The organism is Blastococcus sp. SYSU DS0539 (assembly GCF_054050855.1).
In genome coordinates this window covers 56559-170372 of the sequence record NZ_JBJHAF010000008.1, presented here as the reverse complement: position 1 = coordinate 170372, position 113814 = coordinate 56559, and the positions used below count along the sequence as shown (strand labels likewise).

The window sequence follows — 113814 nt, the reverse complement described above, 5'->3', positions numbered from 1 at the left end:
CGGCGCTGGAGGACCACCCGCTGGTCGGCGTCTGCTTCGACACCTGCCACGCCTGGGCGGCCGGGCACGACCTCGCCGCCCCCGGCGGGATGACGGCGACGCTCGACGCGCTGGAGGCCACCGTCGGCCCGGGCCGGCTGGGCCTGGTGCACGTGAACGACTCGCTCGACGAGTGCGGCTCCAAGCGCGACCGGCACACCACGATCGGCGAGGGCACCATCGGCTCCGGCCCCTACGGCACCGGCCCGTTCGCCGAGCTGCTCCGGCACCGCACGACCGCCGCCGTCCCGATGGTCGTCGAGACGCCGAGCCTGCGCGACGGCGACCCGTGCGGCGGCCACGCAGCCGACATCAAGCTGCTGAACTCCCTGATCGGCGACCCCGCCACCTGACGTCGAGCGCTGATGCGCACATCTCCGGGCGTGACGTGCGCATCAGCGCTCGACGTCGCCGCGAAGGAGACGCAGCCGCGTGCGGTGAACCGCAAGGATGTCCCGGCGACAGGCCTCCGGCGAGCGCGTCAACCTGGTGAAGCCGTACCGGAGTGTCTGACAGCCGATCGTCGCCAGCAGCGAGTCCCGCCGGATGTCGCGCTCACGCTGCGCGCGGGATCCGTGCCAGGCAGCGCCGTCCATCTCCACGGCCAGCATGGATTCCTCGCACGCCGCATCCAGGACGAACGTCTCCGCACCGACCACCGTTCGGCGCTGCTGCACGAAGACCGGCATCCCGGGGGCCCGCAGGACGTGCAGGCATCCCCAGATCTCCAGCTCGCTCCGGCAGCCGTCGGCCAGCAACCTCGTCAGCTCCCGCAGTTCCGCCCGCCCGGGCAGGCGAGGACTACGCGCCAGTTCGCGAGCCAGGTCGGCCAGCTGCGGTCGTCAGCGGAGCGATCTGTGGACGGCGCGCGTCATCGGGCGCGAATGCGCAGTTCCTAGCCCTGGAACTGCGCATTCGCGCACACCGTCAGCGGTCCAGCAGCTCCGCGAGGACGTCGGCGGCGCGGTCGATGCCGGCGCGGTCGACGTCGAGGTGGGTGACCAGCCGGAGCCGGCGCGGGCCCACCTGGCCGACCAGCACGCCGTGGGCCTTGGCCGCCTCGGCGACCATCGGCGCCGGGACGTCGTCGACCACGACCATGTTGGTCTCCACGTTCGCCGGGTCGACGCCGAGCCGCTTGGCCAGCAGCTGGGCGTGCTCGTGGTCCTCGGCCAGCCGGGGCAGGTGGACGTCGAGGGCGTGCAGCCCGGCGGCGGCGAGCACGCCGGCCTGCCGCATGCCGCCGCCGAGGCGCTTGCGCCACAGCCGGGCCGTCGCGATGCGCTCCGCCGAGGCAACCAGCACCGAGCCGACCGGTGCACCGAGCCCCTTGGACAGGCAGACCGACGCGGTGTCGGCCAGTCGGCCGTAGGTGGCCAGGTCCGTGCCGGAGGCCGCCGCGGCGTTCCAGACGCGGGCGCCGTCGAGGTGGACGGCGACGCCGGCACCCCGGGACCAGTCCCACAACCGGCGCAGCTCGCCGAGCGGCTGCACGAGCCCACCGCCGCGGTTGTGCGAGTTCTCCACCGCGATCGCCGCGGTGGCGGTCAGGTGCCAGTCACCCTTCGGCCGCACCTGGTCGATCAGCTGCCGGGCGTCCAGCCGGCCGCCCGCGGAGACCACCGTCCGCGTGGAGATGCCGAAGATCGCGGCGGCCGCGCCCATCTCGTAGGTGACGACGTGCGCGTCGGCGTCGCAGAGGATCTCCTGGCCGGGCTCGCAGACCAGCCGCATGCCGATCTGGTTCCCCATGGTCCCCGAGGGGACGAACAGCCCGGCCTCGTGGCCGAACATGGCCGCCACCCGCTCCTCGAGCGCGGTGATCGACGGGTCCTCGCGGTAGACGTCGTCGCCGACCTCGGCCTCGGCCATGACGCGGCGCATCGCCGCGGTGGGCCGGGTGACGGTGTCCGACCGCAGGTCGACGACGCCGCCGGGGAAACCGTCAGCCACGCAGCATCTCCGCCACGAGGAAGGCCAGCTCCAGCGACTGCCCGGTGTTCAGCCGCGGGTCGCAGGCGGTCTCGTAACGGCTGTTGAGGTCGTCGTCGCCGATCTCCATCGCGCCGCCGAGGCACTCGGTGACGTCCTCACCGGTGAGCTCGACGTGGATGCCGCCGGGCCAGGTGCCCAGCGCCCGGTGCACGTCGAAGAAGCCCAGCACCTCGTCGACGACGCGGTCGAAGTGGCGGGTCTTGTAGCCGCTGGGCGACTCGTGGGTGTTGCCGTGCATGGGGTCGCACTGCCACACCACCTGGTGGCCGCTGGCGGTCACCTTCTCGACGATGCCCGGCAGCACGTCGCGGATCTTGCCGTTGCCCATCCGGCTGATCAGCGTGAGCTTGCCGGGGACGCCGTCGGGGTCGAGCCGCTCGACGAGCTCGGTGGCCTGCTCCGGCGTCGTCGTCGGGCCGATCTTCACGCCGATCGGGTTGGCCAGCTTCGAGACGAACTCGATGTGCGCGCCGTCCATCTGGCGGGTGCGCTCCCCCACCCACACGAAGTGGGCGGAGAGCGCGTACGGGCGGCCCTCGTGCATGCGCAGCAGCGCGCGCTCGTAGTCGAGGATCAGCGCCTCGTGCGAGTTGAACAGCTCCACCCCGCGCAGCGCGTCGGACTCGATGCCGCACGCCCGCATGAACGCCAGCGCCCGGTCGATCTCCCGGGCGATGACCTCGTACCGCACCCCGGCCGGCGAGTTGGCCACGAAGTCACGGTTCCAGTCGTGGACGGCGTGCAGGTCGGCCATGCCGCCGCGGGCGTAGGCCCGGATCATGTTCATCGCCGCGGCCGAGTTCGCGTAGGCGCGCACCAGCCGGTTCGGGTCCGGGATGCGCTGCTCCATCACCGGCTCCAGCGAGTTGACCATGTCGCCGCGGTAGGACGGCAGGCCGAGGGCGTCGGTGTCGGACGAGCGCGGCTTGGCGTACTGCCCGGCCACCCGGCCGACCTTGACCACCGGCACGCTGGCGCCGTAGGTGAGGACGACGGCCATCTGCAGCAGCGTGCGGGTGGTCGCCTGCAGGTGCGGCTCGGTGTTGAGGTCGAAGGTCTCCGCGCAGTCACCGCCCTGGAGCAGGAACGCCTTGCCCTGGGCGACGTCGGCCAGCTGGGTACGGAGCGTGTCGACCTCGGCGGGCGCGACGATCGGCGGCACCGTGGACAGCGTTCCGAGCACCGCGTCGAGGGCGGCGCGGTCGGGCCACCGCGGCTGCTGGGCGGCGGGCAGTTCCCGCCACCGGTCCAGGCCGGGCACCGTCTGCGCAGGTTCGGTGAGACTCACGCCCCCGAGGGTACGGCGGTTCCGTACTCCGGCCGGAGGGCATGTCGCCGGTGCCACACTTCCGGCGACGTCAGCCGAAGAAGACCTCCGCCTCGGCGTACCGCTCGGCCGGCACCAGCTTGAGCTGGGCGGTCGCCTCCGCGAGCGGGACCCGGATGATGTCGGTGCCCCGCAGGGCGACCATGACCCCGGTCTCGCCGGCGTGCACCGCCGAGACGGCGGCCAGGCCGAAGCGCGTGGCGAGCACCCGGTCGAACGGCGACGGGGTGCCGCCGCGCTGCACGTGGCCGAGCACGACCGCCCGGGCCTCCCGGCCGGTCCGCTCCTCGACGAGCGCGGCCAGCGCCGGGCCCACGCCGCCGAGGCGCACATGGCCGAAGGCGTCCTTCTCCCCGGTGGACAGCACCATGTCGCCGTCCTTCGGCTTCGCCCCCTCGGAGACCACGACGATCGGGGAGAACCCCGAGGCGAACCGGTGCCGCACGTGCTCGACGACCCCGTCGACGTCGAACGGGTGCTCGGGGATCAGGATGACGTTGGCCCCGCCGGCCATGCCGGCGTGCAGCGCGATCCAGCCGGCGTGCCGGCCCATCACCTCGACCACGAGCGTGCGGTGGTGGCTGTCGCCGGTGGTGTGCAACCGGTCGATGGCCTCCATCGCGACCCCGACGGCGGTGTCGAAGCCGAAGGTGTAGTCGGTGGCGTCCAGGTCGTTGTCGATGGTCTTGGGCACCCCGACCACGCGGACGCCCCCGGCCTCGGCCAGCCGGGCGGCCACCCCGAGGGTGTCCTCCCCGCCGATGGGGATCAGCGCGTCGACGCCGGTGCGGCGCAGGGTCTCCAGCACCCGCTCCGGGCCGCCGTCGACGGAGTAGGGGTTGGTCCGGGACGTGCCCAGGACCGTGCCGCCGCGCGGGAGGAGGCCGCGGACCGACGGCAGGTCCAGCGGCACGCTGTCGTCCTCGAGCAGCCCGCGCCAGCCGTCCCGGAAGCCGACGACCTCGTCGCCGAGCTCCCCGACCCCCTTGCGCACGATCGCGCGGATGACCGCGTTGAGGCCGGGGCAGTCGCCGCCGCCGGTGAGGATGCCGATGCGCATGGACGCCTCCGGGGAGCTGCGGGCGGGCCGGGCCCGACGCCGGTCGCGGCCATGATGCCGCAGGTCGGCGCCGTGGTCGACGTGGGAACGCGGCTCTGCTTCCCGCCCCGTGCGGCCCGCGGGCCCGGGAGGTCCTCTCGCGCGGCGGTCCGCTCAGGACCCGGTGGCGGCCTCGATCGCGTGCCAGCGGGCCAGGTTGTAGCGGGCGTCGACCAGCGCGTCGTGGGTGCCCGCCGGCTTGGGCGGCAGAGCCGGCTGCCCGCGGTCGTCCCAGCGCTGGCGCAGCTCGCGGGTGAACCGCGGGATCGGCCGGGGCAGCGCCGGCATCGCACCCCACAGCTGGCACAGCGCCACGTGGTCGTAGGCGGCGAACCAGGCCCACAGCTCGATCTCCTCGCCGGGGCCGGTGAGGAAGGCGAGCAGGTCGTCGCGGATCCGCTCGCGGCTGCGCCAGGCCTTGTCCGCGGGCGGCGGCAGCTGGTCGAGGACGTTGCGGCGCACCCACGGGATCGCCTTGTCCGGGTCGAACGCGGTGCTCACCGCGTAGAACTCGCGTCCGGTCTCGTCCACGACGCCGATCGACACCAGGTCGATCGTCGTGCCGTCCTCGATGAACTCGGTGTCGTAGAAGAAGCGCCGCACCGCACCACCGTAGGTGGCCCGGGCGACGGCACGATCGCCGCAGCGCGGCAGGGTGGCGGCGGCTAGGTTCGGGCCATGCCGGTACTGGCCATCGATGCAGGGACCACCGGGGTGACCGCGCTGGTCGTGGGCGAGCAGGGCGACGTCCTGTCGCGGGGCTACCGCGAGTTCGCGCAGCTGTTCCCGCGCCCGGGCTGGGTGGAGCACGAGCCCGACGACATCTGGACGGCGACGGTGGCCGCCTGCCGCGAGGCGCTGGCCGGCACCGACGAGCAGCCCACCTGCATCGGCCTCACCGACCAGCGGGAGACCGCCGTCGTCTGGGACCGGCGCACCCTGCACTCCCCCCGGCCGGCCATCGTCTGGCAGGACCGCCGCACCACGCAGATCTGCGACCGGCTGCGGGACGAGGGCGTCGAGGAGCAGGTCGCGCGGGCGACGGGGCTCCGGCTGGACCCCTACTTCACCGGGACCAAGTTCGCCTGGCTGGCCGAGCACGAGCCGCGGCTGTGGTCCGGCGTCCGCGACGGCTCGCTGGCGCTGGGCACCGTCGACTCGTACGTGATCGCCCGCCTCACCGGCGGCCCGGCGCACGTCACCGACCCGACCAACGCCAGCCGCACCCTGCTCTTCGACCTGGAGAAGGGCGCCTGGTCCGACGAGCTCTGCGACCTCTTCGACGTCCCGCGGTCGGCCCTCCCCGAGGTGGTGCCGAGCTCCGGCGTCGTCGGCACGACCGACCCCGACGCCTTCCTCGGCCTCGCGCTGCCGATCGCCGGGATCGCCGGCGACCAGCAGGCGGCGCTGTTCGGGCAGGCCTGCTACTCCCCCGGGATGAGCAAGTGCACCTACGGCACCGGCTCGTTCGTGCTCACCAACACCGGGTCCGACATCGTGCGCTCGGGCGCCGGGCTGCTCACCACGGTCGCGTGGGACCTCGGCGACGGGTTGGTCTACGCCCTCGAGGGCGCGATCTTCGTGACCGGCGCCGCCGTCCAGTGGCTGCGCGACGGCCTCGGGCTCATCGACTCCGCCGCCGAGATCGAGGGGCTGGCCCGCACGGTGCCCGACTCCGGCGAGGTCGTCTTCGTGCCGGCGCTGACCGGCATGGGCGCCCCGCACTGGGACCCGCACGCCCGCGGCGCCCTCCTCGGCCTCACCCGCGGCACCACGCGCGCGCACATCGCCCGTGCGACCCTCGAGGCGATCGCCTTCGAGGTGCGCGACGTCGTCGACGTGATGGTCGACGAGGCCGGCCTGGAGGTCCCGGAGCTGTCGGCCGACGGCGGCGCGAGCGCCAACGACCTGCTCCTCCAGCTGCAGGCCGACCAGCTCGGGGTGCCGGTGCGCCGCCCGAAGGTCACCGAGACGACGGCGCTGGGCGCGGCCTTCCTCGCCGGCCTGGGCACCGGCGTCTGGGGCAACACCGACGAGCTGCGCGCCACCTGGGCCCTCGACCGGCGGTTCGACCCGGAGGCCGGACGCCGCGACGACGGCCGGCACGACCGCTGGCAGGACGCCGTCGGCCGCGCCGGCTCCTGGACCCACTGACCCCGGCGATCTGTGCACCTATCGACGGGGTCGGTCCTAGGCTGCGCCCTTGGCGCGGTCGCCGACGGAGTTGGGGCCGAACTCGCGCCCGTCCAGCGCCGCGATGTCGCGCTCCAGCTGCGGCACCCGCTTCGCCGAGACCGCCATCGCGACCTTCTCGGCGAGCACGCCGGTGACCAGCTGGCGCAGCGCCGCCACGGTGCCCACGGAACGGGGGACGAACACCCGGCGGCCGCGGGTCTCCAGGTTCTCCACCAGCGCCTCGGCGCACGCCTCGACCGAGGTGAAGGCGCCCAGCGGGCCGGGGAGCTGCCTGCGGGTGGCCTTGAAGGTGGGTAGCGCCGCCTCGGTGTCGCGGACCATGTCGGTGTCGATCCACGTCGGGTGCGCGCTCGCCACGGTGACCCCGCGGTAGGCGACCTCCAGGCGCAGCGCGTCGCCGAAGCGCTCCACGCCCGCCTTGGACGCGCAGTACGCGCTCATGCCGGGCAGCACGGTGAAGGCCGCGGCCGAGCTGATCAGCAGCACGTGCCCGCGGCGCTTCGCGATCTCCGGCAGCGCGGCGTGCGCGGTCAGCATCGTGCCGATCAGGTTGACCTCGATGGTGCGGGCCAGCGCGTGCGCCGACGACGTCATCACCGTGGTGAGCGGCGCGATGCCGGCGTTGGCGACGACGACGTCCAGCCCGCCGAAGGTGTCCACGGTGCGCTGCACCGCCGCCTTCAGGGCGTCGGCGTCGGTGACGTCGGCCTCCACCCACAGGTGCTCGGGCCCGAGCTCGTCGGCGACCGCCGCCAGCTGCTCGGGCTCCAGCCCGACCAGGGCCACGCGGGCGCCACGGGCGGCCGCCTTGCGGGCCAGCTCGGCCCCGATGCCACGGGCGGCACCGGTGATGAGGACGGACCTGCCGGCGAGGGACGTGCGCGTGCGCTTGCCGGGACCACGGGCCATGGGGCATTCCTCCGGGGATCGTCGCGCTCGGATTGAGCACTGCTCAACAGCTGTTGTAGCTTGTTGAGCGTTGCTCAGCAAGCCGGAGGAGAGGACCCATTCCGAGGTGACCAGCGTGATCGAGACACAGTCCGCACCCTCCGCGCGGGCGGGGGCAGCGGCCCGCGAGGTCCGGGTGGCGATCATCGGCTCGGGCTTCGCCGGCCTGGCCATGGCCATCACGCTGCGCGAGCGCGGGGAGACCGACTTCCTGCTGCTGGAGCGGGCCGACGACGTCGGCGGCACCTGGCGGGACAACACCTATCCGGGGGCGGCGTGCGACGTGCAGTCGCACCTGTACTCCTACTCCTTCGCCCCGAACCCGGACTGGCCGCGCTCCTACTCCGAGCAGCCCGAGATCCAGGCCTACCTGCAGGCCACGGCCGACCGCTTCGGCGTCCGGGAACACTGCGTGTTCGGCGCGGACGTCACCGCCGCCCGCTGGGACGACGACCAGCGCCGCTGGCTGGTGACGACGTCGGCCGGCGTGTTCCGCGCCCAGGTGCTGGTGTCCGCGGCCGGCGCCCTGGCCGACCCGACCTATCCGGACATCCCGGGCCTGGACGCCTTCGCCGGCACGGTCATGCACTCGGCCCGCTGGGACTCCGCCCACGACGTCACCGGGGAGAAGGTCGCCGTCATCGGCACCGGCGCCTCGGCGATCCAGATCGTGCCGGCCATCCAGCCGCAGGTGGAGAGCATCGCCGTCTACCAGCGGACCCCCGCCTGGGTGGTTCCCCGCACCGACCACCCGGTGAAGCCGTGGGCCCGGCGGCTCTACCGGACGGTCCCCGGGCTGCAGCGGGCCATCCGCGGCCTGCTCTACACCGCCCGCGAGTTCCTCGTGCTCGGCATGGCCAAGCGCCGGGCATTCCTCAAGCCCGTGGGCACGCTCGCCAAGGCCCACCTCGACCGGCAGGTGCGCGACCCGAAGCTGCGCAAGGCCCTGACGCCGGACTACACGATCGGCTGCAAGCGCATCCTGATCAGCAACGACTACTTCCCGGCCGTGGCGGCTCCGAACGCCGAGCTGGTCACCGCCGGGATCGCCGAGGTGCGGCCGCACTCCGTCGTCACCACCGACGGGATCGAGCGGCCCACCGACACCATCGTGCTGGCCACGGGCTTCCACGTCACGGACCTGCCGATCGCCGGCAAGATCGCCGGCCGGGACGGGCGCACCCTCGCCGAGGTCTGGGACGAGGGGATGGTGAGCAACCGCAGCACGACGGTCGCCGGCTTCCCGAACCTGTTCCTGCTGGTGGGCTCGAACGTGGGCGTCGGCCACACGTCGATGGTCTACATGATCGAGTCGCAGGTCGCCTACGTCGACGACGCGCTCCGCACGATGGACGCCGAGGGTCTCGCGGTGTTGGAGACCACGCCGGCCGCCCAGGAGGCCTACCGCGCACTGATCGCGAAGAAGTCGAGGGGCACCGTCTGGCTCGCCGGCGGCTGCGCCAGCTGGTACCTGGACCAGCACGGCCACAACACCACGCTGTGGCCGGACTTCACCTTCCGGTTCCGGAAGCTCACCCGGTCCCTGGACCGGGAGAACTACGTCGGCATCCCGGCGACCGCGCCGGTCCGCACGGAGGAGGCCGCGTGACCACCCCGTCCCGCACCGTCTGCAAGCGCACCGCCGCCGTTCCCACCGGCGACGGCGCCCGGCTGCACGCCACGGTCGAGGGCGCCGATAGCGCGCCGGTGACCGTGGTCCTCGCGCACGGCTGGACGCTGTCCCAGGCCGCCTGGGACGACGTCGCCACCCGGCTCGCCGACCGGGCCGCCGCCGGGGAGCTCCGCCTGGTCCGGTACGACCAGCGCGGGCACGGCCGGTCGACGTGGGGCGAGGCGGAGATCACCGTCGACCAGCTCGGCCGCGATCTGGCCGACGTCCTCGACCGGCTGGCGCCCACCGGCCCCGTCGTCCTCGGCGGGCACTCCATGGGGGGCATGACCGTCATGTGCCTGGCCGCGGCGCGCCCGGAGCTGTTCGGCGACCGGGTGCGCGGCGTCGCGCTGGTCTCCACCTCCGCCGGCGACCTGACCTCTGATCCCCGCTCGGCGGGTGGGCGCATGGCCAGGATCCGGCCCGGCGTACTCGACGCCGCGCTGGCCGGGGCGGGCGTGCTGGAGCGGCTGCGCAACCTCGTGCCGCCGGCGCACCCGCGCCACCGGAAGATGGTCCGCGGCCTGCTCTACGGCGCCGATGCGACCGACGAGATGGTGCTCACCGGGGCGGAGATCATGCACGCCTCGACGCTGCGCTCCTTCATCCGGTTCATGCCCGCCCTCGGCGACCACGACAAGCGCGCGGAGCTGGCGGCGCTGACCCGGGTGCCGGTCGAGATCTTCGTCGGGGACAGCGACAAGCTCACGCCGGAGCGGCACAGCCTCCACCTCGCCGAGGCGCTGCCCGGGGCACGGCTGCACCGTGCCGAGCGCACCGGCCACATGCTTCCCCAGGAGCAGCCGCAGCTGGTCGTCGAGGGGCTGCTGCGTCTCGTCGCGGCCGCCACCGCCGACCGGGCGGTGGCGTGATCCGGCGGATCCGGGCATGACCGCCTCGCCCCCCGAGCCGGGACGGGGCCGGCGGTCGGCGGGCGACCGGCGGGCACAGCTGGTGCAGATCGGGCTCGAGCTGCTGCCCACCACGCCGGTGCAGGAGCTGACGATCGACGAGGTGGCCCGCCGGGCCGGCATCAGCCGCAGCCTGCTGTTCCACTACTTCCCCAGCAAGCGCGATTACTACGCCGCCGTCACCCGGGCCGCCGCGGAGCTGCTGTGGGCCCACCTGCTGCCCCGGCCGGGCACGCCCGCCGGCACCGACGGCGACGCCGTCGACGGGATGCTGGACCGCTACGTCGGCTGGGTGGAGACCTTCCGGGAGACCCACCTGGCCTTCGTGCGCGGCGCCGCCGGCGGCGACCCCTGGGTGGCCGAGGTGTACGAGGAGACCCGCAGCCGGCTGGTCGAGGTCGGGCTGCAGGCCCTCGGCCTGCCGGACGACGCCCGGCGCCGGCAGCTGGTGCTCGCGTTCTTCGCGTTCACCGAGGAGCTGGTCGCGCAGTGGGTGCTGGAGCCGACGATGCCCCGGTCGGAGCTGCTCGCCCTCCTGCGCGACGTCCTCGCCCGGGTGCTCCCCCGCTAACCGGCGAGCGAGGTGGGGGCGCGGTCGGCGGCCTCGGTGGCGGGCGGCTGCAGCGTGGCGATGACCTCGCTGGCGCTGGCTCCGGTGGCGTCCATCGACTTCTTCACCGTGGCGCCGTAGACGTCGACGTACTCCTGGCCCGACAGCATCATGATCTCGTACATGATCTCGTCGGTGATCGAGCGCTCGACGAAGCGGTCACCGGCCAGGCCCTCGTAGCGGCTGAAGTCCAGCGGCTCGCCGAACCGGACCCGCACCCGGGTGATCCGCTTGCCGAACGGCAGCGTCCGGGTGCTGTAGACCATGGCGACCGGGACGACCGGGACGCCGGTCTCGAGCGCCATCCGCGCCACGCCGATCTTGCCGCGGTAGAGGCGGCCGTCGGGCGAGCGGGTGCCCTCGGGGTAGATGCCCAGCAGCTTCCCGTCGCGGAGGGTGCGGATGCCGGTCTGGATGGCGCCCTCGGCCGCCGAGGCGCTCGACCGGTCGATGGGCACCTGCCCGGCGCCGGTGAAGAACGCGCGCTGGAGGAAGCCCTTCACGCCCGTGCCGGTGAAGTACTCCGACTTCGCCAGGAAGGTGACCCGCCGCTTCAGCTGCAGCGGCATGAACACCCAGTCCGCAGCGGACAGGTGGTTGCTCGCCAGGATGGCGGCGCCCGTCGCGGGTACGTGCTCGGTGCCCTCGGCCTTCGGGCGGAAGACCACCCGCACCACCGGGCCGATCGCGACGAACTTGAGGAACCAGTAGAACAACACGCCTCCCTCGGGGACTGCCAGACTAGGGAGCCTGGGGCCCGAATCACAATCGGAGCACCATCGTGAGGTAGCTGACACCGGCGTCGACGCCGGACGCCGAGGAGGAGCCCCGTGCCCGGACCGACCCCTGCACCCGAGGTCATGCCCGGAGCAGAACCGTTCGACTTCCCCGGGCGCGACGGACCGGAGGGGCGCACCGGCGTGCTGCTGGTCCACGGGTTCACCGGGACGCCGATGAGCATGCGGCCCTGGGGCGAGCACCTGGCCGCCGAGGGCTTCGCCGTCCGGTGCCCGCTGCTCCCCGGCCACGGGACGCGCTGGCAGGACTGCAACACCAGCACCTCCGACCAGTGGACGGCGACGGTCGAGGACGCCTTCGACGAGCTGGCCGCGGTCTGCGACCGGGTGTTCGTCGCCGGGCTGTCGATGGGCGGCACCCTGGCCACCCGGCTGGCCCAGGTCCGGCCCGACGACGTCGCCGGCCTGCTGCTGGTGAACCCGGCGCTGCTGACCCAGCGGCTGGACGCGAAGCTGCTGCCCCTGCTCGCGCGGCTCACCCCCAGCTGGGCACCGATCGCCAGCGACATCAAGAAGCCCGGCGTGGCCGAGCTGGCCTACCCCAAGCTGCCCACCCGGGCGATGATGCAGCTGCGCGGCCTGTGGGCCGCCACCCGCGCCGACCTGGGCCGGGTCACCGCGCCCGTCATCGTCTTCCACAGCACCGAGGACCACGTCGTCGAGCCGGTCAACAGCGCGATCCTGCTCGCCGGGGTGGGCAGCGCGGACACCACCGAGGTGGTGCTGGAGAACAGCTACCACGTGGCCACGCTGGACAACGACGCCCCGCTGATCTTCAGCCGGTCCGCGGAGTGGATCCGTGCCCGCGTGCCGGCCGGCGAGCCGGGTGCGTCACCGGCGGACCGCAGATGACCGACCGGCGGGGACGGGGCCGCCGCGACAACGGCCTCGACGCCGCGCTGTGGAGCCCGGTGCGTGACGTCGACCCCCGCGTGGGCGAGCACCTGCTCGATGTCCTGGAGGCCGCCGGCATCGCCGCGTACCTCGAGCCGGCCGCCGACGTCGGCCCGTACACCCGGTCGGTCGTCCTGCCGAGCCCGCCGTCGGACCGGTTGTACGTCGACCGCGCCCGCCAGGCGGAGGCGCGGGGGCTGGTGGACCAGCATGCCGACGAGCACCCGACCGAGCCCCGTCCGGCCCGCCGGCCGGCCGGCCGCGACATCGACGAGGACGCCGAGTGGCGCCGGATCGTGGCCGCCTTCGAGGCCGAGCACGGTCGCGCCGCCGTCGACGAGCAGCCGTCCGCCGCACCCCCGCCGGCGCCGCACGAGGTGCCGGTGCTGGACCGGCCGGACGAGCACTACGAGCCCCCACCCCCGCCGCCCCTGCCCGTCCCGGCACCGGCGGTGCTGTACGCGGTGCTGCTGGTGGCGGCGGGCATCCTGCTCATCGGCGTGCCCTCGGTGATCGGCCTCTCGGCCGACGCCGGTCTCGTGGTGGGCGTGGCGGTGGTCGCCGGCGGGGTCGCGCTGCTGGTCTCCCGGATGCGTGACCGCTCGGCCGACGACGGCGACGACGGCGCGGTGGTCTAGGCCTCGCCCTCGGCGACGGCCCGGCGGACCAGGTCGGCGGCGCCGACGATGCCGGCCTGGGCGCCCAGGTCGGCGGCGACGATGCGCGGGCCCGGCCGGAACCCGCGGCCGGGCAGCGCGCGCTCGAGCCGCTCCCGCGCCGGCCCGAGCACCATCTCGCCGAGCACGCTGACCCCGCCGCCGATCACCACGACCTCCGGGTCGAGCACGGCGGCCAGGTCGGCGATGCCCTGGCCCAGCCAGTACCCGACCTCGGTGACCAGCTCCAGGGCGAGCGGGTCGCCGTCGTACGCCGCTCGGGCCACGTGCTCGCCGGTCAGCCGCTCGGGCTCGCAGTCCACCCGTTCCAGCAGCAGCGCCGCGGCGGCCGGTGAGGTGCGGGCGACCTCGCGCGCGGTCTGCCCGAGCGCGGTGCCGCTGGCGTACTGCTCCCAGCACCCGCGGTTGCCGCAGGCGCACAGCCGCCCGTCGGGCACGACGCGCATGTGCCCCCACTCCCCCGCGACGCCGTGCGAGCCACGGCGCAGCCGGCCGTCGAGGACGATGCCGCCGCCGATGCCGGTGCCCAGCGTGATCATCAGCGCCAGGTCGGCACCCCGGGCCGCGCCGTAGCGGTACTCGGCCCAGGCCGCGGCGTCGGCGTCGTTGCCCACCCACAGGGGGCGCTGCAGCCGCGCGCCGAGGTCCTTGCGCAGCGTCGAGTTGCGCCAGGCCAGGTGGGGGCTGAACAGCACGGTGTCCCCGGTGCGGTCGAACCACCCGGCGGCCCCGACGCCGACCCCGACGAGCTCGCCGCCGACGCCCACGGCCAGCTCCTCGACCACGGCCGCGATGGCGTCCTCGGTGTCGCTCACCGAGGCGCCCGGGGTGGCCCGGCGGGCGGTCGCCAGGATCGTGCCGTCGGGCGCCACCAACCCGCCGGCGACCTTGGTGCCACCGATGTCGATGCCCAGCGCCGGCCGGGCCGTCACGTCCGGCGAGGTCACGCGATGTCGATCCGCTGGACGGCCGGCTGCCCGGCGGGGGGCGCGTCCTCCTCCGCGGTTGCCGGGTCGGCGGCGCCCTCGCGCGGGGCCTCGGCGAACGTGCGGAGCGCGGCCGCGGCGGTGGTGAGGACGTCGGCCAGGGCCGCGGTCACCTCGGGCCGGTCGCCCCGGACCACGGCCGCCGTCTGGCAGACCGGGCACCAGCGGCAGTCGCCGCCGTGCTCGTCGGCGGTCGCGCCGGGCGCGGGCTCGGCGCTGGCACGGACGGCGTCGACCAGGCGGCGGGCCGAGTCGAGCCAGTCGGCACCGGTGGTCATGTGGTCCTCCCCTCGGCCGCCAGGAGGTCGGCCGGCCACTGCTGCGGATCCGCGCGGAAGCTGACCTCGAGGCGCGCGTCGGCGGTGCCGGGGGCGGCCAGCCGCCCTCCGGTCACCTCGCACCGTCGCAACAACGAGTCCAGGCGCAGTGAACGACGATCCTCCCCCACTGCCACCACGAGGTCATCGCCCCACCGGGTCAGCCCCACGGCCGCCCGCTCGGCGAAGGGCAGCGGCACGGTCAGCGCCCAGCCGCCGCCGTCCCGCCGCCGCGGGGCCGGGGCCGGGGGCCCACCGGAGGCGGGGAGCTCCAGCCCGTCCAGCAGCGCCACCACGGCGTCGACGTCCGTCGGCGTGCCCGGCAGCTCGGGGACCTCGTGCACGGGCGCGACGTCCGCCAGGTCGCCGAGCGCCGCGTCCTGCTCGGCGGCGCGGCCGGCCCACCACTCCCCGGCCCCACCGGCGGGGAGCACCCGGGCCAGCACGGCGGCGGCCCGCAGCCCGTGCAGGCCCAGGACGGTGGCGGCGCTCCGCACCGCCGGGACGGCGGCCCCGCGGGCACCGGCGGTCAACCAGACCGCCGTCGCCGTGGGGTCGGCCAGCCGGTCACGGGTGAGCAGCCGCTCGACGACGGGAACGGCGGCCAGCACCGCGTCGAGCGGACCCGACCGGGCCGCGCCGGCGGTGACCGCCGCCGTCCGGACGGCGGCCAGCGCCCGCGCCGTCGGCGGCAGGGCCTGGTCCAGCCACCACCGCAGCGCCCCGGGCAGGGCGGCCAGCGACAGCCCGTCGCGCAGCGGGCCGGCGTCGACCACCACCACGTCCGCGTCGGCGTTCCCCAGTGCCGCGAGCAGGGCGAGGTCGTCGGCGCCCGGTGGCGGCACGACGGAGCTCGCCGGCGGGAGCGCCAGGTGCGGCAGCAGCGGCCCGAGCGAGTCGACGTGGGATCCCCACAGGTCCTCGACGGCCCGCCGCCCGTCGACCCGCTGCACGCGGAGCCCGGGCACCGCGTCGAGGCCGCTCACCGGGGACGCCTGCCGGGAGAGCAGCAGCGTGCTGCGGCCCTCCCGGGCGGTACGGACGGCGGCGGCCGCGGCGACGGTGGACGTCCCCGCCCCGCCCGGGCCGGTGACCAGCAGGGTGCGCACGCCGGGTCAGCCCTCGACGCGCTTCTTGAGCTCCTTGAGCGCGGTGTCCAGGATGACCTTCTCCGCCTTGCGCTTGATCATCCCGAGCATCGGGATGGAGAGGTCGATGGTGATCGAGTACGTCACCTCGGTGCGGCCGCCGCTCTCGGCGAGGGTGTAGGAGCCCTCCTGCCGCTTCTGCATCTGGCCCGTGACCAGGTGCCAGGAGACGCGGCGGTCGTCGTCCCACGCGTACTCGAGGACGTAGTCGTCCTTCACCGCGCCGGCGTCGAGCACGAAGTGGACGCGACGGGCCCGCCCGTCGTCCCCGGTCTCGAGCACCTCGACCTTCTTGGCGGAGGCGACCCACTGCGGATACGCCGGGAAGTCGGCGATCACCGCCATGACCTCGGCCGCAGGCGCCTCGACGACGATCGACTGGGTGGACTGGTCCGCCATGGGCAGCAGGCTAGCTGCTTCCGGGTGAACGGGCCCCGTCCACCGCAGCACTCGGCTACTGCCGAGTAGCACCAGCCGCTAGATTGACCGGGACGTCCCCGTACCGGGGCCGCGGGCGACGGCGCCTCGTGGCCGGCGGGGAGGAGAGGACCACGCGTGCGCGAGTTCAGCGTTCCTGTGACCACCGAGGTCGGCCCCGACGAGGCGCTGACCGACATGCTGGCCACCAACGTAGCCGAGGCCGGCGCCGAGGTGGGGCTGCGGCGCCGCCGCGGCGGCCAGTGGCAGGACGTCACCTGGGCGGAGTTCGCCGGTGAGGTCGCCGGCGTGGCGAAGGGGCTCATCGCGGCCGGGGTCGCCCCGGGCGACCGGGTCGCCCTCCAGGCGAAGACCCGCTACGAGTGGACCGTCTTCGACTACGCCATCTGGACCGCCGGCGCGGTCGTCGTCCCGATCTACGAGACCTCCAGCGCCGACCAGGTGGCGTGGATCCTGTCGGACTCCGGCGCCACCGCGGTGGTCGTCGAGCGCGACGAGCACGCCACCGCCGTCGACTCGGTCCGGGACCAGGCGCCCGACCTCAAGTCCGTCCACGTGATCGAGGACGACGCGATCGGCACGCTCACCCAGGCAGGCGCCGGCGTCCCGGACAGCGAGCTCGAGGCCCGCCGGAAGACGCTGAACGCCGACAGCCTCGCCACGCTGATCTACACGAGCGGCACCACGGGCCGGCCGAAGGGCTGCGAGCTGACCCACGGCAACTTCCTGTTCGAGATCGACAACGGCATGACCCTGCTCGGCCGGTTCATGAACATGCAGGGCTCGCTGCTGCTGTTCATCCCGCTCGCGCACGTGCTCGCCCGCGTCCTGCAGGTCGGCGCCATCAAGACCCGCACCGTCATCGGGCACACCCCGGACGTGAAGAACCTGGTCGAGGACCTCGGCGGGTTCAAGCCGACGTTCGTGCTGGCCGTCCCGCGGGTGTTCGAGAAGGTCTACAACCAGGCCAAGGCGAAGGCCGAGGGCGACGGCAAGGGCAAGATCTTCGACCGGGCCGCCCAGGTGGCCATCGACTGGTCGCGCGCCCAGGACAGCGGTGGTGCCGGGATCGGCCTGCGGCTGCAGCACGCGCTGTTCGACAAGCTCGTCTACGGGAAGCTGCGGGCCGCGCTCGGCGGGCGGTGCCTCGGCGCCATCTCCGGCGGTGCGCCGCTCGGCGAGCGGCTCGGCCACTTCTTCCGCGGCATCGGCGTCCCGGTGTTCGAGGGCTACGGCCTCACCGAGACCACCGCCGCCGCCTCCGTCAACCACGAGGACGCCTTCCGCATCGGCACCGTCGGCCGGCCGCTGCCGGGCGTCTCCGCCGCGATCGCCGAGGACGGCGAGATCCTGCTGCGCGGCGGCGTGGTCATGCGCGGCTACTGGAAGAACGAGCAGGCCACCCGGGAGGCGATCGACGCCGACGGCTGGTTCCACACCGGCGACATCGGCGAGATCGACGACGACGGCTTCATCAAGATCACCGGTCGCAAGAAGGAGATCCTGGTGACCGCGGGCGGCAAGAACGTCGCCCCGGCGGTGCTCGAGGACCGGCTGCGGGCGCACCGCCTGGTCAGCCAGTGCATCGTCGTCGGCGACGCGCGGCCGTTCATCGCCGCACTGATCACCCTCGACGAGGAAGCCCTGCCGCAGTGGCTGGAGTCCAAGGGCAAGCCGGCCGACCTCACGGTCGCGCAGGTGCGGGAGGACGCCGACCTGCAGGCCGAGCTCGACGCCGCGGTCAAGGACGCCAACAAGGCGGTGTCGCAGGCCGAGGCGATCAAGAAGTTCACCGTGCTGGACACCGACTTCACCGAGGACAACGGGATGCTGACCCCGAGCCTCAAGCTGAAGCGGAACGTCGTCATGAAGCAGTTCGGCTCCGAGGTGGACGCGCTCTACACCCGCTGAGCCCGCCGCCCGACCGGGCCCCGTCCCACCACCGGTGGGACGGGGCCCGGTGCGTTCAGGGCTCGAGCAGGTGGGCGAAGTCGGCCGCGATGGTCGACCACGACCACCGCTGCTCGACCCAGGCCCGGCCGGCGGACCCCAGGGCGCGGGCCCGGTCCGGATCGTCCAGCAGGCCGTTCAGGGCGGCCGCCACGGCAGCGGGTGAGCGCGGGTCGACGACGTGGCCGGTGACGCCCTCCTGCACCGCCTCCGGCGCCCCACCGGAGGTCCCGGCGACCACGGGCCGGGCGCAGGCCGCCGCCTCGAGGAACACCATCCCGAGCCCCTCGACGTCCAGCCCGCCGCGACGGGTGCGGCAGGGCATCGCGAAGACGTCGCCCGCCGCGTAGTGCGCGGGCAGCTGCCCGTGCCCGACGGGGCCGGTGAGGACCACCGAGTCCTGGAGCCCCGCCCGGGCCACGGCGCGGCGGAGGGATGCCTCGGCCGGGCCGCCGCCGACCAGCAGCAACCGGGCGCCGGGGTGCCGGGCGAGGACCTGCGGCCAGGCCGCCACGAGCACGTCCTGGCCCTTGCGCGGGACCAGCCGGGAGACGCAGACCACCACCGGCGCCTCGCCCAGCCCGTACCGGTCGCGCACCGCTGCCCCGTCGGCCTCCGGGGTGAACCGGTCGACGTCCACACCCGGGGAGAGCTGGGCCAGCCGGGCGCGGCTGCCGAGCGCCGGCGCGAGCCGGTCCCGGGTGTACTCGCTGATGTAGGTGACCACGTCGAGGCCCGCGGCGATCCGCTGCATCACCTGGCGGCTCCCCGGCAGGGCGACCCAGCCCGTCTCGTGCCCGTGGGTGGCGCCGACGAGGTGCCGCACGCCCGCCGCGCGCAGGGTGGGGGCCAGCAGGCCCAGCGGTGCGGCCGCACCGAAGAACGCGGTGTCGCAACCGAACCGGTCGACGAGTTCGACGGCCGCCCGGGCGGTGGCCCGCGTCGGCAGCAGCATTCCCGTCGGGCGGCGCACCACGGGGTACGGCAGCGCAAGGTCGTGCTCGGCCGAGCCGGGCGAGTCCGACGCCAGCACGACCAGCGAGTCCGGCGGACGGCGGGCGAGCAGCGCCGCGACGAACGTCTGGATGCCACCCTGCCGGGGCGGGAAGTCGTTCGTGACGACCAGCGTGCGGGTCATGGTCCCTCCAGGAGCAGCCAGTCCTCGGCCATGGCGATGCGCTCGGCCGCGGTCGGGTGGCTGCCGAAGAACCAGTGCCAGGCGGCCGGCGGATCGGGGTCGGCGAGGTTCGACGTCGCCAGCCGTTGCTGCATGCCGATGAAGGCCTCCGGGTCCCGGGTGAGGTCCAGGGCGCGGAGATCGGCCCGTTCCTCGATCTGCCGGGACACCAGGTTCTGCACCGGGGTGGCGATCAGCCCGCCGACCGCCACCAGGAAGAGCAGCAGCGGCACGACGCGCGGATCGCCGGGTGAGTCCGCGCCCGCGCGCCGCACCAGGCGCGTCGACGTCAGCAGCCATCCGGCCAGCGCGGTGGCCGCCCCGGCACCGAGGGCGCCCATGAGCGTGCCGGTGAGCACGTCGTCGGTGGCCACGTGCCCGAGCTCGTGGGCGACGATCGACTCGATCTCCGCGTCCGGCAGCTCGGCGAGCACCGTGTCGTACAGGACGATCCGCCGGGTCGACCCGAAGCCGGAGACGTAGGCGTTCAGGGCCGTGGTCCGGCGCGAGGCGTCGGAGACCAGGACGTCCTGCACCGGGGTGCCGTTCTCCTCGGCCAGCGCGAGCAGCTCGGTGCGCAGCTCGCCAGCCGGAAGCGGCGTGAAGGTGTTGAACGCCGGCTCGATGACGACCGGGTAGAGGAACGAGCCGACGACGACCAGCGCGGCCGCCGCCCCCCCTGCCCAGGCCCACCAGGTGCGCGGGGCCCGGCGGACCAGCCACAGGACGGCGAGGACGACCGCGGCGCTGATCGCCGCGCTGATGGCCACCGAGACGGCGACGTCGCGCAGCCAGAGCCCCCACCCGCGGGTGGAGAGGCCGTACCGGTGCCGGACGGTCTCGGCGTAGGCGGACACCGGGAGGGTCACCAGGCGACCGACGACCACGAGGGCCGGCACCCCCACCAACACCTGGACGAACCACCGGCCGCCGAACGGTGCGGCCACGGCACGCACCAGCCGCCCGCCGAGCCGGGTCAGGCCGAGGGCCGCCGAGACGGCCAGGCTCAGCGCCAGGGAGAGCAGCGAGGCGGGGCGGAGCGCGGCCGCGAACGCCTCCGCCCGGTCCAGCTGCGCGGGAGGCAGCCCCGCGGAGGGGTCGGGAGCCGTGTAGCCGCCGGGCGGCTCGGGCAGCACGTCCCACGGCGTGCGGACGGCGATGGCGACGGCGAGGGCGATCCCGAGCACGACCGCCGTGACCAGCGCGGCCCGAGCGTCTGGCCGCCCTCCCCGGTTCACCCGGCCGATCCTAGGTGCGCCGTCCCGCTCGCCCGGGAGACGGCGAGGGCCGGCGACCTCCGAAGAGGTCGCCGGCCCTCGTGGCACGGATGCCGTCAGCCGGCGATCCGCCGGGCGCCGTTGTAGCCGCCCATCGAATCCACGCCGGCCACCTTCACCGGCTGGCCGGAGGTGGAGGCGTGCACCATCTGGCCGTTGCCGATGTACATGCCCACGTGGCTGACCGGGCTGTAGAAGAACACCAGGTCGCCGGGCTGCAGCTCGCTGCGGGAGACGGCCTTGCCCATCTGGGACTGCGACCTGCTGGAGTGCGGCAGGGTCACGCCCGCGGCGGCGTAGGCGTAGGACGTCAGCCCCGAGCAGTCGAAGGCGTTCGGCCCACCGGCACCCCAGACGTAGGGATCGCCGAGCTGGGCCAGGGCCGTGTTCACGGCCACCTGGGCGGCGGCGCTGGGAGCGATGACGCCGCTGGGCGCCGGCGCCGGCAGGCTGTCGCCGCCGTGGGCCCGGGCCACCTCGGCCTGCTGCGGCGCGGTGAGCGCGTCGTACCGCCGCTGGTAGTCGGCGATCCTCGACTCGAGGTCCTCCTGCTTCGCGGCGATCTCGTCCACCACGCGCTGGGCGTCGGCGGCGGACGCTGCGGCGGCGTCCCGGGACTCCTCCGCGTCCTCGGACGCCAGCGACGCCTCGGAGAGCACCGCGTTGGTGTGCCCGGCGATCGCGTCGAGGGTGCCGAGCTGGGACACCAGCTGGTCAGCGGAGTCGCTGGACAGCAGGATGTCGAGCTGCGACATGCCCCTGCCGGTGTAGGCGCTGCGGGCGAGCCGGCGGATCTGGCCGTCGAGGGCGTCGAGCCGGACCTGGGCCGCTGCGGCCGCCTCGGTCGCCGCCTCGGCGTCGTCCCGGTGGCGGTCCAGGGCGACCCGCGCCTCGTTCAGCTCCTCGGAGGCGACCTCGAGCTCATGGCTGGCCCGGGCCACCTCGGCCGCGACCTCGTCGGCCGTGCCGGGGACGGCGCTCGCGGCGCCGGGGAGGACGGTGACGGTCAGGGCGGCGGCGGCGCCGACCAGCAGGCCGGAGCGGAGGGGGCCGAAGCGGCGGGCGCTCGACGAGCTGCGCCGGCCGGCGGCGAGAAGCTGTTCGGGGGCGTGCGTCAGTAGTGCGTGAGGGGTCGCCACGTGCGGCGGCTCTCCGTTTCTTCCACTGCAACCGCCGACCGAGTTAGCTGACGGGTTCGGGCTGGGAAGACTGGCCCTATCCCCCACGGGCCGGCGAACCGGCCGCGGGAGAACTCACCCCAGAAGTGCGGTGGGTCCCCGGTACACCCCGGGCGCCGGTGCTGCACGCCGCGCGGTGATTAGGCGGTGTCCGGTCGAGGCCATCCATCGACGGATGACGACCACCCGGCCGAACGGCGACGACCATAACGACCGTGATGCGCCTGTGACAAACGGCAACAGCTGACACGTGTGTGGCGGGCGTCCCGCCCGGCACGGCGCGCCTACCTGCGCATTCACCCGGTCGGGTGAACGCCGGGCCACCCCGACGGGCACGGATCGATCAGCCCGTGCGCCGTCCGGACCCCTCGCCGCCGTGCCCGTCGGAGCCGTCCGGATGCCGCAGGGGTGGCACCAGGCCACCGTCGGCCAGCGCCCGCACGGCCCGGCGCTCGACGTCGTCGAACTCCACCACCACGCCTGGCGGCGGCACCACGACGTCCTCCGCGGCCGCCGCCGACCCGCCCCGGGCGCGGCCGGTCATCGGGACCACCACCGGGTCGGTCCCCTGCCATCCCGGTGGGGCGCCGAGCAGGACGGTCACCACGCAGTCGGCGCAGCCGGTCCCCCGGACGGTGCAGGTGTCGCAGTCGATGAGCATCGCTTCTTCTCCTCCGTGAGTCGTTCCGCACGGTAGGAGGAGACACCGACATTTCCGCCGCGCCGCCGTCCGGCGCGCGCCCGGGGGGCTCAGGTGCCCGCGTACTCCCAGTGCCAGGGCTCCTCGCGCCCGTTCCCGGGATCGGCCCAGGTGGGGTGCAGGAAGCCGAACCGGCCGGCGTTTGCCACCATCCAGGCGTACTGCGGCGTGCCGAAGGTCTGGACGCCGCCGCACAGGTCCACGGCGAGACCCCAGCCGTGGTTGCTCGTGCCGGGGATCGCGGCGAGGGCCGGCTTCTCCCCGTACAGCCGCACCTGGCCGGCGTAGCTGCGGTAGGAGTCGGTGAGGCAGAGCGGAACCCCGAACGCGGACGTGAAGGCGGTGGCCATGGCCCGGTACGCCGCCGCCGCGTCGCAGCGCAGCGAGTGCCCGCCGACGCCCAGCGGGCACATCGCGCTGGGCGGGATGAGCCCGTTGGGGTACCCGCCCCAGGCCCGGCCGCCGTCGTAGCTCGGCGGGTAGACGGTGTTGCCGCACTCGGTCCGCAGGGCGCCCGCGGCCGGCCCGGGGACGGGGACGGCGGGCCGCCGGCCCAGGCTCGGCCGGCCGACGGCCAGCACCTGGTCGGCCGGCAGGGTCCGCACCACGACGGCGCCGGCCCGGGCGTCGGCGGCGAGCATCGTCCGCGGGTCCAGGGCGATCCCCACGTGTCCGAGCCCGGCCTCGCCGGAGCCGAGGAAGACGAGGTCTCCGGGGAGCACGTCGGCGGCGGCCACGGGGGTGGTGGTCGCGAACAGCTCGCCCTGCGTCGCCGGCAGCGGGACGCCGGCCCCCTGGTACGCCGCCTGCACGAGGGTGCCGCAGTCCCAGGAGTCGGGCCCCGCCGTCCCCGGGGCGTACGGCCGGCCCAGCGCCTCCATCGCCGCGCTCACCGCCGCCAGCGTCTCGGCGGGCAGCACCAGCAGCGAGGTCGGCTGCCCGGGCAGCTGCGCCACCCCGCGCTGGGCACCACCCCCGGTGGCCCCCACGGGCGCCAGGCGGTCCGGCAGGCCGCGCGCCGGGTCGCGCAGCGCGGCGGCCGGCAGGCCGTCGACGCCCGCGGCGCGCAGCTGGTCCACGTAGGCCCGCCAGCTGGCCGCCGTCTGCTCGTTGACCTCCACCTGCTCGCGCTGCAGCCGGGCCAGCTGGCGATCGACGACCTGCAGCGCCTCGTCGAGCTCCGCGGTGACCGCGTCCGCGGACGCCTCAAGCTCGGCGACCCGGGCGCTGACCTCGTCGGCCCGCGCCTGCGCCTGCTCGAGCGCGGCCCGGGCCCGCTGCTGCCGGTCCAGGGCGTCCCGCCGGTGCCCCTCCGCGATCCCGATGATCTCGGCGGCGTGCGCGTCGACGGCGGCGAGGAACCCCATGGCGGAGAGCACTTCACCGGGATCGCCCGCGCTGAGCAGGAGGGTCAGCGGGGTGAGCCCGCCGCCGTCCCGGTAGACGGCCGAGGCGTAGCCGGCCACCTCGCGCTGGAAGCCGGCCAGCACGCCCTGGGCGTCGGCGAGCACCGCCTGCGCCTCCTCCACCCCCACCTGCGCCTCGGCGAGCGCCGCGCGGGCGGCGACGACGTCGTCCTGCCGTGCCCGGAGGTCCTGCTGGACCTCGGCGGCGCGCCGCTGCAGCCGGTCCAGGTCACGGCTGTCCAGCACGCCCGAGGTGCCGCCCGGCTGGTCGCTGGGCGCGGCGGCCACCGGCCCCGCGGGCAGCAGCAGCACCGCGCAGGCCGCGAGGACGGCCACCACCGTCCCGCGCCGCGCCGCGGCGGCGAGCCGCGACCAGGTGCGCGCGAGCATCGTGTTCCCTTCCCCGATCCGGGCCGGCGGCGGTGCGGGCGGCTCCACCGGCACGAATGTTGTCCCGCGCACCCCGCAGAAGCCAAGTGGCGGGGCGACCGCGGGGCCCGGCACCCCCCGGTCGGGGGGTGCGGGACGGCCGGCCGGCGGCGCGCGTCCCCCGGACTGTCAGCACCCCGCCCTAGCGTCCGCCGCGTGCCACCCACCGCTCCGCCGCGCTACCAGCAGGTCTCCATCGCCGACGTCGGGACGCCGCTGGCCCAGGTGACCTTCGTCGTCGTCGACCTCGAGACGACCGGCGGCTCTCCGAAGGACAGCGCGATCACCGAGATCGGCGCGGTGAAGGTCCGCGGCGGCCAGGTGCTCGGGGAGTTCCGGACACTGGTCGACCCCGGCCACGAGATCCCGCCCTACATCAGCGTGCTGACCGGCATCACCTCCACGATGGTCGCGACGGCGCCGCGCATCGGCGCCGTCCTCCCGGCCTTCCTCGAGTTCGCCCGCGGGGCGGTGCTGGTCGCGCACAACGCCCCGTTCGACCTCGGGTTCCTGAAGGCGGCCTGCGCCGAGAGCGGGCTGGCCTGGCCCGCCGCGGCATCGGTCGACACGGCCGTCCTGGCCCGGCGGCTGCTCAGCCGCGACGAGGTTCCCAACTGCAAGCTGGCGACCCTCGCCCCGTACTTCTCGGCCACGACGTCGCCCACGCACCGGGCGCTCGACGACGCCCGCGCCACGGTCGACGTCCTCCACGGCCTCTTCGAGCGGCTCGGGCCGCTGGGCGTCACCACTCTCGAGGAGCTCACCGGCCTGACCCGCACGGTCGACCCGGAACGCCGCCGGAAGCGGCACCTCGCCGACGCCGTGCCGCACGGCCCCGGCGTCTACCTCTTCCGCGGCCCCCGGGACGAGCCCCTCTACGTCGGCACCTCCACCGACCTGCGCAGCCGGGTCCGCAGCTACTTCACCTCCGGCGAGCAGCGCAGCCGGATCACCGAGATGGTCGGGCTGGCCCAGCGGGTGGACGCCATCCCCTGCGCGCACGCGCTCGAGGCGGCGGTCCGCGAGCTGCGGCTGATCGCCCGCCACAAACCCCGGTACAACCGCCGTTCGCGGTTCCCCGAACGCGCGCTGTGGGTGCGCCTGACCGAGGAGCCCTTCCCCCGGCTCTCGGTCGTGCGGCGGGTGCGTCCCGACGCCGGGGTCTTCCTCGGGCCGTTCCCGGACCGGCGAGCGGCCGATGCCGCGGTGGCGGCCGTGCACGAGGCGCTGCCGCTGCGGCAGTGCACCGCCCGCCTCTCCCCGCGGACCCCGGTCAGCGCCTGCGCGCTGGCGGACATGGGGCGCTGCGGCGCCCCTTGCACCGGTGCGCAGTCGGTACCGGAGTACGCCGACGTGGCCGGCGTCTTCGCCGCCGCCGTGGCCGCCGACCCCCGGCCCCTGCTCGCCCCGCTGCTGGAACGGGTGGACCGGCTGGCCGCCGAGGAGCGGTACGAGGACGCCGCCGTGCTGCGGGACCGGGTCGCCGTCCTGGTCCGGGCCGTCCGCCGCCGGCAGCGGCTGCAGTCCCTCGCCGCCGTTCCCGAGCTGGTGCTCGCCCGCCCCGACGGCGACGGCGGCTGGGAGCTGTCGGTGATCAGGCTCGGCCGGCTGGCGGCGGCCGGGAACGCCCCGCGGGGCACCACGGTCCGCAGCGTCCTGTCCGGGCTGCTGGCGACGGCCGAGACCGTCCGCGGGGCCGACGGGGAGGAGACCACGTCGGTCGACGAGACCGAGCTGGTGCTGCGCTGGCTGGAGAAGCCCGGCACCCGGCTGGTGCAGCTGACCGGGACGCTGGCCAGTCCGGCCCCCGGCACCGGGGCCTACAGCGGTTTCCTGGCGCGCGTGGAGAGCGGGCGGGACGCCCGCGACCCGTTCGCCGACGGCCGGTCGCTGGGCACCCGCGCGCGCCCGGACCGGATAGCATCGCCGGCGTGATCACCGCCATCGTGATGATCGACGCCGCCACCGACTCGATCGCCGAGGTCGCGCAGGCGGTCGCCGAGCTCGACGGGGTCAGCGAGGTCTACTCCGTCGCCGGTGAGGCCGATCTGGTCGCCATCGTCCGCGTCCGCGAGTTCGAGCAGGTCGCCGAGGTCATCGCCGGCCGCATCAACAAGGTGCCGGGCGTGGTCGACACCGACACCCACATCGCCTTCCGGGCCTACTCGCGGCACGACCTGGAGGCCGCGTTCGCCATCGGCTTCGACACCCCCGGCTGAGCGCGGCCGACGCCCCTCCCGCCGCGCGCCCGGCTCGGCCGGCCGCCGCGCTCGCGGGCAGCCCCGGAGGAACGGCTTCGCTCAGCCGCGAGCAGCCCGGCTGACGCTCACCCAACGGTCCAGCAGCGCCGCGGCCCGGCCGTCGTCGACGGCGGCGGCGGCCCGCGCCAGCCCCGCCGCCAGCCCGTCGTGCAGCCGGGACGAGCGCTCGTCGAACGCGACCAGCGCGGCGGCGGCGTTCAGCAGCACGGCGTCCCGCACCGGCCCCCGTTCGCCGTCCACCACCCGGCGGAACACCTCGGCGTTCGCGCGGGCGTCGCCGCCGCGGAGCGCGTCCGGTCCCGGCGTCGCGATGCCGAGCGCCACCGGATCCACCCGGTCGGGCTCCACGGCGCCGTCCCGGACCGTCCAGACCGACGACGTCGTGGCGGTGGTGAGCTCGTCGAGCCCGTCGTCGCCGCGGAAGACCAGGGCCCGGCTGCCCCGGGCCGCCAGCACCTCGGCGAGCACGGGTGCCATGCGCTCGTTCGCGCAGCCGATGGCGGCCGCGACCGGACGCGCCGGGTTGGTCAGCGGGCCGAGGAAGTTGAAGACCGTGCCGATGCCCATCTCCCGCCGCGGCACGGCGGCGTGCCGCATGCCGGGGTGGAACACCGGCGCGAAGAAGAACCCGATGCCCGCCTCGCGGACGCAGTGCGCGACGGCCTGCGCCGGGAGGTCGATGACGACGCCGAGCGCCTCCAGGACGTCCGCGGCACCCGACGAGGACGACGCCGCACGGTTGCCGTGCTTGGCGACCGGCACACCCGCGGCCGCCGTCACCACCGCGGCCATCGTGGAGATGTTGACCGTGTGCGCTCCGTCCCCACCGGTGCCCACGATGTCGACGCAGTCCATCGGCAGCTCCACGGGGGTCGCCTGGGCCAGCATCTCGGCGGCCAGCCCGGCGACCTCCTGGGACGACTCGCCCTTGGCCCGCAGGGCGACCGTGAACCCCGCCACCTGAGCCGGGGTCGCCTCCCCGGTCATGACCTCGCGCATCGCCCAGCGGGTGTCGTCGGCGGAGAGGTCCTGGCCGGCGAGCAGGCGGTTGAGCAGGCCGGGCCAGGTGGGCGCGGGTGACGACGGCGGCACCGACCGGCTCACCGGCTCGCCGCGGGACGCTGGGCGCGGGCGCGGAGCAGGTCGGCGACCACGCCGGGGGCGACCAGCGGGTCGACCGGCAGGGCGAGGGTGCCCTCGGCGCGCGACCAGTGGGCCAGCCAGCGGTCGGGCTGCCGGGCCACGAGCAGGCACACGGCCGGCCGGTCGGCGACCTCCACCTCGAGCTGCCTGGTCAGCGCCATGCCACCGGTGGGCTGCGCCTCGCCGTCGAGGATGCACAGATCGATCCCGCCGGCGTCGACGGCGGCCACCACCTCGTCCCCGGTCGAGCACTCCAGCCAGGTGAGCGGACCCACATCGGCGGCCGGCCGGCGGCCCACCGCCGTCCGGACCGCCTCCCGCACTTCCGCGCGGTGGCTGTAGAGCAGCACGGTGGCCGGTGCGGTGGGCTTCTCGGCAGCACTCACCCGGCCGAGCCTAGTGCCCGGCGGCTTCGCCGCAGGCCAGGACCGCGAGTCGGTATCGACCTGATCACGTTGCCGCCACGCCCATCCCACCCGCGGTCGTGACGGGGGGTGGCCGATGCCATGATGGGCCTCGTGACAACGGCCCCCGTGGCGAGCAGCACCTTCGACACCTCGCGGGTGCACTCCCTGACCCGACCGAACATGGTCAGCGTCGGCACGATCATCTGGCTCGCCAGCGAGCTGATGTTCTTCGCCGGTCTGTTCGCCATGTACTTCACCGCGCGAGCCCGCGCCGGCGCCGAGCTGGGCTGGCCGCCCGAGCCGACCGAGCTCAACCTGCCCTACGCCACGTTCTTCACCGTGATCCTGGTGCTCTCGTCGGTCACCTGTCAGTTCGGTGTCTTCGCGGCGGAGAACGGCAACGTCTACGGGCTCCGGCGGTGGTTCACCATCACCTTCGTGATGGGCCTGGTGTTCGTCCTCGCCCAGGCGAACGAGTACCGCGTCCTGGTGACCGAGCACGGCACGACGATCTCGTCGTCGACCTACGGCTCGGTCTTCTACATCACGACGGGCTTCCACGCCCTGCACGTCATAGGCGGGCTCGTCGCCTTCGTCTACGTGCTCATCCGGTCCACCATGGGCCGCTTCACGCCGGCACAGGCGACCTCGGCCATCGTGGTCTCCTACTACTGGCACTTCGTCGACGTCGTGTGGGTCGGGCTCTTCGCCACGATCTACCTGATCCGCTAGGGAACCGGTGTCCACCACGAAGCCGCACTCCGACGCCCCGCTCGACGACACCGGCGCCCCCGTCGCCCGGGCCCGCGCCCGTCGTCGCTCCAAGCACCGCCGCCGCCTGGCCAACGCCGCCGGGCTGATGGCCTCGCTCGTCATGACAGGCGCCCTCTACTCGGTCTTCGCACCGGCCCAGGCCGCCGAGGACACGACCAGCGAGTCCGCTGCCGAGGCCGCCGGTCGCGAGCTGTACGAGCGCAGCTGCATCTCCTGCCACGGCGAGAACCTGGAGGGCGTCCCGAACCGGGGCCCCTCGCTCATCGGCGTCGGCGAGGCGTCGGTCTACTTCCAGGTGCACACCGGCCGCATGCCGCTGGTGCGCCAGGAGGCGGACGCCCCCGACAAGCCGGTCGTCTTCTCCGACGAGGAGATCGACCAGCTCATGGCCTACGTGCAGGCCAACGGCGGCGGGCCCACCCTGCCGTCGGGTGACCTGCGCGACGGCGACCTGGCCCAGGGCGGGGAGCTCTTCCGGCTCAACTGCGCGTCCTGCCACAACTTCGTCGGCGAGGGCGGCGCCCTCTCCTCCGGCAAGGCGGCGCCGAGCCTCGACAGCGCGACCGACCTCGAGATCTACACGGCCATGCTGACCGGCCCGGAGAACATGCCGGTCTTCGGTGACAACCAGCTCACCCCCGAAGAGAAGCGCTCGATCATCGCCTACGTCCAGACCGTCAACGACATGGCCGACCCGGGTGGCGCCGGCGTCGGCCGCATGGGTCCGGTCGCCGAGGGCCTGGTGATCTGGGTGGTCGGTATCGGTGCGCTGATGTTCGGAATCTTCTGGATGGGGAGCAAGGCGTGAGCACGCGCGACACCCGCCCCGGCTCGACCGGCGGCGCGGACACCCCGGGACCGCTGCACGGCGGACCGGACGACGACTACACCCCCGAGCAGCTCGTGACCATGAGCCGCGAGGACCTCGACCGGCTGGGTGCCCGGTACGACGGCGTGGAGATCCTCCACGTCGACCCGGGCCCCGAGCCCGGCTCCCGGCTCGAGAAGCGCGCGGTCCGCCAGGTCGCCCTGACCTTCACGCTGGCCGGTGTCTGCGCGTTCCTGTTCCTGGTGGTCTACGCCGGCTCGGGCTGGTTCCTGCCCGAGTGGAACTGGGCCGAGGAAGGCACCACCTGGAGCGCGCTGTTCACCCCGCTGCTGGGCCTCTTCATGGGCCTGTCGCTCGCTCTGGTCGGCACCGGCCTGGTGCTCTACACCAAGAAGCTGCTGCCGCACGAGACCGCCGTCCAGGACAAGCACGACGGTTCGCACTTCGACCGGGTCACCACCGGCGCGACGCTGAGCGGCGGCCTGCACAACAGCGGCCTGGCCCGCCGGAAGCTGATCACCCGCTCGCTGGGCTTCATGGGCGCCGGCGTGGGGATCATGCTGCTGGCCCCGCTCGGCGGGCTGATCAAGAACCCGAACACCGGCAACCCGCTCGGCCGCACCTCCTGGGCCGAAGGCGTCCGGCTGCTCCGGGACGACGGCAGCCCGATCCGCCCCGGGGACCAGGAGCCGGGCTCGCTGGAGACGGTGTTCCCCGCCGTCCCCGGCGGCAACCTGCAGTCCGACGCCGCGACGATGCTCATCCGGCTGCGTCCCGCGCAGGTCGAGGCGGACCGACCCCGCGAGGGCCAGGGCGACTTCGCCTACGGCGACTACGTCGCCTACTCGAAGATCTGCACGCACGCCGGCTGCCCGGTGTCGCTGTACGAGCAGGAGACCAGCCGCATCCTGTGCCCCTGCCACCAGTCGCAGTTCGACGTCACCCAGGGCGCCAAGCCGATCTTCGGCCCGGCCACCCGCTCGCTGCCGCAGCTCCCCATCACGGTCGACGACGAAGGCTTCTTCGTCGCCCGCAGTGACTACATTGAGGCTGTCGGCCCGACCTACTGGAACCGGGAGCGCATCTGATGGCTGCTACCGCCACTGCCCCGGGGGCTCCCACCTCCCGGCTCGGCAAGGCCGCTACCGAGTTCGACGACCGGCTGATCGTCGCCGGCCCGGTCCGGCGCACGCTGAACAAGGTCTTCCCGGACCACTGGTCGTTCCTGCTCGGTGAGATCGCGCTCTACTGCTTCATCATCCTGCTGCTGTCGGGCACGTACCTGACCTTCTTCTTCGACGCGAGCATGACCGAGGTCGTGTACGAGGGGTCCTACGACCCGCTGCGCGGCACGGATATGTCGGCGGCCTACGCCTCGACGCTCGACCTGTCGTTCGACGTCCGCGGCGGGCTCTTCATGCGGCAGCTGCACCACTGGTCGGCGCTGCTGTTCGTCGCGTCGATCGTGGTGCACCTGCTGCGCATCTTCTTCACCGGCGCGTTCCGCCGGCCGCGGGAGAGCAACTGGCTCATCGGTGTCGTGATGCTCGTGCTGGCGCTGCTCATGGGCGTCACCGGCTACACCCTCCCCGACGACCTGCTGTCGGGCACCGGGCTCCGCATCATCAGCGCGATCCTGCTGTCCATCCCGGTCATCGGGACGTGGGCGCACTTCGCCGTCTTCAACGGTGACTTCGTGGGCACGGAGATCATCGGCCGCTTCTACATCGCCCACGTGCTGATCTTCCCGGCGATCCTCCTGGCCCTGATCGCGGTGCACCTGCTGATCCTGGTCAAGCAGAAGCACACGCAGTTCCCGGGGCCCGGCCGCACGGAGCACAACGTGGTCGGCAACCGGCTCTTCCCCACGTTCGCCGCGAAGGCGACCGGCCTGCTCTTCATCGTGTTCGGCGCCTGCGCCGCGCTCGCCGGTCTGGTCCAGATCAACCCGGTGTGGCTGTGGGGGCCGTACAACCCGGCCCAGGTCTCGGCCGCGTCCCAGCCCGACTGGTACATCCTGTTCCTGGACGGCTCGACCCGGATCTTCCCCGCCTGGGACATCAACCTCCCCGGCGACTACACGATCCCGGCGCTGTTCTGGCCGACGGTCGTGGTGGCCGGGGCGATGTTCACGGTCCTGGCGCTCTACCCGATGATCGAGCGGAAGCTGACCGGCGACACCGCGTCGCACCACCTGCTCCAGCGGCCGCGCGACGTCCCCGTCCGGACCTCGCTCGGCATGATGGCCCTGACGTTCTACTTCGTGCTGATGATCTCGGGCGGTAACGACGTCATCGCCGACAAGTTCGACATCAGCCTGAACGCCATGACGTGGTTCGGACGCATCGGGGTGATCGTGCTGCCGGCGATCGCCTACATGCTCACGTACCGCATCTGCCTCGGTCTGCAGCAGCACGACCGCGAGGTGCTCGAGCACGGCATCGAGACCGGTGTCATCCGGCGGCTGCCCAACGGTGAGTTCATCGAGGTGCACCAGCCCCTCGGCCCGGTCGACGAGCACGGTCACGGCCAGCTGGCCTACGGCGGTGCTCCGGTGCCGAAGCGGATGAACCAGGTCGGGGGCGCCCGTCGGGCCGTCCGCGGCTTCTTCTCCCCCATCGAGGAGCCGTCCTCGGTGGAGCTGGAGCAGCGGCGAGAGGGTCGAGGGCTCGCGGCCGGCGAGTCCGACCGGGAGCTGACGGTCTCCGGCCGCCCGTCCGAGGGTGGTCGCCCGTCCGACGGTGGTCGCCCGCAGGATCCGCGCGACTGATCAGTTCGACCAGAAGGGCCCCGGTGGATGTCCACCGGGGCCCTTCTGCGTTCCGGCCGCAGCGCCCGGCCGGCCGCGTGCGACCGGCGGGCACCCACCGCCGGGCGCGGTGCGCGAACGGCGGCCCCAGCGAATGGCACGCCTCTGCGACAGGGAGCCTGCGGCCGCACCACTGCGCTGCCGCATGAGGCGACACCCGGCGTCCAGCGTCTCCAGCAGCTCCAGCAGCTCGGCAGCTCGGCGGCTCGGCAGCTCGGCGGCTCGGCGGCTCGGCAGCTCGGCGGCTCGGCGGCTCGGCGGCTCGGCGGCTCGGCGGCTCGGCGGCTCAGCAGGTTGCCCCAGCGTCGTCGGTCCTGCCCGACACCGTCCACCCGTCCCTGACGGGCCGTAGCCGCACCGGTCGCTCCGGTCCACGCGCCGGCTGGGAGCCGGAAGACCTCGGTGGAGGGAGTCGTGCTCCCCGGTGCGGGGCGGGCCTTCCCTGGACGAGGACGCCGTGGGCCCGGCGCCCCCCGCGTCCGCCTGACGGGACCACCGACGGCCCGCTGCATCCGGGAGCGCGCCGGCCCCCTGTGGCCCACCCACCAGGCGCTCACGACCGCGACGAGGCGGCTGGCACCATCGTGGGCGGCCAGGAGATCCGCCGGTACCGCGCGGCACGGGGGGGCGCCCACCGCCCTACGTGCGACCGGTGCGGTGATGTCCGCAGACGCGCCACCGTCGCCGTTTCGGGTGCCGAACCGCCGGCCTCCCCGCCGTCGCTCTCGCCCCCGCCCTCGCCCTCGCCCTCGCCCTCGCGCAGGATCCGGCCGCGTCGGCAGTCGGGCCAGGTGCGCTCGCGGACTGGGGCAGCCGCTCGGCACGTCCGGCAGCGGCGAGGAGGCTCGGCGCGATCGAGGCGGGTGCCGACGGCCGCTGCCCTGCCGCGAGCAGCTGCACCGCACGGCGAGCCCCGTGGCCGCAGGGGACGGCGCATCGCTCCCGCGGGCCTGCGGTGCCGGTCCTCCCCCGCGGCGCTCCCCCGGCGCGGCGGTTGCCGCCCCAGTGCGGCGCACCGATCCGGCCCGGAGAACGACGAGGCCCCCTCCGCCTGCCGGCGGAGGGGGCCTCGGTCGTGCGCGGGACGTCAGCTCTGCTGGGCGTTCTGCCCCACGTAGTACTCGAACAGCAGGCCGCCCACGGCGATCAGCAGGGCGACCGAGGCGAGCAGGATGAGCCAGGCGTACCAGAACGCGATACCGAGCCCCATGAGGCCGGCGGTCAGGGCCAGGGTGAAGGGCCAGTAGCTCGCCGGGCTGAAGAAGCCCAGTTCGCCGGCGCCGTCTGCGATCTCGGCGTCCTTGCGGTCCTCGGGGCGGGCGTCGATCCGGCGCGAGACGAACCAGAAGAAGCCACCGATGAGGAGGGTGAGCCCGCCGGAGAGCGCGAGCGCCGTCGTGCCGATCGGCTCCCGTGCCCAGAAGCCGTAGACGATCGCGGTCACGAAGCAGAACACCGCGAGCAGATTGAAGATCAGTGCCTCGACCTTCACGGCCGTGCCTCCTCGTACGTGTGTCGGGTCCGGGAACCGGGAGCGTCAGTCACCGGTCTGCTGCAGGTCGGCGACCTTCTCCTGGACGAGCTCCAGAGGCCGGGTCGTTCCCGCCCCGCCGGGCTGCCCGATCTCCTCGAGCGCCTCGTAGGTGCTCAGACCGGACTCGCGGGCGGCCAGGTAGTCGTCGTACTCGTCACCGGACACCGCGCGGACCTCGAAGTTCATGTACGCGTGGTAGGTGCCGCACAGCTCGGCGCAGCGGCCCACGTAGGCGCCCTCCTCGCGGACGGTCACCTCGAAGACGTTGTCCCGGCCGTTCTCGTTGCCCGGGATGACGTCCAGCTTGAAGAGGAACTCCGGCACCCAGAACGAGTGGATGACGTCGGCCGAGGCCAACTCGAACCGGACGGTGCGGTCGGTGGGCAGCACGAGGATCGGGATCTCGGTGCTGGTGCCGACGGTGTTCACCGGCTCGCCGTCGCCGTCCGAGGTCTCGGGGTAGACGAACTGCCAGTTCCACTTGAAGGCGTTGACGGCGATGACCTCGTCGGGGTCCGCGCTGCGCTCCATGACCTTGTTCTGCGTCACCACGGTGAAGAAGAACAGACCGGAGATGATGATGAACGGGATGATCGTGTAGACGATCTCCAGGGGCAGGTTGTACGCCGTCTGCCGCGGCAGCTCGTCGCCCTTCTTGCGGTGGCGGACCACCGAGTAGGCGATGAGGGCCCAGACCGCCAGGCCGATGACCAGGGCCACCCAGGTCGAACCGACCCACAGCTCCCGCATCGCCTCGGCCTCGTCGGTGATGCCCTCAGGCCATCCCCACCGGACGAAATTGCGCTCCCACCATTCGCTGTCGCCGAGCTCGCATCCGGTGAGGGTCAGCACCCCCAGGAGACCGAGCGCGGCCAGCCGCGCGAGCCTGCTGCCTCGAGCCACTGCTCGCTGCCTCCTCGTCCTCCGCCCGACCTCCGGGCGGTCCTTCCAGCGGGTCCTCTCACCGGGCTTCGGCAGAGTGCAACCACGCCGAACTCAGTGTGGGCCGAGACTAGCCGACCCGCCTCAGGGGCCGACCACCGGAGACGCGAGCGGCGGGTCGCAGCAGCGCTCCACCCGCCGGCCGGCGCCCGGCCGCTCGTCCACCCGCGACCGGCGAGGCGGATCGGTCGTCCCGGCCGGTCACCCGGCGGCGGCGGTTAGAGTCGGTGCCGTGTTCTCCCGGCTGCTGACCCCGAAATGGGTGCTGTTGCACCTGCTGGTGGTCGCCCTCTTCGTCGCCACCTTCTTCCTCGGCTACTGGCAGCTGTCCAAGGCCGAGGCCGGCGGCGGTGCAGTGAACTGGAGCTACGCCCTGCAGTGGCCGCTCTACGGCTTCATGGGGCTGTGGTTCTACGTCCGGATGGTGCGCGACGAACTGCACCGCGACCCCGACGACGACCTGCCGGGCAACACCGTCGTGCTCTACCAGCGGCCCCGGATCGACACCACCGGCGATCCCGAGCTGGCCGCCTACAACGCCTACCTCGCCGAGCTGAACGAGAAGGCCCTCGGACAACGGAGCACCAGTGGCCGCTGAGCAGACCACCCGCACCCCCGGTCGGGAGATCCCGGCCGCCATGACCCGGTACCGGGTCATGGCCAACGTCGTCGGGGTCCTGCTGATCGCGCTGATCTGCGTGGCCGTGCCGCTGAAGCACTGGGCGGGCGTCCCGGGGCCGGTCGCCGTGCTCGGCACGGCCCACGGCTGGCTGTACGGGCTGTTCTTCCTCGCCACCATCGACCTGGCGATCCGGGCCCGGTGGACGGTGAAGGGCACGGCCCTGACGGTGATCGCCGGCACCGTGCCGTTCCTGTCCTTCGTCGCCGAACGGAATGCCACCCGCAAGACCCGCGCCGGCGAGCGCGTGTGACCGACCCGGCCACCGACCACTCCCCCACCCCGAGGACCTGCGCCTGATGTGTGGCCTGCTCGCCTACTTCTCCACCGACGCCCCGCGCGTCGACGACACCATCGTCTCCGACGTCCGGGAGGCGCTGCACTGCCTGCGGCACCGGGGCCCCGACGAGAACGAGCTGTGGCACGACGACCGCGTCGTCTACGGCTTCAACCGGCTGTCGTTCATCGACATCGAGAACAGCCACCAGCCCATGCCGTACGCCGACGGCCGGTACCGGATCGTCTTCAACGGTGAGATCTACAACTACCTGGAGCTGCGCGCGGAGCTGGCCGCGGCGGGCGCGGAGTTCGCCACCGAGGGCGACACCGAGGCGATCGTCGCCGGGTACCACCTGTGGGGCGAGGAGATCGTCTCCCGGCTGCGCGGGATGTTCGCGTTCGTCATCTGGGACAGCGAGACCCGGACCGTGTTCGGGGCCCGCGACCCCTTCGGCATCAAGCCGCTGTTCACCGCCCGCCTGGCCGACGGCGCCGTCGCCTTCTCGTCGGAGAAGAAGGCGCTGCTGGAACTGCTCGGCGGCAGTACGGCCGCCGGCGGCGTCGACCCCGCCTCGCTGCAGCACTACCTGACGCTGCAGTACGTGCCCGAGCCGGCGACGCTGCACCGCGGCATCCGGCGCATCGAGAGCGGCACCAGCTTCACCGTCTACGGCGGGGAGCTGACCACCACCCGGTACTTCCACCCGACGTTCCCGGTGCAGCCGGTGGCCAAGGACGAGCAGCAGCCGCTCTACGACCGGATCGCCGAGGCGCTCGACGAGTCGGTCCGGATGCACATGCGGGCCGACGTCACCGTCGGGTCCTTCCTGTCCGGTGGCATCGACTCCACGGCCATCGCCGCGCTCGCCAAGCGCTACAACCCGGACCTGATGACGTTCACGGTCGGCTTCGAGCGGCAGGGGTTCTCCGAGATCGACGTCGCCGCCGAGTCCGCGGCCGCGATCGGGGTGGAGCACATCACGAAGGTGGTGACGGCCGAGGAGTTCGCCGAGTCGATCCCGCTGGTCGTCTGGTACCTCGACGACCCGGTGGCCGACCCCGCGCTCGTGCCGCTGTACTTCGTGGCCCGCGAGGCCCGCAAGCACGTGAAGGTGGTGCTCTCCGGCGAGGGGGCCGACGAGCTCTTCGGTGGCTACAACATCTACCGCGAGCCCCTCTCGCTGGCCGCCTTCGAGCGGCTGCCGCAGGGCATCCGGCGCGCTCTGGGCACCCTGTCGACGAAGCTGCCGGACGGCATGCGCGGCAAGGACCTGCTGCGTCGCGGCGCCATCCCGCTCGAGCAGCGCTACTACGGCAACGCCCGGATCTTCCGCGACGAGGAGCTGACGTTCCTCGAGAAGCGCGACCCCGACCTGTCGCACGTCGCCGTCACCCGGGAGCTCTACGAGCGCACCCGGGCCGCGGGCTACGACGACGTGACGGCGATGCAGTACGTCGACCTGTTCACCTGGCTGCGCGGCGACATCCTGGTCAAGGCCGACAAGATGACCATGGCGAACTCGCTGGAGCTGCGGGTGCCGTTCCTCGACCCCGAGGTGTTCCGGGTGGCCTCCACCATCCCGGTCGACCAGCGGGTCACCAAGGAGACGACGAAGTACGCCCTGCGCCGCGCCCTGGAGCAGATCGTGCCGCCGCACGTGCTGAACCGGCGCAAGCTCGGTTTCCCGGTGCCGACCCGGCACTGGCTAGCGGAGGACCTGCACGACTGGGCCCGGCAGATCATCGAGGACAGCCAGACCGACGAGTGGCTGGACAAGCAGCAGGTGCTGGCGATGCTCACCGCCCACCGCGCGAACCAGCGGGCCGGCTCGCCGGTCGACCACTCCCGCAAGCTCTGGACGCTGCTGGTCTTCATGGTCTGGCACGGCGTCTTCGTCGAGCAGCGGATCGCGCCGGAGATCCCGGCGACCGTCTACCCCGTCCGGCTCTGACCCGGCGATCCTCCGGATCGCACCGCGACCAGGTGCCGTCCCCGTGAGGGCGCGAAGCCGTTTCGTCACGCCTGCGCGGACCCTCCGGGCCCATGACACCGCGATCCTCCGGATCGCACCGCGACCAGGTGCCGTCCCCGTGAGGGCGCGAAGCCGTTTCGTCACGCCTGCGCGGACCCTCCGGGCCCACTCGGCGCGACCGAGCAGGGGCAGGGATGCGACGAGGCCCGGTCCCCCGTGCGGGGAACCGGGCCTCGATCGGTCCGGTGGACTCAGTTGAAGGAGTCACCGCACGCGCAGGAGCCCTGCGCGTTGGGGTTGTCGATCGTGAAGCCCTGCTTCTCGATGCTGTCGACGAAGTCGATCACCGCGCCGCCCAGGTACGGGCCGCTCATCCGGTCGACGATGACCTCGACGCCGTCGAAGTCGTAGGTCTGGTCACCGTCGAGGAACCGCTCGTCGAAGAAGAGCTGGTACCGCAGGCCGGAGCAGCCACCGGGCTGCACGGCGATGCGCAGCCGCAGGTCGTCGCGGCCCTCCTGGTTCAGCAGTGCCTTGACCTTGGCGGCCGCGGGGTCGCTCAGCACGACGCCGGTGGCCGTGGTGTCCTGCACCGTCATATTCCTGTCCTCTCCCTCCGAGGTGTCCGCGTAGGCGCGTCCTGTCGCGAACGAACGCCGCCGGAACGGCTCCTCTTCCCGTGCCCACCCACTGTACGGCTCGGCGCTCGAACTACGGGGCTGCATTGCTCACACCCGTAGACTTCATCGCCGTGAAGCTCCGCCTGCCCGGCCGCCGTGACCATGCCGAGACGACCACCGCCACGTCCGGCGACGACGGCGACCTCACCGCGCAGCTGGTGAAGGCCGGCGGCAAGGGACGGCCGACGCCGAAGCGGAGCGAGGCGCAGGGCCGCCGGCAGGGTCCGCCTCCCCCGCCGCCCACCACGCGCAAGGAGGCCTACAAGCGGATGCGCGAGCAGCAGGCGCAGCGCCGCGCGGAGACCCGCCAGGGCATGGCGCGCGGCGACGACGGCTACCTGCCCGCCCGTGACCGCGGCCCGGTGCGCAAGCTGGTGCGCGACGTCGTCGACAGCCGCCGCAACATCGGCAGCCTGTTCCTCGTCGTCGCCGCGGTCGCGCTGGTCGGCACGTTCGTGCCCAGCCTGGCCGTGAAGAGCTACTCGAGCTTCGTCCTCCTCGGCTTCTTCGTGCTGCTGATCATCGACTCGGTGGTCCTGGGCCGGAAGATCAAGAGCGCGGTGGAGGCCCGCTTCCCCGACGGGAACCACAAGATGAAGGGCCTCGTCTGGTACGGCATCAGCCGGTCGACCATGATCCGCCGGTGGCGCTTCCCCAAGCCCGAGGTCCCGCTGGGCGCGGAGGTCTGACCGGCAGCCCGGCTCCGCTCCGCTGATGCGGGTCACCCTGCTCGGCACCGGCGCCGCCGACGGCTGGCCCAACCCGTGGTGCACGTGCGCATCCTGCGCCGACGCCCGCCGCCGCCGCGAGCTGCGCCGGCCGACGTCGGCCCTGCTGGACGGCGTGCTGCTGCTGGACCTGGCCCCGGGCCTCCCGCCGGACGGCATCTCGCTCGCCGGCGTGCGCACGGTGCTGATCACCCACGACCACCCCGACCACTGCGCGCCGCTGGCCCTGCTCGCCCGGCAGTGGGTGCGGCGTGCCGAGCCGCTGACCGTCGCCGGCCCCTCTCCCGTACTGGAGGCCGTCCGGCCGTGGTTGGGCCCCGACGACCCGGTGGAGCTGGTCGAGGTCGCGCCGGGATCGGGCCTGCAGCGCGACGGCTACGACGTCCGCGTGCTGGCGGCGGACCACGAGGTGCCCACCGTGCTCTACGACGTCACGGGCCCCGCGGCGACCGGCTCCTCTACGCGACCGACACCGGACCGCTCCCGGCGTCGGCGGTCGAGGCGGTGCGCGACGCCCGGTTCGACGTCGTGCTGCTGGAGCAGACCTTCGGTGACCTGGTCGGCCACGGCACCGGCCACCTCGACCTCGCGACGTTCCCCGAGCAGCTCGACCGGTTGCGCGCCGTCGGCGCCGTCACCGGGTCCACCGACGTCGTGGCCGTGCACCTCGGGCACCACAACCCGCCGGTGTCGGCACTGGCCCAGCGGCTCGCGGCGCACGGCGCCCGGCTGGTCCCCGACGGCGCGACCGTGCTCGCCGGGGTCCGAGGGGCGGCGGTCCGGCGCGGCGCCTAACGTCGCCCCCCGTGGAATTCAGACGCCTCGGCCGCTCCGGCCTGACCATCTCCGAGATCGCGTACGGCAACTGGCTGACCCACGGCGGGCAGGTCGAGGAGGACGCCGCGCAGGCGTGCGTCCGGGCCGCCCTGGACGCCGGCATCACCACGTTCGACACCGCCGACGTCTACGCCGGCACCCGGGCCGAGACGGTGCTCGGCGCGGCCCTGGACGGGCAGCGCCGGGAGTCGATCGAGCTCTTCACCAAGGTCTACTGGCCCACCGGGCCCGGCCACAACGACCGCGGGCTGGGGCGCAAGCACATCATCGAGAGCTGCCACGCCTCGCTGCGCCGGCTCCGGACCGACTACGTGGATCTGTACCAGGCCCACCGGTACGACCCGACGGTGCCGCTCGAGGAGACGATGACCGCCTTCGCCGACCTCGTCCGGACGGGCAAGGCGCTCTACATCGGCGTCTCCGAGTGGAACGCCGAGCAGATCGCCTCCGGTGCGGCGCTCGCCCGCGAGCTCGGCATCCAGCTGATCAGCAACCAGCCGCAGTACTCGATGCTCTGGCGGGTCATCGAGTCGGAGGTCGTGCCGACGTCGGAGCAGGAGGGGCTCTCCCAGATCGTCTGGTCGCCGCTGGCCCAGGGCATCCTCACCGGCAAGTACCGGCCGGGCGAGCAGCCGTCGGCCGACAGCCGCGCCGGACACCCCGAGGCGGGTCGGTCGATGCAGCGGTTCATGACCGACGACATCCTCGGCCGGGTCCAGCAGCTCCGCCCGATCGCCGACGACCTGGGCCTGTCGATGGCCCAGCTGGCACTGGCGTGGGTGCTGCAGAACGGCAACGTCGCCGCCGCGATCATCGGCGCCACGCGCCCGGAGCAGGTGCACGACAACGTCGCGGCCGCGGGCGTCGTCCTGGACGCCGACGTGCTCGCCCGGATCGACGAGACGCTGGGCGAAGTCGTCGAGCGCGACCCCGGCAAGACCGCCCGGGGCTGACCGAGCCGTCTCGCCGCCTGGCCCTCTACCTCTAGTGGAGGGTCAGGTGGCGGCCAGGCCCATGGGGCCGTAGACCTTCTGGTCCCCGTCGAACAGGGTCACCGTCGCGACGCCGCGATCGAGCAGCTCGCGCCAGTTCTCCCCCAGCCACGACTCGGCGTCACCCTGGTTGTCGGTCTCGGGCATCTCCACCCCGACCGCGGCCGGGTCGAGGGTGGATCCAGCGGGGTCCTCGAGACGCCAGTGCCAGCTCATGCGCCGAAGGCTAGCGGCGGCGGCACCGTTGCGCCGATGTGATCGGCTCGCCGGTTACGGCCCGACCGCCGGGGGCATGGACCTCCATCGACCCGTCCAACCGGAGGACCGATGACTGCACCCCGCCCCGACGCCACGGCCGGCGCGACCCGCGCCGCCGCGAGCCCGCTGCCCGAGAACGCCTCGACCGGTCAGCTGATCGGTCAGCTGACCGACCAGATCAGCCGCCTGGTCCGCGACGAGGCCCGCCTGGCCCAGGCCGAGGTGACCCAGAAGGCGAAGAAGCTCGGCGTGGGCGCCGGCCTCTTCGGTGGCGCCGGGCTCGTCGCCTTCTTCGGTGTCGCCGCCCTGATCACCGCCGCCATCCTGGCGCTGGCGCTCGTCCTGCCGGCCTGGCTGGCCGCGCTGATCGTCGGCGTCGTCCTGCTCGCCGTCGCGGGCGTGCTGGCCCTGGTCGGGAAGAAGGACGTGCAGAAGGGCTCCCCGCCGGTGCCCACGGAGGCCATCTCCAGCGTGAAGACCGACATCGCGACCGTGAAGGAGAGTGCACAGCGGTGAGCACGCCCAGCGGGTCACGGCCAGACGACGCACAGGCCGCCAACGGCCCCACCGAGCCCGACGCCATCCGGGCTGACATCGAGGCGACCCGGGAGGAGCTCGGTCGCACGGTCGACGAGCTCAGCCAGCGCCTCGACGTGCCGGCCCGGGCGAAGGAGAGCGCGGCGCGCGCCAAGGACACCGCCGTCGAGACCTACCGCGAGAGCCCCCCGGCGTTCGCCGGAGCCGGCGCGGCGCTGGCCGCCCTGGTCGGCCTGGTGCTGTGGCGGCGGCGGCGCGCTCGGCGGCGGGCCAGCACCGAGGAGCTCCTGGTCGGGGCGCGCGTGGGGCGCAAGCGCGAGGCGAAGCGGGCGCGCAGGGAACTGGCCGCCCGCCGCACCACCGCGCAGAAGGCCACCAAGCGGGCCGAGAGGCATGCGCGGAAGGCGGCCAGGCGGTCCGAGAAGGACGCGCGGAAGGCCAGCAAGCGGTCCGAGAGGAACGCGCGGAAGGCCACCCAGCGGGCCCGGAAGGCCCGTCGAAGCGCGAGGAGGAAGCGTTGAGCAAGGGAGCCAAGCTCGCCTACCGGCCGATCGGCCTGGCGGCGGGAATCCTGGCGGGAGCCGTGTCCGGGGCCGTCTTCAAGCAGGTGTGGAAGCGCATCAGCGACCAGGACGACGCCCCGGACGCGCTCCAGAGCGAGTACCCCATGTGGGAGATCATCGTGTCCGCCGCGCTCCAGGGCGCGATCTTCGCGGCCACGAAGGCAGCCATCGACCGCCTGGGCGCAGAGGGCTTCACCAAGCTCACCGGGGCCTGGCCGGGCGACTGACCCCCGCGCGGTGGCCGGGACCCCGTCCCGGTCACCGGCACCACCCCGTTCCACCCCCGCGGCCGGACGACGGCCCTGCACCAGGGAGAAGCAGTGACCGGCACCCGCCCCCGCGAGAGCGCCGTCGACCGGATCCGCCAGCGGGTCGAGGAGAAGGCCGCCCGGCGCGCGGCCGCGGCGCAGACGACGGCCGACGGCGGATCCACCGGGAACCCGAACCGGCTGCCCCCGGGCGCCCCCGCGCCGGAGCAGCTCCCGGGCATCGATGCCGGCTCCCCCACGCAGATCCCCGCGGGCGGCTGGAAGCAGATCCTCAAGCGGGCCTGGGCCGAGAACAACGCCGACAACATGCCGATCATCGCCGGCGGGGTGGCCTTCTTCGGCTTCCTGGCGATCTTCCCGGCGCTCCTGGCGCTCATCTCGATCTACGGCCTGATCGTCTCCCGGGAGCAGGCCGCCGCCCAGGTCGAGTCGTTCACCACCGGCCTGCCCGAGGACGCCCGGAGACTCATCGAGACCCAGGTCGCGAACATCACCGCGGCCGACAGCGCCCTCACCTGGGGCCTCGTGCTGTCCGTCCTGGGCGCGCTGTGGAGCGTCTCGGGCGGTGTGAGCAACCTGGTGAAGGCGGTCAACATCGCCTACGACGAGGTGGAGACCCGCAACTTCGTCAAGCTCCGGGCGCTCTCGCTGGTGCTCACCCTCGGGGCGATCGTCTTCGTGGTCCTCACCATCGGCCTGGTCGCCGTCCTGCCGGTGGTAATCGACGCGCTTCCGCTGGGCTCGGTCGGCACCGTGCTGGCCGAGATCGGGCGCTGGGTGCTGCTGCTGATCGTCGTGGCGGGGTCACTGGCGGTGCTCTACCGGATGGCCCCCGACCGGGACGCCCCGAAGATCCGCTGGGTCAGCCTCGGCTCGCTCGTCGTGACCGTCGTCTGGGCGGTGGTGAGCCTCGGGTTCACCTTCTACGTCAACAACTTCGGCTCCTACAACAAGACGTACGGCGCCATCGCCGGCGTCATCGTGCTGATGCTGTGGCTGTACCTCACCTGCTACCTCGTGCTGCTGGGCGCGGAGATCAACTCCGAGGCCGAGCACCAGACCGGCCACGACACCACCGAGGGCGAGCCGATGCCCATGGGCGAGCGCGACGCGGTGAAGGCTGACACGCTGCCGGCCAAGGCGGAGCCGGAGAAGGGCGACAGCGACCCCACCCGCAAGGCCGCCCCCTAGAGGTCTCCCGCGCCGTCCGGGCTCAGCGGACGTGCGAGGGGACGAAGGGCGGCTTGACGACCTCGGCGGCCTGCGGGCGGCCCCGGACATCGACGGCGACCTCGTCGCCGGCCGCCACACCGGCCGGCGCGTCGACCAGCGCCAGCGCGATGCCGGTCCGCAGCGTCGGTGAGAACGTGCCGCTGGTCGTGACGCCGATCCGCTCCCCGGCGGCGTCCAGTACCGGCATGCCCGGTCGCGGGATGCCGCGCCCGGTCGCCTTCAGGCCCCACAGCAGGCGGTCCGGTCCGGCCACCTTCTCCGCCGTGAGCGCCTGCCGGCCCCAGAACTCCGGCTTGCGCCAGCCGACGGCCCAGCCGGCCCGGGCCTGGTTCGGCGTGATCTCGCGGGAGAGCTCGTGGCCGTGCAGCGGATACCCCATCTCGGTCCGCAGCGTGTCGCGGGCCCCGAGACCGCACGGGCGGATGCCCAGGTCCTGCCCGGCCTCCAGCAGCGCGTCCCACATCTCCCCGGCGCGGTCGGCGCCCACCAGCAGCTCGTAGCCGTGCTCCCCGGTGTAACCGGTGCGGCACACCGTCACCTCGGCCCCGCCCCCGCCGGTGCCGGTCACGAAGGACATGTAGCCGATCTCGCCGGGCACGCCGAGCAGCTCCAGGACCTGCAGCGACCGCGGACCCTGGACGGCCAGGACGGCGACCTCGGCGTGTCGGTTCTCCACGGTCACGCCCGCCGGAGCGGCGTCCGCCAGCCGGCCGAGCACCTCGGCGGCGTTGGCGGCGTTGGGCACCAGCAGCACGTCGTCGGGGCCGTGCAGGTAGACGATCAGGTCGTCCACCACTCCCCCGGCCTGCGGCTCCCCGTCCGGCACGCAGCAGAGCGTGTACTGCGCCTGCCCCGGGCCGATGCGGGACAGGTCGTTGGTCAGGCAGGTGTCCACGAACGCGGCGGCGCCGGGCCCGCGCACCGTCCCCGTGCCCAGGTGGGAGACGTCGAACAGGCCCACCCCGTCGCGCACGGCGGCGTGCTCGGCCAGCACCCCTCCACCGGCGTACTCGATCGGCATCGACCAGCCGCTGAAGTCGGCGAGCTTGGCCCCGGCCGCCAGGTGCCGGTCGTGCAGGGGGGACGTCTGCGGGGTCACGGGAGGCACGCTAGCCGGACACCTAGGATCGAGCGGTGCCGCCGACGATCTCCGCCACCGACCACCCGCTCGAGAAGCTGACCGGCGACGCCGTCGTCGTCGCCGTCGGGAAGGGCCCCGACGGGCCGCTCCCCACCCCCGGTGCGGAGGCCGTCGACCGCCTGCTCGGCGGCCGGCTGCTCCCCGCGCTGGCCGACCTGGGCGTCCGCGGCGCCGAGGACGAGGTCACCCGGCTGCCCTCCTTCGGCCAGGGCCCCTTCCCCGTGGTCGCCGTCGTCGGCCTCGGCGCGCCCGAGCCGACCGGCGGCTACCGCACCGAGGCCCTCCGCCGGGCCGCCGGCGCGGCCAGCCGTGCGCTGGGCGGCCGCCGGTCCGTGGTGAGCCTGCTCGCCGCCGTCGGCGGGACGCCCGACGCCGAGCGGCTGCACGCCGTCGGCGAGGGGGCCCTGCTCGGCGCCTACGAGTTCACCGCCTACAAGTCGCAGCTGCCCGCCGACCGCCCTGCCCCGCCGAGCGAGTTCACCGTCGTCGTGCCCGGGGCCGGTGCCGCCGAGGCGGCCCTGCGCCGGGTCCGCGCCGTCGCCGACGCCGTCGCCCTGGTGCGCGACCTGGTCAACACCCCGCCGAACGACCTGTACCCGGCCGAGCTGGCCGCGCGTGGCGCCGCCGCCGGGGAGAAGCTCGGGCTGACGGCGGAGATCCTCGACGAGGACGCGCTGGCGGCCGGCGGCTACGGCGGCATCCTCGCCGTCGGCGGCGGATCGACCCGCAAGCCGCGGCTGCTGCGCCTGTCCTACGCGGGCACGGGCGCGCGCAAGAAGATCGCCCTGGTCGGCAAGGGCATCACCTTCGACAGCGGCGGCATCTCGATCAAGCCCGCCGCGAAGATGGAGGACATGAAGAGCGACATGGCCGGCGCCGCCGCCGTGATCGCCACCGTGTGCCTCGTCGCGCAGCTCGGCCTGCCCGTGGACGTCGTCGCCACCGTGCCGATGGCGGAGAACCTGCCCAGCGGCACCGCCTACCGGCCGGCCGACGTGGTCACCTTCCGCAACGGCAAGAAGGCGGAGATCACGAACACCGACGCCGAGGGCCGGGTCGTGCTGGCCGACGCGATCGCCCGCGCCGCGGAGGACTCCCCCGACGTCCTGCTGGAGACCTCCACCCTCACCGGCGCGCAGATGGTCGCCCTCGGCGGGCGGACCTCGGGCGTCATGGGCAGCGACGACCTGCGCGACGCGGTGATCGCCGCGTCGGAGCGCAGCGGCGAGTCCATGTGGCCGATGCCGCTCCCGGCGGAGCTGCGCAAGGGTCTGGACTCGACGGTCGCGGATTTCGTCAACGCCAACACCGACCGGCTCGGCGGGATGCTCGTGGGCGGGCACTTCCTCGCCGAGTTCGTGCCGGCCGGGCTGCCGTGGGCGCACATCGACATCGCCGGGCCCAGCTACAACACCGCCGCGCCCTGGGGCTACACGCCCAAGGGGGGCACCGGCGTCCCGGTCCGCACCCTGCTCGCGACGATCGAGGCCCTCATCGCCGACACCTGAGCCGACGCGGTGGTCGTCCCGAGTGGGCCCCGGAGGGGTCCGCGCAGGGACGACGAAGCGGCTCCACCGCGGCCAGGGGACGGCACCTGGCCGCGGTGCGATCCGGAGGATCGCCGTGTCACAGCCGCTTCTGGCGGGCGCTCCAGTCGCGCATGCGCTGGGGGTAGCCGGTCACCTGGGCGTCGTACACCGGGATGGCCAGGTCCTTCGACAGCCGGCGGGCGACGTCGGGCCCGTCGATCCGCCGGCGGGTCCACTCGCCGTCGGCCGCGACCAGCACGATGGTCGCCTCGGTGACCGCCGTCCGGGGCTCCACGTAGCCCTCGACCCCCCGCCGGCTGGCCACGAACTGCTCCAGGTGGCTGAGGTCGGCGCGCTGCGAGCCGCGGTCCAGCGTGGGGCGGCCGGCACCGCCGGCACGCCCACGGCGGCCGCGCCATCGGTCGAACAACCCCATCGGCCTCTCCGTCCTGCCGTGGCCGCAGTCGTCACCGCGACGCCCGCGAGGGCAACGGCGCTACCGGCCAGGTCGTTCCCGGAGTGGCAGGATGGGCAGCAGCCCCCGCCCGCTCGAGCGGGGACGCCGTCCGTCGCATTCGAGGAGCACCCGTGAGCGCACCCACCTCCCCCGCCGACCTGGTCATCCTCGGCGGTGGCTCGGGCGGCTACGCCGCGGCGTTCCGCGCGTCCGAGCTCGGCCTGACCGTGGTCCTCATCGAGAAGGACAAGGTCGGCGGCACCTGCCTGCACCGCGGCTGCATCCCGACCAAGGCGCTGCTGCACGCCGGCGAGGTCGCCGACCTGGCCCGCGAGGGCGAGCAGTTCGGCGTCAAGACGTCGTTGGCCGGCATCGACATGGACGGCGTCAACAGCTACAAGGACGGCGTCGTCTCCAGGCTCTACAAGGGCCTGCAGGGCCTGGTGAAGGCCCGCAAGATCACCTACGTCGAGGGCGAGGGCCGGTTGACGTCCCCCACCACCGTGGAGGTGGACGGCCAGACGTACGAGGGCAAGCACGTCCTGCTGGCGACCGGCTCCTACCCGCGCACGCTCCCGGGCATCGAGCTCGACGGCAGCAAGGTCATCACCAGCGAGGACGCCCTGCAGCTGGACCGGGTGCCCAGCTCGGCGATCATCCTGGGCGGCGGCGTCATCGGCTGCGAGTTCGCCAGCGCGTGGAAGTCCTTCGGCGTCGACGTCACCATCGTCGAGGGCCTCCCGCACCTCGTGCCGCTGGAGGACGAGTCCTCCTCGAAGCTGCTGGAGCGCGCCTTCCGCCGCCGCAGGATCGGCTTCGAGCTGGGCAACAAGGTGTCCGGCGTGCAGACCACCGACGACGGCGTGAAGGTGACGCTGGAGAACGGCAAGGAGCTGGAGGCCGAGCTGGTGCTCGTCGCCGTCGGCCGCGGCCCGGTCAGCTCCGGCATCGGCTACGAGGAGGTGGGCGTCGCGATGGAGCGCGGCTACGTCCTCGTCGACGAGTACATGCGCACGAACATCCCCACGATCTCCGCCGTCGGCGACCTGGTGCCGACCCTGCAGCTGGCCCACGTCGGCTTCGGCGAGGGCATCCTCGTCGCCGAGCGGGTGGCCGGGCTGGAGCCGGCCCCCATCGACTACGCCGGCGTCCCGCGGATCACCTACTCCGACCCCGAGGTCGCCTCGGTCGGCCTCACCGAGGCGCAGGCCAAGGAGCGCTACGGCGAGGTCAAGACCCTCACCTACGACCTCGCCGGCAACGGCCGCAGCCAGATCCTGAAGACCACCGGCGCGGTCAAGCTCGTCCAGTCGCCCGACGGCCCCGTCGTCGGGATCCACATGGTCGGCAGCCGCGTCGGCGAGCTGATCGCCGAGGCCCAGCTGATCTACAACTGGGAGGCCGAGGCCGACGACGTCGCCAGCCTCATCCACCCGCACCCGACGCAGAGCGAGGCGCTCGGCGAGGCGCACCTCGCGCTCGCCGGCAAGCCGCTCCACGTGCACGGCTGATCTCGCACCACCCCCACCCACCCAGCGCCAGAAGGAGCACTGCCCCGATGCCGACCTCCGTCACCATGCCCGCCCTGGGCGAGAGCGTCACCGAGGGCACCGTCACCCGATGGCTCAAGCAGGAGGGTGACCAGGTCGAGGTCGACGAGCCCCTCCTCGAGGTGTCGACCGACAAGGTCGACACCGAGATCCCCTCGCCGGCCGCCGGCGTGCTCACCAAGATCCTGGTGGCCGAGGACGAGACCGTCGACGTCGGCGCCGAGCTGGCCGTCATCGGCGGCGGTGACGGCGACGAGGGCGCCGGCAGTCCGCCCGCCTCCGCCGAGGACGCGGAGAGCACGCCGCAGTCCCCCGACCAGCAGGTCGAGGACGCCGGCTCCGGCGAGGAGCAGGAGGAGCCCGCGGCGGAGCCCGAGCCCCAGCCGGCCCAGGCCGCGGACGCCGGCGGCGCGGGTGGCTCCGGCGGCGGCGAGGGCACCCCCGTCACCATGCCGGCGCTCGGCGAGAGCGTCACCGAGGGCACCGTCACCCGCTGGCTCAAGGCCGTCGGCGACGAGATCACCGCCGACGAGCCGCTGCTGGAGGTGTCCACCGACAAGGTCGACACCGAGATCCCGGCGCCGGTCAGCGGCACGCTGCTGGAGATCACGGTCAACGAGGACGAGACCGTCGACGTCGGCGCCCAGCTGGCCGTGATCGGCACGGGTGCGTCCGGCGGCGGCGACGCCCCCGCGCCGCAGCAGGGGGCCCCGAAGCAGGAGGCCCCGGCCGAGCCGGAGCCGCAGGCTGCGCCCAAGGCGAAGGAGGCCGACCCCGCCAGCGCCCAGCCCGGTGGCGACTACGGCGCCAGCGGCGCCCAGCCGTCGGACTCGCCGACCTCGGCACCCGCCCCGCAGGTGGCCCCGCAGGCGCCGTCCGCCCCGTCCGGTGACGGCGGTGGTCAGTACGTGACGCCGCTGGTGCGCCGGCTGGCCGCCGAGCACAAGGTCGACCTCAACGCCATCTCGGGCACCGGCGTGGGCGGGCGCATCCGCAAGCAGGACGTGCTCGCGGCCGCCGAGAAGTCCGCCGCCCCGGCCCCCGCGCAGCCCGCCGCGTCGGCCCCGGCCGCCTCCGGTGGCGCCCGCACGCCGTCGCCGGCCGCCACGCCGGACACCTCGGTCCGCGGCCGTACCGAGAAGCTCTCCCGGCTGCGCGGCGTGATCGCCCGCCGCATGGTGGAGTCGCTGCAGGTGAGCGCCCAGCTCACCACGGTCGTGGAGGCCGACGTCACCCGCATCGCGCAGCTCCGGCAGCAGGCGAAGGGCGACTTCGAGGCCCGCGAGGGCGTGAAGCTGTCGTTCCTGCCGTTCTTCGCGAAGGCGGCGGTCGAGGCCCTCAAGCAGCACCCGTCGGTGAACTCCTCGATCGACCTCGAGGCCGGCACGGTGACCTACCACGACAGCGAGAACCTCGGCGTCGCCGTCGACACCGAGCGGGGCCTGCTGGTCCCGGTCATCCACGAGGCCGGTGACCTGAGCCTCGGCGGGCTGGCGCGGAAGATCTCCGACCTCGCCGAGCGCACCCGCACGAACAAGGTGACGCCGGACGAGCTCGGCGGGGGGACGTTCACGCTGACCAACACCGGCAGCCGCGGCGCCCTGTTCGACACGCCGATCATCAACCAGCCGCAGGTGGCCATCCTCGGCACGGGCTCGGTCGTGAAGCGGCCGGTCGTGGTGCAGGACGCCGAGCTCGGCGAGGTCATCGCCGTGCGCTCCATGGTGTACCTGGCCCTCACCTACGACCACCGGATCGTCGACGGCGCCGACGCCGCCCGGTTCCTCACCACGGTCCGGGAACGCCTGGAGGCCGGTCAGTTCCACGGCGAGCTCGGTCTCGCCTGATGCACCTCCGCTCGGGGCCCCGGTGACCACCGGGGCCCCGAGCCCTTTCTGCCGTCAGCACCCGCGCCCGCTGGGGAGTCCCGCATGAAGATCGCCGTGTCCGGTGCGTCCGGGATGATCGGCAGCGCCCTGCTGCCCACCCTGCGGGCCGACGGCCACGAGGTGGCCCAGCTGGTGCGCCGCACCCCGCGGAGCGCCGAGGAGCACCGCTGGGACCCCCAGCACCGGCGGATCGACCCGGCGCTGCTCCGCGACGTCGATGCCGTCATCAACCTGGCCGGCGTCGGGGTCGGCGACCGGCGCTGGAGCGAGGGTCACAAGCAGGCGGTGCTCAGCAGCCGGGTGGACACCACCGCCACGCTGAGCGAGGCCCTGGCCGACGTGGCGGGCACCGACCCGGACCGGCCGCGGGTGCTGCTCAACGGATCCGCGGTCGGCTGGTACGGCGACACCGGCGACCGCGTCGTCGACGAGTCCGACCCGGCCGGGGACGACTTCCTGGCCCGGGTCTGCGTGGCCTGGGAGGGCGCGACCGCACCGGCCGCCGACGCCGGCGTGCGGGTGACCACCCTGCGCACCGGCCTCGTGCTCGGGCAGGGCGGGCTGCTCGGGCGGATGCTGCCGCTGTTCCGCGCCGGTGTCGGCGGGCGGCTGGGCTCCGGCCGGCAGTACGTCCCCTGGATCAACCAGGAGGACGAGATCGGCGCCATCCGGTTCCTGCTCACCCACCCGGTGCCGGGGCCGGTCAACCTCTGCGGCCCCGAGCCGGTGACCAACGCCGAGTTCACCGCCGCCCTGGGCCGGGTGCTGCACCGGCCGACGGTGCTGCCGGTGCCCGCCCCCGCGCTGCGGATCGTGCTCGGGGAGTTCGCCGACGTCGGCGTCCTCGCCGGGCAGCGGGCGGTGCCGGCGCGGCTCACCGAGGCCGGGTACCGCTTCGCGCACCGCGACGTCGACTCCGCCGTGCGCGCCGCCGTCGAGCGGCGCTGACCTCCCCGCACCCCCTGACCTCCCCGCGCCCCCGGTCCGCTCACCCCACCCGCTCGGCCCGGTCGATCCGCCAGCCGGCGGGCGTGCGGACGAGCACCATGCGCACCTCGGCGTCGGGCCGTCCGGTCACCGTGCGCAGCGGGACGCCGGCCGGATCGGCGGCGGGCACGACGCGGTAGTCCGGCCACCGGTCGGTGAGCAGCAGCTCCGCCCGGCCGGGGGCGGCCTCGGTGACGGCGAGCTCCACCACGGCCGGAGCGAAGCCGCGCAGCACCTCCCCCGCCGCCGCCTGCCGCCGCGCGTGCTCCTCGTCCGCGGCGAGCAACGGGCTGCCGGCGGGGTAGACGTCCCGCAGCCGCGCCGGCGCGCCGCTGAGCCCCTCCGCCCGCCGCGCGTACAGCTGCGCCACCAGCGCACGCCACTCGTCGGGGCCGGCCGGCGCCGCGGTCTCCGGCAGCTCCCGCTCGTCCGCGACCGGGGTGGGCGGCGGCGAGGCGGTGCCCGTCGGCTGCGTCTCGACAGCCGCGGCCGGGGAGGTGCCCGCCGGGTCGCCGCCGCCCCAGCGCGTGCCCGCCCACGCCGTGACCGCCAGCGCCGCCACCACCAGGGCCGCGACCAGCAGGCCCCCGGCGAGCGGACCGGTCGCGGTTCCGGGACGCCGGGCCCGCCGGCGGCCCCGGCGAGGTTCCTCGACGACGGCCGGTGCCGGCCGGGGACGGCGGCCGGGCACCACGTGGGTGAGATCGGTCCGTACGTCGGGGCGTCCGCCGCCCGGCCGCGGCCCGGCCGAGAGCGCCACCGGCTCCGGCCGGCAGGCGTGCCGCAGGTCCAGCGCGAACGCCGCCGCGTCGCCCCGGGCGTGCGGATCGGCGGACAGCCCGCGGCGGATGACCCCGATCAACTCGGCCGGGGCGTCCGGGGCGAGCTCGGCGAGGTCGGGCAGGTGGCCCTCCGCCGCCACGGCGAGCGTGTCGGCGGGGGTCGCAGCGTTCCACGGCGCGATGCCGGTCAGCGCGTGGAAGGCGGCCGCGGCGACCCCGAAGACGTCCGACGCGGGGCCGGGCGCCCCGCCGCGGGCCACGGCCGGGTCGACGTAGGCGGGGGTGACCTCCGCGGCCGCGGTCTCCCCGAGCACGCGGGCCACACCCAGATCGGTGAGCACCGGCCGCCCCTCGGCGGTGAAGACGACGTTCCCCGGGGACAGGTCACCGTGCACCACGCCGTGGGCGTGGGCGTGCGACAGGGCCGCCGCCACCGGCGCGATCGCGGTGACCACCTCGCCGGGGCGCAGCCGCCCGCGCCGGCCCAGCAGGTCGGCCAGGCTGCCGCCGGCGAGCAGGTCGAGCACCAGCGCGACCCGCGGCGCCCCGCCGCGACGGGGTTGGTGCACCACCTCGTGCAGCCGCACCAGGTGCGGGTGGTCCAGCTCGCCCAGCAGGGCGGCCTCGCGCGCCTGGCGTTCGGGGTCGCCGGCCACCAGCACCTTCACCGCGACGGGCGCCCCACCCCCGCGCGGCACGGCCCGCCACACCTCCCCGGAGGCGCCCCGGCCGAGCAGCGCCTCGAGGGCGTAGCCGGGGACGGCGGGCGGCGGAGCGGCACCGGGACCGGACGGCGGGACGACGGACATGCCGGGGACCGTAGGCCGATCCGGGCGGCCCGTGCCGGCGTTGTCCACAGGCGCCCCGGCCGCGCGGCAGGCTTGGAATGGAGCCACCTTGGTCGCGCAGCAGCGTGCGCAGGCCCTCGTGGGAGATGTCGTCGACCACCCCCTCGGCGACCAGGAAGTCGGCCAGCTTCGACAGGCTCCAGACCGAGAACGGCAGCCCGTGATCGGCCGGGCGTGGCAGCGCGATCTTCTTGATCTCCGCGCGTTGAGCCAGGTCGAACTTCGGTGGCCGCCCGCCGGCGCACTTCGGTTTCAGCGAATCGAAGCCGTCGGCGTCGAAGTTGTGCAGCACGTGCCGCACCCGATCGGCGCTGCTGAAGGTCACCTCGGCGATCTGCGGCACCGCCATGCCCTGAGCCGACAGCAGCACCATCTGCGCTCTTCGCCAGGTCACCACCGATCCGCTGCTGCGGCGCACGATCCGCAACAGCTTGTTGCCCTCGTCGTTGCCGATGGCCCGGACCTGCACGCGATGCACCATCTCGCATCTCCTGCGGGGAAGACAGGATCAGACAAACGAAACGGTCCACCCACTCAGGACCTCAGCACGGCACCTCCCCCGGTGTGTCGACGACGCGGGCGAAGGTTGGCAGCCGCGGCACTAGCAGGGTTCCCGCGCCGAATCCGGGCCCATCGGACCGCCCCACGGCCCCGGGAACCGTGCCACGACCAAGGACCTGCCCGGCGGCGTTGAGGTCACACGCCAGCGGCCGCCCCCGGGGGGCGACTCGGCCGTCATCCCGAGGGACAAGCGGCCGGAGTCGACGGATGGATGCGCAGGCACGCTCAAGGAACAGACGTGCGGACGCCTCCCAGCCGGAAGAGCTGATTCACGGTGCCGGCGCTGCCGAGATCGCGCGGCCGGGTCCGGTCACTTCTGGGCCGCCTCGGCGTACGCCTCCGACTGCGCTTGGAACGACGACATCAGCGCCTCGCCGTCGGTGAATTCCGGCGTCACGAACTCCTCACCGATCCGTTCCACGGTCTGCTCGTCCTGCAGGCACTGCTCCAACGTCGACTCCAGCGTCGAGGTCACGTCGTCAGGCGTATCAGCAGGCACCACCAAGCCGATGTAGGACGTTCCCTGGCCCAGGTCCTCGAAGCCCTCGAACTCGTTGATCGCCGGCACGTCGGACAAGTAGTCCACTCGCTCGTCCCCCACGGTGGCCAGCACATTGAGCGTTCCCTGCTCGTGCTGCGCGAGGATGTCCTCGTCGACCACTGCGATTCCGACGTCGGCGTTGCCACCGACGACTGCCGTCTTCACCCCGGCCGTGCCATCGAACGGCACGATCGTGAAGTCAAGGCCCTCGGCAGCGATGCGCTCGAGCTCGATGGTGCCCTGGGAGGCCGCGCCGGGCGCCGCCGCGATGAACGTGGCGCCGGTCTGCGCTGCCTCCAGCAGCTCCTGCGCGCTGGAGTACGGGGAGTCCGGTGACGTGAACAGGACGTAGGGGTACTCCGCGATCTGGCCGACGCCCCGGAAGTCCTCGAGCGTGTAACCGACGTCGTTGGAGAGAGGGGTCACGACCGCGTTGGACGTGAGCACGACCTCCATCGTGTATCCGTCAGCAGGCTGGGTCAGGAGTTCCTGGGTCCCCAACGCACCGCTTCCACCGGCCTTGTTCTCGACGATGACGCTCTGTCCCAATGCCTCCTCCATGCACGGAGCGACACCGCGAGCGGCGATGTCCGTACCGCCTCCGGCGGGATACGGCACCACGATCCGCAACCTCTTCGTGGGGAACTCCTCGGACGCGCCTGGATCACCGGACGCGTCTGACTCACTGGCGGTCCCGCCGCACGCGGTGAGGATGGCGAGCGCCGCGACGGCGGCCAGACTCCTGACGGGCTTCGTTGTCCTCATCGACTTCTCCCCTTGCTCTGTGTGAGCGACGGCACAGCTGGCGGAGACCAGCATGGGCGCGGGGGCAAGGTATGTGAAGTATCTGACTGGGACCCAGTCTGAAGCCTTCGACATATCAATTTTCCATGAGGCTCACGCCTAAAGGGACGTTTGATGTATCAAACGCCGAACACGCGGGTATTTGCCCGTATCAGTGCCTCGCCCTAGCGTAAGGGTCGTCCATCCATGCAGACATCCGCTGCGACGAGGGCCGCCCGACATCAGGCCATCAGAGGGGTTTCCTTCCATGCTAAGCAAGGGCACGTTCAACGATCGGGTCTCGATCGTTACCGGGGGAAGCTCCGGCATCGGCGAGGCCATCGCGGGCGAACTGGGGCGGCTCGGCTCCACCGTCGTCCTGGTGGGTCGACGTCCCGATGCGCTGAGCGTCGCGGCGGAGAAGATGCAGGCCGAAGGGGTGCGGGTCCGTACCTACGCCGGGGACGTGCGGGATCGCGACCGGGCCGCGGAGATCGTGAGTGCCGTGGTCGACGAGTTTGGAGCCGTCCACCATCTCGTCAACAGCGCAGCCGGGAACTTCCAGGCACGTCCCGAGGACCTGTCCCCCAACGGGTGGTCGGCCGTGGTAAGGATCGTTCTCGACGGAACGTGGAACTTCACCCAGTTGGTGGGGCAACGCATGATCACCGCCGGCACCGGCGGGTCGATTCTCAACATCGGAACCACCGCATCGATGATCGGGGGCCCCTCCACCGTCCACTCGACGAGCGCCAAGGCCGGCGTGCTCGCCATGACGAAGTCCCTCGGCGCAGCCTGGGCGCAGCAAGGCATCCGGGTCAACGTCCTCACCCCCGGCCCGACGGCGGACACAGGGGCCATGGACCACCTGTTCAACAAGCCGGGCGAATGGGAGGCGCAGGTCCGCGCGATCCCCTTGAAGCGACAGGCAACCCGGGACGAGGTCGCTCACGGCGCCACCTACCTGCTGAGCGACTACGCCGGCTACATCACCGGTACCAACCTGGTGATCGACGGTGGTCGGTCTCTGGGAAGGGACGGCGGTGTCTACGGTGAGTGACGAGCACGGCGGGCAGAGCGCAGGAGCGCTGGAGGGCATCCGCGTCATCGATCTCACCCGCGTCCTCTCCGGACCGTTCGCGACGATGATCCTGGCCGACCTCGGCGCCGACGTCATCAAGATCGAGGAACCCGCACGGGGTGACGACACGCGGCACTGGGGCCCTCCCTTCGTGGGACAGGAAGCGGCGTACTACCTGAGCGTCAACCGCAACAAGAAGAGTCTTGCGATCAACTTGAAGACGCCCAGCGGCAAGGCGGTGGTTCGACGCCTCGCCGCACAGGCGGACGTGGTGGTGGAGAACTTCCGGCCCGGCGTCGCAGCGGACCTGGGGCTCGGGTACGCCGACCTCTCCGCCGACAACCCCGGCCTGGTCTACGCGTCGATCAGCGGATACGGACAGTCGGGGGCGGAGGCGAAGAGGCCTGGCTACGACCCGGTCATGCAGGCCCGCAGCGGGCTGATGAGCATCACCGGCCTTCCCGACCGGGAACCGGCGCGAGTGGGGGTCGCAACGGCGGACATCAGCGCCGGCATGTGGGCCGTCATAGGGATCCTGACGGCCTTGCACCACAAGCAGGTCTCGGGCAAGGGCCAGTGGCTGGACATCTCACTGCTCGACGCTCAGGTCTCGTGGCTGACCAACGTCGCGGGCGCCTGGTTCGCCAACGGGGAGCTGCCGCAGCGCTACGGCACCGGCCACCCGAGCATCGTTCCGTCGGAGGCGTTCCACACGAAGGACGGCCTCCTGATGCTCGCCGCCGGGAACGACCGCATGTTCGGCAGGCTCGCGGCGGCCATCGGAGCGGACCATCTGGCAGACGACCCGCGCTTCAGCACGAACAGCGTTCGGGTGCAACACCGGGAGGAGCTCCGCGTCGAGATCGAGCGGGTCCTCGCCACCGACATCACCCACCACTGGGACACGAAGCTCAACGAAGCCGGCATCCCGGCGGCCCCAGTGAACACAGTGGCAGACGCGCTGCAGGACCCGGTCGTCCTCGAGAGGGAGATGATCATTGAGCAGCACCACCCGTCGATCGGCCGCATCCGCAGCCTCGGGTCGCCGGTCAAACTGTCGCGCACACCGCCGACCATCCGGACGGCTCCGCCCGTCCTGGGTGAGCACACCCTTGACGTGCTCGGCCAGCTGGGCTTCGGCGCGGACGACATCGCGGAGATGGTCGCCGACGGGTCGATCCGCCCGGTACAGGGAGAGGACCGGTGACCCCGGCGGGGCAGCCGGATCTGCTCGTGGTGAAAGGCGCCGACCGCGCGCTCCTCACGAACCGATCCTGCCTCCTGTTGCAGGCGAACACGTCGAGACCGACCCCGGCTGCCTTGTCTTCGTGCGCACGGGTGTTGCAGGTCCTCCCGTTCCGGTGATGACGTGGAGTCGGTCCCCGAGGGCCCGGTCACTGCCCGCCAGAGGTCGGCCCGTGGTGGGGATAACTGCCCGCACCTTGGCCCCTAGCGGCGGACACGGCTCTCCGCCGTGGAAGCGGAGGCCGTCCGCCCCAGCCTTCGCGGCGGGAGCAGTGCCCGAGGTGACCGGCGGGACATCCCTTCCGCTCCGACCGCGGTCTCGACCCGGGACCCGGCGGTCGGGACCGCTTGGAAGTCGGGGAGCGCGAACGTGCCGCCCGGGCGCCTGTGGAAGGTTGAGCGCGTGGAACTACGGCATCTCCGCTACTTTGTGACGGTAGGCGAGGAGTTGCATTTCAATCGAGCAGCCCAACGCCTCCACATCCAGCAGCCGCCGTTGAGCCAGCAGATCCGGCAACTCGAGCGTGAGCTCGGCGTGGACCTGTTCGTCCGCACCACGCGCAGCGTCAAGCTCACCGCGGCAGGGCAGGCGCTGATGGACCAGGCCTACACGATCCTCAAGTCCGTCGACGAAGCCCATGGGATCGCGGTACGCGCCGCGCAGGGTCTGACCGGTACGCTCACCATCGGATTCACCGGCTCTGCGACGTATGCGCTGCTGCCCCGGATCGCTGCCGCCTTCAGGAAGAGAGCGCCGGCCGCTGCTCTTGTCGCACAAGGGGAGATGCTGACGCCCGCCCAGGTGGAGGCCCTGTTGGACGGCCGGCTCGACGTGGGATTCGGCCGGCTCGTCTTCGCCGTACCCGAGCTCAGCACCCGCGTCGTCGAGACCGAGCCGCTGACGATCGTACTTCCCGCGGATCACCGGCTGGCCAAGGAAGCGGCCGTCGATCTGCGGGACCTGGCAGAGGAGGCGTTCCTGAGTCTGCCCGGTCGGTGGGGTTCGACGTTCTACGACCTGACCATCCAGGCGTGTGCCGACGCGGGCTTCTCCCCCCGGATCGTGCAAGAGGTGTCACAGACGGCCACCCTGGTCAGTTTCGTCGCTGCCGGATTCGGCGTGGCGCTGGTGCCCCAGTCGTGTCACCACATCACCGTGACAGGCGCCGTGCATCGTCCCCTGAAGGGGCCGCCCCTGGAGACAGATCTCGTCATGGCGTGGCGAAAGGACGACGACTCCCCGTTGTTGCGACGGTTCCTGGAGATAGTGAGGGAGGAACTTCAGCCCCCCGGTGTGCCCTCGCCTCTTCCGGCATCGCCGTCAATCGCGGAGGGAGGGACGGGTGACTAGCCCCACCAGCCCAGCGCCGGTGCTCTTCCATGTCGATGCGGGCGGTGTCGTGACCATCACGCTGAACCGCCCCTCGCTCGGCAACGCGTACGACCAAGAGCTGATAGACGCCTTGCGATCCGCCGTGAGGACGGTGTCCGAGGACCTTCCCGACGCACGAGTCGTGGTGCTTCGTGGCGCGGGACAGCACTTCCAGGCGGGGGCGGACCTGCGGTGGATGGCGAAGGTGCGAGAAGCCGGGGAGGCCGCCGCGCTCGAGAGTTCGCGCACGGCCGCGCGGGCGTTCATGGAGCTGGGCTCCTTGCCCGTCCCTGTTCTGGCAGTCGTCCGAGGCGCCTGTTTCGGCGGCGGAACCGGAATGGCCTCTGCATGCGATATGGTGATCGCGGCCGACACCGCTACCTTCTCCATCGCCGAAGTCCGGTGGGGGCTGACCCCAGGCTTCATCATCCCCCAGTTGAACGACGCCATCTCCGTACGGCAGGTCCGTCGCTACGCCCTGACAGGAGAACGCTTCGACGCCTCGGAAGCTCGACGGATCGGTCTGGTGCACGAGGTGGTGCCCGAAGAGGCGCTGGATCGCCGCGTCGACGACGTGGTGGCACAACTGCTGCGAAACGGGCCCGCTGCGATGAGGACGACGAAGAGGATCATTGGGCGCTTCAGCCACGGGGGCGGCCTCGACGACCCGGTACTCGAGCAGTTGGCACGCGATCACTGCTCTGCGAGGATTTCGGACGAAGCGCGTCGAGGCTTCGAGGCGTTCCTGGCCGGCAACAGCCCGGACTGGTCCGTCGGCGCGCCGGACGGGTAACGCCGGCGCCAGCCACTCCATCTCGCGCCTGCGAGGTCCTGGAGTTCATCCGGACGACCGGGCACCAGGCGATCGGGGAGATGGGCGTGCTGCTGGGCCTGCTGCGCGACGATCCCTCCCCTCCTGGGCGCCGCTGCCGTCCCTGACCGATCTGCGCACGCTGGCCGCATCGGTGGAGGAAGCCGGCCTTCCGATCGACCTGCGCATCGAGGCAGACAGCCACCCCTTGTCCCCCGCGATCGAGCTGGGGATTGCTGGGTTCAATTGACAGCGGTTGGGTTGATCATGCCGCGACTGCGGCTTGAGTGGTGAAGGCGAGTTCATACTCGACCTGGGTGAGCTTGCCGAGTGCGCGTTGCCGTCGGCGGCGGTTGTAGGTGTGCTCGATCCAGAACACGATCGCCTGGTGCAGCTCGTCGCGGGTGCGCCAGCGGCGGCGGTCGAGGACGTTCTTCTGCAGCAGGGCGTGCCAGGACTCCATGGCGGCGTTGTCGCCGGCGGAAGCGACTCGGCCCATCGACCCTTGCAGACCGGCGGCGGCCAGGACGGCCCGGAAGGATCTTGCTCGAAATTGCGACCCGCGGTCGCTGTGAACGACTACGACCCCCGCCGGCCGGCGGCGGGCCACGGCCGTGCGCAGCGCGGTGACGGCGAGCTGAGCGGTCATCCGCTCGTCCAAGGCGTAGCCGACGATCCGCTAGCTGAATAGGTTCTTGATCGCGCAGCAGTAAAGCATGGCTTCGGTGGTGGGGTGTTCGGTGATGTCGGTGACCCACACCCGGTCTGGTGCATGCGCAGAGAACTGGCGCTGCACGTAATCATCGTGCACCGCCGGACCGGGGGTCTTGCCGGTGCCCCGGCGACCTTTGCGCACGGTGTTGGACCACAGCTTCTGCTGCGAGCACAGCCGCCAGACCCGGCGCGCGCCGACCGTGTGGCCGGCGCGCTCGAGCTCGTCGGCCAACAACCGGTAGCCGAACTCCGGGTCGTCGCTGTAGGTGTCGATCAGGGCGTTGGTCAGGTAGGCGTCCTGCAACTCACGCTCGCTGACCGGGTTGGCCAGCCACGCGTAGTAGGCCTGCCTCGAGTGTCCGAGCAACCCCGCAGGCCAGCCGCACCGGGATACCCTCGGCGGCCAGGTCGCGGACCAGCGGGTAACTCATTCTGGGAGGCTGCCCGCGGCGAAGTAGGCCGCCGCACGGCGCAGGATCTCGTTCTCCATCTCCAGGCGCCGCTTGTCCCGGCGCAGCTGCACCAGCTCGTTCTGCTCGACACTGGTCTGGCCATCGACGACACCGTCGTCGATGTCGGCCTGCCGGCACCAGCGACGGACCGACTCCACCGAGATGTCGAAGTCGGCAGCGACCTCGGCGTGGCACAGATCGCCCCTACGGGCGACCCGGACGACGTCACGCTTGAACTCGGGCGGGAAACTTCTCGGGCACAGTGACATCCTCCTCGCGGGACCACGTCCCACGGATCGAGTGTCAACTGAATCGACAGCAATCCCAAGTGTTCGCTCGTGAGCGCCCGGCCCTCCCTCTGGTTCAGGAAGTCCCGCAGCACGGGTAGGCGCCCTCGCGGCAACGCTCGAAGGTGGCACTCAACAGAGGCCCCGGATCAGTCGTTGAGCGGACGACCTCCGACAGTTTCAAAGTGTCTTCAGAAGTCCACTACGACTCCGAGGAGCAGCGTCGCCCGCTGTACCACCGGCTGGTCGCCGACGGCACGCTGCCCGGCGGCCACGCCACCGACGACGGCGCCGGGCTGGTCTACCGGGGCACCGACCTGGTGGAGGTGGTGGCCGACCGCCCCGGTGCGGCGGGCTACCGGGTGGAGCGGGGCGCCGACGGCACCGCGGTGGAGACCCGGATCGCCCCACGCCGCCTGGCGTGCCACGGGCATAGGCTGGGTCCGTGGCTGAGCTGCGCGTGGTGCACGCCGGAACCGTTCCCTACGAGGACGCCTGGGCGCGGCAGCGCGAGCTGCACGCGCAGCGGGTGGCCGGCGAGGTACCCGACACCCTCCTGCTGCTCGAGCACCCCTCGGTGTACACGGCCGGCCGCCGGACCGAGCCGCACGAGCGGCCGATGGACGGCACCCCGGTCGTCGACGTCGACCGCGGCGGGAAGATCACCTGGCACGGCCCGGGACAGCTGGTCGGGTACCCGATCGTCGCGCTGCCCGACCCGGTCGACGTCGTCGCCTACGTGCGGCGGCTCGAGGGCGCGCTGATCGAGGTGTGCGCCGGGTTCGGGGTGGACGCCGGCCGGGTCGAGGGCCGCAGCGGCGTCTGGCTGCCCGCCGACGCCCCGGGCAGCGGCCACCGGCCCGAGCGCAAGGTGGCCGCCATCGGCATCCGGGTGGCCCGCGGCGTCACCATGCACGGCTTCGCGCTCAACTGCGACCCCGACCTGGGCGCCTTCGGGGCGATCGTCCCCTGCGGGATCCCCGACGCGGGGGTGACGTCGCTGTCGGCCGAGCTGGGCCGCGACGTGACCGTGGCCGACGCGCTGCGGCCGGTGGAGGACGCGATGACGAGGGTCCTCACGGGGCAGCCCGCCGGTTCCGCCGCGTGACCCCGCTCCCCCGCAGCGAGTACGTCAGCCTCACCACGTTCCGGCGCACCGGCGCGCCCGTCGCCACCCCGGTGTGGGCGGCGCCGGACGGCGACACGCTCGTGGTCTGGACCCGCGCGGATTCCGGCAAGGTGAAGCGGCTGCGGCACACGGAGCGGGTGACGGTGGTGCCCTGCGACGTCCGCGGCCGGGTTCGCGGGCCGGCCGTCGAGGGGACGGCGGAGTTCGTCGACCGCACGGGGCAGCCGGCGGCGCTCGACGCCCTACGCCGGGCGTACGGGCTCAAGTTCACCCTCGGCAACAGCACGTCGCGGCTGTGGCACCGGCTGACCCGCCGCGAGAGCGAGCGCCACGAGATCATCCGCATCCACCCCCACTGAGGCCGAGTCGTGCCGAGCGGGCCCCGGCGGGGTCCACTCGACACGACGGCGGGGCTCCGCGCGTCAGGAATACGGCACGGGGCCGCGGTGCGATCCGGAGGATCGCGACGTCACAGGACGAAGTTGACCAGCCGGCCGGGGACGGCGACGACCCGGCGGACCGTCGCGCCGTCCAGGTACCCGGCGATCCGCTCGTCGGCCCGGGCAGCCGCCTCCAGCGCCGCGGCGTCCGCGTCCGCGGGCACGGTCACCTGCGCGCGCACCTTGCCGTTGACCTGGACGGCGACCTGCACCGTGTCCTCGACCAGCCAGCGCTGCTCGACCTCCGGGAACGGTGTCCACGCCGAAGACTCCTCGTGCCCGAGGCGCGACCACAGCTCCTCGGCCAGGTGCGGGGCCAGCGGGGCGACCATGAGCACCAGCGCCTCGGCCACCGGCCGCGGCACCGGTGACGACGCACCGAACGCCGACGTCAGGTGGTTGGTCAGCTCGGTGATCCGGGCGATCGCGATGTTGAACCGCAGCGTTGTGTAGCCGTCCCGCACCCCGGCGAGGGCCCGGTGCAGCGCACGCTGGGTCTCGTCGTCGGCGGCGACGTCGGCGGCACGGACGGCACCGGTCTCCTCGTCGACGACGACGCGCCAGATGCGCTGCAGGAGGCGCTGCGAGCCCACGACGGCCTTGGTCTCCCACGGCCGGGACTGCTCCAGCGGGCCGGTGGACATCTCGTACACCCGGAAGGTGTCGGCGCCGTAGGCGCCGATCATCTCGTCCGGCGTGACCATGTTCTTGAGGCTCTTGCCGATCTTCCCGTACTCGCGGTTGACCGGCTTGCCCTCGAAGAGGAACTGCCCGTCCTTCTCGACCACCTCGGCCGCGGGCACGTAGAAGCCGCGCTCGTCGGTGTAGGCGTAGGCCGAGATGTAGCCCTGGTTCACCAGCCGGCGGAACGGCTCCTCGCTGGAGACGTGGCCGAGGTCGTGCAGCACCTTGTGCCAGAAGCGGGCGTACAGCAGGTGCAGCACCGCGTGCTCGACGCCGCCCACGTAGAGGTCGACGCCGCCGGTGTCGCCCTCGCCGCGCGGCCCCATCCAGTAGCGCTCGAGCTCCGGGTCGACCATCCGCTCGTCGTCGCCGGGGTCGAGGTAGCGCAGGTAGTACCAGCACGACCCGGCCCAGTTCGGCATCGTGTTGGTCTCGCGGCGGTACTTCTTCGGCCCGTCGCCGAGGTCGAGCTCGACCGTCGTCCACTCGCCGGCCCGCGACAGCGGCGGCTCCGGAGCGGAGTCGGCGTCGTCGTCGGAGAACGTCTTGGGCGAGTAGTCGTCGACCTCGGGCAGCAGCACCGGCAGCATCGAGGTGGGCACCGCGACCGGGCGGTCGTCCTCGTCGTAGACGATCGGGAACGGCTCACCCCAGTAGCGCTGCCGGCTGAACAGCCAGTCGCGCAGCTTGTAGGTGGTGGTCGCCTCGCCGGCGCCGCGCTGCACGAGCCACTCGGTGATCCGGGCGATCGCTTCGGCCTTGTCCAGGCCGTCCAGCGAGATCTCCTCGTTCGCCGAGTTGATCATCGCGCCGGGCCCGGTGTACGCGCCGCTGGCGTCGTCGAAGCCCTCCGGCCGCTGGACGGTCGGCACGATCTCCAGGCCGAACTCCCTGGCGAACTCCCAGTCGCGCTGGTCCTCGCCGGGCACGGCCATGATCGCGCCGGTGCCGTAGCCGGTCAGCACGTAGTCGGCGATGAACACCGGCAGCTCGCGGCCGTTCACCGGGTTGACGGCGGTGACGCCCAGCCAGACGCCTGTCTTCTCCCGGCCGGCGTCCTGGCGGTCCAGCTCCGAGCGCCGGGAGGCCTGCCGCTGGTACTCGCGCACCGCCTCGGCCGGGGTGGCGGCGCCGCCGGTCCAGCGCGGGTCGGTGCCGTCCGGCCACTCGGCGGCGGTCAGCTGCCCGAGCAGCGGGTGCTCCGGCGCCAGCACCATGTACGTCGCGCCGAACAGGGTGTCGGGGCGGGTGGTGAAGACCTCGATCGTCTCGCTGCCGGCGGCGAACCGGATCTTCGCGCCCGTCGAGCGGCCGATCCAGTTGCGCTGCATCAGCTTCAGCGAGTCCGACCAGTCCAGCCGGTCCAGGTCGGCCAGCAGCCGGTCGGCGTAGGCGGTGATCCGCATCATCCACTGCTTGAGCGGGCGCCGGAACACCGGGAAGTTGCCCCGCTCGGAGCGACCGTCGGGGGTGACCTCCTCGTTGGAGAGCACGGTGCCCAGGCCCGGGCACCAGTTCACCGGCGCCTCGTGCAGGTAGGCCAGCCGGTGCGCGTCGACGACGGCACCCCGCTCGGCCTCGTCCAGCTCGGCCCACGGGCGGCCGGAGGGGTTGGTGCCGGCGGCCGGCTCGCGCGTGCCGGCGTCGAGCTCGGCGACGAGCTCGTCGATCGGCCGCGCCTTGTTCCGCGTCTCGTCGAACCAGGACCCGAAGATCTGCAGGAAGATCCACTGGGTCCACTTGTAGTAGCCCGGGTCGATGGTGGCGAAGGTCCGGCGGTCGTCGTGGTCGACGCCCAGGCGGCGCAGCTGCGCCCTGATCGCGGCGATGTTCGCCTCGGTGGTGACCCGCGGGTGCTGCCCGGTCTGGACGGCGTACTGCTCGGCGGGCAGGCCGAAGGCGTCGTAGCCCATCGGGTGCAGCACGTTGTCGCCGTCCATGCGGCGGAACCGGCTGGTCACGTCCGTGCCGAGGTAGCCCAGCGGGTGGCCCACGTGCAGGCCCGCACCCGACGGGTACGGGAACATGTCCATCGCGAAGTACTTCGGGCGGTCGGCGACCTTGTCGAAGCCCGCGCTCAGCCGGCCCACCGGGTTGGGCGTGTGGAAGGTGCCCTCGGCCTCCCAGCGGTCCTGCCAGGCCAGCTCGATGCGCTGGGCCAGCGCCGGGGTGTACCGGTGCGGGGGGACGCCGTCGCCCGCGGGCCCGGTGCTGGGCAGGCTGTCCGTCTGGCTCATCGTCTCGTGCTCCCGGATCGTGGTGCGCGCGGTGCGGTGCCGGTGGGTGGGCAAGAAAAAACCCCTCACGCAGGAGGGGTCGCCGTGCTGTCCGAACGTGTCAGGTCAGCACGGCCGGAGAAGCAGGAGCCGCCCGGTCACGCGCCCGATGCTACCGCCTGGCCGGCGCAGCCCCGTGCCGGCCGCTCTCACCCCCGGGGGTGAGGGCGACGGCGCGGACCGCTCGATTCCGGCGTCGACCGGCCGATCTACCCCGCGTGCACCTGATCCCTCGTCGCCGGCCCTCCACGGTGGGCTCGTCCGGCAGCCGTTCCCCGCTGCCGCTGGCAGCCGTCCTCGTGACGTTCGCGCTGTTCGCCACCGGGATCGGGCACCGTCCCGACGGGACGTTCTGGGCGCACGGCTACGACCTGGTCCTCTACAACGCCGTCTACCTGGCCGGCATGGTGGTGTGCGCGCTCGCCGCCCGCCGGAGCCCGACCGACCGGCTCGCCTGGTGGTCCCTGGCGTGCGCGTTCGCCCTGGGGGTCACGGGCAACGTCGTCTACACGCTGGTGATCGCGCCGATGGAGGTGGAGCCGTACCCGTCCCTGGCCGACGGGTTCTACCTGGCCTACTACCTCCCGCTCTACGTCGCCCTCGTCGCGCTGATCCGGGCGCGGGTCGCCCACTTCCACGGCAGCATGTGGCTCGACGGCGTGGTCGGGGCCCTCGGCGCGGGTGCCGTCGCGGTCGCCGTCCTGCTCGGTCCCGCGCTGGAAGCGACCGAGGGCGACCTCGCCTCGGTCGCCACCAACCTGGCCTACCCGATCGCCGACGTCGTCCTGCTGGCGCTGCTCGTCGCGGTCAGCGCCATCCTGGGCGTCCGGGGTGACCGCACCCTGCTGCTCGTGGGCGCCGGCATCGCCGCGAACCTGGTCGGCGACATCGTCTACCTCGACCTCGCGACCCAGGGCGTCTACGTCGAGGGCGGTCCGCTGGACCTGACGTGGCTCGCCGGCGTCGTCCTCATGGCCATGGCGGCGCACGCGACCGACGCCGAGCCCCCGACGTCCCCGCAGTCAGGGGCCGCCCGGGTCGGCTGGCGGGTGCTCACCGTTCCGCTGGCGTGCAACGTGGCCAGCCTGTTCGTGCTGGGCGCCGGCTTCGGCGACCAGATGAACCCCGCGGCCGCCTGGCTGGCCGTCGGCTGCGTGCTCGCGGCCCTGTGCCGCACGGCCATCACCTTCCGGGAAGTGCGCGCGTTCAACGAGGTCCGGGAGCAGGCGCTCACCGACGAGCTGACCGGCCTGCCCAACCGCCGGGCCCTGTTCGCGCGGGTCGGCGCGGTCATGGCGACCGCCTCGGCCCAGCGCCCCGCCGCGCTGCTGCTGATGGACCTGGACGGCTTCAAGGAGGTCAACGACGGGCTCGGCCACCACGCCGGCGACCACCTCCTGCGGCAGATCGGGCCGCGGCTGCAACCAGCGCTGCGCAGCGGGGACCTCCTCGCCCGGCTGGGTGGTGACGAGTTCGCCGTCCTGCTCCCCGACGCCGGGCTGGAGGAGGCGGAGGCGCTCGCCGAGCGGCTGCGCGCCCTGATCCTCCAGCCGGTCACCGTCGAGGGGATCCGGCTGCACGTCGGGGTGAGCGTCGGCGTCGCCAGCGCCCCGGTGCCCGCCGCGACCGTCGAGGAGCTCCTGCGGTGCGCCGACGTCGCCATGTACTCGGCGAAGTCGAGCCGGTCGGGCGTGCAGGTCTACGTCCCCGATCCGCACAGCGCCGCCGGCGATCGGCTGCGAACGATGGGAGAACTGCGGGCCGCACTGGACTCCGGCGAGGGGCTGGAGGTGTTCCTGCAGCCCCAGATCGGTCTGCTCGACGGGGCGGTCGTCGGCACCGAGGCGCTGGTCCGGTGGCAGCACCCGGAGCGGGGCCTGCTCTTCCCCGCGGATCTGCTCCCGGCGGCCGAGCAGGCCGGACTGCTCCGCCCGCTCGCCGACGTGGTGCTCGAGCTCGCCCTGTCCGCGGCTGCCCGCTGGTGGCCCGAGCGCCCCGTGCCGGTCTCGGTGAACCTGTCCGCGGCCAACGTGACCGACCTCGACCTGCCCGCGAAGGTCGCCCAGGCGCTGCTCCGTCACGGCCTGCCCGCCGGCGCGCTGACGCTGGAGCTCGTGGAGGACACCCTCATGAGCGACCCCGAGCGCGGCGGTCAGGTGCTCGGACAGCTGCGCCGGCTGGGGGTCCGCACCTCCATCGACGACTACGGGACCGGCTACAGCTCGCTGGCCTACCTCCGGCACCTGCCGGCCGACGAGCTCAAGCTCGACCGCAGCCTGACCCACGACGTGGGCGGCGACAGCCGCGCGACGGCCATCGTCCGGCACACCGTGGCGCTGGCCCACGACCTCGGGCTCAGCCTCGTGGCCGAGGGCGTGGAGGACGACGAGACGGCCGCGGTGCTCGCCGGGCTGGGCTGCGACGTCGCCCAGGGCTACGCCATGGCCCGGCCCATGGCGGTCGCGGAGTTCGTCCGCTGGCTGGCCGACCGCCCCGCGCCGCGGGCGGCCGCGCCCACGGTCCCCGCGCCGCGGGGGCCGGTGTCCCCCGCGGGGACCCCGGCGCGCGCCTCGGACACCGGTTCCGGCCCTCGCCGGACCGCGCTGTGACAGGGTGCGCGCGTGCGTGGCGCCCCACCTGACGACCGGAGAACAGCCTGGTGGGAGGCGGTGTCGCGGCCGGTGGTGCTCGCCGTCCTCGCCGTCACGGCAGCCTTCGCGACCGACACCTGGCAACTGCCGCACACCCCGGCGGAGTCCCTCGTGTACTCCGGCGTCCTGTCCCTCCTCGCGCCGGCGCTCGCCGTCGTCGCGTGCCTGCAGGCGGCCCGGCGGATGCCCGCCGAGCGGCACGCCTGGTGGGCCGCGGCCGCGGCCTGGACGTGCAACATCCCCGGCGACGTGGCCCACCAGCTCGTCCTCGCGACCCATCATGAGCTCCCGGACGACGAGCAGCGTCCACCGCTCGTCGAGCAGCTCCATGGCCTTGCCACCGGGCTGCCGGCTGCCGGATCGTCGACACCGCCTGCGGCGCAGGCGTCGGCCTGGTGCGGCTGGTCACCACGTACCCGCGGTGCACCGTCGTCGGCGTCGACGGCGACCAGCACTCGATCGACCTCGCCCGGGCCCGCGTCGACGAGGTCGGCGTCAGCGACCGGGCCGAGCTGGTGCACAGCGCCCTGGAGGACATGGCGATCGACACCCCGGCCCGCGTCGTCGTCAACAACATCTCGATGCACGAGTGCCGCGACATCGACCGGGTGACCGGGAACGTGCGGGCCGCGCTCGAGCCGGGCGGCTGGTTCGTCATCTCCGACTTCCCGTTCCCGGACAACGACGACGGCCTGCGCACCGTGCCGGGCCGGATCATGAGCGGGATCCAGTTCTTCGAGGCGCAGATCGACGACCAGTTGCTCCCCCGCGCCGCCTACGACGACCTGCTGGCCCGGCACGGGTTCACCGACCTCGGCAACGCGCAGCTCACCCCGATGCACGCCCTCACCCGGGGCCGCCGTCCGTGAGACCGGGAGCTGGCGCCTCAGCCCAGCCGGGGCGCCACCTCGGCGGCCACCAGGTCGAGGTGGTCGAGGTCGGCGAGGTCGAGCACCTGCAGGTAGACCCGCTGGGCGCCGGCCTCGGCGTAGCGCCCGAGGGTGTCGACCGCCTCGGCCGGCGTCCCCGCGATCCCGTGCTCCCGGAGCTCGGCGACGTCCCGGCCGATGGCGGCGGCACGGCGGGCAAACTCCGCCTCGTCACGCCCGACGCAGAGCACCAGCGCCGAGCTGTACACCAGCGACGACGGGTCCCGGCCCGCCTCGTCGCACGCCTCCCGCACGCCGGCGAAGAGCCGGGCGTTGTCGGCGGCCGGCATGAACGGGACGTTGAACTCGCCGGCGTACCGGGCCGCCAGTCGCGGCGTCCGCTTCTTGCCCGCGCCGCCGACCAGGATCGGCACGCCGCCGTCCTGCACCGGCTTGGGCAACGCCGGTGACCCCGAGAGCCGGTAGTACCGCCCGTCGAAGTCGAACGTCTCCCCGACCGGGGTGCGCCACAGCCCGGTGAGCACGGCCAGCTGCTCCTCGTACCGGTCGAAGCGCTCCCCCAGCGGCGGGAACGGGATGCCGTAGGCGGTGTGCTCGGCCTCGAACCAGCCGGAGCCTATGCCCAGCTCGACCCGGCCCCCGCTCATCTGGTCGACCTGCGCCACCGAGATCGCCAGCGGCCCGGGGAGCCGGAACGTGCCGGCGGTCATCAGCGTGCCGAGGCGGATCCGGCTGGTCTCCCGGGCGAGCCCGGCGAGGGTGATCCACGCGTCGGTGGGGCCGGGCAGGCCGTTCCCGCCCATGGTCAGGTAGTGGTCGGACCGGAAGAAGGCGTCGAAGCCGGTCTCCTCGGTGCGGCGCGCGACCGCGAGCAGGTCGTCGTAGGTCGCGCCCATCTGGGGTTCGGTGAAGATGCGCAGCTGCACGTCCGGACCGTAACGAGGAGCACTCCCCATCGCCGACCCGGCTGCGGTCTCGGGGTGTGCTTACCGGCCGGACCGGGCAGGATGATCGCCAGACGATCAACTCGGAGGTACAGCTCGTGTTCCGCAAGAAGACGCGCGGCGAGGTCATCAGCGCCGAAGTACAGGAGGGCCTGGCCCACCTGGGGACGGCGGCGACCGAGGCAGGTCGCGCCGCAGCCGAACAGTTCGGTCCACGCGTGGAGGCCGCCCGCGATGCCGCGGGCCCGGCCCTGGAGGCGGCCCAGCGGGCCGTCGCCCCGAAGGTGGCAGCCGCCGTGGCGGTGGCCGCCCCGGCCGTCGCCACCGCCCGCGACACGCTCGGTCCCCGGATGGAGGCCGCCCGGGACGCCCTGGGCCCGCGGGTCGACGCTGCTCGGGAGGCCTTCGGCCCCCGGGTCGACGCTGCTCGGGAGGCCTTCGGCCCCCGGGTCGACGCTGCTCGGGAGGCCTTCGGCCCCCGGGTGGACGCCGCTCGCGAGGCGGCGCCGAAGGTCGCCGCCGCGGTGCTGTCGGCCCAGGCGGCCGCCAACCGCGCGGCAGCCGACCTGGCTCCTCGGGTGGAGGCCGCGCAGAAGGCGGCCCAGAGGGCGCTCACCGAGGACTTCGGGCCGCGGCTGACCGCGGCGCAGGCCTCGGCGCTGGCCTACGCGACCCCGCGGGTCCTGGCGGCGCGGCAGGCGGTGACGCCGGCGCTGGAAAGCGCCCGTGACACCCTGGTCGCGGGGGTCGACAGCGCGCGCAGCGAGGTCGACGCACGCCGTGCGGAGCTGGCCGCCGCTGCGGCGGAGTCCACCCGCAAGGCGCGGAAGACCGCGAAGAAGGCCCGCAAGAAGGCCGGCAAGAAGCACCGCGAGTTCGAGAAGGCGGCGGTCGCCACCGCGAAGACGGTCCGGCGCCGGACGGGCGTCGAGCCCGAGCCGCGCCGCTGGCCGTGGGTGTTCGTTCTGCTCGCCGCGGGTACTGCTGCGTTCGTCCTGCTGCGTCGCAAGAAGAACGACGCGTGGACGCCCGCACCGAGCGGTGACGGCCCGGTGCCCAGCTACCGAGAGGACCCCGTGCCCAGTTCCGACAGCACCTCCGGCAAGACCGTGTCCACCGCCGACACCACCGGCGACTCCGCGCCGCCGGAGTCGGACATGGGCGTCCGGGACGCCCAGTTCGCCGACGGCGACGGCCCCGACAGCGCGGGCGAGGACATCAAGAACACCCCGGAGCCCTTCACCTCCGGTGGCGGCGCCACCGCGGGCCCGACCGCCGGTCCGGACGACAAGCAGGTCTGACCGCGCGCACCGTTCCACCGCCGCAGCCCCCGTCGCCCCGTGCGACGGGGGCTGCGGCGTCTTCGCGAGTACCGTGGGGATCATGAGCGAGGCACCGCCGAGGAACCCTGAGCAGACCGCCGTCCAGGACTCCCGGATCGCGCCCGCCGGCCGGAAGATGCTGCGCCTCGAGGTGCGCAACAGCCAGGTGCCGATCGAGCGCAAGCCGGAGTGGATCAAGACCCGGCTGAAGACCGGCCCGGAGTACACCGAGCTGAAGTCGCTGGTCCGCCGCGAGGGCCTGCACACCGTGTGCGAGGAGGCCGGCTGCCCCAACATCTACGAATGCTGGGAGGACCGGGAGGCGACCTTCCTCATCGGTGGCGACCAGTGCACCCGGCGGTGCGACTTCTGCCAGATCGACACCGGCAAGCCGGCCGACTTCGACGCCGACGAGCCGCGGCGCGTGGCGGAGAGCGTCGCCACCATGGGCCTGAAGTACGCCACCGTCACCGGCGTCGCCCGGGACGACCTGCCGGACGGCGGGGCCTGGCTGTACGCCGAGACGGTGCGCCAGATCCACGCCGCGCTCCCCGGCTGCGGCGTCGAGCTGCTGATCCCCGACTTCAACGCCGACCCCGACCAGCTCGCCGAGGTGTTCTCCTCCCGGCCCGAGGTGCTCGCGCACAACGTCGAGACGGTGCCGCGGATCTTCAAGCGCATCCGCCCCGGATTCCGCTTCGAGCGGTCGCTCGCCGTCATCACCGCCGCCCGCGAGGCGGGGCTGGTGACCAAGTCCAACCTGATCCTCGGCATGGGCGAGGAACCGCACGAGGTCGTGGAGACGATGCAGGCGCTGCACGACGCCGGGTGCGACCTGCTCACCATCACCCAGTACCTGCGCCCCTCGCCCCGGCACCACCCCGTCGTCCGCTGGGTCAAGCCCGACGAGTTCGTGCAGTTCCAGAAGGACGCCGAGGAGATCGGCTTCCCGGGTGTCCTGGCCGGGCCCCTCGTGCGCAGCTCCTACCGCGCCGGGCGGCTCTACCAGCAGGCGATCGAGGCCCGCGGGCTCACCCCTCAGGGCTGACTCGGCGGTTCGGCACCGGCGGGTCGGGGGCGGGCGCGGGCGGCGGCCCTATCCTGGGGCCATGGCACGCAGCAAGTCCTCTGACCCCACCGCTCCCGGCGGCAACGCCGGGCGCGCCCCGAAGGACGGTGGGCGCGGCCGGACCTCCGGTGCCACCGCCTCCGGTGCCACCGCCTCCGGCGCCACCGCCTCCGGCAAGGCGGGCAAGGCCGGCAAGGCGCCGAAGCTGGACAAGAACGGCCAGCCCAAGGTGGGCCGCCTGAAGAAGGTCCGCGGCCAGGGCCGCATGATCAAGCAGGCCTACACCCTGACGCGGAAGAACGACCCGAAGCTCCCCTGGGTCATGCTCATCTGGTTCGTTGGCGTCGCCGCCGTCGTCGAGCTGGTCGGCATCCTGCTGAGCTCGCCGATCCTCTTCATCCCGCTGGCCCTGCTCGCCGGTGGCCTCGCGGCGCTGGTCGTCTTCGGCCGTCGCGCCCAGGGGTCGGCCTACCGCCAGGTCGAGGGCCAGCCCGGTGCGGCCGCATGGGTGCTCGAGGGCATGCGGGGTGACTGGCGGGTCTCCTCCGGCGTCGCCGGCACCCCCCAGCTGGACTCCGTGCACCGGGTGCTGGGCCGGCCGGGGATCATCCTCGTCGGCGAGGGCTCCCCGGGCCGCGTCCGCGGGCTGATCGCGCAGGAGAAGAAGAAGATCGCCCGCGTGGTCGGCGACACCCCGATCTACGACGTCGTGGTGGGCGACGGCGAGGGCCAGGTGCCGCTGAAGAAGCTGAGCACCCACGTGATGAAGCTCCCGCGCAACCTCAGCGCCGCCGAGGTCAACTCCCTGGGCCGGCGGATGAGCGCGCTGGGCGGCCCCCGCATGCCGGTCCCCGGTGGCCCGCTGCCCGGTGGCCGGCAGATGTCGATCAGCCAGCGCCAGGTCCGCCGGCGCTGACCTCCACCCCGCACGACCGAGAGCCCCGCACCGATCGGTGCGGGGCTCTCGCCATCCCGAGCCCCCTGTCGCCGCCCGTCGCCGTCCTGGTTGCCGCGGGGCGATGATCGGGGCGAGGCGGGGTCAGTCGAGGACGACGGCGGTGCCGGTCAGCCGGTCGTGCAGGCCGCGGCCGTCGGCGTCGACGAGCAGGGCGGGCACCAGCAACATCAGCAGGGCCGTCCGGACGACGGCGCGCCAGAGCGCCAGGCGGGCGCCGGGCCTAGGGTGGGCCAGCCGCATGCCGAACACCCGGTGCCCCGGCGTCTGGCCGAAGAGCACCAGCGTGACCACGGTGAGGACGCCGAAGATCACCAGGCTCCAGTTGCCGGGTCCGTCGGGCGCGGTGAACGCCCAGCCGATCAGCGCCGTGCCCAGGGCGTCGACGACGAAGCCGCCGGCCCGCCTGCTGAACGAGGCCAGCGAGCCGGCCCCGGCGGCGGGCAACCCCAGGGAGGCGCCGCGATCCGGGGCCTGAGAGGGTTGTTCGACATTCCTGACCATGACCGCCAGCGTAGGACTCCACCGCACCGGCCCCCGAGGAACAGGCGCAGCTCCGCCCGGCGACACGCCGAAGGCGTTGTTACCGCGCCGAAACACTCGGGACACGGCGGGGCAACTCCCCGCTCGTAGCGTGCCGTCCAGCCGTCCGCCCACACCCGGAGGATCGATGTTCACCAGTCCCGACGAGGTCGCCGCCTACATCCGCGACAACGACGTCGAATTCGTCGACGTCCGCTTCTGCGACCTGCCCGGCGTCATGCAGCACTTCACCATCCCTGCGTCGACGTTCGGCGAGGACACCTTCAGCGAGGGCCTCGGCTTCGACGGCTCCTCGATCCGCGGGTTCCAGGCGATCAACGAGTCGGACATGCTGCTGCTGCCCGACGCCAACAGCGCCTTCGTGGACCCGTTCCGCAAGCACAAGACGCTGAACGTCAACTTCTTCATCCACGACCCGATCACGCGTGAGGCCTACAGCCGCGACCCGCGCAACGTCGCGAAGAAGGCCGAGGCATACCTGGCCTCCAGCGGCATCGCCGACACCGCGTACTTCGGCCCCGAGGCCGAGTTCTACGTCTTCGACTCGGTGCGGTACGACACCTCGATCAACGAGGGCTACTACCACATCGACTCGGAGGAGGGCTCCTGGCGTTCGGGTGCTCGCACCGAGCTCGACGGCAGCCCCAACCGCGGCTACAAGGCCCGCCCCAAGGGCGGGTACTTCCCGGTCGAGCCCTACGACCAGCAGAGCGACCTGCGCGCCGACATGATGAAGAACCTGATCGGCGCCGGCCTGGAGCTCGAGCGGGGGCACCACGAGGTGGGCACCGGCGGTCAGGCCGAGATCAACTACAAGTTCGACACGCTGCTGCGCTCGGCCGACAGCCTGATGCTGTTCAAGTACGTCATCAAGAACACCGCCTGGGCCGCCGGCAAGACCGCCACCTTCATGCCCAAGCCGCTGTTCGGTGACAACGGCTCGGGCATGCACTGCCACCAGAGCCTCTGGAAGGACGGCCAGCCGCTCTTCCACGCCGAGACCGGCTACGCGGGCCTGTCCGACATGGCCCGCCACTACATCGGCGGCCTGCTGGCGCACGCCCCGTCGCTGCTGGCCTTCACCAACCCGACGGTGAACAGCTACCACCGCCTGGTGCCCGGCTACGAGGCCCCGATCAACCTGGTCTACTCGGCCCGCAACCGATCGGCCTGCCTGCGCATCCCGATCTCCGGCGACAGCCCGAAGGCCAAGCGCATCGAGTTCCGCGTGCCCGACCCGTCGGCCAACCCCTACCTCGCCTTCTCGGCGATGCTGATGGCCGGCCTCGACGGCGTGAAGAACAAGATCGAGCCGCCGGCGCCGGTGGACAAGGACCTCTACGAGCTGCCGCCCGAGGAGGCCCTGGGCATCGAGAAGGTGCCCGCGTCGCTGGACGCCGCGCTGGACAACCTCGAGACCGACCACGAGTACCTGATCGACGGCGGCGTCTTCACGCCCGACCTGATCGAGACGTGGATCGACTACAAGCGGGCCAACGAGATCGACCCGATCCGCCTCCGCCCGCACCCCCACGAGTTCGCGATGTACTACGACATCTGATCTCGCCTGCTGATGCCGCGGCCCCCGACCTCATCGAGGTCGGGGGCCGCGGTCGCCTGCGAGCCGACCGGTAGCGGGCGCTGCGCCGTCCGCGGCTCAGAGCGGACCGGCCGCCGTCGCGTCGGCCGTCCCGAAGGCGCGCCGGAAGTGCTGCGCTGCCTCCTGCTGTGCCTGTCCGGCCTTGTCCAGCACGGCGGCGGCTCCGAAGAACTCGTGCATCACGCCGTCGTAGTGCCGGTGGGTCGTCGGCACACCGGCGGCCTCGAGGTCCCGCGCGAACTGCTCCCCCTGGCTGCGCAGCACGTCGCGCTCGGCCGTGACGACCAGCGTCGGCGGCATGCTCGCCCGCTGCTCGGGCGTCCAGTCCAGCAGCGCGATGCGCGGGTCCGTGGCGGCCTCCGGCTTCCCCTGGAACGCGTGCATCGCCATCCAGGACAGCAGCGCCCGGTTGAGCGGGCGGGCGTCGGCAGCGTCCTCCATCGACTCGCCGAACTGCTGGCCGGTGGTCAGCGGGTAGACGCAGACCTGCGCCAGTGGCAGCGGCTGGTCGTTGGCCGCCAGCATGAGCGCGGTGGCCGCCGCCATGGTGCCGCCGACGGACTCCCCGCCGATCGCCATCCGGGCCGGGTCACCGCCGAGCTGGGCGGCGTTCTCCCGCACCCACGTCCAGGCGGTCAGGACGTCGTCGTGCGCGGCCGGGAAGACCGCCTCGGGCGCCCGCCGGTAGTCGGGGCTGACCACGATCGCGCCGGTCCTGGTGCACAGTCCGCGGCAGGAGTCGTCGTAGTGGTCGTCGATGTCGAACAGGACCCATCCGCCGCCGTGGATCCACATGATGATCGGCAGCGCACCGGGCCAGGTGCCGGCCGGCTTGTAGACGCGCAGCCGCTGCTGGCCGCCGGCGCCGTCGGGGATGAGCTGGTCCTCCACGGAGCCGACCGGCTCGGGCCCCTCGATGCCCCGCTCGGCCATCACCTTCTGGACCGCCTGCTTCGGGCCCGGCTGCTTCCGGGCCTGGTCCGGCGTGAGGATCTCGAACGGCAGCGGGCCGAGCGAGGAGTGCGCGTCGACGATCGCCTGGGCCTGGGGGTCGAGCAGACCCGAGGGGTCGGTCGCCATCTCCTTCTGCTTGCCCGACAGGACGTCGCGCACGTGGTCCAACGGCTTGGCCAGCATCCCGGCGATGCGCTCGGCCAGGCCCTCGTCGGGCGCGTGCGGGTGCGGGCGGGTCGGTGCCTGGCGCTTGGCCGCCAGGAACTTCTCCCCCAGCTCGGCCATCCGTTCGGCCCCGGCCTTGGACCGGAACTCCGGCAGCTCCTCCTGCTCCTCGTCGTCCACGTGGTGGCGGACCAGACCGATCAGGTCGGTCACCGCCTGCTCGAACTCCGCCTGGCCGGGCTCGGTGCGGCCGAGGACGACGAGCAGCTCCTTGATCTGCTGGTGCTCGTGCTCGGCGTCGTCGTGCTCGTCGGTCATGCCGATCTCGGGCCAGATCGGGTAGAGCACCGTCTCCTCGGCGAAGGCGTGCAGCGCCAGCTGCATCGAGACCTGGTCCACGAGCACCCGCCGGTCCCCCCGGCCGGCCTCGAGGTGCTGGAACTGCCGCTCGACGGCGGCGTGGTCATCGGCGATCAGGTGGTCGATGTCGCCGGGCTGGGTCGCGTACGTCAGTGCCATGAGGGCCTCCGGATCGGTCGCGTACGGTCCCCCGTCCGCCTACCCGGCATCGGTGCTCCGACACGGCCGCGCGGGCAGGCGGTCAGGTCCGGAAGGACCCGGCGTCCTCCGGTGCCGACCCGGTGAGCAGGCCGACGGCTCGCTCGGCCAGGCCGTAGACGACCAGCGCCGCGGCGATGAGCGCCGCCGGGGGCACGACCACCGGCGCGGCGAGCAGCGAGATGCCGAGCACGGCGGGCGCGCTGCGCCACCAGCCCGCTCCGCGCACCGGGTCGGCGAAGGCGCCCCAGCGCACGCCGCACCACATCAGCCACCGCCGGACGACGGGGACGCCGCTCTCCCGGAGCACCCGGCGGAAGAGGCCGTCGGCCTCCCGGGCGGTCACCACCCCGCCGACGATCCCCCCGGTGACGAGCCAGTCGTGCAGGATCGCCGCGGCGGTGTACCGGCCGAACCGCGGCACCAGCCACACCACGATGCGGGGCACCGTGGCGAAGTCGGTCACGAACCCCGCGGGGACGACGAAGCGGTCGGTGTTCCCGGCGTAGACCAGCGGCTCGACCACCGTCCACCGCTGCTCGTCCAGCCGCCGCACCACGACGTCCCCGACCTCGAACGGCACCGTTCCTCCCTCCGTTCCCCGCCCGCTCAGCGAGCGACCGGGACGCTCCCGCGCACCGCGCCGTCAGGGCCGGGAGCGGCGAGCGGCCGCGCGGTCGGCGGCGGCGCCGATCCGGCCGGCATACCGGGACAGGCCCGCGTCGAGCAGGCGGGCGACCGGGGGCAGCTCCCCCAGCCGGACCGCCCCGGCCCACCGCGGCACCGCCACCGTGCGCGAGCGCGAGCCGGTCAGGCATCCGGCGATCCGGTCGGCCACCCGGTCGGACGCGATGCCACGGGACAGCCGCCCGCGCGCATCCGCGTCGGAGACCGGCGCGTGGCCGTGCCCGCGGGCCAGCCACTCGGTCGCCACGAAGAACGGGTTGACGGTGTGCACCCGGATGCCGCGGGCGGTCACCTCCCGGCGCAGACCCTTCACGAACCCGTGCACCCCGGCCTTGGTCGACGAGTAGACGGTGAGTGGCGGCACCTGCGACCAGGCGGCGGCCGAGGAGACCATGACGACGTCGGCCCGCCCCCGCTCGGCCGCCGCCCGGACCAGGTGGGGCAGCGCGAGGCGGCTGAGCTCCACCACGCCGGTCAGGTTCGTGGCGACGATGCCCTCCACCACCTCGCCGGGCATGTCCTCGAGCAGCCCGGCCCAGCCGAGCCCGGCGTTGTGGACGACGGCGTCGAGCCGGCCGTGCTCGGCGAGCACCCGGTCCAGGAGATCGCTCCGGGCGCCGGCGTCGGCCACGTCGGCGACCACGGGGGTGACGCCGGCCAGCCCGCCGACCGTCGCCTCGAGCCGGTCCCCGTGGCGGGCGCAGGTGACGACGCGGGCGCCCTCGGCGGCGAGCCGGACGACGGTGGCCCGGCCGATGCCGGCGCTGCCGCCGGTGACGAGGACGACGCGGTCGCGGAGTGGCGTCATGCCCGCCTCCTACCCCCGGGCGACATCACATCCACCGGCGCATCGTTTCCGCGGGCGCTGGGCATGGTGACGATCATGCGCCTGCCCGAGCCCCGCGGTCCGCTCAGTGACGCGCTCGCCGCCGACCTCGCCACCGGCACCACCCTCTCGGCGACGACGACCGAGTGCGCCGAGAGCCTGCCCGCCGACCCGGCCGGGGCCCTCACCGACGACGACCTCCAGCTGGCCCTCGCCGTCTGCTACGAGCTGCACTTCCGCGGCTTCGACGGCGTGTCCGAGGACTGGGAGTGGGACCCGGCGCTGCTCCGGCTGCGCGCCGGGCTGGAACGGCGGCACCTCGCGTCGCTGCGCCGGCTGGTGGGCGAGGTGCCGGTCACCGACGAGCCGATCGACCGGCAGCTCACCGCCCTGATCGCCGCCGACGACGGCCCCTCGCTGTCGTCCTACATGGCCAGGACCGGCACCCTCGAGCAGTGGCGGGAGTACCTGACCCTCCGGTCGGTGTACCACCTCAAGGAGGCCGACCCGCACACCTTCGCGATCCCCCGGCTCTCCGGACGGACGAAGGCGGCCATGGTGGAGATCCAGGCCGACGAGTACGGCGGCGGCTCGGCCGAGCGCATGCACAGCGAGCTGTTCGCCGGGCTGATGCGCGACCTCGGCCTCGACGCCGGCTACGGCGCCCTGTGGGACGAGGCCCCGGCCGTGGCCTTCGCCTCGGTCAACACCATGAGCCTGTTCGGCCTGCACCGGCGCTGGCGCGGCGCGGCGCTGGGGCACCTGGCCACCGTCGAGATGACCTCCTCGGAGCCCAGCCGGCGGTACTCCGCGGGGCTGCGCCGGCTGGGCTTCGACGAGCGGACGACGGTCTTCTACGACGAGCACGTGGAGGCCGACGCCGTCCACGAGCAGATCGCCTCGGTCGACATGTGCGGGTCGCTGGTGGCCGGGGAGCCCGAGCTCACCGGCGACGTCCTGTTCGGCGCCGCGGCCTCGCTGGCCATGGACGGGCTGGCCGCCACCCACCTGCTCGGCGCCTGGGAGGCCGGCCGGTCCGCCCTCCACCGGCAGGCCGCGCTCGCGGCCTGACCGGGGCGGGCGGCGTCAGCCGGCGCGGACCGGCTCGCCCTCCTCCCGCGCCGCGGCGCCGGCGCGGGTGATCGCCCAGCCGAAGACGGCGGCCACGGGGAACATGAGCACGCCGTAGACGGCGGCCGGCACGGCGAGCTCGACGCTGCCCAGCACGCTGACCGCGACGGCGATCGCCAGGGTGCTGTTGTGGATGCCGATCTCGAAGGAGCTGGCGATCGCCTGGGTGCGGCCGATGCCCAGCAGCCGCGGCACCACGAAGCCGACCGCGAGGCTGCAGAGGCAGAAGACCAGCGCCGGCAGGCCGACGTCGCGCAGGTAGTCCAGGACGTTGTCGCGCTCGGCCAGCATCGTCCCGACGATCACCAGCGCGAGCACCACCGCGGAGAGGATCCGCACCGGCTTGTCCATGCGGGCGGCGAACGCGGGCGCCGACCGGCGCACCAGCATGCCCAGGGCCACCGGGATCAGCACGATCGCGAAGACCTGCAGCGTCTTGCCGAACTGCAGGCCCAGCGTGCCGGCCTCCGGCGGGTCGAACCAGCCGACCGCCAGGTTGGTGACCAGCGGCAGGGTGACGACGGCGATCACCGAGTTGATCGCGGTCAGGCTGATGTTCAGCGCGACGTCACCCCGGTAGAGGTGGCTGAACAGGTTCGCGGTGGTGCCGCCGGGCGAGGCCGCCAGCAGCAGCATGCCCACCGCCAGGAGCGGCGGCAGGCCGAACGCGAGGACCAGGCCGAAGCAGAGCACCGGCAGCAGGAGCAGCTGCAGTCCCAGGGCGATGACGACGGCCTTCGGCTGGCGTCCGATCCGGGCGAAGTCCGCCGGTGTGAGCGACAGGCCGAGCCCGAACATGACCACCGCCAGGGCGAGCGGCAGCGCGACGGTGCTGAGCGCAGAATCCACGGTTCCTCCGATCGGGCGCCGGGCGGACCGGAGGTCCCCCGGCGGTGCGTTGCTGCGCATGATGCGCGATCCAGGTCACGATCGGGCACTCCGCGGGCCGGGAGCCGGGGGACGTCGTCCGGATCATCTCCACGACCGCCGACCAGACGAACCTGCTCGCGCTGAACGCCACCATCGAGGCCGCGCGGGCCGGCGAATCGGGCACGGGCTTCGCGGTCGTGGCCAACGAGGTCGAGGAGCTCGCCCGGGAGACCGCGCAGGCGACCAGCAAGATCTCCGAGCAGATCGCCGGCATCCAGGCCGGCACCGAGTCGGTCACCTCGGGCATCCACGCCACCAGCGCGGTCATCGGTGAGCTCGACGCCGTCCGGGCTCGCATCGCCGAGGTCCTCGAGGAGCAGGTCCGCATGGCGCGCGCCTTCGGAGACCGCCCGCTGACCGGTGCGGCCCCCCTCCGGCGGTCAGTCCTCCTCGCGCGCCTCGCGCCGGATCTGCGCCGCCGGCCGCGGCCGGCTCGGCGCGCTGGGCGCGGAGAAGCCCGACCGCTTGTGCGAGCCGTCGCAGAAGGGCTTGATCCCCGACTTGCCGCACCGGCACAGCGCGATGGTCTCCCGGCCGGGGTCGATCTCGGCGCCGTCCTGGTCGACCAGCCGGAAGTTGCCGCGCACGAGCAGCGGTCCGTCCCGGTAGGGCGTGATGGTGGCGCCGTCGGCCCGCCCGCCGGCGGGTTCCGCCCCGCCCTCGGCGTCCTCCGGCAGGTCCGGCACGACCGGCAGTGATCCCGACACGCCCCCAGCATGCCCTGTCGCCGTCAGGTCACCCCCGCCCGGTCAGCCCCCGGTGATCGTGACGGTCTCGATCATGCGGTCGAGCACCGCGACGTTGCGGGCGTAGTCGAACTGCGGCAGGCCCACGGTGTTGACCAGCAGGGTGCGCGGCCCGTCGTCGCCGTCCCCGAGGTCGATGACGTAGTCGGTCGTGCGCACGCCCTCGGGCCACAGGCCCTCGCCGGCGGACACTCGCTCGATCCGGACCGCGCGCCGGCCGTCGACGGTGGTGTCGGTCCGGCTGATCTCCTGGCCTTCGCTCTGGCCGGCGATCCGGTCGAACGGAATCTCCTCCACGTAGGCGGTGACGGCGCCCACCCGGGCGTCGGTACCCGGGGGCACGGTGAACGGGTCCGGCGCGAAGCGGGTGCAGGCGGGCACGACGTCGCCGGGGTTGACCGACCAGGACTCCGGATAGGCGATCGAGAAACCGGCCGGGCTATCGCAGCGCTGCGACAGCGCGACCGGTGCCGAGGCCTCCTCGGCGAGGACGTCGACGACGATGCGCTGCGGCGAGCTGAGCAGCCCGACGCCGAACGGCCGCCGCGCGTCCAGCCCGGCGAAGAAGGTGTGCCGCCCCTCGAACAGCGTGTCCTCCACGAGGGTGTCCAGCACCGTGGCCCCGGCGATGGTCTGCTGGTCGGGGCCCTCCCAGGGATCCACGCCCTCCGGCGCGTCCCCGGGGAGCGCGAGGTTGGTGAGCGTGATGCCCAGGACCGCGTCCCCGGGCACGGCGACGGGGGCGCCCGAGCCCTGCGCCTGCGGCTGTTCGGTGTAGCCGACCTGCCAGCCGGCCTCCCCCTCGCCGGCCACCTCGAACACGATGCGGTCGAAGCCCTCGTGGGCGCCGAGGCGCACGTCGGTCAGCGTCACCGGCGGGGTGTCGCCGGCGGCGATCGAGTCGGCGGTGTCGCCCTCGGCGACGGGCCCCAGGTCCACCGCGGACCCGCCGTCGGAGGGGTGGAGGACGTCGACGACCAGGCGCGCCGGGTCGGCGAAGGCAGCGACGCCGAAGGGCACCCGCTCCGGCAGGCCCAGCGTCCACGCCAGCTGCGACTCGACGTCCCCGGTGGCCACCAGCTCCGCGACGACCGTGCCGTCCGGTGGCGTGATCCGCTCGGGTCCGTCGTAGACCTGCTCGGGGCGGTCCCCGGACAGGTCCACCGCGCTGGCCGGAGCGGTGCGGATCTCCAGGAACGCCGTCCCCGCGACGTCCACCGGCCGTCCGGAGGCGTCCTGGGTCACCGGCGGCTCGACGTAGGACACCCGGTAACCGGGTGCCCGCGCGCCGTCGAACTCCAGCACGACGCGGTCGAAGTCGTCGTAGCCGGTCACCTGCACGTCGGTGAGGTGCGCGACCGCCTGGTCGGCGGCGGGGAACCCACCCCCCTGCACGGCCGCAGTGCCCGGGTCGCCGACCGGCTCGACGGCCTGGTCCTCCGCCGGGGCGGTCGCCGGCGCGGTCGCCGAGGCGGTCGGGTCGGCGTCCGGCGCCGGCCCGTCGTCGGCGGTGCAGCCGGTGAGGACCAGTGCCGCGCAGACACCGGCGGCGGGGAGGAGGCGCATCGCAGGTCCAGCCTTGGGGTCGGGGACAGTGCCTCCTCGTCCCCTTGCCACCCCCGGCCCGTCCGAACCGTGCACGGCCGATCGCCACCGGATCGTCATGCGCCGGCGGCCGCGGCTCAGCCCTGCGGCGGCTGCCCGTAGAAGACCTGCTCCACGACCGTGCGGGCGTGCCGGGTGGTGCGCCGGTAGTCGTCGACGAACTGGCCCGGATCGTCGTCCGGGCCGTAGCCGCAGGCCCGGGCCACGCCGCCGAGCTCCAGCCCCGGCCGCGGCAGCTGGTCGCTGGGGCGTCCCCGTACCAGGAAGATCGCGTTGCGCGCCCGGGTCGCCAGCTCCCACGCCAGGCGCAGCGCCTCGGCCTGGTCGGCGTCGAGCCGGCCGCCCTCCGCCAGGGCCCGCAGCGCGCCGGTGGTGGACGCGACCCGCAGCGCGGGGAGCTCGGCGGCGTGCTGCAGCTGGAGCAGCTGGACGGTCCACTCCACGTCGGCGAGCCCGCCGCGGCCCAGCTTCGTGTGCGTGGCCGGATCGGCGCCGCGGGGCAGCCGCTCGCGCTCCACCCGCGCCTTGATCCGGCGGATCTCGGCGACCTGCTCGGGGCTGAGCCCGTCCGCCGGGTAGCGGATCGGGTCGACGAGCGCGACGAACGCCGCGCCGAGGTCCTCGTCGCCGGCCACCGGCACGGCGCGCAGCAGGGCCTGCACCTCCCATGCCGACACCCAGCGCTCGTAGTACTCCCGGAACGCCGGGAGGCTGCGGGCCAGCGCGCCCTGCCGGCCCTCGGGCCGCAGGTCGGCGTCGACCTCGAACGCCGGGTCGGGGGCGGGCTCGGCGAGCAGCCGCCGCAGCGTGTGGGCGACGGCGTTGGCCGCGGCCGAGGCCTTCGCCTCGTCCGCGCCGGGGCGGCTCCGGTGCACGAACAGCACGTCGGCGTCGGAGCCGAAGCCCATCTCACCCCCGCCGAGGCGGCCCATGCCGATGACGGCGAGGTCCATGGGCAGGTCGGCGACGGCGACGCCGGCCTCTCCCGCGTGCGCACGCAGCGCCGCGTCGAGACCGGCCTGCAGCGTGGCGACGGCGACGTCGGTGAGGGCCCGGCCCACCCGGTGCACGTCCAGCCGGCCCAGCAGGTCGGCCGCGGCGATCCGCAGCAGCTCCTGGCGGCGCAGCGCCCGGATCACCCGGATGCCCGCCTGCGGATCGGGGGCACGGCCGGCGGCCTGCCGCCAGGCCTTGGCCAGGGTGGCGGCGGTGCGCGGCTCGAGCTCGGCGTCGTCGGCGAGCAGCCGCAGCGCCTCGGGGGTGCGGGTCAGCAGGGAGGCGACGTACTGGCTCGAGCCCAGCAGCTGGGCGAGCCGCTCGGCCACCTGTCCCTCGTCGCGCAGCAGCCGCAAGAACCACTGGTTGCCGCCGAGCGCCTCGCTGACCTGCCGGTAGGCCAGCAGCCCGGCGTCGGGGTTCGGGCAGGATGCGAAGGTCTGCAGCAGCACCGGCAGCAGGTACTTCTGCATCGACGCCGACCGGGAGACCCCGCCGGTGAGGGCCGCCAGGTGCCGCAGCGCCCCGTCCGGATCGGCGAAGCCGAGGGCCCGCAGCCAGTCGCCGGCGGCCTTGCTGCCCAGCTGCGCGGCCTCGGCCGGCACCTTCGCCACGGCCGACAGCAGCGGCCGGTAGAACAGCTTCTCGTGCAGCCGGCGCACCTCCCGGGTGTGCAGCGCGAGCTCGGCCCGCAGCACCGAGACGGCGTCGCCGCGGTGGTCGGGCTTGTAGCCCAGCGAGCGGGCCAGCCAGCGCAGCTGCTGCTCGTCGGTGGGCAGCAGGTGGGTGCGCCGCAGCCGCAGCAGCTGGAGCCGGTGCTCGACGGTGCGCAGGAAGCGGTAGGAGGCGATCAGCGTGGCGGCGTCCTCGCGACCGACGTAGCCGCCCGAGGACAGGGCCATGAGCGCCGGCAGCGTGCCGCCGGCCCGCAGGTTCGGGTCCACCCGGCCATGCACCAGCTGCAGCAGCTGGACGGCGAACTCGACGTCGCGCAGCCCGCCGCGGCCCAGCTTCAGCTCCCGCTCGGCCTGCGCCGGGGGGATGTTCGCCTCCACCCGGCGCCGCATGGCCTGCACCTCGCCGACGAACCCGGGCCGGTCGCCGGCCTTCCAGACCAGCGGCCACAGCGCCTCGACGTACGCGCGGCCGAGGTCGGGGTCGCCGGCCACCGGGCGCATCTTCAGCAGCGCCTGGAACTCCCAGGTGTGGGCCCACTGGTCGTAGTAGGCGGTGTGCCCGGCGACGGTGCGGACCAGCGCCCCGGCCTTGCCCTCCGGGCGCAGCGCGGCGTCCACCTCCCAGGCGGCCTCGTGGCAGATCCGCATCAGCGCGGCGGCCACCCGGGTCGCGCCGGCCAGCGCCGGGGCCTCCGGCTCGCCCGGGTCGACCGGCTCGGCCACGAAGACGACGTCGACGTCGCTGACGTAGTTCAGCTCCCGGCCCCCGGTCTTGCCCAGGGCGATGACCGACAGCCGGCACGCTGCCGTGTCCGCCGGCTGCTCGGCGACGGCGAGCGCCAGGCCGGCGGTGAGCACGGCTGCGGCGATGTCGGCCAGCTCGGCGGCGACCTCGTCGGCGGGCACGCCGTCGGCGAGGTCCCGCCCCGCCAGGGAGAGGATCGCCCGCCGGTAGGCCAGCCGCAGGGCCCGCACCCGCTCCGGCGCGGCGTCCGGTGCCGCCGCGCCCAGGCGCACGCCCCACGGCGGGTCGTCGGGATCGGCGCCGACGGCGAGCAGCATCTGCCGCTCGAGCGCGTGCGGCGTCGGCCGGTGCAGCCCGTGGTGCTCGTCGTCGAGCACGTCCCAGTCCAGCGGGTGGGCGGCCAGGTGGTCGGCCAGCCCGGAGCTCGCGCCCAGCACCGCTAGCAGCCGGCCGCGCAGGTGGCCCGACCCGCGCAGCCGGGCCAGCAGGACGGCGGCCGCCTCGCCGCTGTCGTCGGCGTCGTCGAGGGCCTCGATCAGCCGGTGCAGCGAGCGGAGGGCGAGGTCGGGGTCGCCCGCGCGGGCCAGCGCGGCGACGACCGGACCGGCCTCCGGGTCGGCCGGCTCGTTGCGCTCGAGGTCCCAGAGGCCCAGTGCCGGGTCCGACAGCAGCCGCGCCGCGCGTTCGCCGTCCTCGAAGCCGAACCGGACGAGGCGCACGACGGCGCGGCGCGGGATCTCCGCCTGGGAAGCGGTCACGTGCGGGCCCCGGCGCGGGAGCGCACCAGCTCGGCGAAGCGGGCGGCGAACGGCTGCCAGGCCTCGGCGACGTCGTCGTGGGCGGCGTCCGCGCGCAGGCACAGTGTCTCGAGGTCCAGCGGGGAGGCCGCCACGCCGACCGGGTCGCTCCCGGCCCAGCCGCGGACCATCTCCGGCGTCGTCTCGATGTGGAACTGCAGCCCGTAGACGCAGCTGCCGACCCGGAAGGCCTGGTGCGGGTAGTGCGGGTTGCCCGCCAGCAGCGTGGCGCCGCGCGGCAGCTCGGAGATCTCGTCGTGGTGCCACTGGATCACGTCGGGCGACAGCGGCAACGGCCCGAACACCGGATCGGCGTCGGCGACGTCGCGCTTGGCCACCAGGGTGGCCCCGACCTCCGGCCCGTCGACCCCGACCCGGGTGCGTCCCCCGCCCACCTGCGCCAGCAGCTGCGCGCCGAGGCAGATCGCCAGGGTGGGCAGGTCGGCGTCGACGGCCCGGCGCAGCAGGTGCCGGACGCCGACGAGCTCGGGGCTGGTCGCCTCGTCGTCCAGCGAGGACTGCGGGCCGCCCAGGACGAGCAGCCCGTCGACCTCGTCGAGGGCGTCGGGCAGGGGGTCACCCAGCTTCAGGTGCCGCTCGTCGAGCTCCAGGCCGGCCGCGCGCAGCCACTCCCCCAGCCGCGCGGGCGGATCGGTCTCGCTCGGGACGACGACGAGCAGGCGGCCGCTGGAGGTCACGCGGTCGAGGTTAGTGGCCCGACCGCGTGCCCCCGTCACGGCCGCTCAGAGACCGGGCAGGTAGCGCTGCAGCTCGAACGGCGTGACGTTCTGCCGGTAGGAGTTGAACTCCTCCCACTTGTTGCGCAGGAAGAACTCGAAGACGTGCTCGCCGAGGGTCTCGGCGACCAGTTCGCTGCCCTGCATCGCGGTCAGCGCCTCACCCAGCGACACCGGCAGGTCCTCGTACCCCGCCGCCCGCCGCTCGGTGTCGGTGAGCGACCAGACGTTGTCCTCGGCCTCCGGCGGCAGCTCGTAGCCCTTCTCGATCCCGCGCAGTCCGGCAGCGAGCAGCACGGCGAACGTGAGGTAGGGGTTGCACGCGGAGTCCGGTGAGCGGACCTCGACCCGGGCCGACTGCGCCTTGCTCGGCTTGTAGCTCGGGAGGCGGACCAGCGCCGAGCGGTTGGCCCGGCCCCACGTCGCCGCCGTCGGCGCCTCCGTGCCGGCCAGCAGCCGGCGGTAGGAGTTCACCGTCTGGTTGGTGACCGCGGTCATCTCCCGGGCGTGGGTGAGCAGCCCGGCGATGAACTGCCGCCCGGTGGTGGACAGCCGCATCGGGTCGGCCGGGTCGTGGAAGGCGTTGCGGTCGCCCTCGAACAGCGACAGGTGGGTGTGCATCGCCGAGCCGGCCAGCTCGGTGAACGGCTTGGGCATGAAGGTCGCGTGCACGCCCTGGGCCAGCGCCACCTCCCGGACCACGTGCCGCAGGGTCATGATGTTGTCGGCCATCGACAGGGCGTCGGCGTAGCGCAGGTCGATCTCCTGCTGGCCCGGGGCCACCTCGTGGTGGCTGAACTCCACCGAGATGCCCATCGCCTCGAGCGCGAAGACCGCCTCGCGCCGGAAGTCGTGGGCCACGTTGTGCGTGGACAGGTCGAAGTAACCACCGGTGTCGGCCGGTTCGGGGGCGCTGCCGTCGGTGGGCAGGTCCTTGAGCAGGAAGAACTCGATCTCGGGGTGGGTGTAGAAGGTGAACCCCATGTCGGCGGCCTTGGCCAGGGTCCGGCGCAGCACGTGGCGGGGATCGGCCCAGGACGGCGAGCCGTCGGGCAGCGTGATGTCGCAGAACATCCGGGCGGTGACGCTGGCCCGCCCCTCGCGCGCCGGCATCACCTGGAAGGTGCCGGGGTCGGGCTTGGCCAGCATGTCCGACTCGTAGACGCGGGCGAAGCCCTCGATCGCCGAGCCGTCGAAGCCGATGCCCTCGGCGAACGCCGCCTCGATCTCGGCCGGGGCCACCGCGACGGCCTTCAGGTAGCCGGAGACATCCGTGAACCACAGCCGCACGAAGCGGATGTCTCGCTCTTCCAGGGTCCGCAGGACGAACTCCTGCTGTCGGTCCATGCCGGCCATGATCCAGTCCGCTCGTTTCGGGAGTGTGACGTCGGCGCAAGCCTGCCCCGTCCGGGCGATTCGCACACGGTTCCCGGCCGCGGTACCGCTCGTGTCGCGGTGGACGGCGCCGGCCGGGCCCCTCAGCCGGGTGAGTGCCAGTGCGGCGGGCTCAGGACGGCGGCCATCCGGCCCAGCTCGGCACGGTGCAGCGAGGCCAGCCGGCCCAGGACCTCCTCCCCCGCCGCGGTGAGCACCACCCGGACCGCCCGGGCGTCGTCGGGGTGCGTCGCCCGGTCGACGAGGTCCTGCTTCTGGGCACGGTCGACCAGCTCGACCACGCTGTGGTGGCGGAGCTGCAGCCGCTCGGCCAGCTCGCGCACCGTCGCCCAGTCCCGCTCCGGGAAGCCCTTGAGCGCCAGGAGCAGCTGGTACTGCTGCGGCGTGAGCCCGTGACGGCGCACGACCTCCTCGCTGAACCGCAGGTACCGCCGGATGCCGAACCGGAAGCGGGCGAGGGCCTCGAAGTCCTGCTTGTCCAGCGGCGCGGGAGGCGGGTCGTCGGGCGAGGCCACGACCCCATCCCACCACGTCGCGCAGGCTGTTCGGCGTCGATGTATCGCATTACGATACGACCGGCCGACCGTCCCGGGGAGGGCTCGTGCTCAGCGACGTCGAACGCCGGACCATCGAGGTGCTCGAGGCCGGCCTGCGCTCGGATCCGGCGTTCTCGCGGGCGGTCGACCCGGTCGTCCGCCGGCTGCGGGCCCGCGCCGCGCCCGTGGTCCTCGGCGTGGGCGACGAGCCGACCGCCGACGCGGTGGCGTGGGCGGTGGCCGAGGCGGTGCGGCAGCGTTGCCCGCTGCACCTCGTGCACGCCGTCCGCGGCGCGATGACCGCGGAGCCGTCCGGGCTCGCCCTCCCGGCTCCGGGAACGACCGGGCACCGCACCGGGCTCGCTGTCCTCGACGCCACGGTCGCGCAGGTCCGGGCACTGGCGCCGGGCGTCGAGGTGACCGCGCACCTGGTGCCCGGCCCGGTCGGCCGCGCCCTGCGGCACGCCGGCCGCGAGGCCCGCCTCCTGGTCCTCGGTGCGCGGGCGCCGGCCCCCCGACCCGGCCTCCGGCCGGTGTTCCCCCGGCCGCCGTTGCCCTGGCGGGTGACCGCGGCCACGCCCTGCCCGACCGCCGTGGTGCGGCCGCGACCGGGCGAGGACGCCGCGGGCGCGGGCTGCGGGGTCGTCGTCGGCATCGACGGCCGGCCGAGCTCGGAGGAGGCGCTCGGCCACGCCTTCCGGTGCGCGCAGGAGCGCCGCACCTGCCTCACCGCCGTCCACGCCTGGGCGGCCGACCTCCCGGCCGACCTGGAGGCGTCGGCCGCCCCGGTCGCCGCCGGCGAGGCCTGCGCGCACCGGCGGGCGCAGGCGGCTGTGGACCGTTGGCGCGCCCTCTACCCCGCGGTGCCGGTCGTGGTCGAGGTCGTGCGACAGGACCCGGCCGGCGCGCTGGTCGACGGCTCGGCGGGGGCGGCGCTGGTCGTGGTCGGTACCCGCGGCCGGGGGCCCGTCCGCGGCACCCTCCTCGGCTCGGTGAGCCGCGACGTGCTCGAGCGCGTCACCGCGCCGGTCGCCGTCGTCCCGCCTGCCGACCGCACCTCCCGGGCCGCCCGCCGGTAGCCCGGGAGGTTCGACGCCGCACGCCGGCGGCAGGCCGGAGGCCCCCCGTCTGGCCGTCGCGGTCGGTGGACGACCAGACTGGCGGGGTGAGTGATCAGCAGCCGGTGCAGTTGCGGGTGGCCATGGCCCAGGTCGACACCCGGGTCGGTGACCTGGAGGGCAACTGCGACCTCGTGGTGCAGTGGGCGGCGCGCGCGGCACGGGCCGACGCCCACCTGGTGGTCTTCCCCGAGATGACGCTGACCGGCTACCCGCCGGAGGACCTCGTGCTGCGGGAGTCGTTCGCCCGCGCCAGCGAGCGGGCGCTGGTCGACCTCGCCGCCCGGCTCGCCGACCAGGGGCTGGGGAACGTCGCCGTCGTCGTCGGGTACCTGGCGCACACCGAGGGCAGCGGCCCTGCGCCCATCGACGAGCCTCCGACCGACGACCACCGGCCGGCCGACGCCAACCCGCGCCGGGGCGCGCCGCGCAACGCCGCTGCCCTGCTGCACGGCGGGGACGTCGTCGCCCGGTACTACAAGCGGCACCTGCCCAACTACGGCGTGTTCGACGAGGCCCGGTACTTCGTGCCCGGCACCGACCTGCCGGTCGTCCGGCTGCACGGGGTGGACGTCGCGCTGACCGTCTGCGAGGACCTCTGGGTGGAGGGCGGGCCGTGCGGGGTCGCGGGCCAGGCCGGCGTGGACCTGGTCGTCTCCCCCAACGCCTCGCCCTACGAGCGGGCCAAGGACGACCTGCGGCTGCCCCTGGTCCGCCGCCGGGCCGCCGAGGCGCGGGCGACGATCGTCTACTGCAACCAGGTGGGCGGTCAGGACGAGCTGGTCTTCGACGGCGACTCGATGGCCGTCGCCGCCGACGGCACGCTGCTGGCCCGCTCCCCCCAGTTCGTCGAGCACCTCGCCACCGTCGACCTGGACATCGACCCGACGTCGGTCTCGCAGCGGACCGACGGCCGGATCGGCCCGATGACCGTCACCCGGCACGTGGTGTCCGAGGAGCCGGTGCCCGCGTTCGAGCGCCGTCCGGCGACGATCGCCGACCCGCTCGGTGACTGCGAGGAGGTCTGGCGGGCACTGGTCCTGGGGCTGAGGGACTTCATCGACAAGAACGGCATGCCCTCGGTGGTGCTCGGCATGTCCGGCGGGATCGACTCCGCACTGGTCGCCGCGATCGCCGTCGACGCGCTCGGCGCCGACCGGGTGCACGGCGTCGGGCTGCCGTCGAAGTGGTCCAGCGAGCACTCCCTGGCCGACGCCGAGGACTCGGCGTCCCGGCTGGGCATGCACTACTCCGTCGTCCCGATCGCGCCGATGGTGGACGCCTACGAGGCCTCGGTCGAGCTCTCCGGCGTCGCCGCGGAGAACCTGCAGGCCCGGGTGCGCGGCACGCTGCTCATGGGCCTGTCCAACCAGCACGGGCACCTGCTGCTCGCCACGTCCAACAAGAGCGAGGTCGCCGTCGGCTACTCCACGCTCTACGGCGACGCGGCGGGCGGGTTCGCCCCGATCAAGGACGTGCCCAAGACGCTGGTCTGGGAGCTCGCCCGCTGGCGGAACGCCTACGCCCGCGACCGGGGCGAGACCGAGCCCGTCCCGCAGAACTCCATCGACAAGCCGCCGTCGGCGGAGCTCGCCCCCGGTCAGGTGGACAGCGACTCGCTGCCCTCCTACGACGAGCTGGACGCCGTGATCGCCGACTACGTCGACCGCGACCTCGGGATGGCCGAGCTGCTCGAACGCGGGCACGACGCCGAGGTCGTCGCCCGTGTCCTCCGGCTGGTGGACGCCGCGGAGTTCAAGCGCCGCCAGTCGGCACCGGGTACCAAGATCAGCCTCAAGGCGTTCGGCCGCGACCGTCGCCTGCCGATCACCAACCGGTGGCGGGAGACCCTGCCCACCGTGCGAGAAGGAGCCCAAGCGTGAGCGAGTCGGTCCTCTACGGCGGTCAGTCCACCGCGCGGGTGCGCATCCACCACCTGCAGCAGGCCAAGCAACGGGGCGAGAAGTGGGCGATGCTCACCGCCTACGACACCTACAGCGCGGCCGTCTTCGAGGAGGCCGGCATCCCGGTGATGCTGGTCGGCGACTCCGCCGGCAACGTCGTCCTCGGGCACACCAGCACGGTGGCCGTCACCGTCGACGACCTCCTGGTGATGACCAAGGCCGTCACCCGCTCCACCTCGCGGGCGCTGATCGTGGCCGACCTGCCGTTCGGCAGCTACGAGTCCGGCCCGCAGCAGGCCTTCGACACCGCCGTCCGGATGATGAAGGAGGGCGGCGCGCAGGCGGTGAAGCTCGAGGGCGGGGTGCGGGTCGCCCCGCAGATCAAGCAGCTCACCGACGCCGGCATCCCGGTGATGGCGCACATCGGCTTCACCCCGCAGAGCGAGCACGCCCTCGGGGGCTTCCGGGTCCAGGGCCGGGGCGCCGGCGCCGACCAGCTGCTGGCCGACGCGCACGCGGTGCAGGAGGCGGGCGCCTTCGCCGTCGTCATGGAGATGGTCCCGGCCGCGATCGCCGGGCAGGTGACCAAGGAGCTGGCCATCCCCACCATCGGCATCGGCGCGGGCGTCGACTGCGACGCCCAGGTGCTGGTGTGGCCGGACATGGCCGGGCTCAACGGCGGTCGGGTGCCGAAGTTCGTGAAGAAGTACGCCGACCTGCGCGGCGAGCTGCTGCGCGCGGCGAAGGAGTACGCCGACGACGTCCGCGGCGGCGTCTTCCCGGGCCCCGAGCACTCCTTCGACTGACCGCCCTCCCGGCCGGCTCCCGGGACCTGAGCGCCCGAGTGGGCAGTTGCGGTCGACGACACGCGCGCACGCGCCGGCGCGGACGACCTCGACTGCTCACTCGCCGCCCGGCGCCTCCGCCCCGAGCTGCGCGAGCAGCACCGCCGGCGCCTCGACCAGGGACGGGCCGTACCAGGTGAGGTGCCGGCCGCTGACGAACGCCGGCCGGGCCTGCGGCCAGGCCTCGGGGCCGTCGTCCGGGGTGAACGCGTAGGGCTCGTCGGGGAACACCACGAGCTCGGCCGGCACCGTGGCCGGCTCGTCACGGGCGAGCCTTGGGTACCGGTCGGCGGAGCCGGCGAAGAGGTTGCGGACGCCGAGCCGGGCCAGCACGTCCCCGGCGAAGGTGTCCCGGCCCAGCACCATCCAGGGACGGCGCCAGATCGGGACGACGGCGGCAACGCCGGGCAGCCGGGGCGGGTCGGCCCAGACCTCGCGGGCCCGCACCAGCCAGTCGGGGTCGGGCCGGTCGAGCACTGCGAGCATCCGGCCGAGGGTGTCCAGCGCCTGGTCGACGGTGGCCGGCGCGGTCACCCACACCGGGATGCCGGCGGCGCGCAGCGCGGCGACGTCCTCGTCCCGGTTCTCCTCCGCGTTGGCGATCACCAGGTCCGGCGCCAGGCCGACGACCCGCGCGACGTCGGGCCACTTGGTGCCGCCGACCCGCGGCACGTCCAGCCCGGCCGGGTGGGTGCACCAGTCGGTGGCGCCGGCGAGCAGGCCCGCGTCGGTGACCGCGATCGCCTCGGTCAGCGACGGCACCAGCGACACGACCCGCCGCGGCGGCGGACCGTCGTACGACCCGCCCCGGTCGTCGCGGACCTCAGACGTCGGTGATCCGGATGCCGGCGTGCACCTTGTAGCGGCGGTTGACCGACACCAGGTTGATGGTGAGCGCCTCGACCTGGCGGGCGTTGCGCAGCCGGCCGGCGTAGATGCCGCGCATGCCCGGCAGCCGGCCGGCCAGCGCCTGGACGGTGTCCATGGACGCGCGGTCGTCGCCGACCACCATGACGTCGCCGTCGATCGTCGGGTGGGAGAGGTCCTCGAGCAGCTTGGCCGAGAGGTGGTGGAAGGCGCCGACGACGTGCGAGTCGGGCAGCAGCGCCGCGGCCTGCTGGGCGGCGCTGCCCTCCTCGACGTCGAGCACGTAGGCGCCGAGCTCGTCGAAGGCCATCGGCACGACGCAGTCGACGACGACCTTCCCGGCCAGCGGCGTGGCGAGCTCCCGGAGCGTGTCGGCGTGCCCGGCGAACGGCACCGCCACGATGACCAGGTCCGCCGCGCCGGCGACGTCGACGTTCGAGCCGCCGGTGACCGACACCTCGACCCCGGGGGCGGCGACCGACGCCGCGCGCCCGGCGACCTCGGCGGCGACCCCCTCGGCCTTCTCCGCATCGCGGCCGCCGAGCAGGACCCGCTGACCCGCGGCGGCCAGCCGGACGGCGAGCCCGCGCCCCTGGGGACCGGTGCCGCCCAGCACCCCGACGACCAGTTCCTCGACCGCGCGACCGTCCGTCACGTCCACCCCTTCCGCGGCGCCGGACAGCCCGGCTGCTGCGACCGATCATGCCTCGCCGCGGAGACGGGGATCAGTCGCCCTCCCACCGGCGGTCCTCCGCGTCGAGCTTCTCGTTCCGCTCGGCGACGGCCGCCAGTGCGTTCTCGGCTTCCTGCCGCGTCTCGTACGGGCCGAGCCGGTGCCGCTCGGCGCACCCGTCGCGGTCCTCGACCCGGTGGTGCTTGATGCAGAAGAACCAGGGCCCCTCGGGCATGCGCAGCCTCCTTCGCTCGTCGTCCGCGCCCAGCCTTCCATCCCCGGCCGCGGTCCGCTCAGACGTCGACCATCACCTGGTCGTGCCGCGCGTAGAGCGCCGCCATCTCCTCCGTCGTCGGCGGCTGCTCACGGCGTGCGATCTCGGCCATCTCGGCGAAGAACGCCTCCCGGGCCACCCCGGGGGTGAAGAGGATGAGCACCGCGGCCGGCTCGTCCCCGTCGTTCCGGAAGCCGTGCACGCCCTGCTCGTGGGCGATCGCGAAGTCGCCCGGCCGGTAGGTCTGCCACGCGCCGTCGACGTAGAGGGTCAGCCGGCCCGAGAGCACGTAGAAGGACTCGGCGAAGGTGCGGTGGTAGTGCGGCGCCGCGCCGGGCGTGTGCGGGCCGAGCCGGTACTCGACCAGGCCGAACCGGCCGGCGGTCACCGCCCCGGGGGCGACCATGCGGAGGGAGCGGCCGTCCCCCGCGTCGGCCAGGGGGTGGTCGGCGAGCAGGCGGACGTCGACGAGCGCCGGATCGGGGTGCGACATGTGCCCCACCCTGGCACCGCCCGCACCCCGGCGGGGGATCCCACGTGGTGATCGCGCACGAGCCGGTGCCGGGAGATCGAGCGGTACGGCCAGCCGGGTCGGCCACGGGCACACCTCCGCCCCGGTGCCGGCCGGTCGCCTGACGGCGAGCCAGGGCGCCGTCGCACGGCCGGGGGACCTCCCGCCCGCTCCGGTGCTCTCGACCGGTGGCTTCGGCGGTTCTCTGTTTCCCTAGGACCATGTCGCTCGTCGCGCCTGATCCGACGCGGACGGTGCCCCTGCCGCTGCGGGAGCAGGCCGACGTGCGCGATCGATGGCTCACCCAGCGGCTGCTCGACGTGCTGCCCGGCCTGATGGACCGGGCCGGCATCGACCTGTGGATCGTCGTCGGGCGCGAGTACAACGAGGACCCGGTCCTCGCCACGCTGCTGCCCGCCACCTGGCTGTCCGCCCGGCGCCGCACCATCCTGCTGCTGCACCGCAGCGACGACGGCGTCACCCCCGCGGCCGTCTCCCGCTACCCGGTCGGCCAGTTCCTGCCGGCCTGGAGCGGCGACGCCGGGGACGACGGCGGGCGCGCCCAGTGGGCCGAGGTCCGCCGGTTCGTGGAGCAGGCCTGCCCCCGGCGCATCGGCATCGACGTCTCCGAACACTTCGCGCTGGCCGACGGGCTGTCGCACACCGAGCACCGGCTGCTGACCGAGGCGCTCGGGCCCTACGCCGACCGGCTGGTGTCGGCCGAGCAGCTGGCGGTCGGCTGGCTCGAGACGCGGCTGCCCGAGGAGATCGCGGCGCTGCACGCGATGAACCGGCTGGCGCACCAGGTCATCGCCGAGGCGTTCTCCCCCGCCGTCGTCACGGTCGGGACGACGACAGGGCTGGACGTGGCGTGGTGGATCCGGCAGCGCTTCCACGACCTCGGGGTGGAGCCGTGGTTCCAGCCCTCGGTGCTCCTGCAGCGGGCCGGGGTCCCGCTGGTCGAGGACCAGGGCACGCTGCTGCCCGCCGTCCCGTACGACGCCGTGGTCCGCAGCGGCGACCTGCTGCACTGCGACGTGGGCCTGAGCAGCCTGGGCCTGCGGACCGACACCCAGCGCAACGCCTACGTGCTGCGCCCCGGCGAGACGGCCGCCCCGGCCGGGCTGCGGGCCGCGCTGGGCGCGGCCAACCGGATGCAGGAGCTGACCACCGCGGCGCTGGTCCCCGGCCGGACGGGCAACGAGGTCCTGGCCGCCGCCCGCGCCTCCGCGGCCGCCGAGGGCATCGACGGCGACGTGTACTCGCACCCGATCGGCTACCACGGGCACGGCGCGGGCCCCGCGATCGGCCAGTGGGACCAGCAGCACGGCGTGCCCGGTGCCGGGGACCACCCGGTGCACCCCGACACGGCCTACGCGCTGGAGCTCGCCGTCCGCCGGCCGGTGCCCGAGTGGGACGGCCAGTGCGTGCGGCTCGGGCTCGAGGAGGGCGTCGCGCTGACCGTGGACGGCGTCGAGTACCTCGACGGCCGGCAGACCGAGTTCCTCCTCGTACCGCCCGGCTGACACCGGGACGACGTCCCGGGCCGGACCTCCCCGGCTGGAGCTGCCCGGCCCGGCCGCGCGCGCTACTTCTTGCGCGCGGCGGCGGTCTTCTTGTCGCTCGCCTTCTGGATGGCGTCGACCAGGTCCTTCTTCTTCATCTTCGACCGGCCGGAGATGTCCAGCTTCTTGGCCAGGTCGTAGAGGTGGGACTTCGAGGCGTTGGCGTTCACCCCGCCCTTGGTCTCCTTACCGGTGCCGCGACCACCGGCGGCCTGGGCGTCGGAGGGTCCCTTCTTGCCGCCGGGCTTCTTCTCCCAGTGGTCGCCGACCTTCTCGAAGCTGTGCTTGACCGCCGCCCACGCCGTCCGGTTGGCACGCTCCTCGTCGTCGTACTCCTCCACCGCGGAGTCGTGGGCCTTGGTGAAGGTGCGCTGCGCCTTCTTCGCCGATCGCCGCAGCGTGCTCGGCAGCTCCGACTGCTTGGCCGAGCCGTTCTTCGCCGTCTTCGGCATGACCGCTCCTCTCGTCGACTCGGGCAGCCCTACCCGGATCGGCGGAGATGATCACATCGCGAGGAAGGGGACCAGCGCCTCGACCAGCTCGTCCGGTGCTGTCCCGGAGGTGGGCACCCGGAGCTCGACACCGTCTCCGACGGCCACGCCTCGTTCGGCGCAGCCGTCGAAGACGGCACCCTCAGCTCTCCAGGTACCGGGACCAGTGCGTGCGCTCGGCCTCGGTCAACGGCCGGCTGGCGTTCGCGGCGAAGTCGAACACCACCAGGACGACGTCGGCGCGGATCGCCACCTCGCCGTCCTGCGCCAGCTCCTGCCGCATCGTGAAGGACTTCGTGCCCAGCCGGGTCACCCAGCTGTGCACGCAGAGCTCCTCGCCGACCCGGTAGTAGAGCTGGCGCAGGTAGTCGACCTCGAGACGGGCGAGGATCAGCCCGCCGCCGGCGTGGTCGTCACCGAGCGCCAGCCGGGCGTCCTCGAGAAGACTCAGCGCCCGCGCGTGGTTGACGTGGCCCAGCATGTCGGGGTCCGACCAGCGCAGCCGGACCGGATGCTCGTGCCGCACGTCAGGGCTGGTCCGCGGTCTCGGCGGACTGCCGGTGCGCACCCTGGGCGTCGTCGGGGTCGGGGTGGACCGTCCGCTCCTCCGACTCGGCCAGGATCACCTCGGCGGCGACCTCCTCCATGCCGCTGCCCTGCAGCCCGGCTTCCTCCGGGAGCAGGTGGGACCGCTTCTCGATGTTGTCCTCGGTGACGTTGTCCAGCGCCTCGGCGCTGGGCTTCTTCTGCGTGGTCACCTCAGAACCGCTGCTGCTCGGTGCCCAGGCCGAGGGCCTCGGCGACCTCCTGGACATTCTCGAACTGCTGGCCGGCCGGCAGCCGCCGCAGGTCCGAGAGCACCCGGTCGGGGGGAGTGCCCTCCTGGGCCTTGGCGATCAGCGCGTCCCGGTCGGCCGGCCAGACCTCCTTGCCGAGGGACTCGGCGAGCGCGGCGCGGCGCTCGATGTCGCCCTGGTCGGTGCCGGGGCTGGTGGCGGGCTGGTGCGGGTCGGTCACGGGGTGGTTCTCCTTCGGGTTCTCGGTGCGGGAGGTCAGGCCGACGGCGTGGAGGCGTCGGTGTAGCGGAGGATCGCGGCCACCGGCTCGCCGCCGGGCAGCGCGGCGGCCGGGACGACGAGCACGCCGGCGGCGCTGGCGACCGCGGCGGCCAGCAGCGCGGACCCGGCGGGGACGACCTCGCCGTGGGTGCCCAGGGCGTCCATGTCCTGCTGCTTCACCCCGAGCTCCAGCGGGCTGCCGCCCACCAGGAGGGTGGCGTCGTCCTCCAGGGCATCGGTGACCACGAGCGTCTCCACCTGGCCCTTGCGCAGCGCGTCGACCACCGCGGCGGTCCCGGTGACGGCCAGCCCGTGGGCACCGGCGCTCTGGACCTTCTCGGCGGCATCGGCGATGTCGCGCGCCTCGTGCTCGGCGATCAGCTCGGCGGTGCGCCGCTGCACCGGCTCGCGGTCGGCGCCGGCGGCCCGGCCACCCTCCTCCATGGACACGACGAGGTCCGACCACGCGGCGGCCGCCTTGTCGCTGAAGATCTGGCGGGCCCGCACGTCCCCGGCGACCAGGACGAACCGGATCGGCAGCCGGCGGGCCAGGGAGTCCACCTCGTCGGCGACCCGGCCGAGGTTCTCCTCCCACTGGTTCTCGGCGGTGTGCATGTAGGTGTTGTGCGCCCAGCCGCCGACCTTGACCTTCTGCATGTGGAAGGTGTCGCCCTCCACCTGCTGCTCCTGGTCGGGCCGGCCGGCGAGGCCCGCCGTGGTGATGTCCGCGCCCACGCGGTCGGCGACGACGACGACGTGCGGCACCCGGCCGGCCAGCTGCTGGAGCACCGGCGCGAGGTCCGGGTGCGGCGACCACTCGGCGGTCTCGCGGGCCGGGCTGTCGGCCAGCACCTCGTCCAGCACGACAGAACCGTCGGCGGCGACGACGACGGCGCGGCCCTTGAGCGTGCCGGCCTCCCCGCCCTCGTTCCCCTCCAGCAACCGGGCGCGCACGGCCTCGACCACCACCTCGGGGGCGCCCTGCTCGGCCAGCCGCTCGGTCAGCGCGCGTACCCGCAGGTCCAGCTCCGTGTCGGCGTTCTCGGTGGTGTGCGTGACGTCGGCGCACACGGTGGCGTAGGGCCCTGCGGCGGCGAACACCGGCTCCAGGAAGGACACGTCCATGTCGGCGGGACAACTCCTCGGTCGATCGGGGGGTACTGCTCGGTCACGGGCATCACGAACCCTCGCGATGCCCGTCGTCGCCGCCTACCCACCGGTCGCGCCGTCACACCCGGTGTCGTTTCCGGGAGCCGGGGGTAGGCGGTCCTGCGTCAAGGAACCGCCGAGAGGACGAGGGATGACAGAGCACGACCAACTGCCGTTGCCCGACTACGACCACCTGCCGGTGGAGGGACTGACCTCGCGGATCCGGACGCTGGACGCCCAGGGACTGGAGACGGTCCTGGAGTACGAGCGGTCGCACGCCAACCGGGCGCAGGTGGTGACGATCATGGAGAACCGGCTCACGTCGCTGCGCGAGGGCGCCCAGCCCTCCGGCGGGGACCCGGCCGCGGCCGCGGCGGACGACCCCGTGCACGCCTCCACCGGCTCCAAGGTGTCGGAGGCCACGACCGGCCCGAAGATGAACCCGCCCTCGCAGGGCGACCCGACCAACCCCGCCCAGCCCCGCTCCACCGGCTGACACCCCGGCCCCCGAGGCCCAGGAGGCTCTGCCTACGGATCAGCAGCTCGTTCCGTAGGCAGAGCCTTCTGCGCCTGGGGCGGGGGCGCGCTACGTGCAGACGGCCGGGCCGGCTCCGACGAGCTCGATGGTCACCTTCCGGTTCTGCGCGGCCGCCGCCGGCGACAGCGTGCCGTTCCCGTCCCGGTCCTGGACGTAGCCGGGAAAATCGCTGCCCAGACCGACGACGGTCATCCGGTCCGCGGGTACACCGAGGCTCCCGAGCAGATCGGCGACCGCCTGCGCGCGCTGCCGGCTGAGCCGCTGCTGACCTTCCGCATCGCCGACGTCGGCGGTCGTCCCGGTCAGCGTCGCGGTGACGCCGGCGGCCCGCATCCGGTCGGCGATCGGCTGGAGCTTCGCCGCCGCGGCGGCGGCGTCCTGGAACGCTGCGGTGTCGGCCTGGAAGGCGACCGCACCGCCGTCGAGGACCACGGTGTTCTGCGTGCAGGTCATTCCCCCGCCCGGGCCGACGGGGCTCACCGGGGGCAGGCCGGGGACGGGTTCGCCCTCCAGCGGGGTGCGTTCGACGCTGACGTCCAGGGCGCCGGATGCCAGCGCCACGGCGGTCCAGAGGTCGGCCAGCTGGCGGCGCACCGGCTCCCCCAGCGAGGGCTGCGGGGCGGCGGTGTCGCCGAGGCCCTGGAAGACGACGTGGACGCCGCCGAGGTCCGGCAGGGCACCGGCCGCCTGCAGGCTCGCCACCACGTCGGCCGGATCGGCGTCGAGCAGGCCGCGCTGCCGGAAGTCCAGCGCGCCGATGGTGGACAGGCCCGAGTCGACGACGAGGATCGTGCGTCGCCCGTCCGCCGCGGCGATCTCCCCGACGGCGAGGCCGAGCGCCGTCAGCAGGTCGGTCTCGGGCGTCTTCGCCGCCGCCGAGGTCAGCTGCTCGTCGAGCGACTCGCGACCGGCGTCCGCCGGCCGGGCGTCGCCCACGACGAACGGCGCGCCGTCCGCCACCACGTAGGAGACGGCGGCCCGGGTGGCGACGGCGTTGGTGAGCACCTGCGCGGCGACGCCCCCCACGGTGGCTGCGGGCATGTTGCTGTGGGCACCGACCACGACGGCGAGCCCACCGCTGGGGTCGGCCGGCGGGGTGGCCGTGCACCCGAGAAGGGTCGAGGCCACGGCGAGCGTGCCGGCGACGGCCAGCAGGCGCCGGCGGACGGTCTGCTTGGTCATGGTTCTCCTCGGGATGCGGACACGCGACGACGGAGTCGTCGACGGCTCAGTCGCTGAACGCGCCGATGATGTCGATGACGGCCGGGCCCAGCACGATGATGAAGAGCGTCGGCAGGATGAACAGGATCAGCGGGAAGATGACCTTGACCGGGATCTGCATGGCCTTCTCCTCGGCCCGCTGCCGGCGCTTGAGCCGCATCTCCCCGGCCTGGGTGCGTAGCACGTCGGCGATGGAGACGCCGTACTGGTCGGCCTGGACGATGGCGGAGACGAACCGGCGCAGGTCCTGGACGTTGGTCCGCTCGGCCAGCGCGACGTAGGCGTCGCGGCGCGGCTGGCCGACGGCGATGTCCTGCAGGGTGCGGGTGAGCTCCTCGGCGAGCGCGCCCTTGCCGTTCTTGCCGGCCCGGTCCATGGCCGACTCGAAGCCGAGACCGGCCTCGACCGCGATGGTCATCTGGTCGAGGGTGTCGGCGAGCTGGAGCTGGATCTCCTGCTGGCGCTCCTGGCCCCGGCTGTAGAGCAGCAGCTCGGGGACGAAGTAGGAGATCCCGACCATGGCGACGAGCAGCAGGACGCGGAAGAAGCTGAGCCCGTCGGCCAGGAACAGGAAGCCGAGAGCACCGGCCACGGCGGCCAGCACCAGCTTGGCCGCCACGAGCCGGGGCAGCGGCCACTCCTTCGGGTACCCGGCACCGGCCACCAGCCGCTGCAACCGCGCGGCCGTACCGCGCGGGGTGAGCGCAGCGACCAGGGACGAGCCAGGGCGGGTACCTGCCCCGACCGGCGTGCCGGTCGTCAGGTCCAGGCCCCGGACCAGGTTCGCGCGGGTGGTCGCCGCCGCGGCGTCGGGCCGGGCGACCAGCGCCCACCCCAGCAGCAGGAATGCAGACACCACCACGAAGGCGGCACCGGAGACGAGGATCATGTCGTGCCCCCTCAGAAGGTGATGCGGACGGTCTTGCGCAACCACAGCCCGCCCGCCGTCAGCAGCACGGCGACGGCGGCGAGCATGGCGTAGCCGATCAGGCTCTCGGTGAAGACGCTCATGTACTCGGGCCGGATCAGGAACAGGAAGAGCCCCACCCCGATCGGGAGGGCCATGAGGACGTAGGCGGAGAGCTTGCCCTCGGCGGCGAGGGCCTTGACCTGGCGGCGGATGGCGTTGCGTTCGCGGATGGTGTGGCCGACCCGGTCGAGGACCTCGGCGAGGTTGCCGCCGACCTCGCGCTGGATGGCGATGGCCTGGGCGACCCAGGTGAAATCCTCGCTGCGCATCCGGTCGGCGACCTCGTCGATCGCGGCACCGAGGTCACGGCCGACCCGGGTCTCGTTGATGATCCGGGCGAACTCCTCCGACGTGGGAGCGGCGCCCTCCTGCGCGACGGAGTCGACGGCCCGCAGGATGCTGTGCCCGGCCCGCAGGCTGGATGCCATCAGTTGCAGCGAGTCGTCGAGCTGGTCGGCGAACGCCGCCCGGCGCCGGCCGGCGAGCACGCTCAGCAGGACCTTCGCCACCAGGGGTGCGAGCGCGGCCAGGACGACGCCGAGCAGCAGCCCACCGAGCAGCAGACCGAGCGCCCCCGCGACGACCAGGCCGGAGCAGGTCAGCAGCACGAAGTCCGCCGGGCGCAGCCGCAGCCCGGCGGCCTGCAGGTCCCGGGCCAGCCCCGAACCACCGTCGCGCTGGGCGAGCACCGTCTCGATCCCGCCCTGCGCCCGCTCGGTGAGGCCGGTCAGGGCGCTCGGCCGTGGCCCGATCGTCGGGTCGAGCCGGCTCAGGGACACGCGCTCCCGCGGCGGGACGACGGCCAGGACGCCCAGGACGAGCGCAGCCGTGGCGGCGAGGACGCCGAGCGCGAGCGCGGCGGTCCCGCTCATCGCCAGCCGCCCGGGACAGGAGCCGGAACCCCGAAGACGCGGGGGGAGAGGGTGATGCCCATGTCGGTGAAGCGGTCGGTGAACCGGGGCCGCACCCCGGTGGGCACCGGGGCGCCCAGGAAGCGGCCGGTGACCGGGTCGACCCCAGCGGAGTAGTCGAACAGGAAGGCGTCCTGCAGGGTGACCGTCTCGCCCTCCATGCCCTGCACCTCGGTGACGTGGGTGACCCGCCGGGTGCCATCCCGCAGCCGAGTCAACTGGACCACGACGTCGACGGCGGAGGCGATCTGCTCCCGGATCGCCCGCAGCGGCAGATCCATCCCCGCCATCAGCACCAGGGTCTCCAGCCGGGCGATCGCATCGCGGGGGGAGTTGGCGTGCACCGTGGACAGCGACCCGTCGTGCCCGGTGTTCATCGCCTGCAGCATGTCCAGCGACTCACCACCGCGGCACTCCCCCACCACGATCCGATCCGGGCGCATACGGAGCGAGTTGCGGACGAGGTCGCGGATGGTGATCGCACCCTTGCCCTCGATGTTGGGCGGGCGGGACTCCAACCGGACCACGTGCTCCTGCTGCAGCTGCAACTCGACGGCGTCCTCGATGGTGACGATCCGCTCCCCCTCGGGGATGAAGGAGGACAGCACGTTGAGCAGCGTCGTCTTACCCGTACCGGTACCGCCGGAGACGATCACGTTCAGCCGCGCATCCACGCACGCCTGCAGCAGCTCGGCCATCTCCGGGGACAAGGTGCCGAAACCGATCAGGTCATCGACCTTGAACGGGTCCTTGGCGAACTTGCGGATCGTCAACGTCGACCCGGAGAACGCCAGCGGCGGGATGATCGCGTTCACCCGCGACCCGTCGGCCAGCCGCGCATCCACCAGCGGCGACGACTCATCGATCCGCCGCCCCACCCGCGACACGATCCGGTCGATCACCCGCCGCAGGTGCTCCTCGTTGGCGAACCGCGACGGCGTGCGCACCAACCGCCCCGACTGCTCCACGTAGATCGAATCCGGCCCGTTGCACATGATCTCGGTGACCGAGTCGTCGTCCAGCAGCCGCTGCAACGGCCCGAACCCCAGCACGTCATCGGCCAGCTCCGCGGTCAGCCGGCCCCGCTCCTCGGCAGACAGCGGGATCTTCTCCGCCTCCACCACCTCGTCCAGCTCCCGCAGCACCAACGCGCGCAACTGGTCCTCGGCCAGCGACGGATCACTCATCCGAGCACCCATCCGCTCGAACAACGCCTTCGCCACCCGGTCCTTCAACCGACCCAGGGCATCCACCGGCGCCACCACAGCCACCGGCACAGCCGGCCGCGGCACCGGCTTCACCGGCGGGGCACCCGCCACTCGCGTACGAGGCTCCGGGAAGGGCGTGAATGCCTGGCTCGGCTCGGTCCCCGGGCCGGCGGGTGCGGTCTGCTGCGCCTGGGCGGTCACCCGTCCGCGGGTGGCGTCCAGCCGCTCGCCCAGGCGCATCAGGAGGCCACCTTCGAACGGGTCCAGAAGCCGCCGGGCTTGGCGGCGGGCGCCACCCCGAACCGCTCGAGCAGCCGGCGCAGCTCCTTGGTGGCCGGGTCGCGCTTGAGGTCGCGCGACAGCAGCGGAACACCCTGGTTCGTGGACGCCGGCACCGACGCCGACCGCGGCAGCACCACATCGACGCCCGTGCCGAGGGCGAGTTCGACGTCGGACAGGGCCAGGCCGTGCTTGGGATCGGCGAAGTTCATGACCACGTGCCGGCCGGCGGGCAGCAGGTCCAGCTCACCGAGGACGTCGATCTCCTTGCGGAGCCCGCGGACACCTGGAACGTCCATGCTGCTGAGCAGGACGGCGTCCGACGACTTGTCCAGAGCGGCGAGCGTCTGCTCCGACAACCCGGGCGCGGTGTCCACCACCACGTACCGGAACTGGCGGGCCAGGGCGGCCAGCAACCGGCTGACGTCCTCGCCGGTCACCGTGTCACCGGCCGCCGGGGAGTCCGACCCGCAGACCGCGTAGAGCCCGCTCGGGTGCTGGGTCAGGAACGTCTTCAGCACCATCGTGTCCTCGCTGGCCCGGCCGTGCACGGCATCGGGCAGCGTGTACTCCGGCTGCAGCCCGAGGGCCGTGGCGACGTCGCCGAACTGCACGTCCAGGTCCACCACGACGGTCGACTGCGGCGCCACCGCGGCCAGCCCCACCGCCAGGTTCGTGGACACGGTGGTCTTGCCCACCCCGCCCTTCGGGGACAGGACGGAGATGACCCGTCCGGGGGCCGACGGCTCGCCGGCGACCGGCCGGAGCACCTGCCGACGCCCCACCGCGGCCTGGGCCGCCCGCTCGGTCACCTCGCGGAGCGCCGCGACGTCGGCGTCCGGTGCGACGACGTCCCGGATCCCGGCGCGCATGACGGCCGGCCACAGCTCCGGGGTCGGCGCCGCGACGAGCACGACGCTGATGCCGGGCCAGGCTGCGTCGAGCGCACTAGCCAGCGCGAGGACGTCCTCCACCGGCGCCGCGGGGCCGAGGACGACGACCTGGGGCAGGTCGCCGGCCGGCAGTTGCTCGATCAGGCGGATCGGCTCGGTGGGCACCCGTCCCGGAGGCAGCACCACGAGGTCGGGCTGGGCGGCGTGCAGCCGCTCGGTCAGGTCCGGAGTTCCTCCGGCGAGGACGACGCGGCTCATTCTCCCGACCCCCCGTCGGCGGCGGTGAGGCCGGCGAGCGCGTCACCGTAGATGTTGTTCTGCGTGACGATCCCGGTGCCGGAGTTGTCCGCGCCCTCGGGCTCGAGCGCCAGCCAGACGGTGCCGTGCTCCATGCCGAAGACCACCTTCTCGGCGTCCCGGGCGGGCAGCGCGACGGTCACCATCAGGCTGTTCGACGGGGCGGCAGCACCGGCGGCCACCGTCTCGGTCGACCCCTCGGCCGCGGGCGCCGGCGCCGGCGCGCCCTGCACCTGGGTGACCAGGACGCCGTGCAGGACGGAGTGCGTCGTGCCGGTCTTCTTGTCGTTCGCGTCCTCCAGCTCCATGGAGATGTAGACGCCGATCTGGTCACCGGCGGTCAGCCGGCCACCGACCACGCGCTGCGGCTCGAGCAGCACGCTGACCTCGGAGAACCCCGGCGGCACCTCGACGATGCCCGGCGGCTGCAGGCTCGACTCGTCGGCGAACCGGCTGGCGAGCACCTGCTCGCCCGGCTGCAGAGCCACGGTGCTCACCCGGTCACCGAGGTCGGCCAGATCGCTCACGCTGCCGGTGGCCGCCACCTTGGCGGGGATCTGCTCCAGCCGGACCGACCGGGCGAGGTCGCCGGCCGGCGTTCCTTCGGGAACGGGCGCGGTGACGACGAGGACCGGTGTGGTCTGGACGCCTTTGAGGGCCCGCGCGTCGGCCCCGCGGACGTAGGACACCAGCACGACGGTGCCCACGATCGCGAGGCCGAGCGCGAGCACGGCGGCAAGGATTCGGCGGTTCACTGTTCCCCCAGTGGATGTGTTCGAAAGATCAGGCGACGAGCTGGACAGCCACGGCGCCGAGATCCGGCGCGGTCGGATCGGGCGTGAAGGCGTCGGTCGAATCGACGAATTCGGTGAAGTAGCCCGCGATGCACCGCTCCTCGCCCTTGCAGGGCTTCGGGGTGCTGTAGTACTGGCCGGCGAAGTTGTAGCCGGTGATCGTGAAGGCGGCGTAGCCGTAGATCCGGTACCAGGCGTTGGAGCCGGTGTCGCCCGACTCGTCGAAGATCGGCAGCAGCACGGTCGTCCCGACGAGGCTCGCGAAGTAGTCCGGTTCGCATTCCTCAGGGACGCTCGCGCCCGGCGAGGAGTCCACGATCCCGTCGACCGTGGAGGTTGCCCCGCACACGTCCGGGTCGGTCTCCAGCCAGCCGAACCCCCCGGGGACCTCCAGACCGGACGGCCCGGTGCAGCCGGTGTCATCCGTCTTGGTCCAGTCGATGACGATGGGATCGCTGCCGGTGGGCGTGCCGCCGCCGGTCTGGGCGTCGAAGGCGCACCACGAGAAGGCCAGCGGCAGGACGGCCGTTCCGCCGCCCGGGGCGTCCCATCGGACGGTGGCGCTGGCCGACACCTCGCTCGACTCGAACCCGAGCACCGGGGCCAGCCAGTGGCCCTGGGTTCCGGGGTTGACCACCGTGACCTCGTCGGACCCGAGGGTCACCGTGGGGGTCCCGTGGACGGAGCCGGCCTCGTCGTAGTTGGCGCTGGTCAGGGAGTCCGCGGTGGTCTGGCGGTCGGCGCAGGCCGGCAAGGCGGCCGCGCAGTCGTGACCGATGGCCAGGGCGGCGGCGTCGGCGCCGTTCTGCAGTTGCTGCCGCTCGGAGTAGACGGCCGCGATGTCGACGGCGAGCGCGCCGAAGCCGAGGAGCGGGACCATGAGCAGGGCGACCAGGACGGCGGAGGCGCCGCGCTCCCCCTCCAGCCGGCGGCGGAGGTTCAGCCGTTGCATCGCATGACTCCGTCCGCGTCCAAGGTGATGGCGTCACCGAAGAACCCGGTGAGGAAGGGCATGGGGTAGGTGACGGTGACGGTGGCGTTGGTGCCGGCAGGTGCCCCGTCACACGAGACCGGCGAGACGGTGATGCCATCGGAGGTGACGCCGGGGTTCAGCGAGGTGCTGGCGGACTGGACCGCGGCCTCGACGGCTGCCTCGTCGCCCTGGAGAGCCAGGACGCGGGCGCCCTCCCGGGCGGCGGCGGCGAGCGTGGCCTGCACCTGGAAGGCGCGGCCGAACTCGACGATGCCGAGCACCAGGACGATCAGCAGCGGCACGATCAGCGCGAACTCGACGGCCGCCGCACCGCGCTCGGACTGCACCTTCCCCATCGCTTCCCCCCGTTTGTGTGCGTGTGACCGATGTGCCGCGGGCGGCGGTGCGGCGACCTCGTGGCCGCCACGCCGCCGCCCGCGACTGTCGTTCGTTCGACCCAGTCAGGCGACGGTGCCGCCGAGGGCGGTGACGATCTGGGTGAAGAGGGCGTTGAGGCGGCCGCCGAGCGCGATGACGGCCGCGATGATCACCACGGCGATGAGGCCCACCATCAGGCCGTACTCGACGGCGGTGGCGCCCTTCTCCTCGCGGTTGAGGCGGTCCTCGAGGAAGGAGGTCAGGGTGGCGATGGTGGCGTAGACGTTGAGCATGGTGGGTTCTCCCCCCGTGTCGCCGAACCGGGTCGGGCCTCGTGGCCCGCCGTCGCGGCTGGACCAAGACTGCGGTCACGCAGAGTGGTCGCAACAGGGGGGTCCACCGTGTGGGTGACAGCTTTCTGCCCCCTCCGGGGCAGAGGTGAATCACTGTGGGTGACAGCGGGCGCCGTCAGGACGGTCGGCGGGGCGCGCAGAAAGAGGCCCAGGCGCGCTGTACATCGTCCGTCGGCGGCAGTTCACTCACGTCCGTTGCGGGCGCCGGCAGCCGGTTTTCACGACCAAGCCGTCCCACACACGACATCGGCGGCCCCGCGCACTTCGGTGTGAAGCGTGCGGGACCGCCGATGTCGACGGGGCCGTGAAGGAATCAGCCGCTGAACGCCGCCACGATGTCCATGACTGCGGGCCCGAGCAGCACGATGAACAGCGTCGGCAGGATGCACAGGATCAGCGGGAAGATCACCTTGACCGGGATCTGCATCGCCTTCTCCTCGGCCCGCTGGCGGCGCTTGAGCCGCATCTCCTGCGCCTGGGTGCGCAGCACGTCGGCGATCGAGACGCCGTAGGCATCGGCCTGCACGACGGCGCGGATGAACCGGCGCAGGTCGGTGACGCCGGTGCGCTCGGCCATCGCCAGGTAGGCGTCGCGGCGCGGCTGGCCGACGGCGATGTCCTGCAGCGTGCGGGTGAGCTCCTCGGCCAGCGCACCCTTGCCGTTCTTGGCGGCCCGCGCCATGGCCGACTCGAAGCCGAGGCCGGCCTCGACCGCGATCGTCATCTGGTCGAGGGTGTCGGCGAGCTCGAGGGCGATCGCCTGCTGGCGCTCCTGGCCACGGCTGTACAGCAGGAGCTCGGGCACGAAGTAGGCGACCAGAGTGACCGTTGCACCCATCAGGCCGGTCAGCAGGCTCGCTCCCGCGCTGAACACCAGCAGGCTCAGCGCGGCGGCGACCATCGCGAGCACCAGCTTGGCGGCGACGAGCTTGGCCACCGGCCAGGCGGCCGGGCGGCCGGCGGTGCCGGCCAGCCGGTGAAGCCGGTCGATCGTCCCCCGCGGGGTCAGGTAGCCGACCAGTCGCGCAGCCGGCCCGGGCCGAACCCGGCCGCCGCGCGGCCCGGCGCCGCCGGGGAGGTCCAGGCCGCGGGACAGGTTGGCCTGCGCCTGCTGCGCCACCGTCCCCGAGCGCGGAAGGCAGGCCCAGCCCAGGATCGGCACACCGAGGGCGACCGCGGCGACAGCGGCCAGGACGGGTCCGGGCATCGAGTAGGTCAGCACGGGTCCCCCTGCGGAGTGGCGATGAGGAGCGTGTTCCGGTTCCCCTGCGGAGTGGCGTCGAGGACCCCGTTCCGGTTCCCCTGCGGAGCAGTGATGGTCATCAGAAGCGGATGGCCACGGTCTTCTTGAGCCACAGCCCCCCGACCAGCATCATCACGACCGCCACCGCGAGCATCGCGTAGCCGGCCAGGCTCTCGGTGAACGCCGAGAGATAGCTCGGGTTCGTGAGGGAGAGGAAGGCGGTGATCCCGATTGGCAGGGCCATGAGGACGTAGGCGGAGAGCTTGCCCTCGGCCGACAGCGCCTTGACCTGGCGGCGGATGGCGTTGCGTTCCCGGATGGTGTGGCCGACGGCATCGAGCACCTCGGCTAGGTTGCCGCCGACCTCGCGCTGGATGGCGATGGCCTGGGCGACCCAGATGAAGTCCTCGCTGCCCATGCGGTCGGCGACCTCGTCGAGGGCATCGGTGAGGTCCCGGCCCACGCGGGTCTCGTTGATGATCCGGGCGAACTCGTCCGACGTCGGCGCCGCGGCCTCGGTGGCCACCGAGTCCATCGCGCGCAGGATGCTGTGCCCGGCCCGCAGGCTGGATGCCATCAGCTGCAGGGAGTCGTCGAGCTGGTCGGCGAACGCCGCCCGGCGCCGGCCGGCCCGCACGCGCAGCAGCATCCGCGTGCCCACGAGGATCACCAGCGGCATCACCAGCCCGAGCAGCAGCCCGCCGGCCAGCGCTCCCAGCACCGCGGCGGACGTGGCCACCAGCCCGACGGCCAGGACGAAGTCCGTCAGCGCCATGGTCACGCCGGCCCGCTCGAGCGCCACCGCACCGGACACCGCCCAGCCGCGCCGCTCGAGCACCCGGCCGAGGGCGACGCCTGCGGCGGTGCCTGCCCCGGACAGCGCCGACGTGGTCGGGGCGGCCGTCGGGTCCACCCGGGTCAGCGGCACCCGAAGCGGCCCAGCCGGCAGCACCGCGACGGCGACGAGGAAGACGCCGCCGGCGACCGCGGCCAGGCCGGCGAGCAGCAGCATCGACGACATCAGCCCCAGCTCCGTCGAGGCGCGGGAGCGGACTCCGCGGCTCCGAAGACTCGCGGGGAGAGGGTGATGCCCATGTCGGTGAAGCGGTCGGTGAAGCGGGGCCGCACGCCGGTGGGCACGGGGGCGCCCAGGAAGCGGCCGGTGACGGGGTCCACGCCGGCGGAGTAATCGAACAGGAAGGCGTCCTGCAGGGTGACCGTCTCGCCCTCCATGCCCTGGACCTCGGTGACGTGGGTGACCCGCCGGGTGCCGTCGCGCAGCCGGGTGAGCTGGACGACGACGTCGACGGCGGAGGCGATCTGCTCCCGGATCGCCCGCAGCGGCAGGTCCATGCCGGCCATCAGCACCAGGGTCTCCAGCCGGGCGATCGCATCCCGGGGGGAGTTGGCGTGCACCGTGGACAGCGACCCGTCGTGCCCGGTGTTCATCGCCTGCAGCATGTCCAGCGACTCACCACCACGGCACTCCCCCACCACGATCCGATCCGGGCGCATGCGCAGGCTGTTGCGCACCAGGTCCCGGATGGTGATCGCACCCTTGCCCTCGATGTTGGGCGGCCGTGACTCCAGCCGGACCACGTGCTCCTGCTGCAGCTGCAGCTCCACCGCGTCCTCGATGGTGACGATCCGCTCCCCCTCGGGGATGAACGACGACAGCACGTTCAGCAGCGTCGTCTTCCCCGTACCGGTACCACCGGAGACGATCACGTTCAGCCGCGCATCCACGCACGCCTGCAGCAGCTCGGCCATCTCCGGGGACAACGTGCCGAACCCGATCAGGTCGTCGACCTTGAACGGGTCCTTGGCGAACTTGCGGATCGTCAACGTCGACCCGGAGAACGCCAGCGGCGGGATGATCGCGTTCACCCGGGAACCGTCGGCCAGCCGCGCATCCACCAGCGGCGACGATTCGTCGATCCGCCGCCCCACCCGGGACACGATCCGGTCGATCACCCGCCGCAGGTGCTCCTCGTTGGCGAACCGGGCCGGCGTGCGCACCAGCCGGCCCGACTGCTCCACATAGATCGAATCCGGCCCGTTGCACATGATCTCGGTGACCGAGGCGTCATCCAGCAACCGCTGCAACGGCCCGAACCCCAGCACGTCATCGGCCAGCTCGGAGGTCAGCCGCGATCGCTCCTCGGCAGACAGCGGAATCTTCTCCGCCTCGACCACCTCGTCCAGCTCCCGCAGCACCAACGCGCGCAACTGGTCCTCGGCCAGCGACGGATCACTCATCCGAGCACCCATCCGCTCGAACAACGCCTTCGCCACCCGGTCCTTCAACCGACCCAGCGCATCCACCGGCGCCACCACCGACGCCGGAGCCACCGGACGCGGCACCGCCTTCACCGGACGGGGCTCCGGCACCGGCGCTGTCGGTGCGGCGAGCAGGGGCGAGACCTCGTCGGCCTGGGAAGAGGCCTCGGGGGATGTACCGCCGCGAGCGGCCTCGAGCCGGTTCAGAAGGTTCACGACGCCGCCCGGTGCTTGGCCCGGTAGCGGCTCGGCCGCACGATCGGGGTGGCGGAGAACCGGGACACCAGCCGGCGCAGCTCCTTGACCATCGGGTCGCGCCCACCGCTCTCCAGGATCGGCACGCCGGTGTTGGTGGACGCCGGCACCGCGGCCGATCGGGGCAGGACCACGTCGATGCCCGTGCCGATCGCCGTCTCGACGTCCCGGACCGACAGGCCGCCCTTGGGGTCGGCGAAGTTCATGACCACGTGCCGGCCGGCCGGGATCATACAGAGCTCGCGGAGCACGTCGAGCTCCTTGCGCAGCCCGCGGACACCCGGGACGTCCATGCTGCTGAGCATGACCACGTCGGTGGCCCGGTCGAGGGCGGCGAGCGTCTGCTCCGACAGCCCGGGTGCGGTGTCCACCACCACGTACCGGAACTCCCGGGCCAGCGCGGCCAGCAACCGGCTGACGTCCTCGCCGGTCACCGTGTCACCGGCCGCGGGCGACTCCGACCCGCAGACCGCGTACATCCCGCTCGGGTGCTGGGTCAGGAACGTCTTCAGCACCATCGTGTCCTCGCTGGCCGGGCCCCGGACGACGTCCGGCAGGGTGTACTCCGGCTGCAGCGCCAGCGCGCTGGCGACGTCGCCGAACTGCACGTCGAGGTCGACCAGCACCGTGGACTGCGGCGCCGCCGCGGTGAGGCCGATGGCGAGGTTGGTGGCCACCGTCGTCTTGCCCACCCCGCCCTTGGGCGAGGCGATCGTGATGACCCGTCCTGTGTACCGGGCCGTCTCCTCGAGGGGCCGCAGCACCCGCCGGCGGCCCGTGGCCGCGGCACCGGCCCGCTCGACCGCCGACCGGATCTCCGCGGCCTCCGCGTCCAGCGGGACCAGGTCACGGATCCCGGCCCGCATGGCCGCCTGCCACATCTCCGGGACCGGGTCCGCGAGGAGGACGACGCTGATGCCCGGGCACTGCACGTCCAGCCGGCCGGCGAGGTTCAGCACCTCCTCCGCCGGTGCCAGCGGGCCCAGCAGCAGCACCTCGGGCAGCTCCCCGTCGGCGAGGAGCTCGAACAGCCGGGCCGGGTCGGCCGGCAGCCGGCCGGGAGGCAGCACGTAGACGTCGCCGTCCACCGCCGCGGACACGCGCTGCTGCAGGGCCTCGTCGGCCCCCGCAAGGACGACGCGGCTCATGCGAACGCCTTTCCGTAGATGTTGGTACCGGTGATGACCTCGGTGCCCGAGGTGTCGGTTCCCTCCGGTTCCAGGGAGAGCCAGAGGGTGCCGTGCTCGGCGCCGAAGACGACCGCCTCGGCCTCGGCCGCCGGGAGCGCCAGGGTGACCATGACGCTGCCCGTCGGCGCGGCGCTGCCGGCCGAGGCGGTCTCCACCCCTTCGGCGGCCGGGTCGGCGGGCGGCGGGGCGCCCTGCACCTGGGTCACCAGGACCCGGTGCAGGACGGCGTGCGTGGCCCCCCCGGCGTCCTGGGTCAGGGAGACGAAGACGCCGACGGTGTCCCCGGCGGACAGCCGGCCACCCACCGCCCGCTGCGGCTCCAGCAGCACGCTGACCTCGGCGGCGCCGGCCGGGACGGGGACGGTGCCGGGGAGCCGCAGGTCACCGGGCTCGGCGAAGCGGCCGGCCAGGAGCTGCTCCCCCGGCTGCAGGTCGACGGTGGTCACGCGCCCGGCGAGGGCTTCCAGGTCCTCGACCGCTCCGTCGGCAACGGCCTTGGCCGGCAGCAGCTCGGTGGCGACCATCGCCCCGAGCTCCTCGGCCGGGGTGCCGATCGGCACCGGCGTCCGGACGACGAGGACCTGGACGGTCTCCGTCCCGGCGAGCGCGCGGGCGTCGGCGCCCTGCACGTAGGCCAGCAGCACCACGGCACCGGCTCCG

At 73.5% G+C, this 113814-nt stretch carries 108 protein-coding genes, 5 pseudogenes and 1 riboswitch (2 of these 114 running past the window's edge); of the genes and pseudogenes, 48 read left to right on the top strand and 65 right to left on the bottom strand.

The features are described from left to right. On the top strand, positions 1 to 392 hold the 3' portion of the coding sequence (locus ACI790_RS12145; protein WP_456570027.1) for a deoxyribonuclease IV. 517 nt of this gene lie to the left of the window's left edge; only the last 392 of its 909 coding nucleotides appear in the window; the start codon falls outside the window, past its left edge; it ends in the stop codon at positions 390 to 392. A 42-nt stretch (positions 393 to 434) separates the two neighbouring features. Here ACI790_RS12145 and ACI790_RS12140 read toward each other — a convergent pair whose 3' ends face one another. From ACI790_RS12140 to ACI790_RS12120, 5 genes are all read right to left on the bottom strand, one after another. Then, positions 435 to 797 carry an endonuclease domain-containing protein gene (locus ACI790_RS12140; RefSeq protein ID WP_456570026.1) on the bottom strand — a complete coding sequence of 121 codons (363 nt, stop codon included), beginning with the start codon at positions 795 to 797 and terminating at the stop codon, positions 435 to 437. Positions 798 to 966: 169 nt separating this feature from the next. Next, complete coding sequence (locus tag ACI790_RS12135) at positions 967 to 1992, bottom strand: threonine aldolase family protein (protein WP_456570025.1); 1026 nt, start codon at positions 1990 to 1992, stop codon at positions 967 to 969. Next, positions 1985 to 3322 (bottom strand): class II 3-deoxy-7-phosphoheptulonate synthase, encoded by a 1338-nt coding sequence (locus ACI790_RS12130; RefSeq protein WP_456570024.1) that lies wholly within the window; start codon positions 3320 to 3322, stop codon positions 1985 to 1987. Before ACI790_RS12130 ends, ACI790_RS12135 begins: the two co-directional genes overlap by 8 nt. A 70-nt stretch (positions 3323 to 3392) precedes the next feature. Further along, entirely contained in the window at positions 3393 to 4421 is a 1029-nt protein-coding gene (locus ACI790_RS12125; RefSeq protein WP_456570023.1) for a 6-phosphofructokinase, read from the bottom strand. Between the two features lie 153 nt (positions 4422 to 4574). Beyond that, entirely contained in the window at positions 4575 to 5063 is a 489-nt protein-coding gene (locus ACI790_RS12120; protein ID WP_456570022.1) for a polyadenylate-specific 3'-exoribonuclease AS, read from the bottom strand. Positions 5064 to 5138: 75 nt separating this feature from the next. Here ACI790_RS12120 and glpK point away from each other — a divergent pair, with 75 nt between their 5' ends. After that, positions 5139 to 6614: a glycerol kinase GlpK gene (glpK, locus tag ACI790_RS12115; RefSeq protein WP_456570021.1), complete on the top strand. Its 1476-nt coding sequence runs from the start codon at positions 5139 to 5141 to the stop codon at positions 6612 to 6614. Between the two features lie 36 nt (positions 6615 to 6650). On the opposite strand, the gene ACI790_RS12110 is transcribed toward glpK, so the two are convergent. Further along, positions 6651 to 7565 (bottom strand): SDR family oxidoreductase, encoded by a 915-nt coding sequence (locus tag ACI790_RS12110; protein WP_456570020.1) that lies wholly within the window; start codon positions 7563 to 7565, stop codon positions 6651 to 6653. 115 nt (positions 7566 to 7680) lie between these two features. On the opposite strand from ACI790_RS12110, the gene ACI790_RS12105 reads away from it, so the two are divergent. Genes ACI790_RS12105 through ACI790_RS12095 form a run of 3 tightly spaced genes read left to right on the top strand, consistent with a single transcriptional unit; the run spans position 7681 to position 10758 of the window. Continuing rightward, complete coding sequence (locus tag ACI790_RS12105; RefSeq protein ID WP_456570019.1) at positions 7681 to 9213, top strand: flavin-containing monooxygenase; 1533 nt, start codon at positions 7681 to 7683, stop codon at positions 9211 to 9213. Next, on the top strand, positions 9210 to 10148 hold the full coding sequence (locus tag ACI790_RS12100; protein WP_456570018.1) for an alpha/beta fold hydrolase: 939 nt from the start codon (positions 9210 to 9212) through the stop codon (positions 10146 to 10148). The genes ACI790_RS12105 and ACI790_RS12100 overlap by 4 nt, the downstream gene beginning before the upstream one ends. 16 nt (positions 10149 to 10164) lie before the next feature. Then, positions 10165 to 10758: a TetR/AcrR family transcriptional regulator gene (locus tag ACI790_RS12095; protein ID WP_456570017.1), complete on the top strand. Its 594-nt coding sequence runs from the start codon at positions 10165 to 10167 to the stop codon at positions 10756 to 10758. Here the strand turns inward: ACI790_RS12095 and ACI790_RS12090 are convergent. Beyond that, positions 10755 to 11516, bottom strand: a complete 762-nt coding sequence (locus ACI790_RS12090) for a lysophospholipid acyltransferase family protein (RefSeq protein WP_456570016.1) — start codon at positions 11514 to 11516, stop codon at positions 10755 to 10757. The genes ACI790_RS12095 and ACI790_RS12090 overlap by 4 nt on opposite strands. A 111-nt stretch (positions 11517 to 11627) precedes the next feature. Here ACI790_RS12090 and ACI790_RS12085 point away from each other — a divergent pair, with 111 nt between their 5' ends. Continuing rightward, entirely contained in the window at positions 11628 to 12446 is an 819-nt protein-coding gene (locus ACI790_RS12085; RefSeq protein ID WP_456570015.1) for an alpha/beta hydrolase, read from the top strand. Then, complete coding sequence (locus ACI790_RS12080) at positions 12443 to 13126, top strand: hypothetical protein (protein ID WP_456570014.1); 684 nt, start codon at positions 12443 to 12445, stop codon at positions 13124 to 13126. The genes ACI790_RS12085 and ACI790_RS12080 overlap by 4 nt, the downstream gene beginning before the upstream one ends. On the opposite strand, the gene ACI790_RS12075 is transcribed toward ACI790_RS12080, so the two are convergent. Genes ACI790_RS12075 through ACI790_RS12060 form a run of 4 tightly spaced genes read right to left on the bottom strand, consistent with a single transcriptional unit; the run spans position 13123 to position 16015 of the window. Then, positions 13123 to 14112: an ROK family glucokinase gene (locus ACI790_RS12075; RefSeq protein WP_456570013.1), complete on the bottom strand. Its 990-nt coding sequence runs from the start codon at positions 14110 to 14112 to the stop codon at positions 13123 to 13125. The two genes, ACI790_RS12080 and ACI790_RS12075, sit on opposite strands and share 4 nt — an antisense overlap. Next, positions 14109 to 14429 (bottom strand): hypothetical protein, encoded by a 321-nt coding sequence (locus ACI790_RS12070; protein WP_456570012.1) that lies wholly within the window; start codon positions 14427 to 14429, stop codon positions 14109 to 14111. The genes ACI790_RS12075 and ACI790_RS12070 overlap by 4 nt, the downstream gene beginning before the upstream one ends. Further along, positions 14426 to 15577 (bottom strand): ArsA-related P-loop ATPase, encoded by a 1152-nt coding sequence (locus ACI790_RS12065; RefSeq protein ID WP_456570011.1) that lies wholly within the window; start codon positions 15575 to 15577, stop codon positions 14426 to 14428. The genes ACI790_RS12070 and ACI790_RS12065 overlap by 4 nt, the downstream gene beginning before the upstream one ends. A 6-nt stretch (positions 15578 to 15583) precedes the next feature. Next, positions 15584 to 16015 (bottom strand): SRPBCC family protein, encoded by a 432-nt coding sequence (locus ACI790_RS12060; RefSeq protein WP_456570010.1) that lies wholly within the window; start codon positions 16013 to 16015, stop codon positions 15584 to 15586. Positions 16016 to 16171: 156 nt separating this feature from the next. Here ACI790_RS12060 and ACI790_RS12055 point away from each other — a divergent pair, with 156 nt between their 5' ends. After that, positions 16172 to 17965: an AMP-dependent synthetase/ligase gene (locus ACI790_RS12055; RefSeq protein WP_456570009.1), complete on the top strand. Its 1794-nt coding sequence runs from the start codon at positions 16172 to 16174 to the stop codon at positions 17963 to 17965. A gap of 55 nt (positions 17966 to 18020) precedes the next feature. On the opposite strand, the gene ACI790_RS12050 is transcribed toward ACI790_RS12055, so the two are convergent. From ACI790_RS12050 to ACI790_RS12030, 5 genes are all read right to left on the bottom strand, one after another. Then, positions 18021 to 19142 (bottom strand): glycosyltransferase family 4 protein, encoded by a 1122-nt coding sequence (locus ACI790_RS12050; protein WP_456570008.1) that lies wholly within the window; start codon positions 19140 to 19142, stop codon positions 18021 to 18023. Then, a complete protein-coding gene (locus ACI790_RS12045; protein ID WP_456570007.1) occupies positions 19139 to 20419 on the bottom strand; it encodes a M48 family metallopeptidase in 1281 nt (426 codons plus the stop codon). Before ACI790_RS12045 ends, ACI790_RS12050 begins: the two co-directional genes overlap by 4 nt. Before the next feature lie 95 nt (positions 20420 to 20514). Further along, on the bottom strand, positions 20515 to 21597 hold the full coding sequence (locus tag ACI790_RS12040; protein ID WP_456570006.1) for an NlpC/P60 family protein: 1083 nt from the start codon (positions 21595 to 21597) through the stop codon (positions 20515 to 20517). A gap of 17 nt (positions 21598 to 21614) precedes the next feature. Further along, positions 21615 to 21793: riboswitch (cyclic di-AMP (ydaO/yuaA leader) on the bottom strand. Positions 21794 to 21979: 186 nt separating this feature from the next. Next, entirely contained in the window at positions 21980 to 22297 is a 318-nt protein-coding gene (locus tag ACI790_RS12035) for a hypothetical protein (protein ID WP_456570005.1), read from the bottom strand. 89 nt (positions 22298 to 22386) lie between these two features. After that, positions 22387 to 24132, bottom strand: a complete 1746-nt coding sequence (locus ACI790_RS12030; protein ID WP_456570004.1) for a D-alanyl-D-alanine carboxypeptidase family protein — start codon at positions 24130 to 24132, stop codon at positions 22387 to 22389. 195 nt (positions 24133 to 24327) lie between these two features. Between ACI790_RS12030 and ACI790_RS12025 the strand changes: the two genes are divergently transcribed. Continuing rightward, the gene (locus tag ACI790_RS12025; RefSeq protein WP_456570003.1) at positions 24328 to 26106 is read left to right on the top strand and encodes a DEDD exonuclease domain-containing protein; all 1779 of its coding nucleotides are present in this window, start codon (positions 24328 to 24330) and stop codon (positions 26104 to 26106) included. Next, complete coding sequence (locus ACI790_RS12020) at positions 26103 to 26390, top strand: Lrp/AsnC family transcriptional regulator (RefSeq protein ID WP_456570002.1); 288 nt, start codon at positions 26103 to 26105, stop codon at positions 26388 to 26390. Before ACI790_RS12025 ends, ACI790_RS12020 begins: the two co-directional genes overlap by 4 nt. An 81-nt stretch (positions 26391 to 26471) precedes the next feature. Here the strand turns inward: ACI790_RS12020 and trpD are convergent, their stop codons facing one another. Both trpD and ACI790_RS12010 read right to left on the bottom strand, forming a co-directional pair. Continuing rightward, on the bottom strand, positions 26472 to 27536 hold the full coding sequence (gene trpD, locus ACI790_RS12015) for an anthranilate phosphoribosyltransferase (RefSeq protein ID WP_456570001.1): 1065 nt from the start codon (positions 27534 to 27536) through the stop codon (positions 26472 to 26474). After that, the gene (locus ACI790_RS12010; protein WP_456570000.1) at positions 27533 to 27961 is read right to left on the bottom strand and encodes a hypothetical protein; all 429 of its coding nucleotides are present in this window, start codon (positions 27959 to 27961) and stop codon (positions 27533 to 27535) included. The genes trpD and ACI790_RS12010 overlap by 4 nt, the downstream gene beginning before the upstream one ends. Positions 27962 to 28093: 132 nt before the next feature. Here ACI790_RS12010 and ctaE point away from each other — a divergent pair, with 132 nt between their 5' ends. The 4 genes from ctaE to qcrB are packed head-to-tail and all read left to right on the top strand — an operon-like array spanning position 28094 to position 32355. Continuing rightward, positions 28094 to 28714, top strand: coding sequence for an aa3-type cytochrome oxidase subunit III (gene ctaE, locus ACI790_RS12005; RefSeq protein WP_456569999.1), 621 nt, complete (start codon positions 28094 to 28096; stop codon positions 28712 to 28714). Positions 28715 to 28721: 7 nt separating this feature from the next. Further along, positions 28722 to 29564, top strand: a complete 843-nt coding sequence (qcrC, locus tag ACI790_RS12000) for a cytochrome bc1 complex diheme cytochrome c subunit (RefSeq protein ID WP_456569998.1) — start codon at positions 28722 to 28724, stop codon at positions 29562 to 29564. Beyond that, positions 29561 to 30673 (top strand): cytochrome bc1 complex Rieske iron-sulfur subunit, encoded by a 1113-nt coding sequence (qcrA, locus tag ACI790_RS11995; protein ID WP_456569997.1) that lies wholly within the window; start codon positions 29561 to 29563, stop codon positions 30671 to 30673. The genes qcrC and qcrA overlap by 4 nt, the downstream gene beginning before the upstream one ends. Further along, the gene (qcrB, locus tag ACI790_RS11990; RefSeq protein WP_456569996.1) at positions 30673 to 32355 is read left to right on the top strand and encodes a cytochrome bc1 complex cytochrome b subunit; all 1683 of its coding nucleotides are present in this window, start codon (positions 30673 to 30675) and stop codon (positions 32353 to 32355) included. The genes qcrA and qcrB overlap by 1 nt, the downstream gene beginning before the upstream one ends. A gap of 1126 nt (positions 32356 to 33481) precedes the next feature. Here qcrB and ACI790_RS11985 read toward each other — a convergent pair. After that, positions 33482 to 33886 carry a cytochrome c oxidase subunit 4 gene (locus ACI790_RS11985; protein WP_456569995.1) on the bottom strand — a complete coding sequence of 135 codons (405 nt, stop codon included), beginning with the start codon at positions 33884 to 33886 and terminating at the stop codon, positions 33482 to 33484. Positions 33887 to 33931: 45 nt separating this feature from the next. Further along, on the bottom strand, positions 33932 to 34831 hold the full coding sequence (gene ctaC, locus ACI790_RS11980; protein WP_456569994.1) for an aa3-type cytochrome oxidase subunit II: 900 nt from the start codon (positions 34829 to 34831) through the stop codon (positions 33932 to 33934). Between the two features lie 271 nt (positions 34832 to 35102). On the opposite strand from ctaC, the gene ACI790_RS11975 reads away from it, so the two are divergent. Genes ACI790_RS11975 through asnB form a run of 3 tightly spaced genes read left to right on the top strand, consistent with a single transcriptional unit; the run spans position 35103 to position 37780 of the window. Next, positions 35103 to 35468 (top strand): metalloprotease, encoded by a 366-nt coding sequence (locus ACI790_RS11975; RefSeq protein WP_456569993.1) that lies wholly within the window; start codon positions 35103 to 35105, stop codon positions 35466 to 35468. Further along, positions 35458 to 35802 (top strand): DUF3817 domain-containing protein, encoded by a 345-nt coding sequence (locus ACI790_RS11970; protein ID WP_456569992.1) that lies wholly within the window; start codon positions 35458 to 35460, stop codon positions 35800 to 35802. Before ACI790_RS11975 ends, ACI790_RS11970 begins: the two co-directional genes overlap by 11 nt. 46 nt (positions 35803 to 35848) lie before the next feature. Then, positions 35849 to 37780, top strand: a complete 1932-nt coding sequence (gene asnB, locus ACI790_RS11965) for an asparagine synthase (glutamine-hydrolyzing) (RefSeq protein ID WP_456569991.1) — start codon at positions 35849 to 35851, stop codon at positions 37778 to 37780. A gap of 272 nt (positions 37781 to 38052) precedes the next feature. On the opposite strand, the gene ACI790_RS11960 is transcribed toward asnB, so the two are convergent. Next, positions 38053 to 38400 carry a HesB/IscA family protein gene (locus ACI790_RS11960; protein ID WP_166532535.1) on the bottom strand — a complete coding sequence of 116 codons (348 nt, stop codon included), beginning with the start codon at positions 38398 to 38400 and terminating at the stop codon, positions 38053 to 38055. A gap of 152 nt (positions 38401 to 38552) precedes the next feature. Here ACI790_RS11960 and ACI790_RS11955 point away from each other — a divergent pair, with 152 nt between their 5' ends. The 4 genes and pseudogenes from ACI790_RS11955 (at position 38553) to ACI790_RS11940 (ending at position 40999) form a co-directional block, all read left to right on the top strand. Then, positions 38553 to 39170, top strand: coding sequence for a DUF3043 domain-containing protein (locus ACI790_RS11955; protein ID WP_456569990.1), 618 nt, complete (start codon positions 38553 to 38555; stop codon positions 39168 to 39170). Positions 39171 to 39195: 25 nt separating this feature from the next. Then, positions 39196 to 39615: pseudogene (locus ACI790_RS11950) on the top strand (MBL fold metallo-hydrolase); the annotation flags it as partial. 98 nt (positions 39616 to 39713) lie between these two features. Further along, positions 39714 to 40004 (top strand): hypothetical protein, encoded by a 291-nt coding sequence (locus ACI790_RS11945; RefSeq protein ID WP_456569989.1) that lies wholly within the window; start codon positions 39714 to 39716, stop codon positions 40002 to 40004. 11 nt (positions 40005 to 40015) lie between these two features. After that, positions 40016 to 40999 carry an aldo/keto reductase family protein gene (locus tag ACI790_RS11940; RefSeq protein WP_456569988.1) on the top strand — a complete coding sequence of 328 codons (984 nt, stop codon included), beginning with the start codon at positions 40016 to 40018 and terminating at the stop codon, positions 40997 to 40999. 42 nt (positions 41000 to 41041) lie between these two features. Here ACI790_RS11940 and ACI790_RS11935 read toward each other — a convergent pair whose 3' ends face one another. Further along, positions 41042 to 41254, bottom strand: coding sequence for a hypothetical protein (locus ACI790_RS11935; RefSeq protein ID WP_456569987.1), 213 nt, complete (start codon positions 41252 to 41254; stop codon positions 41042 to 41044). 111 nt (positions 41255 to 41365) lie between these two features. On the opposite strand from ACI790_RS11935, the gene ACI790_RS11930 reads away from it, so the two are divergent. From ACI790_RS11930 to ACI790_RS11915, 4 genes are all read left to right on the top strand, one after another. Then, the gene (locus ACI790_RS11930; protein WP_456569986.1) at positions 41366 to 41812 is read left to right on the top strand and encodes a phage holin family protein; all 447 of its coding nucleotides are present in this window, start codon (positions 41366 to 41368) and stop codon (positions 41810 to 41812) included. Further along, positions 41809 to 42354, top strand: a complete 546-nt coding sequence (locus ACI790_RS11925; RefSeq protein WP_456569985.1) for a DUF3618 domain-containing protein — start codon at positions 41809 to 41811, stop codon at positions 42352 to 42354. Before ACI790_RS11930 ends, ACI790_RS11925 begins: the two co-directional genes overlap by 4 nt. Next, positions 42351 to 42623 (top strand): DUF4235 domain-containing protein, encoded by a 273-nt coding sequence (locus ACI790_RS11920; protein ID WP_456569984.1) that lies wholly within the window; start codon positions 42351 to 42353, stop codon positions 42621 to 42623. Before ACI790_RS11925 ends, ACI790_RS11920 begins: the two co-directional genes overlap by 4 nt. Positions 42624 to 42716: 93 nt before the next feature. Further along, a complete protein-coding gene (locus tag ACI790_RS11915) occupies positions 42717 to 43856 on the top strand; it encodes a YihY/virulence factor BrkB family protein (protein WP_456569983.1) in 1140 nt (379 codons plus the stop codon). Between the two features lie 22 nt (positions 43857 to 43878). On the opposite strand, the gene gcvT is transcribed toward ACI790_RS11915, so the two are convergent. Continuing rightward, positions 43879 to 44997: a glycine cleavage system aminomethyltransferase GcvT gene (gene gcvT / locus ACI790_RS11910; RefSeq protein ID WP_456569982.1), complete on the bottom strand. Its 1119-nt coding sequence runs from the start codon at positions 44995 to 44997 to the stop codon at positions 43879 to 43881. Positions 44998 to 45032: 35 nt separating this feature from the next. Here gcvT and ACI790_RS11905 point away from each other — a divergent pair, with 35 nt between their 5' ends. Beyond that, entirely contained in the window at positions 45033 to 46547 is a 1515-nt protein-coding gene (locus ACI790_RS11905) for a leucyl aminopeptidase (protein WP_456569981.1), read from the top strand. A gap of 118 nt (positions 46548 to 46665) precedes the next feature. Here the strand turns inward: ACI790_RS11905 and ACI790_RS11900 are convergent, their stop codons facing one another. Then, entirely contained in the window at positions 46666 to 47004 is a 339-nt protein-coding gene (locus ACI790_RS11900) for an oxidoreductase (RefSeq protein ID WP_456569980.1), read from the bottom strand. Positions 47005 to 47156: 152 nt separating this feature from the next. Between ACI790_RS11900 and lpdA the strand changes: the two genes are divergently transcribed. From lpdA to ACI790_RS11885, 3 genes are all read left to right on the top strand, one after another. Then, positions 47157 to 48536, top strand: a complete 1380-nt coding sequence (lpdA, locus tag ACI790_RS11895) for a dihydrolipoyl dehydrogenase (RefSeq protein ID WP_456569979.1) — start codon at positions 47157 to 47159, stop codon at positions 48534 to 48536. Positions 48537 to 48583: 47 nt separating this feature from the next. Beyond that, complete coding sequence (sucB, locus tag ACI790_RS11890) at positions 48584 to 50422, top strand: 2-oxoglutarate dehydrogenase, E2 component, dihydrolipoamide succinyltransferase (RefSeq protein WP_456569978.1); 1839 nt, start codon at positions 48584 to 48586, stop codon at positions 50420 to 50422. 84 nt (positions 50423 to 50506) lie between these two features. Beyond that, complete coding sequence (locus tag ACI790_RS11885) at positions 50507 to 51412, top strand: TIGR01777 family oxidoreductase (protein WP_456569977.1); 906 nt, start codon at positions 50507 to 50509, stop codon at positions 51410 to 51412. Positions 51413 to 51452: 40 nt separating this feature from the next. Here ACI790_RS11885 and ACI790_RS11880 read toward each other — a convergent pair whose 3' ends face one another. The 3 genes and pseudogenes from ACI790_RS11880 to ACI790_RS11870 all read right to left on the bottom strand — a co-directional run bounded on the left by ACI790_RS11880 (position 51453) and on the right by ACI790_RS11870 (position 54948). Then, positions 51453 to 53042, bottom strand: coding sequence for a protein kinase domain-containing protein (locus tag ACI790_RS11880; protein ID WP_456569976.1), 1590 nt, complete (start codon positions 53040 to 53042; stop codon positions 51453 to 51455). 109 nt (positions 53043 to 53151) lie between these two features. Next, a pseudogene (locus tag ACI790_RS11875) lies at positions 53152 to 53562 on the bottom strand (helix-turn-helix domain-containing protein); the annotation flags it as partial. Positions 53563 to 53952: 390 nt separating this feature from the next. Then, on the bottom strand, positions 53953 to 54948 hold the full coding sequence (locus tag ACI790_RS11870; RefSeq protein ID WP_456569975.1) for a tripartite tricarboxylate transporter substrate binding protein: 996 nt from the start codon (positions 54946 to 54948) through the stop codon (positions 53953 to 53955). Positions 54949 to 55234: 286 nt separating this feature from the next. Here ACI790_RS11870 and ACI790_RS11865 point away from each other — a divergent pair, with 286 nt between their 5' ends. From ACI790_RS11865 to ACI790_RS11850, 4 genes are all read left to right on the top strand, one after another. Then, positions 55235 to 56026 carry an SDR family oxidoreductase gene (locus ACI790_RS11865; RefSeq protein WP_456569974.1) on the top strand — a complete coding sequence of 264 codons (792 nt, stop codon included), beginning with the start codon at positions 55235 to 55237 and terminating at the stop codon, positions 56024 to 56026. Continuing rightward, positions 56019 to 57254 (top strand): CaiB/BaiF CoA transferase family protein, encoded by a 1236-nt coding sequence (locus ACI790_RS11860; RefSeq protein ID WP_456569973.1) that lies wholly within the window; start codon positions 56019 to 56021, stop codon positions 57252 to 57254. Before ACI790_RS11865 ends, ACI790_RS11860 begins: the two co-directional genes overlap by 8 nt. Positions 57255 to 57695: 441 nt before the next feature. After that, entirely contained in the window at positions 57696 to 58643 is a 948-nt protein-coding gene (locus ACI790_RS11855) for a LysR family transcriptional regulator (RefSeq protein WP_456569972.1), read from the top strand. Then, positions 58636 to 59457 (top strand): enoyl-CoA hydratase-related protein, encoded by an 822-nt coding sequence (locus ACI790_RS11850; RefSeq protein WP_456569971.1) that lies wholly within the window; start codon positions 58636 to 58638, stop codon positions 59455 to 59457. Before ACI790_RS11855 ends, ACI790_RS11850 begins: the two co-directional genes overlap by 8 nt. Positions 59458 to 59740: 283 nt before the next feature. Here ACI790_RS11850 and ACI790_RS11845 read toward each other — a convergent pair. Both ACI790_RS11845 and ACI790_RS11840 read right to left on the bottom strand, forming a co-directional pair. Beyond that, positions 59741 to 60910 (bottom strand): annotated as a pseudogene (locus ACI790_RS11845) (IS3 family transposase). A gap of 209 nt (positions 60911 to 61119) precedes the next feature. Beyond that, positions 61120 to 61356, bottom strand: a complete 237-nt coding sequence (locus tag ACI790_RS11840; RefSeq protein WP_456569970.1) for a hypothetical protein — start codon at positions 61354 to 61356, stop codon at positions 61120 to 61122. Between the two features lie 17 nt (positions 61357 to 61373). Here ACI790_RS11840 and lipB point away from each other — a divergent pair, with 17 nt between their 5' ends. Next, positions 61374 to 62036 (top strand): lipoyl(octanoyl) transferase LipB, encoded by a 663-nt coding sequence (lipB, locus tag ACI790_RS11835; protein WP_456569969.1) that lies wholly within the window; start codon positions 61374 to 61376, stop codon positions 62034 to 62036. Next, entirely contained in the window at positions 62033 to 62416 is a 384-nt protein-coding gene (locus ACI790_RS11830; protein ID WP_456569968.1) for a PPOX class F420-dependent oxidoreductase, read from the top strand. The genes lipB and ACI790_RS11830 overlap by 4 nt, the downstream gene beginning before the upstream one ends. Before the next feature lie 110 nt (positions 62417 to 62526). On the opposite strand, the gene leuS is transcribed toward ACI790_RS11830, so the two are convergent. Beyond that, positions 62527 to 65472, bottom strand: a complete 2946-nt coding sequence (leuS, locus tag ACI790_RS11825) for a leucine--tRNA ligase (RefSeq protein ID WP_456569967.1) — start codon at positions 65470 to 65472, stop codon at positions 62527 to 62529. A 284-nt stretch (positions 65473 to 65756) separates the two neighbouring features. On the opposite strand from leuS, the gene ACI790_RS11820 reads away from it, so the two are divergent. Both ACI790_RS11820 and ACI790_RS11815 read left to right on the top strand, forming a co-directional pair. Next, positions 65757 to 68066: a putative bifunctional diguanylate cyclase/phosphodiesterase gene (locus ACI790_RS11820; RefSeq protein ID WP_456569966.1), complete on the top strand. Its 2310-nt coding sequence runs from the start codon at positions 65757 to 65759 to the stop codon at positions 68064 to 68066. Between the two features lie 365 nt (positions 68067 to 68431). After that, positions 68432 to 68977, top strand: a pseudogene (locus ACI790_RS11815) (class I SAM-dependent methyltransferase); the annotation flags it as partial. A gap of 17 nt (positions 68978 to 68994) precedes the next feature. On the opposite strand, the gene ACI790_RS11810 reads toward ACI790_RS11815, so the two are convergent. Continuing rightward, entirely contained in the window at positions 68995 to 69924 is a 930-nt protein-coding gene (locus ACI790_RS11810) for an LLM class F420-dependent oxidoreductase (protein ID WP_456569965.1), read from the bottom strand. Positions 69925 to 70040: 116 nt separating this feature from the next. Here ACI790_RS11810 and ACI790_RS11805 point away from each other — a divergent pair, with 116 nt between their 5' ends. The 3 genes from ACI790_RS11805 to ACI790_RS11795 all read left to right on the top strand — a co-directional run bounded on the left by ACI790_RS11805 (position 70041) and on the right by ACI790_RS11795 (position 73249). Then, on the top strand, positions 70041 to 71243 hold the full coding sequence (locus ACI790_RS11805) for a hypothetical protein (RefSeq protein WP_456569964.1): 1203 nt from the start codon (positions 70041 to 70043) through the stop codon (positions 71241 to 71243). Between the two features lie 82 nt (positions 71244 to 71325). Beyond that, on the top strand, positions 71326 to 72312 hold the full coding sequence (lipA, locus tag ACI790_RS11800) for a lipoyl synthase (RefSeq protein ID WP_456569963.1): 987 nt from the start codon (positions 71326 to 71328) through the stop codon (positions 72310 to 72312). Positions 72313 to 72373: 61 nt separating this feature from the next. After that, positions 72374 to 73249, top strand: a complete 876-nt coding sequence (locus ACI790_RS11795) for a DUF4191 domain-containing protein (protein ID WP_456569962.1) — start codon at positions 72374 to 72376, stop codon at positions 73247 to 73249. A 123-nt stretch (positions 73250 to 73372) separates the two neighbouring features. Here the strand turns inward: ACI790_RS11795 and ACI790_RS11790 are convergent, their stop codons facing one another. Beyond that, the gene (locus ACI790_RS11790) at positions 73373 to 73792 is read right to left on the bottom strand and encodes an RDD family protein (protein WP_456569961.1); all 420 of its coding nucleotides are present in this window, start codon (positions 73790 to 73792) and stop codon (positions 73373 to 73375) included. A 166-nt stretch (positions 73793 to 73958) separates the two neighbouring features. Here ACI790_RS11790 and glnA (ACI790_RS11785) point away from each other — a divergent pair, with 166 nt between their 5' ends. Further along, positions 73959 to 75392 carry a type I glutamate--ammonia ligase gene (gene glnA, locus ACI790_RS11785; protein ID WP_456569960.1) on the top strand — a complete coding sequence of 478 codons (1434 nt, stop codon included), beginning with the start codon at positions 73959 to 73961 and terminating at the stop codon, positions 75390 to 75392. A gap of 96 nt (positions 75393 to 75488) precedes the next feature. Here glnA (ACI790_RS11785) and ACI790_RS11780 read toward each other — a convergent pair whose 3' ends face one another. The 3 genes from ACI790_RS11780 to ACI790_RS11770 all read right to left on the bottom strand — a co-directional run bounded on the left by ACI790_RS11780 (position 75489) and on the right by ACI790_RS11770 (position 78603). After that, a complete protein-coding gene (locus ACI790_RS11780) occupies positions 75489 to 77069 on the bottom strand; it encodes an alpha/beta hydrolase fold domain-containing protein (RefSeq protein ID WP_456569959.1) in 1581 nt (526 codons plus the stop codon). An 82-nt stretch (positions 77070 to 77151) separates the two neighbouring features. Then, the gene (locus tag ACI790_RS11775; protein WP_456569958.1) at positions 77152 to 77691 is read right to left on the bottom strand and encodes a DUF1353 domain-containing protein; all 540 of its coding nucleotides are present in this window, start codon (positions 77689 to 77691) and stop codon (positions 77152 to 77154) included. Between the two features lie 63 nt (positions 77692 to 77754). Further along, positions 77755 to 78603, bottom strand: coding sequence for an SDR family oxidoreductase (locus ACI790_RS11770; protein ID WP_456569957.1), 849 nt, complete (start codon positions 78601 to 78603; stop codon positions 77755 to 77757). Positions 78604 to 78678: 75 nt separating this feature from the next. Here ACI790_RS11770 and ACI790_RS11765 point away from each other — a divergent pair, with 75 nt between their 5' ends. Then, complete coding sequence (locus ACI790_RS11765; protein WP_456569956.1) at positions 78679 to 79692, top strand: iron-containing redox enzyme family protein; 1014 nt, start codon at positions 78679 to 78681, stop codon at positions 79690 to 79692. Between the two features lie 15 nt (positions 79693 to 79707). Here ACI790_RS11765 and ACI790_RS11760 read toward each other — a convergent pair whose 3' ends face one another. Further along, on the bottom strand, positions 79708 to 80601 hold the full coding sequence (locus ACI790_RS11760; protein ID WP_456569955.1) for a bile acid:sodium symporter family protein: 894 nt from the start codon (positions 80599 to 80601) through the stop codon (positions 79708 to 79710). Between the two features lie 68 nt (positions 80602 to 80669). Between ACI790_RS11760 and ACI790_RS11755 the strand changes: the two are divergent. Then, a pseudogene (locus ACI790_RS11755) lies at positions 80670 to 80945 on the top strand (methyl-accepting chemotaxis protein); the annotation flags it as partial. A gap of 117 nt (positions 80946 to 81062) precedes the next feature. Here the strand turns inward: ACI790_RS11755 and ACI790_RS11750 are convergent. The 6 genes from ACI790_RS11750 to ACI790_RS11725 all read right to left on the bottom strand — a co-directional run bounded on the left by ACI790_RS11750 (position 81063) and on the right by ACI790_RS11725 (position 88895). After that, positions 81063 to 81389, bottom strand: coding sequence for a CDGSH iron-sulfur domain-containing protein (locus ACI790_RS11750; protein ID WP_456569954.1), 327 nt, complete (start codon positions 81387 to 81389; stop codon positions 81063 to 81065). 42 nt (positions 81390 to 81431) lie between these two features. After that, positions 81432 to 82994 (bottom strand): AMIN-like domain-containing (lipo)protein, encoded by a 1563-nt coding sequence (locus tag ACI790_RS11745; protein WP_456569953.1) that lies wholly within the window; start codon positions 82992 to 82994, stop codon positions 81432 to 81434. A gap of 116 nt (positions 82995 to 83110) precedes the next feature. Then, entirely contained in the window at positions 83111 to 86209 is a 3099-nt protein-coding gene (locus ACI790_RS11740; RefSeq protein WP_456569952.1) for a bifunctional [glutamine synthetase] adenylyltransferase/[glutamine synthetase]-adenylyl-L-tyrosine phosphorylase, read from the bottom strand. Further along, positions 86206 to 86946 (bottom strand): type 1 glutamine amidotransferase, encoded by a 741-nt coding sequence (locus ACI790_RS11735; RefSeq protein ID WP_456569951.1) that lies wholly within the window; start codon positions 86944 to 86946, stop codon positions 86206 to 86208. The genes ACI790_RS11740 and ACI790_RS11735 overlap by 4 nt, the downstream gene beginning before the upstream one ends. A gap of 45 nt (positions 86947 to 86991) precedes the next feature. Continuing rightward, positions 86992 to 88332: a type I glutamate--ammonia ligase gene (gene glnA, locus ACI790_RS11730; protein WP_456569950.1), complete on the bottom strand. Its 1341-nt coding sequence runs from the start codon at positions 88330 to 88332 to the stop codon at positions 86992 to 86994. A gap of 131 nt (positions 88333 to 88463) precedes the next feature. Next, positions 88464 to 88895 carry a MarR family winged helix-turn-helix transcriptional regulator gene (locus ACI790_RS11725; RefSeq protein ID WP_456569949.1) on the bottom strand — a complete coding sequence of 144 codons (432 nt, stop codon included), beginning with the start codon at positions 88893 to 88895 and terminating at the stop codon, positions 88464 to 88466. Between the two features lie 86 nt (positions 88896 to 88981). Here ACI790_RS11725 and ACI790_RS11720 point away from each other — a divergent pair, with 86 nt between their 5' ends. The 3 genes from ACI790_RS11720 to panB all read left to right on the top strand — a co-directional run bounded on the left by ACI790_RS11720 (position 88982) and on the right by panB (position 92744). After that, positions 88982 to 89995: a universal stress protein gene (locus ACI790_RS11720; protein ID WP_456569948.1), complete on the top strand. Its 1014-nt coding sequence runs from the start codon at positions 88982 to 88984 to the stop codon at positions 89993 to 89995. Positions 89996 to 90081: 86 nt separating this feature from the next. Beyond that, entirely contained in the window at positions 90082 to 91917 is a 1836-nt protein-coding gene (locus ACI790_RS11715; protein WP_456569947.1) for an NAD+ synthase, read from the top strand. Beyond that, positions 91914 to 92744: a 3-methyl-2-oxobutanoate hydroxymethyltransferase gene (gene panB / locus ACI790_RS11710; protein ID WP_456569946.1), complete on the top strand. Its 831-nt coding sequence runs from the start codon at positions 91914 to 91916 to the stop codon at positions 92742 to 92744. Before ACI790_RS11715 ends, panB begins: the two co-directional genes overlap by 4 nt. Before the next feature lie 96 nt (positions 92745 to 92840). Here panB and ACI790_RS11705 read toward each other — a convergent pair whose 3' ends face one another. From ACI790_RS11705 to ACI790_RS11690, 4 genes are all read right to left on the bottom strand, one after another. Next, positions 92841 to 93554: a helical backbone metal receptor gene (locus ACI790_RS11705; protein WP_456569945.1), complete on the bottom strand. Its 714-nt coding sequence runs from the start codon at positions 93552 to 93554 to the stop codon at positions 92841 to 92843. Positions 93555 to 93606: 52 nt separating this feature from the next. Continuing rightward, positions 93607 to 94305, bottom strand: coding sequence for an NADPH-dependent F420 reductase (gene npdG / locus ACI790_RS11700; protein ID WP_456569944.1), 699 nt, complete (start codon positions 94303 to 94305; stop codon positions 93607 to 93609). Between the two features lie 70 nt (positions 94306 to 94375). Further along, positions 94376 to 94558 (bottom strand): hypothetical protein, encoded by a 183-nt coding sequence (locus ACI790_RS11695; RefSeq protein WP_456569943.1) that lies wholly within the window; start codon positions 94556 to 94558, stop codon positions 94376 to 94378. A gap of 58 nt (positions 94559 to 94616) precedes the next feature. Continuing rightward, positions 94617 to 95090: a cupin domain-containing protein gene (locus tag ACI790_RS11690; protein WP_456569942.1), complete on the bottom strand. Its 474-nt coding sequence runs from the start codon at positions 95088 to 95090 to the stop codon at positions 94617 to 94619. Positions 95091 to 95329: 239 nt separating this feature from the next. Here ACI790_RS11690 and ACI790_RS11685 point away from each other — a divergent pair, with 239 nt between their 5' ends. Next, positions 95330 to 96634, top strand: coding sequence for a M24 family metallopeptidase (locus ACI790_RS11685; protein ID WP_456569941.1), 1305 nt, complete (start codon positions 95330 to 95332; stop codon positions 96632 to 96634). A gap of 62 nt (positions 96635 to 96696) precedes the next feature. On the opposite strand, the gene ACI790_RS11680 is transcribed toward ACI790_RS11685, so the two are convergent. The 5 genes from ACI790_RS11680 to ACI790_RS11660 all read right to left on the bottom strand — a co-directional run bounded on the left by ACI790_RS11680 (position 96697) and on the right by ACI790_RS11660 (position 99347). Then, entirely contained in the window at positions 96697 to 97125 is a 429-nt protein-coding gene (locus ACI790_RS11680; RefSeq protein ID WP_456569940.1) for a ChaB family protein, read from the bottom strand. Between the two features lie 181 nt (positions 97126 to 97306). Further along, complete coding sequence (locus ACI790_RS11675; protein WP_456569939.1) at positions 97307 to 97690, bottom strand: acyl-CoA thioesterase; 384 nt, start codon at positions 97688 to 97690, stop codon at positions 97307 to 97309. 1 nt (position 97691) lies between these two features. Further along, positions 97692 to 97922: a hypothetical protein gene (locus ACI790_RS11670; RefSeq protein ID WP_456569938.1), complete on the bottom strand. Its 231-nt coding sequence runs from the start codon at positions 97920 to 97922 to the stop codon at positions 97692 to 97694. A 1-nt stretch (position 97923) separates the two neighbouring features. Continuing rightward, positions 97924 to 98181, bottom strand: coding sequence for a DUF2795 domain-containing protein (locus ACI790_RS11665; RefSeq protein WP_456569937.1), 258 nt, complete (start codon positions 98179 to 98181; stop codon positions 97924 to 97926). Between the two features lie 35 nt (positions 98182 to 98216). Then, positions 98217 to 99347: a baeRF2 domain-containing protein gene (locus tag ACI790_RS11660; RefSeq protein WP_456569936.1), complete on the bottom strand. Its 1131-nt coding sequence runs from the start codon at positions 99345 to 99347 to the stop codon at positions 98217 to 98219. Positions 99348 to 99522: 175 nt separating this feature from the next. Between ACI790_RS11660 and ACI790_RS11655 the strand changes: the two genes are divergently transcribed. Beyond that, a complete protein-coding gene (locus ACI790_RS11655; RefSeq protein ID WP_456569935.1) occupies positions 99523 to 99867 on the top strand; it encodes a hypothetical protein in 345 nt (114 codons plus the stop codon). A gap of 90 nt (positions 99868 to 99957) precedes the next feature. Here the strand turns inward: ACI790_RS11655 and ACI790_RS11650 are convergent, their stop codons facing one another. The 14 genes from ACI790_RS11650 to cpaB (ACI790_RS11585) form a co-directional block, all read right to left on the bottom strand. Continuing rightward, on the bottom strand, positions 99958 to 101091 hold the full coding sequence (locus tag ACI790_RS11650; protein WP_456569934.1) for an OmpA family protein: 1134 nt from the start codon (positions 101089 to 101091) through the stop codon (positions 99958 to 99960). A 46-nt stretch (positions 101092 to 101137) separates the two neighbouring features. Then, positions 101138 to 102019, bottom strand: a complete 882-nt coding sequence (locus ACI790_RS11645) for a type II secretion system F family protein (RefSeq protein ID WP_456569933.1) — start codon at positions 102017 to 102019, stop codon at positions 101138 to 101140. A gap of 11 nt (positions 102020 to 102030) precedes the next feature. Continuing rightward, positions 102031 to 102972 carry a type II secretion system F family protein gene (locus ACI790_RS11640; RefSeq protein WP_456569932.1) on the bottom strand — a complete coding sequence of 314 codons (942 nt, stop codon included), beginning with the start codon at positions 102970 to 102972 and terminating at the stop codon, positions 102031 to 102033. Continuing rightward, positions 102969 to 104198, bottom strand: a complete 1230-nt coding sequence (locus ACI790_RS11635) for a CpaF family protein (protein ID WP_456569931.1) — start codon at positions 104196 to 104198, stop codon at positions 102969 to 102971. Before ACI790_RS11635 ends, ACI790_RS11640 begins: the two co-directional genes overlap by 4 nt. A gap of 260 nt (positions 104199 to 104458) precedes the next feature. After that, complete coding sequence (locus ACI790_RS11630; RefSeq protein WP_456569930.1) at positions 104459 to 105649, bottom strand: AAA family ATPase; 1191 nt, start codon at positions 105647 to 105649, stop codon at positions 104459 to 104461. Further along, positions 105646 to 106419 carry a Flp pilus assembly protein CpaB gene (gene cpaB / locus ACI790_RS11625; RefSeq protein WP_456569929.1) on the bottom strand — a complete coding sequence of 258 codons (774 nt, stop codon included), beginning with the start codon at positions 106417 to 106419 and terminating at the stop codon, positions 105646 to 105648. Before cpaB (ACI790_RS11625) ends, ACI790_RS11630 begins: the two co-directional genes overlap by 4 nt. 52 nt (positions 106420 to 106471) lie before the next feature. Then, complete coding sequence (locus ACI790_RS11620; protein ID WP_456569928.1) at positions 106472 to 107434, bottom strand: pilus assembly protein TadG-related protein; 963 nt, start codon at positions 107432 to 107434, stop codon at positions 106472 to 106474. Then, on the bottom strand, positions 107422 to 107811 hold the full coding sequence (locus ACI790_RS11615; RefSeq protein WP_456569927.1) for a TadE/TadG family type IV pilus assembly protein: 390 nt from the start codon (positions 107809 to 107811) through the stop codon (positions 107422 to 107424). The genes ACI790_RS11620 and ACI790_RS11615 overlap by 13 nt, the downstream gene beginning before the upstream one ends. 105 nt (positions 107812 to 107916) lie before the next feature. Beyond that, positions 107917 to 108126, bottom strand: a complete 210-nt coding sequence (locus ACI790_RS11610; RefSeq protein WP_456569926.1) for a Flp family type IVb pilin — start codon at positions 108124 to 108126, stop codon at positions 107917 to 107919. A gap of 373 nt (positions 108127 to 108499) precedes the next feature. Further along, on the bottom strand, positions 108500 to 109393 hold the full coding sequence (locus ACI790_RS11605) for a type II secretion system F family protein (RefSeq protein WP_456569925.1): 894 nt from the start codon (positions 109391 to 109393) through the stop codon (positions 108500 to 108502). Between the two features lie 115 nt (positions 109394 to 109508). Continuing rightward, on the bottom strand, positions 109509 to 110450 hold the full coding sequence (locus tag ACI790_RS11600) for a type II secretion system F family protein (protein WP_456569924.1): 942 nt from the start codon (positions 110448 to 110450) through the stop codon (positions 109509 to 109511). Then, the gene (locus ACI790_RS11595) at positions 110450 to 111688 is read right to left on the bottom strand and encodes a CpaF family protein (protein ID WP_456569923.1); all 1239 of its coding nucleotides are present in this window, start codon (positions 111686 to 111688) and stop codon (positions 110450 to 110452) included. The genes ACI790_RS11600 and ACI790_RS11595 overlap by 1 nt, the downstream gene beginning before the upstream one ends. 233 nt (positions 111689 to 111921) lie before the next feature. Further along, positions 111922 to 113112, bottom strand: coding sequence for an AAA family ATPase (locus ACI790_RS11590; protein ID WP_456569922.1), 1191 nt, complete (start codon positions 113110 to 113112; stop codon positions 111922 to 111924). Then, on the bottom strand, positions 113109 to 113814 hold the 3' portion of the coding sequence (gene cpaB, locus ACI790_RS11585) for a Flp pilus assembly protein CpaB (protein ID WP_456569921.1). 44 nt of this gene lie beyond the right edge of the window; 706 of the gene's 750 nt are visible here — the last part of the coding sequence; its start codon lies beyond the right edge, outside the window — the gene reads right to left on this strand; it ends in the stop codon at positions 113109 to 113111. Before cpaB (ACI790_RS11585) ends, ACI790_RS11590 begins: the two co-directional genes overlap by 4 nt.

Bases quoted from the DNA above. Each gene is read 5' to 3' on its own strand.
- ACI790_RS11880 (WP_456569976.1), bottom strand. From the start codon at position 53,042: ATGTCCGTCGTCCCGCCGTCCGGTCCCGGTGCCGCTCCGCCGCCCGCC.
- ACI790_RS11645 (WP_456569933.1), bottom strand. From the start codon at position 102,019: ATGATCCTCGTCTCCGGTGCCGCCTTCGTGGTGGTGTCTGCATTCCTG.
- ACI790_RS11790 (WP_456569961.1), bottom strand. From the start codon at position 73,792: ATGGTCAGGAATGTCGAACAACCCTCTCAGGCCCCGGATCGCGGCGCC.
- lipA (WP_456569963.1), top strand. From the start codon at position 71,326: ATGAGCGAGGCACCGCCGAGGAACCCTGAGCAGACCGCCGTCCAGGAC.
- ACI790_RS12095 (WP_456570017.1), top strand. From the start codon at position 10,165: ATGACCGCCTCGCCCCCCGAGCCGGGACGGGGCCGGCGGTCGGCGGGC.
- ACI790_RS12125 (WP_456570023.1), bottom strand. From the start codon at position 4,421: ATGCGCATCGGCATCCTCACCGGCGGCGGCGACTGCCCCGGCCTCAAC.
- ACI790_RS12035 (WP_456570005.1), bottom strand. From the start codon at position 22,297: ATGCTCATCGACTGCGACACCTGCACCGTCCGGGGGACCGGCTGCGCC.
- ACI790_RS11960 (WP_166532535.1), bottom strand. From the start codon at position 38,400: ATGACGGTGCAGGACACCACGGCCACCGGCGTCGTGCTGAGCGACCCC.
- ACI790_RS11695 (WP_456569943.1), bottom strand. From the start codon at position 94,558: ATGCCCGAGGGGCCCTGGTTCTTCTGCATCAAGCACCACCGGGTCGAG.
- ACI790_RS11615 (WP_456569927.1), bottom strand. From the start codon at position 107,811: ATGGGGAAGGTGCAGTCCGAGCGCGGTGCGGCGGCCGTCGAGTTCGCG.
- ACI790_RS11610 (WP_456569926.1), bottom strand. From the start codon at position 108,126: ATGCTCAACGTCTACGCCACCATCGCCACCCTGACCTCCTTCCTCGAG.
- ACI790_RS12050 (WP_456570008.1), bottom strand. From the start codon at position 19,142: ATGACCCGCACGCTGGTCGTCACGAACGACTTCCCGCCCCGGCAGGGT.
- ACI790_RS11780 (WP_456569959.1), bottom strand. From the start codon at position 77,069: ATGGCACTGACGTACGCGACCCAGCCCGGCGACATCGACCACCTGATC.
- ACI790_RS11620 (WP_456569928.1), bottom strand. From the start codon at position 107,434: ATGCAACGGCTGAACCTCCGCCGCCGGCTGGAGGGGGAGCGCGGCGCC.
- ACI790_RS11650 (WP_456569934.1), bottom strand. From the start codon at position 101,091: ATGACCAAGCAGACCGTCCGCCGGCGCCTGCTGGCCGTCGCCGGCACG.
- ACI790_RS11930 (WP_456569986.1), top strand. From the start codon at position 41,366: ATGACTGCACCCCGCCCCGACGCCACGGCCGGCGCGACCCGCGCCGCC.
- ACI790_RS11865 (WP_456569974.1), top strand. From the start codon at position 55,235: ATGCTAAGCAAGGGCACGTTCAACGATCGGGTCTCGATCGTTACCGGG.
- ACI790_RS11885 (WP_456569977.1), top strand. From the start codon at position 50,507: ATGAAGATCGCCGTGTCCGGTGCGTCCGGGATGATCGGCAGCGCCCTG.
- ACI790_RS11655 (WP_456569935.1), top strand. From the start codon at position 99,523: ATGACAGAGCACGACCAACTGCCGTTGCCCGACTACGACCACCTGCCG.
- ACI790_RS11660 (WP_456569936.1), bottom strand. From the start codon at position 99,347: ATGGACGTGTCCTTCCTGGAGCCGGTGTTCGCCGCCGCAGGGCCCTAC.
- ACI790_RS12110 (WP_456570020.1), bottom strand. From the start codon at position 7,565: ATGGCCCGTGGTCCCGGCAAGCGCACGCGCACGTCCCTCGCCGGCAGG.
- ACI790_RS11795 (WP_456569962.1), top strand. From the start codon at position 72,374: ATGGCACGCAGCAAGTCCTCTGACCCCACCGCTCCCGGCGGCAACGCC.
- ACI790_RS12060 (WP_456570010.1), bottom strand. From the start codon at position 16,015: ATGGCGGACCAGTCCACCCAGTCGATCGTCGTCGAGGCGCCTGCGGCC.
- glnA (WP_456569950.1), bottom strand. From the start codon at position 88,332: ATGGACCGACAGCAGGAGTTCGTCCTGCGGACCCTGGAAGAGCGAGAC.
- glnA (WP_456569960.1), top strand. From the start codon at position 73,959: ATGTTCACCAGTCCCGACGAGGTCGCCGCCTACATCCGCGACAACGAC.
- ACI790_RS11680 (WP_456569940.1), bottom strand. From the start codon at position 97,125: ATGCCGAAGACGGCGAAGAACGGCTCGGCCAAGCAGTCGGAGCTGCCG.
- ACI790_RS12070 (WP_456570012.1), bottom strand. From the start codon at position 14,429: ATGACCACCGGTGCCGACTGGCTCGACTCGGCCCGCCGCCTGGTCGAC.
- qcrB (WP_456569996.1), top strand. From the start codon at position 30,673: ATGGCTGCTACCGCCACTGCCCCGGGGGCTCCCACCTCCCGGCTCGGC.
- ACI790_RS11870 (WP_456569975.1), bottom strand. From the start codon at position 54,948: ATGAGGACAACGAAGCCCGTCAGGAGTCTGGCCGCCGTCGCGGCGCTC.
- ACI790_RS11595 (WP_456569923.1), bottom strand. From the start codon at position 111,688: ATGAGTGATCCGTCGCTGGCCGAGGACCAGTTGCGCGCGTTGGTGCTG.
- ACI790_RS12080 (WP_456570014.1), top strand. From the start codon at position 12,443: ATGACCGACCGGCGGGGACGGGGCCGCCGCGACAACGGCCTCGACGCC.
- ACI790_RS11635 (WP_456569931.1), bottom strand. From the start codon at position 104,198: ATGAGTGATCCGTCGCTGGCCGAGGACCAGTTGCGCGCGTTGGTGCTG.
- ACI790_RS11590 (WP_456569922.1), bottom strand. From the start codon at position 113,112: ATGAGCCGCGTCGTCCTTGCGGGGGCCGACGAGGCCCTGCAGCAGCGC.
- ACI790_RS11605 (WP_456569925.1), bottom strand. From the start codon at position 109,393: ATGCCCGGACCCGTCCTGGCCGCTGTCGCCGCGGTCGCCCTCGGTGTG.
- sucB (WP_456569978.1), top strand. From the start codon at position 48,584: ATGCCGACCTCCGTCACCATGCCCGCCCTGGGCGAGAGCGTCACCGAG.
- ACI790_RS11900 (WP_456569980.1), bottom strand. From the start codon at position 47,004: ATGGGGTTGTTCGACCGATGGCGCGGCCGCCGTGGGCGTGCCGGCGGT.
- glpK (WP_456570021.1), top strand. From the start codon at position 5,139: ATGCCGGTACTGGCCATCGATGCAGGGACCACCGGGGTGACCGCGCTG.
- ACI790_RS12030 (WP_456570004.1), bottom strand. From the start codon at position 24,132: ATGCTCGCGCGCACCTGGTCGCGGCTCGCCGCCGCGGCGCGGCGCGGG.
- asnB (WP_456569991.1), top strand. From the start codon at position 35,849: ATGTGTGGCCTGCTCGCCTACTTCTCCACCGACGCCCCGCGCGTCGAC.
- ACI790_RS11935 (WP_456569987.1), bottom strand. From the start codon at position 41,254: ATGAGCTGGCACTGGCGTCTCGAGGACCCCGCTGGATCCACCCTCGAC.
- ACI790_RS11640 (WP_456569932.1), bottom strand. From the start codon at position 102,972: ATGAGCGGGACCGCCGCGCTCGCGCTCGGCGTCCTCGCCGCCACGGCT.
- ACI790_RS11600 (WP_456569924.1), bottom strand. From the start codon at position 110,450: ATGTCGTCGATGCTGCTGCTCGCCGGCCTGGCCGCGGTCGCCGGCGGC.
- ACI790_RS11770 (WP_456569957.1), bottom strand. From the start codon at position 78,603: ATGACGCCACTCCGCGACCGCGTCGTCCTCGTCACCGGCGGCAGCGCC.
- ACI790_RS11745 (WP_456569953.1), bottom strand. From the start codon at position 82,994: ATGCGCCTCCTCCCCGCCGCCGGTGTCTGCGCGGCACTGGTCCTCACC.
- ACI790_RS11685 (WP_456569941.1), top strand. From the start codon at position 95,330: ATGTCGCTCGTCGCGCCTGATCCGACGCGGACGGTGCCCCTGCCGCTG.
- ACI790_RS11765 (WP_456569956.1), top strand. From the start codon at position 78,679: ATGCGCCTGCCCGAGCCCCGCGGTCCGCTCAGTGACGCGCTCGCCGCC.
- ACI790_RS11630 (WP_456569930.1), bottom strand. From the start codon at position 105,649: ATGAGCCGCGTCGTCCTCGCCGGAGGAACTCCGGACCTGACCGAGCGG.
- ACI790_RS11690 (WP_456569942.1), bottom strand. From the start codon at position 95,090: ATGTCGCACCCCGATCCGGCGCTCGTCGACGTCCGCCTGCTCGCCGAC.